The following is a 114,666-nucleotide window of genomic DNA, read 5'->3' as shown; positions in this document are numbered from 1 at the left end:
TCACCTGCCCGGTGCCGTGTTCTTCGATCAGGACAAGATCGCCGATCATGCAACCGGATTGCCGCATTCCCTGCCCTCGCCAGAGTTGTTTGCGGAACAGGCGGGAGAGCTTGGCCTCAGCGACACCGATACCATCGTGGTCTATGACGGCCCCGGTTTCTTTTCCGCACCGCGCGTGTGGTGGATGCTGCGGGTTATGGGCGTACGCAAGGCCTACGTGCTGGATGGCGGTCTTGACGGCTGGAAGCGCGAAGGCCGGCCGCTAGAAACCGGCACGCCTGAGATCGAACCTGCCACCTTCACACCCGATTTCAACGAAAAGCGCGTGACCTCGCTATCGACCATGCGCGGCATCGTTGACAGTGGCGAAAAGCAGATTGCCGATGCCCGCGGCGCGGGACGTTTCACCGGCGACGAGGCCGAGCCGCGTGCCGGCATGCGTTCGGGCCATATGCCTGGTGCTCGCAGCCTGCCCGCCACCGCATTTTCCGAGAACGGCCACTTCAAGGACCTCACCGCCATCCGCAAGATGGTGGCGGATGCCGGTATCGATCTTGGCAAGCCTGTGGTGACGAGCTGCGGCTCGGGCGTTACCGCCGCCGTCATTACGCTGGCGCTGGAATCGCTCGGCCACCAGGATAATTCGCTCTATGACGGTTCGTGGTCGGAATGGGGTGGACTGGAAGACACGCCTGTTGTCACCGGCCCTGCCGAACCTCTTCCCGTGGTGTCACATGGGCCGTTGAAGGCGCATGTCACGCAGCTTGAAATGACGGCGCCGCCGAAGGTCAGCCTTGCTATCCCCGTCAACATCCAGACGGCACTGATGCGGGTCACCGATATTCCCCTGCACTTCTACCGCTACATGTACTGGCGGGTGGGAAAACGTTGGCACTGGCAGAAACGCATGCGCATGAGCGATGCGGAACTGTCCGCCGTCCTCAAGGACCCGAACAACAGCGTTACCGTCCTTTATATGAACGGTGCACCCGCCGGTTTCTTCGAGCTGAACAAGGCAAGCGACGAGGTAACCGAGCTTTCCTATTTCGGGCTTCTCGAAGAGGCAATCGGTGCTGGCGTCGGCAAGTGGTTCCTGTTGCAGGCGCTTTACGCCGCCTGGCAGGACAATCCGAAGCGCGTGACGGTGACCACCAACACGCTTGACCATCCGCGCGCGCTGCAACTCTACCAGATGATGGGATTTTCGCCTGTTGGTACCTATGAGGCCTGGGTAGAGCCGCTGTCAGATACGGAGCTTCTGGAAATCTCGCTGCGCAACTGAGTTCGTCACGTCGGGGATGGCCCGCGCTATTCCCCGACTATAGAGCAGATCCGACTACTCCTCCCTCATTCCTTTGCTTGTCACAGGAATGAGGGAGTGGGAGGCAACCGCACATGAAACCATTGTGTAGTTTGCGACTCAGGCTTTATCGATAATCAAATGGGTCGCGCCCTCGCCCGCCGAGGTCCCGGTGCAGCGATAACCAAGCGCAGGCAAATCCAGCCCCTCGAAGAAGTTTTCGCCCTTGCCGAGAAAGACCGGGGCCAGCGCCAGATGCAGTTCGTCGATCATGCTTCCGGCCATATATTGCCGAATGGTCGAAACGCCGCCGCCGATCCGGACGTCCCTGCCGTTTGCCGCCTCCAACGCCATGTCGAGGGCGGCCTTGATGCCCGTGTTGACGAAATGAAACACGGTGCCGCCCTTCATCGCAAAGGAGGCGCGCGCATGGTGCGTCAGCACGAAAACCGGCACGTGATAAGGCGGCTCTTCCCCCCACCAGCCCTTCCAGTGTTCATCCGGCCAGGCACCGCGGATAGGCCCGAACATGTTGCGGCCCAAGATCCAGGCGCCGATATTTTCGAAACTTTTCTCGGAAAACTGCTCATCCGTGCCGGTCGAGCCGCCTTGCTTGCCGAACATGCGGTGAAAGGTGCGGGTCTTGAACGCCCATTGATGCAGGGTTTCGCCATTCACACCCAGCGGGTTCTGAAGACTTTGATCCGGCCCGGCACCGTATCCGTCAATCGAAATGGCGAAATTTCGAACGACAACCTTCGGCATGGCAATATCCTCCCGTTTCAAGAGGACAGGTTGCCGTGCATCCGGTAACTGGCCTCAGATTTCTCTTTCCAGAGTAACGGCCGTCGGGGTGTGCCCGCCGGCGGAACCTTTGTCTTCGGTAACGCTGTTGAGGAGATGATCGGCAATCAGCTCCGCCTGGAATTTACCCAGCTCGTAGCAATAGGTGATCTCACGTTTTTCGGCCGACCAGTAGACATCGGGACGCCCGCAGGACTTCGCCGTCAACTTGACCTCGCCTTTCAAGCCGTAAACGCCGAAACTGCGGCTGATAAGATCGAGAACCTTCGATTCCTTGACCATGATGGCGTAAGGTTCCAGCTCCGGATCGCGCGGCGGCACGTAGCTCACGGTAAATCTGGATGGTGTCTGCGCGCGGTGGGGCGTCAGAAAATCTTCCCACGCCGATGCGATACGCGGATAGGCGGCGCCACATTTGGCAAATTCGTCATTGGCGAGCCCCATCATGGTGGCAAGATCGCCATAGCCGTCCTTGTCGCGGCCGACCATCAGGCAGGCCATGTTGCGATCGCGGCTCCTGTCGGGAACAAGCGCCGAAAACACCGGTGCTTCGTGCTCGGGCAAAGCCTCCGTCTCGCGCGCCAGATACCAGCTGTCGGTAGCATTGACGAGTGCGGTATCGAGCCATTCCTCGTTGGCCTGAAGGATGAGCGTGCCCGCCAGCTGATCGGCAGGTGCTTGCGCGCTGCCGGTCTCCGGCGCGCCGAAATCCGAGATCAGCATGCGTGCACCCTCGTGATAAAGCGAGAAGATCGCATTGCCGATGACGAAATTGACCGCCTGCTGGAGCTGATCGTCGGACAGGCCATCGAGACCGGAGGCGACCTGCGCCTGCGTGTCGATCGGAACCGTCAAAGAAACGAAAGCCAGCGGAACGGCGGCCAGAAAACGACGGAACATAAAATCAGACCTTCCGGGATCGAGGAGCGCCACTGATTCCCGATGCTAACGAGTCACGCAATGGGCTGGTTGCATCACCCGTCAAGAATCGGGTGGATATAGGTCTGTTTCGGGATCATAGCTGCAAAGAAGCAACGCCGATCCCAACAGAAGGACCTCGCCATGACCGATCTCATCTTTACAGCAATGCCGGCTAAGGAAGCTGAGGCTTTCCGGGCGGGAGCCGCCGACGCCTATGGCAACCCGCCGGAAAAGGCCGTTTCTCCAGGTGGCATGCCGTGCCGCCATTGCCTTTCCCAGATTAATGAAGGCGAAGGAATGCTGATCCTCGCCTACCGGCCCTTCCCTTCGCTCCAGCCCTATGCGGAAACGGGGCCAGTCTTTCTTCACGCTGAGGCCTGTGAGCACTATCCGCAGACGGATGCCCTTCCCCCGATGCTTAACAGCCCCGATTATATCGTTCGCGGCTATGGCACTGACGACCGCATAGTCTACGGCACCGGAGCGGTGACGGCGACGGACGAAATCCTTTCACGCGCAGCGCATCTTCTGGAGCGGGCAGACGTCGCTTATGTGCATGTGCGCTCCGCCCGCAACAATTGCTACCAGTGCCGTATCGACACAGCATAATCGCGCGATTACTTGCAATTTTAAGCAAACGGCTAAACGGCTCTCAAACTTTCTACGTCATGATGCAAGCATCGGAAACAATTGATTTGAGTAGCGAAATGACAAACAACCTCAATATGGCGACCCGCACTGCGACCCGTAGCAAGACCCGGATCTACGCGACCGTGCACTATTTCAGCCAGTCGACCCGAGGCCGCGTGGTGGACCTGTCCGCCACCGGCATGGCGCTCGAACTGGACGGACCTTTCGCTGCCGCCAAAGGAAGCCGGGTGAAGGTGCAGAGTGAAGATCTGGGTTTCATCGAGGGTGTCGTGCAATGGCAGCACATGAACCGGCTCGGCCTGCAACTCAAACTTTCCACCAACACGCTGGCACAGCTGTCGTCTTATTTCCGCTTCTTCCACGAAGAAGTAAAACCGACTCTCGCCCGCTAAGCAGACGTTTCCGACAAGGGGAATGCGCAGACCGGACATAGCGCATTCCCGAAGCGCGCCACGCGCGCGCGGCCACCTTGTGACAAAAAATTTATCAAACGGTTGAAAACTGGCCCGTCCGTCACGGGCTTGTCATTTTGATGATGGACTCCTCGGGGATTGCTTCTACCTTGTCGTTTTCCTGACAGAGCAAGCTTCATACGAAGGAGTTCCCATGTCGTCGCTTCTCGCTCTCCACCCCATCACTCGCCGTTCGCTTCTGGGGGGCATCGCCGCCTCTTCGGCTCTGGTGCTGTTGCATCCCTTCGCCGCGCGCGCCGCAGCCAACCAGGCGCATCTGCGCATCATGGAAACGACTGACATCCACGTTCACGTCTTTCCCTATGATTATTACGCCGACAAACCGAACGACACGATGGGTCTGGCGCGCACCGCTTCGATCATCGGCGCCATCCGTGCCGAGGCCGGAAACTCGATGCTGGTGGATAATGGCGACTTCCTGCAGGGCAACCCGCTCGGCGACTACATAGCCTATGAGCGCGGCATGAAGGCCGGCGACAAACATCCCGTCATCAACGCCATGAATGTCCTTGGCTATGATTGCGGCACGCTTGGCAACCACGAATTCAATTACGGCCTCGACTATATGTCCAATACGCTGGCGGGCGCCGGTTTCCCTTATGTCTGCGCCAACCTCACCAAGGGTCAGCTGGCTTCCGATCCCAAGCAGGATGAGCTGTTCTTCAAGCCTTACGTCATCCTCGAGAAACAGATCCGCGATGGTGCAGGCGTAACCAGTCCGGTCAAGGTCGGTATCATCGGTTTCGTGCCGCCGCAGATCATGATGTGGGATTCCAAGAATCTGGAGGGCAAGGCCCAGACGCGCGATATCGTCGAGGCGGCTAAAGCCTGGGTTCCGGTCATGAAGGAAGAAGGTGCCGATATCGTCATCGCCCTTTCCCATTCCGGCATCGATGGCAAGGGCCAGACCGATCGCATGGAAAACGCCTCGCTTTATCTGGCGGGCGTGGAAGGCATTGACGCCATCTTCACTGGTCACCAGCATCTGGTCTTCCCCGGTCCGAAGACATGGGACGGCATCGAGGGTGCGGATGCGGTCAAGGGTACGCTGATGGGCAAGCCGGCCGTGATGGCCGGTTTCTGGGGCTCGCATATGGGCCTCATTGACCTTCTGCTCGAAAAGGACGGCAAAAGCTGGAAGATCGTCGATTTCACCTCCGAGGCCCGCCCGATCTACCACCGCGACGACAATCGCAAGGTCGTTGCAGATGTCACGGACAAACCGGAGGTCATAGCCGCCGCCAAGGCAGATCACGAAGCGGCGCTCGCCTATGTGCGTCGCCCGGTCGGCAAGACGTCGGCGCCACTCTATTCCTACTTCGCGCTGGTGGCCGACGACCCGTCCGTGCAGATCGTCTCCAATGCCCAGACGTGGTACATCAAGGACATGCTGAAGGAAGGGCAATATAAGGATCTGCCCGTGCTTTCGGCAGCAGCGCCCTTCAAGTCTGGCGGTCGCGGTGGTGCGGATTATTACACCGATGTCCCTGCCGGTGACATCGCCATCAAGAACGTCGCCGATCTCTACCTCTACCCCAACACGGTGCAGGCGGTGCTGATCAACGGTGCGCAGGTGAAGAACTGGCTGGAAATGTCCGCCGGCATGTTCAACACGGTCGAGGCCGGCGCAAAGGATGCGCCGCTCCTAAACGCGGATTTTCCGTCCTATAATTTCGACGTCATCGACGGTGTCACCTACCAGATCGACATTTCCAAACCGGCGAAGTTCGACAAGGATGGCAAGGCCGTCAATCCCGACAGCAACCGCATCGTCAATCTGCAATTCGACGGCAAGCCGATCGACCCCGAGCAGAAATTCGTGGTGGCGACCAACAATTACCGAGCAAGCGGCGGCGGAAAATTCCCCGATATCGCCGCCGACAAGGTGATCTTTGTGGCGCCCGACACCAACCGTGACGTGATCGTGCGCTATATCATCGATCAGGGCACCATTAACCCGTCGGCGGATGCCAACTGGTCCTTCGCGCCAGTTGCCAATACGACCGCCATCTTCGAGACTGGTCCGAAGGGTCGCAATTACGCGGCTGACATCAAGGGCGCAAAAATCGAGGATGCCGGCGACGGCGCCGAAGGTTTCGCAAAGTTCCGCCTCGTTCTCTAGAGCTTGCAGCCCTCCCGGCGTTTCATCGGCCGGGAGGGCATTTACTCAATTGCGGTCACTGACGATACGCAACAACAGTGGCAGTTCCGGCGGTGGCTTTTGCTCGATGCGTTGATAGTCGCTGCCATCGCGATTACGGCGGATGAGCCGGAGACCCGCCATGTCACGCCGCAGCATCGCGGCATCTCCAAACAGGTGCAGACCATCGAGAAAGCTGCTGAATTCGCGCTCTGAGAAACTGCGACCGGCTGGGATTCTTGCCCAAATATACCAGAGGCACAGTTCCTGCTGGGAACGGCGGGCCGGCCACTGCACCAATCTACCGGCAGCATCGAAAGTCCGCGCGGTCTTCAGCACCCTGCCCTCATTGGCAGGCATTGTCTCCCGTCGTGTCTGCGGTGGCGGCAAGCCACTTGCTACGGGTGGCGTGCGCGCGGCGCGCAGATGCTGAAAGTTGCGAAATCCGGCAGCCCGGCTCAGGAGATTGAGCATCTCCACATGGCTTGGCTGGCGGTCCAGCCTGCCGATTTGTTCGCGTAGCGATTTGGCAAATGTGGAGAGGTCGGCGATATCAATGGAAAAGATCGAACGTGGCATGACTTACCCTCGAGTGCCATTCCGAAGAGGTGTCGCTGATCGCCGGCTTCCGACTAGGCACGGGATAAGTGCTGTCAATCTTTCAAAATGCAGGTTTAGCTTCCCTTGCGGGACGGCGATGCCTCGGTGAACTGCTGACCGTGTTTCCTGTATAAGGCAGGCCATTCACCTTCGTCAATTGGTCACTCAGTCAACCCATGTCACTCGGCGGCGACAGAAATAGTCCGCTGTTTGCCTCCGGCAATTATCCTGTTGAAATCCTTCTGGTTCGGGCATGCCGACAGACGCTGCTGAAAGGCCGTGGCAAGCCACTGGCCAGCGGGACCGGCGGGTGAATCCACCCGGCGCAGCGCAAAGATCGGATATTCGCCCTGCTCATAAGCTTCGAGATCGAGTGCCTTCAGGCTGCCATTGGTCAGGTCGTTGCGCACGATCGATGCGGGCAGACCGCCCCAGCCGAGACCGCCCTTGATGAGCTGGTATTTCGTGGCAATGTCGCTGACCCGCCATGTCTTGTAGGACAGCACGTTGAAATCGCGCCCCTTGGTCAGCCCCGACGCATCGGTGACGACGAGCTGGACCTCCTCGCGGACATCGCCCAGAACCAGCGGCCTCTCGATCTGTGCCAGTGGATGATCGGCGGCGACGACCGGCAGCATGAAGGAATGGCCGACCTTTTCGACGACGAGTTCGTCATCCTGGCGCAACAGCGCCCCGCCGATGCCAATGCCAGCCTTGCGGGAGAGCACCATATCCATAACCATGCCCAACTCACCCACATTGAGGCTGAGGGTAACGGTGGGGAATTCCTTGCGAAAATCGCGAAGCACCGCAACGACAGCTTCCGCCGGCACCATGGTGCTGATGGCGACAGAAAGCTCGGCCTCCAGCCCCTGCTTCAAACCCTTGGCGCGCGCACGCATTTCCTGCAGGCCGGCCACGATGCGCCTTGCATCTTCCAGCATGGCGCGACCCTCGTCCGTCAATCGAGGCTGGCGTACGCCATTGCGCTCGAACAGGCTGACTTCAAGCTGCGCCTCGAGATTGGCGATGGTGTAGCTGACAACAGACTGGGCGCGATTGAGCGCCCGTGACGCGGCAGAGAAACTTCCGGTTTCGGCAACCGTCAAAAACACCTGCAATTGGTCGAGCGTCGGGTTCGCGTCCATGTTCCATCCATTTCATCGATAGGTCTCTTCCACATTATCACAGTTTTCTTGATAGCATCAATTGGTCATATAGGGGGCAAAGGAAGGGCATCGTGCTCTCCCGCCCTCCCAAGGCGCCCGTCAATTCATCGCTTATGCAAGGAAAGACCATGTCCAACATTCTGCTCATCACCTCCAGCCCGCGTGGCGACGAATCGGTTTCCAACAAGTTTTCCGGCGAACTCGCAAACAAGCTGAAGGCCAAGTCGGCTTCCAATACCCTTGTCCACCGCGATCTCGCTGCCGACCCCATTCCGCATCTCGACACCGTCAAGACCGCTGCGATCCGCAAGGCTCCAGACCAGCGCACGGCTGAAGAAGCGGTTGCAGCCGATTATTCCGACAAGCTGGTTGCAGAGCTTATGGCCGCCGACACTGTCGTCATCGGCACCGGGCTCATCAACTTCAATATCTATTCCGGCCTGAAGTCGTGGATCGACAACGTCGCCCGCGCTGGCCAGACCTTCAAGTACACAGAAACCGGCCCGGTTGGTCTTGCCACCGGCAAGAAGGTCTACATCGTGCTGGCCGCCGCCGGCGTTTATTCCGAAGGCCCGGCTGTGTCGATGAACCACGCCGTTCCCTACCTCAAGACCGTTCTTGGCTTCATGGGCATGACGGATGTGGAAGTGATCTATGTCGAAGGTCTGGCATTTGGCCCGGAAGCCGTTGAGAAAGCCGTTGCGGCAGCCGAAGCAAAGGTTGCCGAACTGGCGCAGGCCGCCTGAGGCGCCATTTGACACGTGGTGATGCCGGCTCGATTGCCGGTATCAGCCGACCCACACTCCGTAACGGCCGTGCACCTGATCGCGGCCGTTATTTTTTGCCGCATAGAGCCGCGCATCTGCTTCCGATAGCAGCGCGCGGAAAAGCTGCCCGTCCTCGAAAGCCGTGGCGACGCCGATGCTGACAGTCAGCGGCGAACCGTCTGGCCGTTGCAGATCCTTCAATATCGCCGTCCGCAGACCTGCTGAAAAGGCAAGTGCCCCCTCATGGGTCATCGTCGGCAACAGGGCCACGAACTCCTCGCCGCCGAACCGGTAGAGATGGCCGTGCGGTTGCACGATGCGTTTCAGAACGGCGGCGAATTCCCGCAACATCTCATCGCCCTGCAAATGCCCAAAGGTATCGTTGACGGTCTTGAAGTGATCGATATCGACGATCAGCACGCTGACGGGACGTTTCTTTTCCAGACATTCCACGACGACGGACGGCGCATCGAGTTCCATGCGGGCGCGGTCAGACACACCGGTCAGCATGTCGCGGCCGGAACGGGACAAAAGCTCCTCGTAGCGTTCCCTGAAGGTGAGGTCGTTGAAGACATCGGCAACGCTGCGGCGCGTCAGGAAGCGGCCTTTCGCCGCCGTCAGCTTCAGATAAATGGCAAAGAGCAGAGCATAGATGGCAACCGCCACCATCTTCGCTTTCCAGCCATCGTAAAAGACATCGACCGGCGCGTTCAGCATATATCGCAACGCCGCGTAAAAGCCTGCCTGATCCAGACTCAAAATCACCACGCCACAGATTGCGAAGCGCAGGACAATATGGCGCTGCAAATAGCGTCCCAGCTTTTCGTAAAACAGGATGATGGCGATGGCGTCGATATAAAGCAGGCTGGTTCCCCAGACCATCAGCACGCCCATCTCATCCAGAAATCCGGTATCTACCGACTGTCCGGGGACAATTGCCACCGTCGGATGGAAGCGGATGATCTGCACCATGATGATGGTGAGTATATTGCCGAGAAACAGGCCGTAGATCGGCTGGCGGACGACTGCCGCATCCTCGCGCATATAGAGCATGAGGATCATCATCAGTTTGCCGGCAAAAAGGATCGAGGAGCCGGGTGATACTACGCCAAATGGCAGCTCGACGTAAAAGACCGCCGCCAGGTAGGTTTCCAGGAAATGCATGACGCCCAGCGCGGTGAGAAAAACACCGATGCCGAGAATATGCCGGTAATGAAGGAATGCCGTCATTACCGAAAAATAGACGATGGCTTCCGCCACGAAGAGGGCCAGATTTGCCCATTGCATCGGCATACGCCCTATCGATCCACATCACGCCGGTTCATCGGCGCGACTTCATGCCCTCTGAAGACGATAGGCCGAAGCAACCAACGGAATCTTAATGTCCAGCAGAAGAAACCGCCATCATTTTTCTGGGAAAAGCGATGCACCGTTCTGGTCGATGATCAGCTTTGCCTTGCGGATGGTGAACTCAACCGCATCGTCCATGCTGGTGAAGACATCGGCGCGCACGAATTCATGCACGAGCGTTTCCTCGCCGTCCTTTTTCTCGATGCGGCCCGCCAAACGGAACTGGCCGCCTTCCTTCAGCGGCGTTGCATAGATCAGATAGTCTCCATGCACATGCGGTTCCGACTGCGCTGCCTTCTGCGGCGCATCCGCGGACTGGCCGGAGCCGAAGGCCGAAAGGATTTTGGAAAAAAACGATGCCATGGCTTTCACTCCCTTAATCTGTCTCGCATTTCGAAGGGCGGATATGCTCCGCCCTTCCCCGTCGCTCTTATCCCGATCAGATGATCAGGTTCGACAGGATCTCGTTTTCGGTAATATCCTCATAGCCGAGGCCCGCAGCCTCGAAACGCTCCAGAAGCCCTGCAAAGTTTTCCTGCGCGTTGGTTTCGATGCCGATCAGGATCGAACCGAAATTGCGGGCCGATTTCTTCAGATACTCGAAACGGGCGATATCGTCGTCCGGGCCAAGCAGATTGAGGAAATCGCGCAGCGCGCCGGGGCGCTGCGGCAGGCGCAGAATGAAGTATTTCTTCACGCCGGTGTAACGCATGGCGCGTTCCTTGACGTCAGGCAGGCGCTCGAAATCGAAATTGCCGCCGGAGACGACGACGATAACCGTCTTGCCTTCCAGTTTCTCGCGGCCGAGCTTCTCCAGCGCGGCAATGGACAGCGCACCCGCTGGCTCCAGCACCACGCCTTCGAGGTTCAGCATCTCGATGATGGTCACGCAGATGGCGTTTTCGGGGATGAGCAAAACCTGCTCGGCCGGAAAATCCTTCAGCGCCTGGAAGTTGAGATCGCCGATGCGGGCAACGGCGGCGCCGTCGACGAAATTGTCGACCTTGGGGAGCGTTACCGCTTCGCCGCGCTCGAGACTCCTTTTCAGGCTCGGCGCGCCTTCCGGCTCGCAGAACACGAAGTTGCCCTTTTCAACGGTGCCCGCCAGAAAGCCGGTAAGGCCTGCCGAAAGCCCGCCGCCGCCAACCGGCATGACAACCATATCCGGTTTGGTGCCTTCGGGAAGCTGGTCCATGATTTCGGCAGCAACCGTCGCCTGGCCTTCGATGATATCCTGATGGTCGAAGGGCGGCACCATGTAGGCGTCATTGTCTTCGACGTATTTGCGCGCGGCGGCGTAACATTGGTCGAAAATATCGCCCACCAGACGGATGCTGATGAATTCACCACCGAAGATACGGGTCTTGTCGATCTTCTGCTGCGGCGTGGTCACCGGCATGAAAACAACACCGTGAACGCCGAAATGGCGGCAGGCGAAAGCAAAGCCCTGCGCATGGTTGCCGGCCGAAGCACAGACGAAAACCTTGTCCTTGCCAGCCTTCGCAACAGCCTTGCGGAGAAAGTTGAATGCGCCTCTAATCTTGTAGGAACGAACCGGAGACAGATCCTCACGCTTCAGCCAAATCGACGCGCCATACCGACGGCTGAGATGTTCATTCAACTGCAACGGCGTTTCCGGGAATATCTCCCGCACTTCCCGCCGCGCTGCCTCCACAAGCTGCTTGTCCACGATTGTCAATCCATTGAAATTCATAATGGCACCCGCTATGCCATAGGAAGGCGTCAGAGACAAAGACTCATTTCACGCTGCCACGAACCCTGGGTTTCATTTCTTGAACAGCAATCTTCTGCGCTCGGTCATATATGTGGCGTCCATCTTCGGGCTCTATCTCGCGACGGCCATGTTCCTGCCCGCGCTGACGGACCTTTATTACGGCAATGACGACTGGACGGTGTTTGCGCTTTCAGGCTTCATGTGCGGCGGCTTTGCACTTGCCTGTGCGCTGGCCACGCGCGCACCGATCGCGTCCTTCAACAAACGTTTCGGCTTCCTGCTCGTCAACGTGCTCTGGCTTGTATTTTCCATTGTCGGAGCGGTTCCGCTCTATCTGTCCGAGCTTGACCTGACGCCCGGTCAGGCCCTTTTCGAATCGGTATCGGCCATCACGACGACGGGATCGACCGCCATATCCGGCCTCGATAATGCGCCGCAGGGCATTCTTCTGTGGAGGTCGTTGCTCTGTTGGCTCGGCGGCATCGGTATTGTCGCGCTTGGCCTCTTCATCCTGCCGCTCTTGCGCGTTGGCGGCATGACCTTCTTCCGCATGGAATCATCCGACACCGGCAATGACCGGCCCTTCGCGCGGCTGGCAAGCTTCACCCGCGCTTTCGTGGCGATCTACATCATCATGACTATCGCCTGCACGGTGGCTTTCGATTTTGCTGGCATGTCGCATTTCGATGCCCTCAACCATGCCATGTCGACGGTTGCGACCGGCGGTTTTTCCACCCACGACGCCTCGTTTGCCTATTTCAACAACACGGCGCTGCTTTGGATTGCCACCATCTTCCTGATCTTCGGCAGCCTGCCCTTCTCGGTGATGATCCTGCTTGCGGTGCGCCGCAGGCTGGAGACGCTGCGCGACCCGCAGATAGCGGTCTTCCTTGGCTATCTCTGCGCGATTTCCATCGCAGTCGGCGTTTATCACCACCTTAGAAACGGCGTGCCGCTGGATACTGCGCTCAGCCATTCCTTCTTCAACATGACATCAATCCTCTCGACCGGTGGCTTTGCGAGCGACGACTACACCCTGTGGGGTCCGTTCGTTGTCGTCGTGGCCTTTTTCGCAACCTTCATGGGCGGCTGCTCCGGCTCGACGGCGGGTGGTATCAAGGCCTATCGTTTCCTGATCATGTTCAATGTCGTTCGGGCGGGCCTCAAAAAGTTGATCTATCCGAACGCGGTTTATTCGGTCCGTTACGGCCAGCAGGTGGTCGATCCCGACACGATCCGGACGATCTTCCTTTTCGTCAGCTGTTTCATCGCGCTCTGGATCGCCGGCAGCCTTACCATGAGCCTGATGGGTTACGATTTCCTGACTGCGACCTCGGGCGTTGCGACCGCACTTGCCAATGTCGGGCCCGGCATCGGCCCGATCATCGGGCCTGTCGGCAATTTCTCCACGATCAGCGATCCGGCGCTCTATCTCCTGTCTGTCCTGATGTTGCTTGGACGTCTGGAAATCCTCACCGTTCTCGTGCTGCTGATGCCGATTTTCTGGCGCAACTAAAATGCCGGTGCGCTTATTTTGGCTGCCTTAATAAAGCGCTTGACCTTCCCACGTTGGAATAGTCCAGGCTCCTGCTGTTACAAGTTCCAACCCAAGGAGAACCGCCTATGTGCACCGCCCACCAGAATCACCCCGAAACCGCTGCCGCACCTGTTGATGCCGACCTTTCTTTCCACGTTGAAGACATGACCTGCGGTCACTGCGCCGGTGTGATCAAGGGCGCTATCGAAAAGACCGTTCCCGGTGCCGCCGTTCATGCTGATCCGGCAAGCCGCACGGTTGTGGTTGGCGGCGTCTCCGACGCGGCACGTATTGCTGAAATCATCACCGCTGCAGGCTATACGCCGGAAGCGCGCGCCTGATTTGACGAGATGCCGGCGGCGGCCTTCATCCCTGCCGCCGGATCGACCTGCCTGCCCCCGCTTCACGCCGAGCTTGCGTGACAGCCGCTGGACGATACCAACGTCCGCCCCTTCTTACCTCCCCCAGGCTGCATATGCCCTCTCCCTTCCCAGGGATGACAGCGGAGGTTTTCCGGATTTCAAACCCGTATTCGTCAAACGCCGGCATCAATCGTCTCTGTGCACACGAAAAACCCGGCTCTTGCGAGCCGGGCTGGGCTTCATCGGCAATGTCGCACGCCTTACTTCGTTGCCAGATCCTTGGTCATGACGAAGTAGTTGATGGGATGGGGCTTGTAGTTTGCAAGCTTCTCCGAATAGGCGTCGAATACGGTCTCATGGATCAGGAAGACGGTGACGGCCTCCTCATACAGCTTCTTTGCCGCCTCGCCGTAAATTGCATACCGCTTGGCAGGTTCGGCCGTCGCATAGGCCGATTTGATCAGCTTGTCGGTGTCTTCGTTGCAATAATGCGAGATATTGTAGCTGCCGCCGCAGGTATAGTCGGCATTTAGGAAGCCGGCCGGTTCGGCAACATCGGTGGCATAACCGCGGGACAGGAGCGCCATGTCGAAATTACCGGACAGCAGATCTGGCTCGATTGCACTGTAATCGGCGACGCGAACATCAACCTTGATGCCGATTTCCTGCAACTGGGCCTGGATAATGGCCGCGACATCCTTCAGTTCCGTTTTTGCCGTATAGGCGAGGAGCGCGATCTTCAGACTGCCTGGCGCTACGCCTGCCTCTTTCAGCAGAGCCTTTGCTTTCTCGACATTATAGGCGGGCTCGACTTCCTTCGCAGCCCATGGCTCTCCCGCTGCGAAAGGCAGGGTAGCACCCTTTACCGCGCCTTCATAAATGCTGTCGGCGATACCGGTGGTGTCGATGGCCGCCTGGATCGCCTGACGCACTTTCACATTATTGAAAGGCGCCTTCGCGTTGTTCAGCAGGAGTTCCGTAATGCGCGGCGAAGGAATTGGCGCGACCTTGACGCCGTCGGTGGATTCGATGGTCTTGACCGTCCACGGTGGCACGAGGCGCGAAATCTGCGCTTCGCCGGTTCGGACCTGGGTGGCGCGGGTGTCGGCATCGGGAACGAAGTTGACGCGGCCTCCGGAAAGCTTCGGCATGCCGCCCCAATAATCGTGGTTGGCGGAAAGAAGCATATACTGGCTGGGGTCAACCTCCGTGATCTTGAAAGGCCCGGTGCAGGTCCCGACCGGATCGACTTTCCCGTCCTTATAGGCGGCGGGGGCAAGGATTGACGTGGCAGGGCTCGCCATTTGCGCCGGCAGCATCACCGATGGTTCGATGGTGGTTATCTTCACGCTGTCGTCGCCGCTCGCTTCGACTGAAGCAATCAACTTCGGCGAGAAGGCGCGGGCTGGAACCGGCGCCTTCAGAAGATTGGTCAGCGCATTGACTGCGGTTGCGGCATTGAGCGGCTCGCCATTCTGGAACTTCACACCCTTGCGCAGCTTGAATTCCCAGACCTTAGGGTCCGTCTGCTTCCAGCTTTCGGCAAGACTGGCCTCCAGTTTCATGTCGTAGCCGACCCGCACGAAGCTTTCGAAACAACCCGCGCGTGAGCCGAGATAGGCGTCGTCCGACGCCATTTGCCAGCCGGTCTTGACACCGAAATTGTCGTCATAGGTAATCGTATCGGCCTTGGCCGTTTGAACTGAAAACGAAACCACAATGGCGCTTGTCGCCAAAAGTACGTGCTTTATCATTGAATATTCCCCTTTTATTTTTGATGACAACGCTCAAAAGTCAGTCGTCTCACGAGATTTAAGATCTTCATAAAATAGACCTCGAAAGACATAAGAATATCCTTCGGACGCTACACGAGCATCCGCTTGAATATCATTCATTTTATGTTTTTATACTCGGAATTTAATTCCGATATTAATTCACAAACGCACAATTCATCTGTTTTTACAGAACCAGAAGACTGTAACTGCGCTGCTCCTCAGCCCCATTCGCGCCAGTGATGGCAACGAGCGAAATGCTCCCCGGCAACGTCTTCCAGAACCGGTTCCTGTTCGCTGCAAATCTGCGTCGCATATTTGCAGCGGGTGTGAAACTTGCAGCCACTTGGAGGATTGAGCGGGCTTGGCAGATCACCATCCAGAAGCATTTCCGGCGCATATAATCCGGTTTCATCAAGCATCGACGAGGCAATAAGAGCCTTCGTATAGGGATGCTTAGGCGCCCGGAAAAGCTCATCCCGGTCGGCGATTTCAACGATCCGCCCGAGATACATCACCGCGATACGGTCGCAGAGATAACGCACCACGCGCAGGTCATGGGAAATCATCAGCACCGTCAAACCATGACGACGCTTCATGTCCATCAGGAGGTTCAGGATCTGCGTGCGCATGGAGGCGTCGAGCGCCGATGTCGGTTCGTCGCACACAAGGAAGCTTGGATTGAGAAGAAGCGCGCGGCCTATAACCACGCGTTGCAACTGCCCGCCGGAGCACTGGCTCGGATAACGGTCATAATAGGAGGCATCAAGGCCGACCTCCTCCAGCATCTTGAACACGCGCGCGATGCGTTCTTCGCGCGTGCCGATGCCGTGCTGGGCAAGCGGCGCTTCCATGCTTTGCCCTATGCGCATGCGCGGGTCGAGCGCGGAATAGGGATCCTGGAACACCAGTTGCACCACACGGCGCATGCGCCGCAGCGTCTCGCCCTGCATGTGCAGAATATCGTGGTCTCCGATGCTGACCTCGCCTTTCGTCGCGTTGGTCAACCGCGTTATCAGCCCGGCGACAGTGCTTTTGCCGCAGCCGGATTCGCCAACGAGACCAAGAACCTCACCCTCGCCGATCGTGAGGGAAACATCGTCCACGGATTTGACCACGCGATTGCCGAAACCCGATATCGGATAATATTTGCACAGGTTGTTTGCGACCACATAGGGCTTGATCTTGCCAGCCGCCTGAGGCTGGTTCGGTGTTTTGACTGTCGATAGCATCGCAACCCTCCTTCAGCAGACTGTGTGACTGGCATGGCTGCCGGCATGGTCGTCGTCGACCGCCCAGCACCGCGCCTTGCGACCTTCCGGCAAGGCATTCAGATCCGGCTCCGTTGCCATGCAACGGCCGCCCATGCCGGCCGACTGGGCAAGCGCGCAGCGGGGATGGAAACGGCAACCGCAGGACATGTCATGGGCCTGCGAGCTGGAGCCGGGGATCGTCAGCAGCTGCCCCTCGCTGTCGGTCGTCAGAAGCGAGCAGCTGATGAGCGCCTTGGTATAGGGATGTTGCGGCGCCTTGAGGATTGCCTGCGTTGGCCCCTCCTCGACGATGCGCCCAGCATACATCACCGCAATCCGGTCCGCGAAAGCGGCAACGACCGAGAGGTCATGGGTGATGAGCAGCGTTGCAAGCCGCCGCTTCCGACGCTCATCGTCGAGCAGGCGCAATATTTGTGCCTGGACGGTGACATCGAGTGCCGTCGTCGGTTCATCGGCGATCAGCAGTTGCGGATTGCCGGAGAGTGCCGCAGCAATCATGACGCGCTGCGCCATGCCGCCGGAGAGTTCATGTGCGAAGCATTGCGCCCGCGCCGACGGATCGGGAATTCCGACATCCGACAGCATGCCGACAACCCGGCCCAGTGCCGCATGCCGGCTCATCTTGCGATGGACCCACAGTGGCTCTGCGACCTGCGTCCTCACCCGGCTGGTCGGATCGAGCATGGCCTGCGGTTGCTGAAAAAGCATTCCGATATCGGCGCCGCGCAACGCATCAAGCTCGGAGGGCGAGAGAGCGAGAATGTCGCGGCCGGCAAAGGAAATGCGGCCGGAGTTGATTTCCGCGCCGTGCGGCAACAGCCGCATCAGCGACAGAGCCGTCATGCTCTTGCCGGATCCGGATTCGCCGACCAGTGCAACGACCTCTCCGGCATCGACGGAGAGCGTCAGACCGGAGATAACAAACTTGCGGCCATTTGCAGACGGCACCGAAACGTGCAGATCCTCGATTTCCAGAAGCGGTGTCCGTTCCGGGGCGATGGCCGTATTGGCATGCGTGTGTCCTTCGATATTCATAAGAGTTCCCCTTATTATTATTGCATCGGAGGCATGGGCGTATTTTCAAGCGGCTTCAGACGATAATACTCTCCTTAGGGCTATCGTGCCCTGTGTATGTTTGATCGGCGCGGGCGCCGGTCATTGCTCTAACCGCAGGCGTCAATGGCCGTTCGGTTTCCTGGTATCCATGTTCAGGCCGTGGCCGATCCATGTCACGCTCAACGCCGACAGGAAAATCGCCAGACCCGGTGCGATCACGAGAATGGGCATACGTTCCGCATAGGCCTGCGCATCGGCCAGCATCAGCGCCCAGTCTGCGGCAGGCGGCTGCACGCCGAGGCCGAGAAACGACAGTCCGCCCACCGTGATCAGCTTGTGGCCGAAGCGCAGGAAGGCAACTGCTGCGATGGGCCAGATCGTGTTGGGAATGACATGCCGGAAAATAATGAAGCGGCGTGTGCATCCAAGCACTTCGGCGGCGCGCATATATTCTCGGGAATTGATCGAAAGCGTCAGCCCGCGTGCCAGTCGCGCAAAAGGTGTCCAACCGACGATCGTCAGCGACGCGATCAATGTTCCATATCCCGGGCCGAAGATGGCGACGAGGAAAATGGCGATCACCACGTCAGGGATGGCGATGAGCAGATCCACCACCCGCATCAGGACTTCATCGAGAACGCCGCGGCTGCGACCGCTGATGATGCCGATGAAGGTTCCGATGGCGACCGACAGAATGACGGTGATGGCGGCAATCGTGACCGTGAAGCGTCCGCCGATAAGCAGCCGGCTCAAGACATCACGCCCGAGATGGTCAGTGCCCAGCCAGTAGGCGGCGCTTGGCGCATTCAACCGCAGGCGAAGGCTTTGCTGCGCGGGATTATAGGGCGAAATCCACGGCGCGATGACGAGCAGCAGGATGATGACGAGAAAAATCGCCGAACCCGCGTAGAACGTCCAGTGCCGCCGGCGGATGAAATCCGTGAACCGGAAAAGTGTCGACGGGCGCTTGGGCAAGGTCATTGGCATGGCGGCTACCGGCGCGCTCGGGAAGTGACTAATGGTCATGTTGACCTCGCATTGCTGGATTGATCAGGACATAGAGGCCATCGGCCAGGGTATTGATCAGGATGGAAAGGGCGACGATGCAGATGAAACCGCCCTGCAGCATGGGGATGTCCCGATTGACCACGGCGTCGTAAAGAAGCCGGCCCATTCCGGGGATGGCGAATATCACCTCCACGACCACCGATCCGCCAAGCAGGCCCGCAAGCCACAGGGCAAAGAAGGTGACGATCGGAAGCGAACCGTTGCGAATGCCGTGGCGCATGACCGTGCCATGCATGCCGAGACCGCGGCTGCGGGCCGCCGTGATGTAAGGCGCGCGCAGAACCTCAGCCATGGCGGCGCGCGTCACCTGCGTGAAATAGGCCAGTGGGCGCAGCGTCAACGTCAAAGCGGGAAGCACCAGCGAGCGCCAGCTATCCCAGCCCGCAGACGGCAACCAGCCGAGATAAAGCGCAAAGACGAGCGCCGACATCGGCGCAAACCAGTATTCCGGCGTGGCAACGAAGGTCTGGATCATCAGCGTTGCGAAATTGTCCAGCCGGCCACCCGGACGCATCGCCGCCAACGTGCCGAGCGGCAGGGCGACGGCGACCGCAATCGCCAGCGCGGTCAGTGCCAATGTCACGGACACGCCGAGAGAGCGCAAAAGCTCACCCGCCACGGGCTGGCTGCTGGTGAAGGAAAAGCCCAGATCACCGCGCAGCGCTCCCGACAGCCATGCGAAATATTGGACGTAAAGCGGCCGGTCGAGCCCGAGGCTTAACCGAAGGGCCTCGACTGCATGCGGATCGAGCGCCGTATCGCGCATGCGCGAAAACAGAATGGTGCGGGCTGGATCGCCACCGGCCATGTAGGGCAAAAGAAACGCGATGACGGAGACGATCATCAGCATAAGGCACAGAATAAGGAAGCGTTGTATTATCTGTATCCACATTGCCTGTTCTCCTTCGCCGCAAATGGCCATTGCACTGCAATTGATGATCGGTCCCCGTCGGGGAAATGCGGTTTATTTCATGAGGCGCGGCAAATCCGTCACCACACCGGACGTGCCCTTCAGCATGCCGGAACGCTTGGGCAGGATCGCCACCGGCGTAAAATCGGGATCTTCAGACTGGGCAAGATCCTGAATGATCGGGCAATCCGGTTCACCATTGTCAGGGCAATAGGTCGCGATATTTCGCAGCGTGTCGGCCATCTCCCGAAGAGCATGCATCTTTGCCTCGAGATCTACGACATGTTCCATGACGATGCGCTTGACGTCGCAGGATGCACCGCCGGGATCGCGCCACAGGGTCATAAGCTGCCTGATCTTTTCGATCGAGAAACCGAGGTCGCGGCCGCGGCGGATGAAACGCAGCGTCTCCAGATCGTTGGTCGTATAGACCCGATAACCGGATTCCGTGCGGTTTGCGGATTTGATCAGCCCGATCGTCTCGTAGTGGCGGATCATCTTTGCGGAAACACCGGATGCGGTGGCGGCTGTACCAATGTTCATCGATCCTGCTCCTATCTTTCCGGGGTGAAAAACACGTCTGCATGAATGTCGGCGGTGCGGATGCCCCTTGCCAGGAGCTGCGGCACCGTTGCCTCGATCATCGCCGGCGGTCCGGCCAGATAGGCTTTCCAGCCATCGAGATCGTCGAAGTCGTCCGCCACGGCGGAACCGACATAACCGCGCCGCATCTGCGCATGGTCTTCATTCGAGAGAACCGGAACAAAGCTCAGATTGCCGTGGCTTACGGCAAGTTCTTCGAAACGGTCGACCATATAGAGGTCACGCTCGGCGCGGGCGCCGAAATAGACATGGATCGGGCGTTGCCGGCCCGTGGTCCGATCAGTGGCAAGCGCTGCCTCTACAACCGCCTTCACCGGCGCCAGCCCCGAACCGCCGGCAATGCCGAGGATCGGTCCGCAATGCTTTTCCCGCAGATACGAAGACCCGAAGGGACCGACCAGCACGACAGGGTCACCCGCCTTGGCGTTCGCGAAAATATGGCCACTCGTGACGCCGCCGGGGACATGCCGGATATGGAATTCGATCAGGTCCTCATCGATGCGGCTGGCAATGGAATAGTCACGCGGCGAACAGTCCGGATAAAGCAGGCGCACATATTGGCCGGCCTTGAAGGTAAACAGTTCGCGATCGTCGAGCCTGATGCGGATGAGCTTGATATCATGCGTCGCATCCACCGCTTCCGCGATGACGCCATCAAAGCGGCCGGCCGGAATATCGGCAAATTCATCCTCGCCGTCGAGCCAGCCAATCGTCACGTCGCTCAACGGCACGGCGCGGCACGCGAGTGTCAGTCCTTCCGCCTTTTCCTCTTCTGTCAACGAAAAGGGCGTATGCTTGAGAAGGTCGATCTCGCCTGAGACGAGGCGCGATTTGCACGCCCCGCACCGGCCCATGCGACACCCGTGCGGATAGGAAATTCCGGCGGCAAGGGCGGCCTGAAGGACGGTCTCGCCCTGCGCTGCCACAATGCTACGTCCGATACGTGGCAAATAGACTGTGTTTCCAGGCGTCATCACATCCGCCCCCTATTCTGCCGCTGCGAGTTGCATGCCGGACGATCTGTCCAGCAGCGGCGGGCGGAAGCTTTTGAGACGCAGCGCGTTGGTCAAGACAAACACGCTGGAAAGCGCCATGGCTCCGGCAGCAAGAACAGGCGACAGCAGAACACCGTTGGCAGGATACAATATTCCGGCCGCCACGGGAACGAGTGCGGCATTATAGGCAAAGGCCCAGAACAGGTTCTGGCGGATGTTGCGGATCGTCGCCTTGGACAACGCAATGGCATTCGCGACACCGCGCAAATCGCCAGACATCAACACCACATCGGCGCTTTCTATGGCGACATCCGTACCCGTGCCGATTGCGAGACCGACATCGGCCGCCGCAAGGGCCGGCGCATCGTTGATGCCATCACCGACGAAGGCCACCCGCCGGCCATCGGCCGCAAGTCTTTTAACGGCCTCGACCTTGCCGTCAGGCAGTACTTCCGCCACCACTTCGTCGATACCAAGACGGCGGGCAATGGCTTCGGCCGTGCGGCGGTTATCGCCTGTTATCATCGTGACCTTGAGACCAAGCGCATGCAGCGCTGCTATCGCCTCCGGGGTCGTCGGCTTGATCGGATCGGCAACCGCGATAATGGCGGCCAGCCGGCCATCGACAGCGGCATAAAGCGGCGACTGCCCTTCTCTGCCCAGCCGGTCGGCATCGTCGGCGAACTTCGCAATGTCGTAACCGAGCTTCACCATGAAGCGGTCGGCGCCCGCCTCGACCTTGCGGCCGTCAACCGTTGCCGCAACGCCGAAACCGGGGGTCGCCTCAAAGCCGGCCGCGTCGGCAAGCGTCAGGCCACCATGTTTTGCCGCCTCGACGATCGCTTCGGCTATGGGATGTTCGGAACGGCTTTCAAGCGAGGCGACAAGGCGCAACACCTCATCCTGATCGAAGCCTTCGGTCGTGGTGAAATGCACCAGTGTCGGCTTGCCGAGCGTCAGCGTGCCGGTCTTGTCGACGGCGATGACATCGGCATCACGCAAAGTCTGGAGAGCATCGCCGCGCCGGAACAGCACGCCCATTTCGGCTGCACGGCCGGTTCCGACCATGATCGAGGTCGGGGTGGCAAGGCCCATGGCGCAGGGGCAAGCGATGATGAGGACAGCGACGGCGTTAACCAGCGCAAAGGTCAAGGCCGGGTCCGGTCCGAGAATGAACCAGACGATGAAGGTGACGAGTGCAGCGAGCATGACTGCAGGCACGAACCAGTTGGTCACCTTGTCCACCAGCGCCTGTATCGGCAGTTTGTCGGCCTGCGCTTCCTCGACCATGCGGATGATCTGCGCGATCAGCGTGTCGGCACCGACCTTCGTGGCGCGGAACGTGAAGGAGCCGTTTCTGTTGACCGTACCGCCCACGACTTCGGACCCAGCCGTCTTGGTCACCGGCACCGGTTCGCCTGTGATCATCGATTCGTCGACATAGGAAGAACCATCAAGCACCAGACCATCGACTGGCACTTTCTCGCCGGGACGGACGACGATGACATCGCCAGTCGCAACATCCTGAAGTGGCACATCGATGGTTTCACCATTGCGCATCACACGGGCCGACTTGGCCTGCAGGCCGACGAGCCGCTTTATCGCCTCGCTGGTGCGGCCCTTGGCGCGCGCCTCGAGGAAACGGCCGAGCAGGATAAGCGTGACGATCACCGCTGCGGCCTCATAATAGACATTGGCCGTGCCTCTCGGCAGGATCTCGGGCACGAAAGTGGCGACGACCGAGAACCCCCAGGCGGCGGAAGTGCCCAGCACCACCAGCGAATTCATATCCGGCGCCAGCCGCAGAAGTGCGGGGATGCCTTTTTTGAAGAACCGCAGGCCCGGCCCGAAGAGGACAAGCGTGGTCAGCGCGAATTGCAGATACCAGCTTTCCCGCATGCCGACGGTTTCCATCACGAAATCATGGATGGCGGGCACCAGATGCGAGCCCATCTCCAGAATGAAGACCGGCAGCGTCAGGGCAACAGCGGTGGCCAGGCTGATTTTCAAACCGCGCAATTCGGCTTCGCGCCGGTCCGGCTCGTCACCCTTGGCCTTGTCGGCGACGATCTCGTTTGCCTTGTAACCGGCTTGGCTGATTGCTTCGGCCAGCCTGGCGGCAGAGACGGCATTGCCGGCGACACGCACGGTGGCGCGCTCCGTTGCGAGATTGACACTCGCGTCGGAGACACCGGAAACGGCCTTCAGCGCCTTTTCGACACGGCCGACGCAGGACGCGCAAGTCATGCCTTCGATATCGAGTTCGATGGTTTTCTCGTCGACGCTATAGCCTGCATTTCGCACGGCATCGACAACGGCCGAAACGTTGGGCGCTCCTGAAAAAGCAATATCGGCGCGCTCCGTCGCAAGATTGACCGAAGCCTTGACGACCCCCGGCACCTTGGCAATAGCCTTCTCGACACGACCGACGCAGGAGGCACATGTCATTCCCTCGATGGCTATCGAATGGTTCGCCTGTATCTGGATTTGTGACATGCGCATGACCTCTTTTTCTCTTTACAAAAAAAAGATAGGGCTTCCCATCGTGGCAAGGTCAATAGGCTCTTTTGGATGATTTTCACGGAGAAATGCCGCGAGCGTGAACAAGCCCATTTTTTAGGCTGACTCATGCATCATGATGCAATCGATTGCCCGGATATCGACTATCCCGGCGCAGAATCCATCCTGAATGCCCGCATGTCGCAGGAAAACGGCAGAGAAATCTTTTAATTGGAGATGGAAATGGTGCGGACGGCGGGACTTGAACCCGCAAGACCAATGGTCGGCAGATTTTAAGTCTGCTGCGTCTACCGATTTCGCCACGTCCGCATTGTCGCGCCGCGTGCCAACAGGCCCCGGCGCTACAAAATTGCCTTGTCATTCCTCAGGCGCAGGATCGAACGAGACCCTGACCCCAAGCACCGACAGCGCCACATCTACACAGGCCGCACCGTTTCGGTCAACCGGGCCTTAGCCACACCAGGACTGATTTTTTGCCGAGACCGGATGAGCCAGGCCTTCCCGCACGAGTTGATCGGCAAAGGATACGCCCGAACGTGAAATCCGTTTGCGTTCCATGGCTTGCCCGCCGGCTGTTGCCGACGACGCCACATCGAATGCGCCGGCATTCAACATATCCCGCAACCGCACCTTGGCAATGAAACCGCGCTGACGCTCTTCCATGCATCGCGCCCGGTCGATCTGCGGGACCTCGATGCCGGCGAGCTGCATTTTCACGCCCTTCATCCAGAAGGTATTGCCATCGGCCACGCAATTGGTGAGACCTGAGCGACCACAAAAGGCGAAGGCGCCGCTTTTTTCTCCCAGCGAGACTTTTTCGACCGAAGGGCGTGTTTCCGGCAGGATAGCGGCAACCTGGCTCTGCTGTGCCGCAGGCGGCATGGCAATCGAGCGCGGCGGCACCGGACCATTGATCGGTGAAACCGGCAATGCGGGGCGGATGGCCGCCACCTTCTCCGGTGCGGCCGTCTCGCGTTTGGCGGCTACGGCGATCTTGGGGGAATTTGTCGTGGTGGATGTTGCCTTCGCGACATGCCGCTGCGGCATAAGACTGTCGCGATGTTCGTAAGCCTGAATGCCGCCGGCCACGACGCCCAGCATCAGCACCCAGGGCCAAACGCTGCCGCCGGCCGATTTCTTCGCCGTACGGCGTCGCGTTGTCGGTTTTCGATTGCTCACGATCAGACTCCTTTTTACGGAGCCGCATTATCGGTCAAGAGAGTTTCTGAAAGGTTGGCATTCCAGAGCGCCTTCGCTTTTCCTGAAAATGCTCGAATAGAGTTGTGGATAAACGATCAGCGAACCTGATCAAGCAGCCGCTTGCATTCGAGAAGATCGAACAGCGCCTCCTGCAACAGCGCTTGGTCATCCTTGCCGATGCCAGATTTGCCAACCGATATCTCGGTATCGCTGTTACCGCCACCGAAGCCGAAAAATCGGCCGCTCGGCTTGGCTTTCGGGCGGCCGACGACCTCGTCTCCGTCTGGATCCAGCACGCGCGGTTCGGCAACTTCCTTTTCGCCGCTCGCTGCCATGATGGCTTCCATGGTAGCAAGATCGCCTGACGCGATTGCCGCCACGAAACGGTTTCCGTTGGTTTTCAGAAGTTTCTGCACGCCTTTGATGGTGTAGCCGTGGTCATAAAGAAGATGACGAATGCCCTTGAGGAGATCGATATCATCAGGGCGGTAATAACGGCGGCCCCCACCCCGTTTCATCGGCTTGATCTGCGGAAAGCGCGTTTCCCAGAAACGCAGCACGTGCTGCGGCAGGTTCAGCTCATCCGCCACTTCACTGATCGTCCGAAACGCGTCGGGGCTTTTGTCCAAACTTCCACTCCCATCCGGACCTTGAGCGCCATGCACCCAGCCGGACACTGAACAAGAACGCTTTTCACCAGCCGATACCGTGCATCATGTATTGCGAAAAATCGAACCCGATCCTCGCACCGATGCCCGTGGCGGCAAGATACCATTTATCTAAAATTGATTATGATGTGAGTCGACCAGATTTCAACGGCTTGCACGTCGAAATTCAAGCATGTTCACAAGAAGAATGGGGATAAAGGCTTGCCATGCGGCAAAAAACCCGCGTTACAGCCGGCTTACGCCCCGGCTTTCTGACCCTTTTGCTTGGTCTTGCGAGCCGTATGCGCCTTCAGGATTCGCTGTTTCAGCACGTTTGACGCCTTGAAGGTCATGACGCGGCGTGGCGAAATCGGAACTTCCTCACCCGTTTTCGGGTTGCGGCCGATACGCTCGTTCTTTTCCCTGATCTGAAATGTCGCGAAGGACGAGAGCTTGACGACCTCGCCGCGCGTGATCGCATTACAAATCTCGTCGATGATCGTTTCGACCAGTTCGGCGGATTCGGTGCGGGACAGCCCGACTTTACGAAACACAGATTCTGCAAGATCTGCGCGTGTCACTGTCTTCCCGGCCATTTTTCCCCACAAACCGTGTCTGAATTTTTCTCTAGGAGCCGCCGAGATTATTTCCCTTGTGGCGACCGGTCAAGGGATTGTTCCAGATTCATTTGAGGCTTTCGGCAATCAGTGCAATGGCTTAGAGCGACTGACGCGGTTTTGCCGCACGCGGGGGTCGCTTCAGCGCGTTTGAACGGGGTACTGCCGCAAAAATCACAACCGATTTTGTGCCAGCGCCCCGGTAAACGCTAAAATTTGCCGTTACCAGCGCAGCAGCACTGCGCCCCAGGTGAAACCGCCGCCCATGGCTTCCAGCATGACCAGATCGCCTTTCTTGATGCGTCCGTCACTGGCCGCAACGGCAAGCGCCAGCGGAATGGATGCGGCCGAGGTATTGCCGTGCTTATCGACGGTGATGACGACTTTTTCCGGATCGATATTGAGCTTTTTTGCCGATCCGTCGATGATGCGCTTGTTGGCCTGATGCGGAACGAGCCAGTCGAGATCATCAGCCGTCGTGCCTGTCGCCTCGAAAGCCTGTTCGATGACGTCGGTGATCATTCCGACAGCGTGCTTGAACACTTCCCGGCCTTCCATGCGCAGATGGCCGACCGTGCCGGTCGTGGAAGGTCCACCATCGACGTAAAGCTTATCCTTGTGCGAACCGTCGGAGCGCAGCTGCGAGGTGAGGATGCCACGATCGCTGGAAGTACCCTCGCCTTCGCATGCCTCGATTACGAGCGCGCCTGCACCATCACCGAACAGAACACAGGTGGTGCGGTCCTTCCAGTCGAGAATGCGCGAGAATGTTTCGGCGCCGATCACCAGCACGCGCTTGGCCATGCCGCCGCGAATGTAAAGATCGGCGGTGGCCACGGCATAGACGAAGCCGGAGCAGACGGCCTGCATGTCGAAGGCGAAACCGTGGGTCATGCCGAGACGGTTCTGGATGTTTACCGCCGTTGCCGGAAATGTATTGTCCGGTGTCGAGGTTGCCAGAATGATGAGGTCGATGTCATCGGGCGTCAGGCCGGCATTGTCGAGCGCCGCACGCGCCGCAGCCTCGCCGAGCGAAGCGGTGGTCTCGCCTTCTCCCGCTATGTAGCGCTGACGAATGCCCGTGCGCTGCACGATCCATTCATCGGAAGTCTCTACGACCCCTTCGATTTCACTATTGGTCATGACACGCTTCGGAAGCGCTGCCCCGAAACCACGTACGATAGAGCGGATCATTCCCTTATTCCTCGTCAGCCACGAGAGCTTCGGGCGCCGGGGGCGGAAGCCGTCTTGCGTGGTAAATCTTCAGATCGTTTTCAATTTTTGCCGTAAGACCGTTATGGACCATGTCGTAGCCGACATCGACCGCGGAGGCAAAACCGATGGCATCCGTGCCGCCATGGCTTTTGATGACAATGCCGTTCAGGCCGAGAAACACGCCGCCATTGACCTTGCGCGGGTCCATTTTTTCTCGCAGCACATCGAAAGCGCTTTTCGCGAGAATATAACCGATCTTGGCAAAGAAGCTGCGGGAGATCGCCTCACGCAGAAGCGTGGTGATCTGGCGCGCCGTGCCTTCGGCGGCTTTGAGCGCAATGTTGCCGGTGAAACCTTCGGTCACCACCACATCCACCGTGCCCTTGCCAATGTCGTCACCCTCGACGAAACCGCGGTAATCGATGGTGCCTAAATCGGCCTCGCGGATCAGCCGTCCGGCTTCACGGACCTCTTCCTGACCCTTCACCTCCTCGACACCGACATTCAGCAAACCGACGGTCGGACGGTCGATATCGAAAAGCGCACGCGCCATGGCGCCGCCCATCAGGGCAAAATCGAGCAATTGCTGGGAATCGGCGCCAATCGTGGCGCCAACATCGAGCACGATGCTTTCGCCTTTCAGCGTCGGCCATATGCCGGCGATGGCCGGGCGTTCCACCCGCGCCATGGTGCGCAAACAGAATTTGGCCATGGCCATCAGCGCGCCGGTATTGCCGGCGGATACGACGACGTCCGCTTCACCTAGCTTCACGGCCTCGATGGCGCGCCACATGCTGGAGACATAGCGGCCACGACGAAGCGCCTGACTTGGCTTTTCGTCCATGGCGACCGAAATTTCACAATCGTGAAAGACCGATTTTTCCCGAAGTGCGGGATATTGTGCCAGAATGGGGTCGCACTTGCTTTTCTGCCCGTAGAGCAGAAAAGTCACATCGTTGTGCCGTTCAAGCGCCTTGGCGGCACCGGGTATGGCAACATCAGGGCCGAAATCGCCACCCATGACGTCAATCGCTATTCTGATCACTCGTCCCTTATCCTTTTTGCCGCCACTCAAGCGGATTTTGCGCGAAAATACCTGTTCCGGCCTGTGTTACAATAAAATTATTTCAGCCCGGCGGCGCATTCAGTCTTTTTTCCAGTCTTTCAGCACGGCGAAAGGCGACGGACGCTTTTCTTCTTCAGGCTCATTTTCGGTCGTATCGGTAAATTCGATATCCGATTTGCGCGGATAGGGATCGATCGCAAGGGCCGCGAATTCCGCAACAGTCGCGCCAACATCAATGCTGTCGCCGGTGAACTGGTCGGGAATGTCAGGGCCATTGGGGTCGAGTACGATCTCCCCTTCCTCATTGGTGACCATCCGCGCCAGCTTCGACCCTTCCGGCACGAAAATATGCTCGACGCTCTCGTCGATCTTGCTGGAGACCGGCTCCAGCGTCACGACGCAGGCCTGGGTCACGGCCGCATGCACCTCGCCCTTGATCTTCACGCCATCCCTCTTCCAGCGGGTAACCTGCAGTTCCGCCTTCAGATATTCGACGGAAACCACATCCCAGAATTTCGCCAGCGCCTTCAGTTCCTCGGCATTGGCTTCAAGACCAATCCTCACCGGATTGGCGGAAATATGGCCTACCTTTACGGGGTAGGAAAAAGGCAGATCGTCATTTGCGGCGTGTCGCGCGTTCATCGTAAACCTCATAGTCCAGGCAAAGGCAGCTTCAGGCTTCCGGTTGCTATCGTTTCTTCGGAGCCTGCGGAAAGGTTGGAAGACGCCTCCATCATCCAGCCCGCAAGCCCGTCCAGTTCCGGTGCCTTCTCATCTGTCTGGGGGTATATATTGCGCCGGAGCGCTGCGGCAAGGGCAACGGGGTCGGATGCATCCAGCGCCGCCGCATAGGATTCGAGCCGCCCGTAGAACATGCCGGCAAATTTCTTCATGCGCTTCGGCACGCCCTGGTCGCCAATGCCGAGCTCACGGATGGAATGGTCGATATCCTGAAAAAAGGCGTCGACGATCTCCTGCGCGATTTCCTGCCCGCTCACACCGGAGGATTTGGTGCGGCGGAAATAGAGAATCATGACGATCGACAGCATCTCGAAGCGGCCCATCACCGTGTCTGGAACGCCGAGATCAAGATAAAAAGCGGGCGTGCGGGCCGCAGCCGTCAAGATCGCATATTGCCGGTCTACTATGGCGCGGTTGTTGTTTTTCTGTCTGAACAGCCCGAATATCATCGTTTTTTTCCGAACGGGGCTGGTGAATTCGCTCACCCGCCTATCGCACTTGTTGCATGATCGCCAAAGCTGGTTTACCGAAGCATCCACGAATTGCAATGCTGTCGCGGTCACGTTCGTCTTTCGGCTGAAACAGTCTAAGAGACCGGAAGAGTTTCCAAAGGCCGTGAAAGCGTTGAATTTGGGGGGTGATCGGGATTTTCCGTCCCCGGATTGACACAATCATGTGCACAGACACTGTGCACCACGCAATGCCGGAAGGTGCCATTCATGATCGCAGTCGGGGAAAAGCAGTTGAGCAAGCAGAAATCCGCAAGTCACGGCAAAATTCTGGGCAAGACCGCCATCGCAATCGTCGTCGCGTCCACCCTGCTCTCCGCCTGCACCAGCACCACCGATGTGTTCCACAACGGCTACGTCATGGACGAGCAGTCGCTTCAGCTGATCCCGGAAGGTTCCAGCCGCGAGCAGGTTCTGCTTACCATGGGCACGCCCTCCACCACGGCGACGTTCGGCAACGAGGTTTTCTATTACATCTCGCAGAAGCGTGTGCGCCGCGCCGCTTTCATGAAGCCGACGTTGGTCGAACAGAACATTCTCGCGATCTATTTCAACAAGGACGGCGTAATCGAGCGTAAGGCCAATTACGCGCTGCAGGACGGCAAGGTCTTCGACACGATTTCGCGTACCACCCCGACAGGCGGCAAGGATCTCACCTTCCTGCAGCAGCTGCTGTCCGGCGGCACCTCGGGCGCCAACATCGCCAAGAGCATTCTTGGCCAGGGCGGCAACACCCCCTGATCGTTGAAGAACGGCAAAATCAAAGGCCCGGGGATCGCTCCCCGGGCCTTTTTCTTTGTCGATGCTGCAAGTCCTTAGTGGGCGAGAACCGCCAATAGCAGCAGCGCCACGATATTGGTGATCTTGATAGCCGGGTTGACGGCCGGACCGGCGGTATCCTTGTAGGGATCGCCCACCGTATCGCCCGTAACCGACGCCTTGTGGGCGTCCGAACCCTTGACGTGGCGCACGCCGTCCTTGTCGATGAAGCCATCCTCGAAGCTTTTCTTGGCGTTATCCCACGCACCACCACCGGAGGTCATGGAAATCGCCACGAACAGGCCGTTGATAATGACGCCAAGCAGCGATGCACCGAGTGCGGCAAAGGCAGAGGCCTTGGAACCTGAGATAAGCAGCACGCCGAAATAAACGACGAGTGGCGCCAGAACCGGCAGCAGCGACGGAATGATCATCTCCTTGATCGCCGCCTTGGTCAAAAGATCGACCGCCTTGCCGTAGTCCGGTTTTTCCGTTCCTGCCATGATGCCAGGCTTTTCGCGGAACTGGCGGCGAACTTCCTCAACGATCGAGCTTGCCGCCTTGCCCACCGCCGTCATGGCGATGCCGCCAAAGAGATACGGAATGAGGCCGCCGAACAGCAGACCGGCAACGACGTAAGGATTGGCAAGGCTGAAGGATATTTCGCCGATATCTTTGAAGTAAGGATAGGTATCGCCATTGGCAGCGAAATAGGACAGGTCGTTGGAATAGGCGGCAAACAGCACCAGCGCGCCGAGACCGGCAGAACCGATGGCATAGCCCTTCGTGACGGCCTTGGTGGTGTTGCCGACGGCATCCAGCGCGTCGGTCGCCTTACGTACATCCGGGTCGAGACCGGCCATTTCGGCAATGCCGCCGGCATTGTCAGTCACCGGACCGAAGGCATCGAGCGCCACGATCATGCCCGCCAGACCAAGCATGGCGGTGACCGCGATGCCCGTGCCGAACAGGCCACCGAGCTGGTAGGTGCCGATGATGCCGCCAACGATGACAAGCGCCGGCAGTGCCGTCGATTCCAGCGAGACTGCAAGACCCTGGATGACGTTGGTGCCGTGGCCCGTGACCGATGCCTGCGCGATGGAATTGACCGGGCGTTTGTTGGTGCCGGTATAATATTCGGTGATGACGACGATCAGCGCCGTCACCACAAGGCCGACCAGCCCGCACAGGAAGAGGTTTGTGCCGGTAATCTCCATTCCGGCCACCGTGCCGATGGTACCCCAGCCCACGGTCGCGTAAGTTGCCACGGCAAGACCCGCAATCGAGAAGACGCCGGTGGCAATCAGCCCTTTATAGAGAGCGCCCATGATGGAGTTGTTGGTGCCGAGCTTGACGAAGAAGGTGCCGGCAATCGAGGTCAGGATGCAGGCGCCGCAAATGGCCAGCGGATAGACCATCGCGCTTTCCAGTATCGGCGTTCCGGCAAAGAAGATCGCCGCAAGCACCATGGTTGCCACCACCGAGACGGCATAGGTCTCGAAAAGGTCGGCCGCCATGCCGGCGCAATCGCCGACATTGTCGCCGACATTATCTGCGATTGTTGCCGGGTTGCGGGGGTCGTCCTCGGGAATGCCTGCTTCGACCTTGCCGACGAGATCGCCGCCGACATCTGCACCCTTGGTGAAGATGCCACCGCCGAGACGGGCGAAGATGGAGATAAGCGAAGCGCCGAAACCGAGCGACACCAGCGCGTCAATCACCTCACGCGATCCGGGCGCATGGCCGAGCACCGAGGTGAGGATGAAATAATAGATGGAAACGCCAAGCAGCGCGAGGCCAGCCACCAGCATGCCGGTGATGGCGCCTGATTTGAACGCGATGTCGAGACCGGCGGCAAGGCTGTGGGATGCGGCTTGTGCGGTGCGCAGATTGGCACGGACGGAGACATGCATGCCGATGAAACCGGCAGCACCCGAAAGCACGGCGCCGATGATGAACCCGATGGCCGCGAGAGCCGACAGCAGATACCAGGCGAGAACGGCGACGATCAATCCGACGATGGCGATGGTGAGATATTGACGGGTGAGATAAGCCTGCGCACCTTCACGGATAAAACCTGCTATTTCACGCATACGCTCGTTGCCCTGATCGGCAGCGAGAACGCTCCTGGTCGTCCATGCCGCGTAAACCACGGACAGGACCCCACATAAAATCACTATGGGTATTACGGTCATGCGCACTTACCTCCCAAAAGGCCGGGTCTCACTCCCTCCCCGGCGTGGCGAACCATGTGCAAGGACAGGGGCGATCAAATGCGCGGCCTGTCCTGTCGTGGCCATTCTTCCCCTCCCAAGGAAAAATGACCTGCGCGGCAAGATTGCGTTGGCGAAAGGCGTGGCGTCAAGCCCACAAATTTGCCTGAAACATGAAAGGGGTAGAGATCGAAGGCGATCTTACGCGGCGTTTCTGCGTGGGGTCAGCAACAGCGACGCCACCAGCACGAGGCATAGGCCCGCAACCGGCCAGATAACGAGGTTCATGACCGACCAGCCCCAGGCCGTAAACACCTTGCCGGAAGAGAAGGACGACAGCGCTACCGTGCCGAACAGCACGATATCGTGAAAGCCCTGTACCTTGTCTGCCTCATGCGGGCGGTAGCTGGAGGTGATGATGGCGGTAGCGCCGATGAAGCCGAAGTTCCAACCGAGACCGAGGAGAATAAGCGCCGCCCAGAAATTCCACAATTCGACGCCCATATGGGCGACGATGGCGCAGGCGATCAGCACGACGAGACCGGCTGCAACGATTTTTTCCGCACCGAATCGCGCAATCAACATACCGGTGAAGAAACTTGGGCCGAACATGGCGAGAACGTGCCACTGGATGCCGAGCGTCGCAAGTTCGGTGGGAAACCCGCAGCCGACCACCATGGCGAGCGGCGCGCCGGTCATCATGAAGGTCATCAACGCATAGGAACCGATGCCGCAGACCATGCCGGTGACAAACCGGTGCGTGCGCACGATTTCCGACAAAGGCCGTGCCGCCTGCGCGTGGATAGAGGCGGCCTTCGGGTCCGGCAATTTCAGGAATGCCAGAATGGCAATCGCGATGATGCCGAGCGGCACCAGCGCGATGAAAGCACCGGCGAAGGTGACCGGTGCGAAGACATCCTTGCCGAAAATGGCAAGCTGCGGCCCGATGATCGCCGAGACGATGCCACCCGCCAATATCCAGGAAATGGCTTTCGGCTTGTAGAAAGAGGGGGATGCGTCGGCAGCAGCGAAGCGGATTTTCTGCGTGAAGCCGCCGGAAATGCCAATAAGCAGCAGGCCGATCGCAAACAGCCAGAAGTCGGAGCGGAAGAGTGCCACGGCAGCAATGCCGCCGCCGATGGAGCACATCAGCGCGCCGACCATGAAACCCGCCTTGCGGCCGAGAAAACGCGATGCTGCGGCAACGCAGATGGCGCCCAGCGCCACGCCGATGTTGAAACCGGTAAGCGGCGCCGTTGCCAGCGACTTGTCAGCCCCGAGCAACTGGTAACCGGCAAGCGCGCCAACCGAGAAGCTCATAGGTGCTGCCGAGCCCATGATCGCCTGTGCGGCGGTCAGGAGGAAGACGTTGCGCTTCGCCTCGTCCAGTTGAACTTCAAGTCCGGGGACGGAAACGGCGCTCATATCTTCCTCACCTAACGTATTTTAGCGTTTTGCCTCGCCGCGTACCTGCTTGGCAATGCGGTCCAGAACCGCGTTCACCAGCTTCGGCTCGTCATGCTCGAAGAAAGCACGGGCGATTTCGACATATTCCGTGACGATGACGGCGACCGGAACGTCCTTGCGCTCCAGAATCTCGAAAGCGCCGGCACGCAGGATAGCGCGAACGGTGGCATCAAGACGCGACAGCGGCCAGTCTTCCAGAAGTGCGGAGCGCACCAGTGGGTCGATCTTCGTCTGATCGCGGACGACGCCGGACACGATGGAACGGAACCAGGAAGGATCGGCCTTCAGATAGGTATCGCCATCGACTTCCTGACCGAGACGATGTGCCTCGTATTCCGCCACGACTTCCATCACGCCGGTGCCGCCGACATCCATCTGATAAAGTGCCTGCACGGCCGCGAGGCGCGCAGCGCCACGCTGGTTGGCGGGCTTTACCGAAGGCTGGCGCGGTTCGCCGCCATTTTCAACATCCGACATGCGTTCAGCCACCCAGTTTTTTCTTGAGCTCGATCATCGTCAGCGCCGCGCGGGCCGCAAAACCGCCCTTATCCTTGTCAGAACGGCGAACACGTGCCCATGCCTGATCGTCGTTTTCGACGGTGAGGATGCCGTTGCCGATGGCCAGCGATTCGCTGACGGCGAGATCCATCAGGGCGCGGGAGGATTCGTTGGAAACAATGTCGAAGTGGTAGGTCTCGCCACGAATGACCATGCCGAGCGCTACGAAACCATCATATTCCGTGCCTTCGTTGTCGCCGCCATCCAGCGCCATGGCAATGGCAGCGGGGATTTCGAGCGCGCCGGGAACGGTGATGACGTCATAGGTTGCGCCAGCCTCATCCAGCGCGAACTTCGCGCCTTCGAGAAGAGCGTCTGCCATATCGTCGTAAAAGCGTGCTTCCACGATAAGAAGATGGGGTTTGGACATGGGATTTTCCTGAAAAGGTTCGGGCCGGATCATACCTGCTTTTGCGGCGGTCAAACCACGGCTGGCCGTTTTTGGCAAGTAATTTCATGTGTCACCCGCGCAAGAGGCCCCGTTTACCAGACAATTGCGCAGGTTTTCGCCTTATCCGGCGCGGCTTACGAAAATCAGGTTTTCTGGAAAGCCAGATGCACGCCAAGCCCCATCAGCACCGTTCCCGCAGTGCGACGGGCAAGCACCTGCACCCTGCTGGAGCGCTTGAGCCGCCCGACCATCGCGCCCGCCAGAAGCACGCCAACCAGATCGGCGGAGGAAAAAATGAAATTGACGGCAATACCGAGGATCAGCAATTGCAGCCAGATCGGAAAGGCCGCCGCCGGATCAACGAATTGCGGCAGAAACGCCAGAAAGAACAGCGCCGTCTTCGGATTGAGCACGTCGACGATGATGCTGTCGATGAAGGCACGCCTTGCCGATTTCGGTTCGATGGTCAGATTGACGGCCTCACCTTCAAGCTTGCTGCGCAGCATCGAGAAGCCGAGCCAGATGAGATACAGCGCGCCACACAGCTTCACGGCCAGATAAAGCCACGGCACCGCCTGGAACAGCACCGAAAGCCCCGCCGCAGAGGCGACGATATGGAAATAGCAGCCGACATGGATGCCAAGTACCGCCATCAGCCCGGCAAACCGGCCGCGCGCCATGGTCTGCGCCGCCGCATAAAGCATGGCCGGGCCGGGAATATAGGCAAACAGGGCGGTGGTGATGAAAAAGGCTGTCAGCAGTTCGAAAGACGGCATGTCGTAATCCCCCTACCCCGTTTGGGCCTAAAGAAGTCTTTATAGTGTTTGCGCGTCAATCGAAAGCGGAGTGCGGGACAACAACTGATCTGTCGCGATGGCGGAGGGCTGTAAAGTCTATCCGGCATTCTGGCCTTGAGAGGTAATCCAGTCAACGCGCGTCTGCGCGACGGCAAGAGTCTTTTCAGCCCAAGGATTTGGGCTGGCTGGATACCGGCTCAAGGCCGGGAGTGTATTTCAGCACAATAGATGCCGAACGGTGTTACGCCGAGGGAAACTCCGCAAGCCTTGCGGCATATCGCGCCATGGTGTCGACTTCGAAATTGACGAAATCACCCGGTTGGCGCTCACCCCATGTGGTGACTGTGAGCGTATGGCGGATCAGGAGCACGTCGAAATCGGTTCCGTCGACCGCATTGACGGTCAGAGAAGTGCCATCGAGTGCAATGGAACCCTTGGGCGCCACGAATTTCGCCAGATGGTCGGGCGCGCGCAGGCGGATACGGACCGCCTCACCTTCCGGCTCGACAGACAGAATCTCCGCCTTGCCATCGACATGGCCGGAAACGATATGACCGCCAAGCTCGTCGCCAATCTTCAGAGCGCGCTCCAGATTGACGTGCGTGCCCTTCTGCCAGCCCGCAATCGTCGTCAGGCGCAATGCCTCTTCCCAGGCCTCGACCTCGTACCAGCGCTCGTTGCTGCCATCTTCGGGCAGTTTGGTCACCGTCAGGCAGACGCCGCCATGGGAGATCGATGCGCCCATATCGATGGTCTTGGGATCGTAATTGGTCGCCACCCGCAGACGAATGCCTTCCGCCAGAGCTTCAAGCTCGGACACGGTTCCAACATCGGTGACAATTCCGGTAAACATCAAAGCGGCCTTTCATAATCGAAGCAGCGATCCGGCCCGTAGGCGGTTTCGCTGACCAAAACATAATCGCCCGGAATATCGGCACGGCTGAGCGGCGTTTCAATCCCGCCTTCACCAACCACGACCGGGCTTTCAAACAGCATGATACGGTCCACGAGATCGGCTTCAAGGAACGATTTTGCGGCAAAAGCGCCGCCTTCGACCAGAAGTTCCGACATGCCGCGTTCAGCGAGAATGTGAAGGAGGTTCTCGAGGGTTGGTGCTTCAAGGATTTCGACGCCTGCGTCGATCAGTTGTTGGCGGCGGTCGTGGCTACCCCCCTCTGCCCTGCCGGGCACCTCAAGGGAGGAGACAGATGGGGCACTGTCTTGCCATACATCGACTTTTAGAGACCGGGGGTCAAAATTTGAGCGAGCGGGCGGTTGCTTGCCGATCTCCCCCCTTGAAGGCAAGATACCCGGCAGTGCAGAGGGGGATAACGCCGCGACGATTACCGGCACCTCGCGTGCACTCCCCACCAGCTTAGACGTCAACGGTAGTTCAAACTTGCGATCAAGCACGATTCGGACCGGAGAACGATCTTCGAGACCTGCAATTCGAACGGTCAGTTCCGGATCGTCCGCTATCGCGGTACGGATGCCCACGAGGATGCAATCGCAGCGCGCTCTCAGTTCATGCACGGCGTGCCTGGCCTGCGGACCGGTGATCGCTACCTGCCCCTCCCCTTGTCTGCCGATCATGCCATCGGCAGAAATGGCAAGCTTCAGAATCACATGCGGGCGTTTTTTCAGCTGGCGTGTGAGGTAACCCGCAAGCGCTCTCTTGCCTTGTTCGCGCAGCAGGCCTGTTTCCACGACAATGCCCGCCTCCCGCAGGATGGAGTAACCGCGACCGGAAACACGCTCGTCCGGGTCGTCAACCGCCACAACGACACGGGCGACGCCGTATTCGACCAGCGCATTGGCGCAGGGCGGCGTCTTGCCCCAGTGCGAGCAGGGTTCGAGGGTGACATAGGCTGTTGCGCCGCGCGCTGCTTCTCCGGCGATTTCCAGCGCCTGGCGTTCAGCATGGGGGCGGCCGCCAATGGCGGTCACCGCTTCGGCGATGATTTTTCCGTCCTTTACGAGAACGCAACCGACGGAGGGATTGGTCTGGGTTTGACCCTGATGGCGCAGGGAAACCTCGATTGCCCGGGCCATGAATTTTTCGTCATCGGCGCGGCTCGTCACGTCTATGCTCCGGCGTCTGTATCTCGGGCGATCTTGGCGTTGATTTCGGCAATCACGTTCTCGAAATCCTCGGCATGGCTGAAATCGCGATAGACCGAGGCGTAACGCACGAACGCCACGTCATCGAGGCTCTTCAGCGCTTCAAGCACCTGGAGGCCGATTTCTTCCGAGGGGATTTCCGTCTCGCCGGAACTTTCCAGACGGCGGGCGATGCCGGATACGGCCCGCTCGATCCGGTCCCGGTCAACCGGGCGTTTGCGTAACGCGATCTCGAAGGATCGCACCAGCTTTTCCCGGTCGAAGGGCAGCTTGCGGCCGCTTTTCTTGATGACCATCAGCTCGCGCAGTTGCACGCGCTCATAGGTCGTGAAGCGGCCGCCGCAATCGGGGCAGATGCGCCGCCGGCGGATGGAGGTGTTATCCTCCGCCGGACGCGAGTCCTTGACCTGTGTGTCTTCGGAACCGCAAAATGGGCAGCGCATCTCTTTACGTCCTTACATGTACGGATACATCGGGAAACGGTCAGTCAGGCCGACGACCTTTTCGCGCACCGCAGCTTCAACAGCAGCGTTGCCCTCATCCGAGTTGGCGACCTTCAGACCATCCAGCACCTCGACGATCAGCTTGCCGATTTCGCGGAATTCCGCTTCCTTGAAACCGCGCGTCGTGCCGGCCGGCGTGCCGAGACGCACACCCGAGGTGACGAAAGGCTTTTCCGGATCGAAAGGAATGCCGTTCTTGTTGCAGGTGACGTAGGCGCGACCGAGAGCTGCTTCAGCACGCTTGCCGGTGGCGTTCTTCTTGCGAAGGTCAACCAGCATCAGGTGGTTGTCGGTGCCGCCGGAGACGACATCAAGACCACCTTCGATCAGCGTTTCGGCAAGCGCCTTGGCGTTCTTGACGACCTGTGCGGCGTAATCCTTGAATTCCGGCTGCAAAGCTTCACCGAAGGCAACTGCCTTTGCGGCGATGACGTGCATCAGCGGGCCGCCCTGCAGGCCGGGGAAAACGGCGGAGTTGAACTTCTTGGCCAGATCCTCGTCATTGGTGAGGATCATGCCGCCACGCGGGCCGCGCAACGACTTGTGCGTTGTCGTGGTGGCAACGTGGCAATGCGGGAACGGCGACGGATGCTGGCCACCGGCGACGAGACCAGCGATGTGGGCCATATCGACCATCAGATAGGCGCCGACTTCATCGGCGATCTCGCGGAAGCGCTTCCAGTCCCAGATACGGGAATAGGCGGTGCCGCCGGCAAGGATGAGCTTCGGCCGGGTTTCCTTGGCCTTGCGCTCCACCTCGTCCATGTCGAGCAGGTTGTCGCCTTCGCGCACGCCGTAAGACACGACGTTGAACCACTTGCCGGACATGTTGACCGGCGAACCGTGCGTCAGATGGCCTCCGGAGTTCAGGTCGAGACCCATGAAGGTGTCGCCCGGCTGGAGCAGCGCGAGGAACACGGCCTGGTTCATCTGCGAACCGGAATTTGGCTGGACGTTGGCGAAGTTGACGCCGAACAGCTTCTTGGCGCGCTCGATGGCAAGCTCTTCAGCAATGTCTACGAACTGGCAGCCGCCGTAATAACGCTTGCCCGGATAACCTTCGGCATATTTGTTGGTCATGATCGAACCCTGCGCTTCAAGCACAGCGCGGGAAACGATGTTTTCCGAGGCGATCAGTTCGATCTCGTGGCGCTGGCGACCCAGTTCCTTCTCGATCGCGCCGAAAATATCCGGATCGACTTCGGCAAGCGGACGGGAGAAGAAAGCATCTGTGTTCGACATGGTGAAGGCTCCTGAAACAGTAATGCGATGGCGTCTTAGCGCCCTGCCCGAACAAGAGCAATACGGGCAGCGAGATTTGCCCGTCAAACTGCGACGTTGCGACAAAAAACGGCAGCTGTTTTTTCAAAACCAGCAGCGAAAATGAAAAAAAAGCCGCACCCGACGGGGTGCGGCCTTTCACTTAAATATAAAAACCTGATGGCAGCGCCGGATCAGTTGCGCGGCAACAGGTCGTCGTCGACAGGTCCAGCCGGCTGTTCGATGCCGGTGGTGGTGTTGAGCGCCAGTTCGGCGTTGCCGTCCTTTTCATAGATGTCGTCGCGGAACTGCACCACGCCGTCCTTCGCCGACCATGCGGTGATGTAGACGAAATAGACAGGCACTTCCTGCGCCAGCTTGATCGGTGTGTTGACGCGGGTGGCGATGACGCGTTCCATTTCCTGACGCGACCAGCCGGGCGTGTCGCGCAGCAGCCAGCTTGTGAGGTCGCGCACGTTCTGTACGCGCACGCAGCCGGACGATTCGAACCGCATCAGCTTGTTGAACAGACCCTGCTGCGGCGTGTCGTGCATATATTCGTTGTTCGGATTGTGGAAGTTGATCTTCGTCGAGGACATGGCGTTGATCTTGCCGGGGTCCTGGCGGAACATCAGGTTCGGTGCCTTTGGCGCAAACCAGTCGACCGCCGTCGGCGAAACTTCCTGTCCCTTGCCGTCGATGAGGCGGATGTTGTTCCGCTCCAGATAGGTCGGGTCCTTCTGCATCAGCGGCACGATGTCCTTTTCGACGATCGAGCGCGGCGCTGTCCAGTAAGGGTTGAGGATGACTTCGTAAATCTTGGAATTGATGACGTGCGTCGGGCGGCTGGCGCGACCGACGACGGCGGTGTTGCGCAGGACGACGCGCTCATTCTCAACCGCTTCGATGGCAGCGGCCGGAATGTTCACCATCAGGTGACGCTGGCCGAGATCGCCGGACATGGACTGAATGCGCACGAGGTTGGTCTGCAACTGCGCCAGACGGATCTGGGCCGAAACATTGAGCGCCTTGGTCGTGTATTCGCCGCTGACACCATCGGCGGGAAGGCCGTGGCGGGCCTGGAAGCGCTTCAACGCACCATCGACGTAAGAGTCGAAGGCGCTGGAAATGCCAGCTTCGCGCGGCAGGTCGCCGGAGACCATCAATCGCTGGCGAAGCGCCTGAACGGAAGGATCGGAAACGCCGATCTGGAGACGCTGCTGGGTGACGGGTACGTCCGGCCAGCCGCCATTCTGCACGATCTGCTGATATTGCATGATCGCCTGCTGCATGTAGACAGGCGCTTCCCGTCCGAGAACCGGGTTGTTGGAAACGACGCCAACGGCGGAACGCGACGAATTCGCGTCGAACTGGTCATCCCAGTTGCCGCGGCGCGACGAGCCCATGAGATCGTTGAGCGCATTCTGCGCCAGGGCCGGCGCGGCAAGCGCGGCAACACCAACGGAAACAGCCGAGCGCAGAAGCGCACGGCGCGATACGGATTCGGAAACGGATTTTTTTGTCATTCTACCTACCAGCCACTCTCTTCGGCATTCTCAACAATGCCTAAATCAATATGATTAACAAACACGTACAACGTGTCTGCCGGCCGGTAATGCTCAATACCCATGGTCTGGGCGCTATTGTCTGGCAGAACAGTCGGGACTTGCCACGACAGCAGGAGAAACCGCCGGCTCCTTCACCTTTGCGGGTCCCATATCAATATGGCCAATTCGTGTCACGGGCCTTTTCTCACGAAGCTGTGTATGCCTCCAAAACAGGGCGAAAACGCACCTAGTAGACCGGGCTTGACACGCACAGGTGAACGGCGCCTCGAACACGAATCCGCAAGCCGGAGGCAAACAGATGCCCCCGGCGCTAACAGTGAAACCGCCGCGGAATTAGAGACGATAAGCGATGCTATCGTTCCAGAAGCGATCGAGGCGCTGCAGCAGCTTGTTCATTTCGGAGAACTCGCCGGTGCCGATGCCGCCGACCTTTTCGATCGAGCCGACGTGGCGCTCGTAGAGGTGAGCAACCGTTTCTGCGATTTCCTGGCCTTTTTCAGTCAGGCTGATGCGGACCGAGCGGCGGTCGACACGCGAGCGCTGGTGGTTGATGAGACCGAGGTCTACCAGCTTCTTGACGTTGTAGGAGACGTTCGATCCGAGGTAATAACCACGCGAACGAAGCTCGCCGGCCGTCAGTTCGGAATTGCCGATGTTGAACAGCAGGAGCGCCTGAACGGCGTTGACGTCATCGCGACCCTGACGATCGAACTCGTCCTTGATGACATCGAGGAGGCGGCGGTGGAGACGTTCCACCAGGTGCAGCGACTCCATGTAGAGCGAACGGATGGTATCTTCATGTGCGTCGGCAACAACGGCCTGCGGCTTTGCTTTGCTATTGATCATGACTGCCTCACTGTTTTGTTTGGCGGTGTGTTTGTTTGTCTCCCGCCTTGAGTGAGAACCTAATCAATGCGCATAAAATTCTACTTAAAAGCTACGATTAACAAATGCTTACCTGCATTTTCCCAAGTGGGCCAAACTTGTGGCGAAGCGGGACTGGCTTATCGCCATTCGTTATAAATCAATATCTTAGCAATAAAATTCGACCTAAAACCAGGCTGAATTGCTTTATTCTTATGGTAAATCAATTCTTGCGCGCTCTTCATTCTGGCGCTGATCGAGCCAAAAAGCGACCAGGAATAGTATATAAATGGTTGCCACGAGACCGTGCATGACGGGTACAAGCGTGTTGGCGCCGAAGATATATGGCCACACCTTATACATGGCGATCTGGGTGCCGGCACCCAAGACCCACATGACTGCCCCCCAGGAGGCGCCGAGCCAGAGACCGAGCGCCGCGACCGGGAAAATCACCGCAAGCGCACTACCCGCCACTCGCCATGGCAGGTTAAGCATATCGAACCGCCCATGCCCGCCGAGAGAATATCCCGTCAGCATCGCCCAATATTGCAGGCCGAACCAGAAACAGGAAACCGCGACCAGCCTCATGAAGACCAGAAAGAGGATTTCCGTCAGCGGACGTTTCGGCATAGGTTGAGAATCAGGTTCCATGGCCGGAAGATACGGTTTCGACGGGCGGGCGACCAGCCCATATTGAATTCGGCGGCTTGCCTTGTCAAAGCACCCTCGCCCACCGGGGAAGTCCAGGGGGAAACATTGTCGCATTCGCACGGCGCTTGCTTCGTGTTATGCAGCTTTCCTGACTTGGGTGGGATACGAAGGACATTCTTACATGCAGGACAAAACGCATCTGGTCGACGCGATCACCGGCCATCGCCGCATGCGCCGCAATCGCAAGGCCGACTGGACTCGCCGTCTGGTTCAGGAAAGCCGCCTGACCGTCGATGATCTCATCTGGCCGGTCTTCATCGTACCGGGCAGCAATATCCTCGACCCCATACCGGCGATGCCCGGCGTAAACCGCATGAGCGTCGACAAGCTGGTCGAAGCGGCGAAGGAAGCCGCCGATCTCGGCATTCCGGCGATTGCGACCTTCCCGAATATCGAGATGGACTTGCGCGACGAGACCGGCTCGAATGCGCTCGAGGCCAACAACCTCATCAATCAGGCGACCATCGCGGTCAAAAAAGCGGTTCCGAATATCGGCATGATCACCGATGTTGCGCTCGATCCCTTCACCAGCCATGGGCATGACGGCATTCTGCGCGGCGACGAGATCGTCAATGACGAGACCGTGGATCAGGTCGTTCGTGCTGCAATCCTTCAGGCCGATGCCGGTTCGGACATTATTTCTCCGTCCGAGATGATGGATGGCCGCATTGGCGCCATCCGCCGCGGCCTGGATGCGGCCGGGCACCAGAACGTCGGCATCATGGCCTATGCCACGAAATTCTCCTCCGGCTATTACGGTCCGTATCGCGAGGCCATTTCGACGGCCGGACTGCTGAAGGGGGACAAGAACAGCTATTACATCAGCCCCGCCAACGGCATGGAGGCGATCCGCGACGCAGCGCTCGACGTGGAAGAAGGTGCTGACATGCTGATGGTCAAACCCGGCTTGCCCTATCTCGACATCTGTTGGCGGCTGAAAGAGAATTTCGGGCTACCCACATTCGCCTATCAGGTGTCCGGTGAATATACCCAGATCAAGGCAGCGGCCATGCATGGCTGGATCGACGGCGAGCGCGTGATGATGGAAACGCTTCTCTGTTTCAAGCGTGCGGGCTGCGATGGCATTCTGAGCTATTTCGCAGTGGAAGCCGCGCGCAAACTCGCGAAGGGCTGACAGCCGACGCTTATTGTATTCGGTCGTTTTCTTCCCATATTGTTTGCTGACACGGAATGCTGCCTGACGAAAAGCGCGTTTCGAGCTGTCATGTCTTCTCAGGAGAAAACGACCGATGAACCTCGACCAGAACCCTACCTATGTCGCACCGGACGACTGGCGCGCCTATAGCGGCGTGCTGAGCCGACGCATCTTCGCTTTCCTGATCGACTACGCGATCGTTCTCCTGCTGTGCATTCCAGCCGCCGTGATCGTCTTCTTTCTCGGCGTTATTACGCTGGGTCTCGGCTTCTTCCTCTATCCGGCCTTGTTCGTCATCGTGGCGGTGCTTTATTTCGGCGTAACGCTCAGCGGCCCGTCGCAGGCGTCACCCGGCATGCGGGCGATGGGCATCGCGATGGCGCGCATGGACGGACGGCGAATCGATTTCCTTCTGGCCACCGTGCACATTGCGCTTTTCTGGATCATCAACTCGGTTTTGACGCCGCTTATCCTGCTTGCAGGCCTGTTTACGGAGCGCTCGCGCCTCGTTCATGACTTCCTGCTCGGCACCGTCATGGTCAGAACCTACTGATATAAGGGAAAGCCACGAAAACGTGGCTTCCATATCAAGCAAATAGCGAATGGTGCAGTTGACGTTTTCCGTCATTTTGCCATTCTGTGACATTATGCATGTCGCTTGAAGTGTCGCCGCACCCCGTGAAATCGCGGCGCGCTTTCACAACAGACGCAGGAGGCGATCACGGTTCGATGAACACTCAGGCGACGCCCTCTCCCCAATTCTATCTTACGGCACCGGCCACCTGCCCCTACTTGCCGAACCAGATGGAGCGGAAGGTTTTCACGCATCTGGTCGGCCCGCGTGCGTCGGAAATGAACGACCTTCTGACCCAGGGCGGCTTCAGGCGTTCACAGAACATCGCCTATCGCCCGGCGTGCGAAACCTGTCGAGCTTGCGTTTCCGTGCGCATCCTTGCCGAACAGTTCCAGCCGACGAAATCGATGCGGCGCGTTCTCTCCATCAACAAGGATGTCGTCGCTACCGTTCATGCCGCTGAGCCATCCACCGAACAGTTCTCACTGTTTCGCCGCTATCTCGACCATCGGCACCAGTCAGGCGGCATGTCCGACATGTCGGCGCTCGACTATGCGATCATGATCGAAGACACGCACGTCAACACCCGCATCATCGAATACCGTGTGCGAGAGCCCGGCTCCGGCATCGATTCCAGCAAACGAGGTGAACTTCTCGCCGTAGCGCTGAGCGATGTGATGAGCGACGGGCTGTCGATGGTCTATTCCTTCTTCAACCCCGATCTGGAAAAGCGCTCGCTCGGCACTTTCATGATCATGGATCACATCACCCGCACACGCGCGCTCGGCCTGCCGCACGTCTATCTTGGCTACTGGGTCGATGGTTCTGAAAAGATGGGCTACAAGACGCGCTACCACCCGCAGGAGCATCTGACACCGCGCGGGTGGGAGGTTTATAAGCCTACGGTAGAAGAATAGTTCGCCAAACAGTCAAAACCGTATGCTAAACTCCATTTAAACTTTGGAGTACTTCAAATGAAATCAACGATTTGCGAGATTGGCGAAGCCGCTGGTATTGTTATACCAAAGGATATGCTTGAACGGCTTGGATGGAAGACAGGCGACGTTCTTGATCTAAGTGTATACGGCAACATGCTTGAATTGCGTGCTGCCGGTGGTCTTGATGAAGAACTGACGGATGATTTTAATCGGCAGCTCGAACACGCGCGGATTGCGATGCGCAAATACCACGTTGCGCTAAGAACGCTCGCCAAGTCCTGAAACAGCGACCATCAAAGACGTCCCGAGTAATCGCTCGGGACGTCTTTCAGCTGTTACCCGCCAAATTTCCCGCTACGCGGAAAGCCCTTCGGTACGGTGCGGCCAACGGTGGCGCGGTCTGCCAGCCATTCGCGCAATTCCTCACCGACCTTGGTGAAGAGGCGCCCGGCCGTGTCGGACCAGCTCAAGCCGTCTGCGAGCGCGAAACATTTCACATCAACCACGCCGCCGTCCTTGTAGCGTTGCAGGCGCACGCCCTTGCCGCGTGACATTTCCGGCACCTGCGACAGCGGGAAGGCCAGAAGCTTGCGGTTTTCGCCAACGACGGCGACATGGTCGCCCGTAACAGGTACGGCGAGCTTGGCTTCGTCAGGCATGGCGACATTCATGATCTGCTTGCCCTTGCGGGTATTTGCGACCATTTCGCTTTCGGCCACGATGAAGCCGTTGCCGCCAGTCGAGACGAGCAGAAGCTTGCGCGACGGATCGTGAACGAAGGCCGTCAGGATGTCCTGATCGTTCTCCATATCGACCATGATGCGGATCGGCTCGCCATGGCCGCGACCGCCCGGCAGCTTGTCTGCGCCGAGCGTGTAGGCCTTGCCGCCGGTGGTCAACAGCAGCAACTTGTCGGTCGTCTGCGCCGGGAAGGCGAGCTTCGGGCCATCGCCCTCCTTGAAGGTGAGAGCCGACGTATCGGACATATGCCCCTTCAGCGCCCTGATCCACCCCTTCTGCGAGATGACGATGGTGACCGGTTCCTTTTCGATCATCGCCTGCTGGATGGCCTCGATGTCGGCATCCGGCGCATCCGCAAACTGCGTGCGGCGACGGCCGATCTCGGTTGCCTTGGCATATTTCTTTTTGACCTCGCCGATTTCCCAGGCGACGGTCTGCCATTGCTTTTCATCGGAGGCGAGCAGACCCTCGATTTCAGCCTTCTCGCTGCTGAGTTCGTCGAACTCCTTGCGGATTTCGAATTCCTCAAGCTTGCGCAGATTGCGCAGACGCATGTTAAGGATGGCTTCGGCCTGATTATCGGTGAGCGACCACTTGGCCATCATCACCTGTTTCGGTTCGTCCTCCTCGCGGATGATACGGATCACCTCATCGAGATTGAGATAGGCGACCAGCAGGCCGCCCAGAATCTCGAGCCTGCGATCGATGGCCGCAAGACGATGGCGGGAACGGCGGACCAGCACGTCCTTGCGGTGTGCCAGCCATTCGCTCAGCACCTCGTTCAGCGCCATGACCTTCGGCACCCTGCCAAGCGACAGTACGTTCATGTTGAGCGGCAGGCGGCTTTCAAGGTCGGACAGACGGAACAGCGATTCCATCAGCAGCGTCGCGTCGACAGTGCGGTTTTTCGGAACCAGCACGATACGCACGTCTTCGGCCGATTCGTCGCGGACATCCTCAAGCAGCGGCAGTTTGCGGGCGAGCAGCAGCTCGGCGATCTTTTCGATCAGCCGCGATTTCTGCACCTGGAACGGGATTTCGGTGATGACGATCTGATAGCCGCCACGTCCGAGGTCTTCCGTTTCCCATTTGGCGCGCACGCGGAAACCACCGCGCCCGGTCTTATAGGCTTCGAGAATGTTCTCGCGGCTTTCGATGATCACGCCGCCGGTCGGCAGGTCGGGGCCGGGAATGAATTCCACCAGCTTTTCAACCGTCGCATCCGGATGCTTGATGAGATGCAGAGCTGCGTCGCACAGTTCATGGGCGTTGTGCGGCGGGATGGACGTCGCCATGCCGACGGCAATGCCGGAGGCACCGTTGGCAAGCAGATTGGGGAACGCGCCCGGGAGGACGACCGGCTCCTCATCTTCCTCATTATAAGTAGCGCGGAAGTCAACCGCGTCCTCGCCGATGCCTTCGAGCAGCAGCGCTGCCACATCGGTCATGCGTGCTTCGGTATAACGATAGGCGGCGGCGCCGTCGCCATCGATATTGCCAAAATTGCCCTGCCCGTCCACGATCGGATAACGCTGCGAGAAATCCTGCGCGAGACGGACCAGCGCATCGTAGACCGACTGGTCGCCATGCGGATGGAACTTACCGATAACGTCACCGACGATACGGGCGCATTTCTTGAAAGCCGAGTTGGGGCGGATGCCCATTTCGCTCATGGCGTGGATGATGCGGCGGTGAACCGGCTTCAGTCCATCGCGCACATCCGGCAGCGCACGATGCATGATCGTGGACAAGGCGTAAGCGAGGTAGCGCTCTTCAAGCGCCGCCTTCAAATCGACCGGATGAATGTTATCGTCTCCGCCTGACGGAGGTACAAGATTTTTTCCCATGGTGCTTGACTAGCGGAAATGCCGATTCCCGGCAAGGAATTCGGGGGTCTCGGCTGTGGACGAAACGACGCCTTTTGTGAGGATTTTTATTAACTGCGTTGCGAATGCCGCAATGCCGCCGTCATACGAATCGATCTAAATCCTGTAGACCTTTGAATAATCGCGAATATAAATGTCACCATTCACATTTAGAACACGGTGCACATCCGCACATTGAGGGAAGAAACACTATGAGACTGAAATCCACCCGGCAGATTCTTTTCGCAAGTGCCGCGCTTCTCGCGCTTTCCGCACCGGCATTCGCACTGGATGGCAACGACGTTCTGAAAAAGATCAACGCCGCCTACGCCGCGCAGGGCGGTGAAATCGCCGCCGGATCCGTCGCCGTCAACGGCGACACGGTGACGCTGAATGGCGTGACCTTCAATGCGGCTGCCGATCCGGCCAAAAAAATTCCGGTCGGCAACGTCACCCTTGAAGGCGTCGAGGAAAACAACGGCGGCTACAAGATCAAGAACGCGCGTTTCGACAATGTCGATTACAAGCAGGAAAACGTGGAGATCAAGGCTAACGACATCTACATGTCGGGTCTCACCATCCCTGCCGATGCGACGACGGGCACGATTGATGCGCTGATGTTCTACGACGAGGCGCATAGCGGTCCGATTTCCGTTTCCATCGATGGCAAGCAGGCTTTCTCGCTCGAGGAAAGCAGCGCAACGATGTCTGTCAGCGACGACAAGGCCTCGATCGGCTTCGATCTCGACGCATCCGGCTTCAAAGCCGATCTCAGCGAAGTCAACGATCCGGCCACGAAGGACGCAATTGAAAAGCTCAATCTGCAGGCCCTTTCCGGCAACATGACCATGAGCGGAAGCTGGGAAGTCGCCTCCGGCACCGTAGACGTCGAGGAATATGCCATCGACCTCGACAAGGTCGGCCGTCTCAACATGTCGTTCGGTTTCTCCGGTTACACACTCGCCTTCATCAAATCGATGCAGGAGACGGTGAAGGCGCAGGCTGCAAATCCGAACAAGGAACAGGCGGAACAGGCAGCGGGCCTTGCCATGCTCGGCCTGATGCAGCAGCTTTCCTTCGTTAATGCCGAAATCAGCTTCGAAGATGCCAGCATCACCAAGCGCGCCATCGACTACGCTGCAAGCCAGCAGGGTATGACCAGCGATCAGCTTTCCCAGACCATCAAGGGCATGGCGCCCATCATGATGGCTTCGCTCAACGTTCCGGAATTGCAGAACATGGTGTCGGCTGCGATCAACGCCTATATCGACAATCCGAAGAGCTTCTCCATCTCGGCCGAACCGGAAAAGCCGGTTCCCTTCCCGATGATCATGGGCGCCGCCATGGGCGCGCCGAACACCCTGCCGACAATGCTCGGCGTCACGGTGACGGCAAACGAATAGCACAACAAAAAGCCCCGGTTACGCCGGGGCTTTTTACTTCTGGTCAGTGGAGTGGGGCTGTCGCTCCATCCTGCTTGTCGTGCAGGGCGAAACGGTCGATCATATGGGCGCTCGCTTCGTTGACGCCGATTACCTCGACCGTCTTGCCGGTCTTGCGGAATTTCAGCACGACCTTGTCCAGTGCACCGACAGCCGAGATATCCCACAGATGCGCTTGTGTGACGTCGATGGTGACCGTTTCCACGTCTTCGGCAAAATCGAAGGCGGCAATGAAGCTTTCCGTCGAGGCGAAGAAAATCTGCCCATCGACGCGGTAGATGCGGTGCCGACCATCCGCGACAAGCTCTGGACGAACGTGGAAGAGTTTTGAAACCTTCCCCGCGAAAAACACGCCGGAGAGAAGCACGCCTGCGAGCACGCCTTTTGCGAGATCATGGGTCGCCAGCACGGTCCCGACCGTTACCAGCATGACGATGCTGGAAGACGGTGGATTGCGGCTGAGATCGAGAATCGAACGCCACGAGAAGGTGCCGATCGAAACCATGATCATGACAGCCACAAGAGCGGCCATTGGAATGATGCGGACAAGATCATCCAGCACCAGAATGAGGAACAGCAGGAAGGCGCCCGCCACAAAGGTGGAGAGCCTGCCCCTGCCGCCGGATCTGACGTTGATGACCGACTGGCCGATCATGGCGCAGCCGCCCATGCCGCCGATCAGCGCGGAGGCGATGTTGCCTGTCCCCTGCCCGATGCATTCCCGGCTCTTGTTGCTGCCGGTATCTGTCATGTCGTCGACGATCTGTGCCGTCAGCAGGGATTCCAGGAGACCGACGGCAGCCAGCGCTGCGGAATAGGGAAAGATGATCTGCAGCGTTTCGAAAGTCAGCGGCACCTGTGGCAGGGCGAAGACCGGCAGCGTCGAGGGCAGCTCGCCGAGATTGCCGACGGTGCGGATATCCATGCCGAAAAACACCGCTACGCAGGTCAAAACGACGATGGCGACCAGCGGCGACGGGATGATTTTCGTGACCAGCGGGAAGAGATAGATGATCGCAAGACCAGCCGCGATCATGACGTAGGTTGCGACAGGCACGCCTATCAGCTCGGGCAATTGCGCCATGAAGATCAGGATCGCCAGCGCATTGACGAAGCCGGTCATGACTGAGCGAGAGACGAAGCGCATCACCCGCCCGAGCCTTGCAAAGCCCGCAGCGATCTGCAGCACACCCATGAGGATGGTCGCAGCAAAGAGATATTGTAGGCCGTGTTCCTTCACCAGCGTCACCATCAGGACGGCTGTGGCGGCGGTTGCCGCGGAAATCATGCCCGGACGGCCACCGGTGAAGGCGCAGACGCAGGCAATGGCGAAAGAAGCGAACAACCCCACCTTCGGATCGACGCCGGCGATGACGGAAAAGCCGATTGCTTCGGGAATGAGCGCGAGTGCGACGACGATGCCGGAAAGCACATCGCCGCGAATATTGGAAAACCACTCACGTCTGTAAGTCTGAAATCTGTTCATTTGATTTTTTCGCAAAGTATGACGCACCGGCCGGAAGCATGTCCGGTAGATTGAAAAAGAATGTCGGTGCTTTGCGTTGTCTGGCGGATCGGCGGCCAGAAGAGCCACCCGGAATTTCACCGGGTCCGTGGTGAATGCTCCACCTATAGACGGCAAAAAAGCGGGCAGCAAGTTGTCTGCCCGCCTTTCGATGCTGGCGATGCGCCTTACGAGGCTTCGCTGCGACCAATATTGGTGTTGTGCTGGGTTGGGCCGGTTCCCGACCAGTCGACCCTGCGGGTTGCGAACATGGTGGCAGCAATGGCGATGAAAGATATCAACGCGCCGGCCAGCAGCGCATATTCATCCTCATTCAGAACCAGATACATGACCCCATAAGCCACCGCCAGAACCGTGAACAGGGCTATCCCGTTCTGACGGCTATCGGTTGCGCTTCCGAGATAGGAGGAGATCAGGAGCGCTGTCAGAAGCGACGCCGCAGCATAGGCGATGGTGAAGCCCGTATGTTCCGCAAGTGCGAGCAGCAGCACGTAGAAAACGATCAGCGCCAGCCCCGTCAGCACGTACTGAATCCAGTGCACGCTGCTGCCGCCCCTCAGTTCGACGATGAAGACGGCCAGGAACACCAGAGAGATGAAGCCTATCGAATATTTGAGTGTCCGGGCGATGATCTGGTAGAATTTCACGGGCTCGACGAGGTTGATCCTCATCAGGCTGTCGGTCAGCGGCAGGCGCGAACTCTCGACCACGCGGTCTATGCCCCTTGCGAGATAGGGGACTGTCCAGTTGGCCGTGAAATCCGAGGCTGTGACGGTCTTTTCCTCCGGCAGGAACAGGCCTTCAAAGCCGGGATGCGGCCAGTTGGCCTTGGCCGCCAAACTGGTGGTCTGGCCGGCGGGCGCGACGGCAAAGCTGCCGGAACCATTCAGGGAGAAGGCTATATCGAAATCGAAGCCTTTCTCGACAAGGCCTCTTTCGATCGATCTGTGCACGCCGGCATCGGACCTGATGGACATGTCCTGCGCACCCGTGCGGGGCGCTATGACAGAGATATCACGCATGCCGGGATCGAACGGCAATACGGAACCGCCATCGATCCTGACACCGGCGCTCGAGCGAATGCCGGTCATATCCTGTATGCTGAGAACGAGAATGGCGCTGTCGAGGCGGGGCGTGCCGGAGAAGCGGGCGAGATCCTGAAGGATGCCGGCACCGAACCGGCCTTTGAGGACAAGGTCGCCATTATAGACCGGCAGGCTGTAGATCGACAGCCGCTTCTCCTCGGTCTTCAGATCGGCCGTGACATCAAGCGTTTCCGGCATGACCAGCGCCCATTCGGTCGTGCGATCGACGATGCTCTGGCCGTTCACCTCGCGGCGTCTTTCCACGTCGAAAGGCACGGCGAGATAAGGGCCGTTCACCACCTGATCGCCACCCCAGCCGCTGGCGATACGGCCCGAAACATCCTCGGCCCGAGAGGCGCGCTCTTCCGTCAGCGCCCAGACGAGAAGCAGCGGTGCGAGCAGAACCATCGATATGAAACCGATCATCAGAAACTTGGCGCCCGGTGAGCGCAGGCTGACGGCGAAGCCGTTGCGAGGCGGGGCTGGCGGCATCTGCCCACCGGCCGGGGCGAGGTCTTTTTCCGATTCATGTGCCATTCTGAAATCCTTATAAATATGATCGCGCCGCAACCCCAAGCGAAGTTCGGCCGGCGCTGTCCCAAGTTTAAAATCCCCGATAGTCTTTGCGTCCCCAAAATGAGCGCAAAACTATACTGGGATCGGATTCCGGCTGATTACGTTCGGAATTCCGTTAAACTCGCGGTAAAATTGTGACTTTCCCACGTTCGTTGCAGAAACAGAAAGGGCCAGCGTCGCCGCCAGCCCTTTTGTTCAAAACCCGTGGCGGTTAAGATCAGTCCTTCTTGGACGGAACCACGCGCAGCGCCAGCTCGCGAAGCTGGGTCGGCGTTGCCGGGGACGGCGCGTTCATCAGCAGGTCCTGTGCCTGCTGGTTCATCGGGAACAGCGTGATTTCGCGCAGGTTCTTCGCACCAACCAGAAGCATGACCACGCGGTCGATACCGAAGGCGCAACCGCCATGCGGAGGCGCACCGTACTGGAAGGCGCGGTAGAGACCGCCGAAGCGCTCTTCCACGTCGCTCTGCGACAGGCCGACCTTTTCAAAAGCCTTGACCATCAGCTCGGGCGACTGGTTACGGATAGAGCCGGAGGCGATTTCGAAGCCGTTGCAGACCGCGTCATACTGGAAAGCCTTGATGGAGAGCGGATCCTGCCCTTCCAGCGCTTCCATTCCACCCTGCGGCATGGAGAAGGGGTTGTGGGCGAAATCGATCTTCTTTTCTTCGTCGTTGTATTCGAAGAAGGGGAAATCGACGATCCAGCACATTTCGAAACGGTCGCGGTCAATCAGGTTCAGCTCGTCGGCGGCACGGGTGCGCGCCTCGCCGGCAAACTTGTAGAACTTGGCGGGATCGCCCGCGACGAAGAAGCAGGCGTCGCCCGCCTCAAGGCCGAGCTGCTGGCGCAGCGCCTCGGTGCGTTCCTCGCCGATGTTCTTGGCAAGCGGACCGGAGCCGGCAACCTTGCCTTCTTCTTCCTTCCAGAAGATGTAGCCGAGGCCCGGCTGGCCCTGGCTCTGCGCCCAGGCGTTCATGCGATCGCAGAATGCACGCGACCCACCGGTCTTGGCCGGGATAGCCCAAACCTGCACCTTGGGGTTTGAGGCGATCATGTTGGCGAAAACCTTGAAGCCCGAGCCATCGAAATGTTCGGTCACGGCTTCCATGACAATCGGGTTGCGCAGGTCCGGCTTGTCGGAGCCGTATTTACGGATCGATTCGTCATAGGGAATGCGCGGCCATTCTTTCGTCACCGGCTTGCCTTCGGCAAACTGTTCGAAAACGGCCGTCATCATCGGCTCCATCGTGGTCCAGACGTCTTCCTGGGTCACGAAGCTCATTTCGACGTCGAGCTGGTAGAATTCGCCCGGCAGACGGTCTGCACGCGGGTCTTCATCGCGGAAGCATGGAGCGATCTGGAAGTAGCGGTCGAAACCGGCCACCATCAGAAGCTGCTTGTACTGCTGAGGGGCCTGCGGCAGCGCGAAGAACTGGCCTTCGTGGATGCGCGAGGGAACGAGGAAGTCGCGCGCGCCTTCCGGCGAGGATGCGGTGAGGATCGGCGTCGTATATTCGGCAAAGCCCAGATCGCCCATACCCTTGCGCATGGAGGAGATGATCTGCGTGCGCTTGACGATGTTCTTGTGCAGGGTTTCGCGGCGCAGGTCGAGGAAGCGATACTTCAGGCGAACATCTTCGGGATATTCAGGCTCACCGAAGACGGGCAGCGGCAGTTCCTTGGCAACGCCCAGAACCTCGATCTCCTGCGCATAAAGCTCGATCTCGCCAGTGGCCATGCCCTTGTTGATGGTGTCTTCGGACCGCGCCTTGACGAGACCGTCAATGCGGATCACCCATTCACCGCGCACCGTCTCGGCAACCTTGAAGGCCGGGCTATCGGGGTCGGCCACGACCTGGGTAATGCCGTAGTGGTCGCGAAGGTCGATAAAGAGAACGCCGCCATGATCTCGCACGCGATGAACCCAACCGGAAAGGCGAACGGTTTCGCCGACGTCGGACTTGCGGAGAGCGGCACAGGTGTGGCTGCGGTAACGATGCATTTTAATATCCTGGAGCGTGTCGTGGGCCAGATGGGCGGCACTGTCGAAATTTGCCGGAAAAGCGCATGACCAGCCCGATTTGTCAAGGCAAAGCACAACAATGTCGCGTTCAGCCTGTCCTTTCGCGCACCTTCGCTTTAGATAGTGCTTATTCAGCCCGCCAAACCGAGTCGGCCCGCAATGAGCCAGATCAGACCTCTTATCCCGCTTCTCGTCACCGCCGGCATTCTGATTGGCGGCAACGGTCTGCAGGGAACCTATATCGCGCTGCGGGGCCTGTCCGAAGGGTTTTCGGCCAGCACCATCGGCCTCATCAGCGCCGCCTACAGCATCGGATTCGCGCTCGGCTGCATTTCGGTGACGCGCCTTCTGCGCAAGATTGGCCATATCCGCACCTTCGCCACCATGGCGGCGGTCGCATCGGCCGCCTCGATCGCCATGCCGCTTGTCCTTCATCCCTTGTTCTGGATGTTGATGCGCTTCGTCATCGGTATTGCGGTCGCCTGTCTTTTCGCCGCGATCGAAAGCTGGATCAATGCGCAGGTGACGAATTCCAACCGTGCGCGCACGCTGTCCATCTATCGTTTCGTTGATCTCGGTTCCGTGACGCTCGCCCAATATATCATTCCCGTCGCCGGCATTGACGGGCCTGTGGTGTTTTCGCTGATCGCCATGGCGCTCACGCTGTCGCTGGTGCCGATCTCGATTGCCGACAAATCCAACCCCGCGCCGCCGAAACAGATCCCGTTCAATCTTTTCGCGGTGTGGCGCATCTCACCGCTTGCCGTAGTCGGCTGCGTGGCTGTCGGCCTCAGCATGGCGGCTTTTCGCAACATCGGGCCAATCTATGCCGAACAGATCGGCCTTTCCGTCACCGCCATCGCCACCTTCATGAGTGCGGGCATCATCGGCGGCGTGGTCTTGCAATATCCGCTCGGCGTCTATTCAGACCGTTACGACCGCCGCATCATCATTCTCGCCACCACGGCGTGCTCCGTGATTGTCGGTCTGTTTCTCGCCCTGTTCGCCGGCTCGGACGAATGGAGCAACATCATCGGCGTCTTCGTGTTCGGCGCCTTTGCCCTGCCGCTCTATTCACTGAGTTCCGCCCATGGCAACGACCATGCCAAAGAGGGCGAACATGCGATGGTGTCTGCCGGGCTGCTGTTCTTCTGGTCGGTGGGTGCAACCGTCGGGCCGCTGCTCGCCTCCGTCCTGATCGACCAGTTCGGTCCCAAAGCGCTGTTCAGCTACACGGCCGCGATCCAGATCGTCTTCATCGCCTACACCATATACCGGCTGCGGGTGCGCGAGGGAGTACCCGTTGAGGAGCGGAACTGGCGGTTCCGCCCGCTTTTGCGCACCTCGGCCTATTTTCAGAAGCTGGCCGCCCCTTCACCGCCCAAAAACGACGGGCCGACGCCAAAACCACCTGAGAAAAACGATCCTTGAGCCTTCAAAAGCGGGCTTTGTATTGACATGCGCCCGGCAAAGGGAAAGTAAGACGGATAATTTTCACGAGTGGCCATTTGCAATGATTGAAACGACTGCCGCCCTCGCCGAAGCCTGCACGGAACTGGCGAAATCGGAATTCATTACCATCGACACCGAGTTTCTGCGTGAGACGACCTTCTGGCCCGAGCTTTGTCTCGTGCAGATGGCGAGCCCTACCCTTGAGGTACTGGTCGACCCGCTCGCCAAGGGTCTCGACCTTACGCCGCTGTTCGAACTCATGGCCAATCCCGATGTCGTGAAGGTTTTCCATGCGGCGCGTCAGGATATCGAAATCATCTATCATCTTGGCGGGCTTATTCCGCACCCGATCTTCGATACGCAGGTCGCGGCCATGGTGTGCGGTTTCGGCGATTCGATCTCTTACGACCAGCTGGTCCAGAGGATCAAGAATGTGCAGATCGACAAATCCTCACGCTTCACGGACTGGAGCCGCCGCCCGCTGACGGAAAAGCAGCTGGATTATGCGCTGGCCGACGTCACCCATCTGCGCGATGTCTATCTGGCGCTCAAGGCGCAGCTGGAGCGTGAAGGCCGCTCGCTTTGGCTGACCGAAGAGATGGACATTCTGGAATCGCGCGAAACCTATGACATGCATCCCGACGATGCCTGGCTGCGGTTGAAATCGCGCCTGCGCAAGCCGACTGAACTCGCCATCCTCAAATTTGTAGCAGCATGGCGTGAACGTGAGGCGCGGTCGCGCAACGTGCCGCGCTCACGCGTGCTGAAAGACGATGCGATCTTCGAAATCGCACAGCAGCAGCCGAAGGACACCGAGGCGCTGTCGCGGCTTCGCACCATCCCGAAGGGCTGGGAGCGCTCCTCCTCCGGCACGGCCATCATCGAGACCGTGAATGCGGCGCTGGCACTTCCGAAAGAGGAAATGCCGAAGGCGCCACGTCACAGCCACGCACCGGAAGGCTCCGGCGCTGCCGTGGAGCTTTTGAAAGTTCTCCTGAAGCTAACGGCAGACAAGCACGGCGTCGCAGCAAAGGTCATCGCCAACAGCGAAGATCTGGACAAGATCGCTTCCGAGGGCGAGGCTGCCACCGTGGCAGCGCTGACCGGCTGGCGGCGCGAACTGTTTGGCGATGTGGCGCTGAAGCTCATCAATGGCGAAGTGGCATTGCGTTTCGCCGGCAAGAAGGTCGAGGCGGTTGATGTGGCGGTGAGCGAGGCCTGATCGCCCGCGCCTCGCGCAGTTTTGCGCATTGTCCGGACGCGAAAGCGCTTCTGCTTTTACCGGACCTGCGCCAACCCAAATTTTGCCCGCATCGCGGTCCATCTCTTTGCAGATGGTCTCGCTTTGAGGGTATTTCCATGAAACCTGCCCGTGCTCTGCTGTTGGCCGCATCTATCGCGGCCGCAGGCATTTTCCCTACTCTTTCATCCACGTCAGCGCGCGCCGATGACGGCAAGGTCGATCTTCAGGGCGAATGGACGACCGATTGCCTTAAGATCGGCAAGAACGATCGTCACGGCATCGTCACTCGCATCACCATACGCGGTGGCCGCATGCATGCTGTCTCACAGATTTACGCCCGCAGCAGCTGCCAGCAGCCCACGGTGCAGGTGCGTTACGAAGGCACGCTGGATGGTGGCCTGAAGGACAACGACAGCATGCTCTTTGCCCATACCGTCACCTCAATCGCCATGACACCCAACGACCCCGCGGTTGTCGAGCATTATAATGGTGACCCGAAGGGTATCGGCTGCGGGTTCACTGGCTGGAAAGAGAATATTCCCTTCGATGTCGATGGTCGGACCTGCGCGGCCATCACCTTTGCCAGCAAGGGAGAAACCCTGTTCGACCGGGCATGGATAGAAGGCAACCGGCTGCGTTTTGCCGCCTTCCCTGTCACATGGTCGAACCGCTCGCCGGACGACCGTCCGCAATCCCCGCTTGAAACGGTCTATTACAGAACATCCTATTAAGTAGTAGAGCCGGGTTCACAGCCCTTTTGCGGCAACGGGGCAACAGCCTTTCCAATCCTTCATGTGACCTTACCGAATGGTCACTTTTTGCAGCGCATTTTCCACATTAATGTCGCATATGACCTGAACAGAAGCTTCGCCTGACGGGGGCACGACGCTTCCCTTCCCCGAGATCAAGAACCGACATGAGAAAATTGCTGCCCATTCTGGATTACGTGGTGCTCTTCGTTGCCGTGGCCGGCAGCGGCGTGGCCTACGCGTTTCTGGAATACGGCGGCGGCGCGCTCATTGGCGCCACCTATGCGCTGTTCGCCTGTGCGCCCATCCTCGCCTTCGAGCGTGGTTACGTGCTGCCCGGTCTGTCGCGGCAGGTTAGCGCATTGCCGACACCGGCCTATATTGCCGTCGGCCTCATCATCTACGCCGTCCTCGTCTTCTGTGGCTTCGGGCTTGGCGGTACCATTCTGTGGGTTAGCGGCATATTTCCCGGCACCTGGAAACGGGCGGTGCATGCCGAGGTGCAGACACTGATCTTCACCCTTATCGTCTGCGGCATCATCGTTTTCATCATGCGCGTGCGCGAACTGCTGGGCCGTGACATCTTCATCGATCTCATACTTGGGCGCTATCGCCGTCCAGTCAGCGAAGACCGCGTCTTCATCTTCATCGACCTCGTCGGCTCCACTTCGTTTGCCGAAACCCATGGCGACCTGAAGGCGCAGGAGTTTCTGGGCGAAATCTTCGCGAGCTACGCAGCCCCCGTCAGAAGACATGGCGGCGTCATTGACGACTACATCGGCGACGCGGCCATCATCACCTGGCCCTATCACATGGCGATAAGGCGGGCAGCCTGCGTGCGCTGTGTTTTCGATATCCAGGCGACCATCGAGGACAAGCGCGACATGTGGCTCGCCCGTTTCGGTGAAGTGCCGCGCCTTCGCTTTGCGATTCATGGCGGGCCGGTCATAACAGCCGAAATCGGCGTCGATCACCACAAGATCACCTATTTTGGCGACACGGTGAACACCACTTCGCGGCTCGAATCACTGAGCAAGATGCTCGGCCATCCCGTGCTGATTTCGGCCGATCTCGCCCATCAGCTGGTGCTACCCAAAGGTGTGCGCAGCGAATATCTCGGCGAACATGCTGTCAAGGGACGCGGCCAGACGCTCGGCGTGTGTACGCTCAGCCAATATCAGGCCCCAGCCGCCTGAAAAACCCCTGAAAACAAACGGGTAGCTTCGTTTCCGAGGCCGCCCGTCATCAAAATTCATCAAAGCTTCAAACTGCAATCACCTGCCTGTCATGTGGCACCCCTATCGCCTCAGTCCTGTCTTCAACAGGCATTGAGGGGTCTCCACCATGAAGCATATTCTTTTCGCACCTTTCGCCGTTCTTGCGCTCGCAACCGCATCCCATGCAGAGCAGGAGTTTCCGGCAAAGCTGGTCTCGCACGCCATTCTGCCGGCCAACACCATCATCGCAGCACCTGCCGATGCGCCGGAATATCTCAAGACATCCGCCAAGTTCACGACAGCCGACCGCAAGCGCGCCGAGGGTCTCGGCACCGTGCCCGGCAAGGATGGCGTTCGCCCGACCGGCCTCTCCATGCCGTTCAACGGCCAGGCCATGCAGGGCTTTTCCGGAATCAAGGCCATGGCGGACGGCCGCTTCTGGAGCCTTTCCGATAATGGTTTCGGCTCGAAGCTCAACTCCAGCGACGCCATGCTGATGCTCCACCACATTAAATTCGACTGGGATGCCGGCAAGGTCAACGCGCTGGAGACCGTGTTCCTTTCCGACCCGGACAAGAAAGCTCCCTTCCCCATCGTCATGGAAGGTTCGACCAAACGTTACCTGACGGGCGCCGACTTCGACGTCGAATCCATTCAGCCCGTTGCCGACGGCTTCTGGGTGGGCGAAGAGTTCGGTCCCTACATCCTGAAATTCACCCGCGACGGCAAGCTGACCGACGTCATCGCCACCAAGGCCGGCGATATCGAGGTGAAGTCCCCGGATCATCCGACCCTGGCACTGCCCGGCAACCCCACGCAGAAATTGCCCGCTTTCAACCTGAAACGATCAGGTGGTTATGAAGGCATGGCGCTCTCCAAGGACGGCTCGAAGCTTTACGGCCTTCTCGAAGGCCCGCTCTACACCGCCGAAGGTCAGGTCGAAAAGACCGAAGACGGCTCAACCGCCCTTCGCATCATCGAGCTCGATACCGCCAAGAAGGAATGGACAGGCCGCACCTGGCTCTACCCGCTGGCGCAAGGTGGCGAAGCCATCGGCGATTTCAACATGCTGGACGAGAGCACCGCGCTGGTCATCGAGCGTGACAATGGCGCCGGCACCGCCGACAAGGCCTGCGCCGACCCGAAGAAGCCGGATGTAAACTGCTTTGCCGTACCTTCCAAGGTCAAGCGCATCTACAAGATCGAATTCAACGACGCCAATGCCGGCAAGGCAGCACGCAAGATCAGCTATATCGACCTGCTGAAGATCTCCGATCCTGATAACAGGAAGCGTCAGGGCGGCGGCAACGGTTTCTACGACATGCCGTTCGTCACCATCGAGAATGTCGACCGTGTCGACGCCACCCATATCATCGTCGGCAACGACAACAACCTGCCCTTCTCGGCCGGTCGTGCGCTGGACAAGGCTGACGACAACGAGTTCGTCCTGCTGGAAGTCAAGGACCTTCTCGACGCGAAGTAAGGAAAAGGGTGCCGGAATTCGTTCCGGCACCGTCAGCGCATCGGCGCAATCTCAACTGAACGGAGCGTTCCTGCGGCCTGAAAAAGGAAGCGAGGCGCTCCGTTACTGTACCGACCCAACCTGACCCGGAACCCGGTTCCGAAACAGGAAAGACCCGTCATGCAGGACAATGCCGAACGACTGTATTACGCCCTGAGGAAAAGCTGGTCGCTCGAAACCAGCAGCCTGTGGTCGAGGGAAAACCCAGCCAGGGGGCAAGGCGGCGTTACAGCTCTGGTGGTGCAGGATATTTTCGGTGGCGACCTCGCCAAAACCGTCGTTAGCGGCGCCGACCATTTCTACAATATCGTCAACGGCACCCGCTGGGATTTCACCTTCACCCAGTTCGATATTCCGGTCGGTTACGAGGACAGGCCCGCCACCCGCACGGAGGCGATGGCAAGGGCCACGCCCCTGCAATATGCCTATCTCAGCGCCTGTATCAGGAAGGCGCTGGGGCACGGTTGAATAATAACGGCTTGTAGCGAGGCGACCGGTTTGTCTCGGCGACAAACCGATTTCGGTCTGTCGTGTTTTTCGTTTGCGGTTCAAATCCACAACTTCAGCTTCTCCTCTCAAAGCAGACACAATCCATGGCATAGTACCGCAGGTAACGAGGTGTGCCGAGAGGAGAGTTGTGCGATGAGTGAGAGCTGCCAGGTCCTGACGCCCGCCGAACGGCAGGTTCAGGATATATTGCAACAGACAGAATCGGCGATGGTGTCCACTATTTTCGCAGCGCTTGAGCGTGCAAGCAAACAGACTGCTGTCGAACTCCAGTCAATCGGGTCTGAAATACAGCCACCGCCTCATGACTATTTTGCCGCTGTCGCACACCAGCAGCTTTTCCTGCTGTTATGCGGAGCCAACCTGGAAACATTCGAGGGCGGAGATCCCGAAGTCGCGCGTCACATCATTCAGAATGCCCAAAACATATCCGATCATTACTGGAAGTAAAAAAGCTGCGACCGCGGATGGTTCCGGCGGCTGACCGCGCTGTATGAAGCCAGATTTCGTTCCACGCAAAGCGCGCACACGATCTGCATTTCAAAAGGATATCTGGCCTAATCGGCTTGCCTTCGCAATTTCACGTCATATGCCCTTCATAGTCGCCGGTTACGCAGGCCGAAATCCGGAGACAGGCATGCACTCAACCGCACAACTCAATCGCCCCAAGCTCGCAGAGACAGTTATCCATTCGACGGCAAGCATAAGGGACTCGAACATAGGTAGCTGCTGCGAAATTTTGGCCGATACCTCTCTACACAACGTCGAACTCGGGAATTACTCCTACCTCGGACCCCGTTGTATTGTCGGTGATGCGACAATCGGGAAATTCTGCGCTATTGCCGCGGACGTCAGGATTGGCGCACCGAACCATCCAATGGACCGACCGTCCATGCACCGTTTCAGCTACTGCCCGGAATATTACGCTACAGAGGCGGTGCGCGACGACGCTTTTTTCGATCGCCGCAAGGAGGATCGCGCCGTCATCGGTCACGATGTCTGGATCGGTCACGGGGTCATCGTGCTGCCGGGCGTGAAGGTTGGAGACGGCGCCGTGCTTGCAGCAGGCGCGGTCGTCACCAAGGACGTGCCGCCCTACACCATCGTCGGCGGTGTTCCCGCGAAGATCATTCGCGAGCGGTTTTCGCAAACCGTGGCGGGGAAGCTTGCCAAAATCGCCTGGTGGGACTGGCCCTTCGAGACGATCATGGCGCGGCTAGCCGACTTTCAATCAAGCGATATCGACGCCTTTTGTCAGCGCTGGTCCTAGTATAGCCCCACAACTGCCTGCGGTGCCAAATGGCCGGCGTCTGCCCGTTACTCGAACACAAACGCCAACCGCTTGCCCGTCAGTTTCGCCAGTTGCTGCAGGCGTCCGTCCAGACGCTCGCCGGCAAAATCGCAATAGGCGTGTGGTACGACGAATTCCAGATCCAGATCCGGATTGATGGATTTGCGGAATTTCAGGTGATCGACGACACCGGGCATGGAGGCTGAGAAGAGATAAACGACGCGCAGCAGGCCGCCGAGCAACTTGCCTAGTTCCAGCAAGCGGTCACCTGCCATGGCGGCGAGCGGCTGTGTGGTGCCGTTGTCGTTCAACCCTTCGAAGCGGTAATAATTGGCAAGCGCAATATAAGCGCGGCCCGGATGGGTGATCGCCACGAAGGAGGAGTGGGCGATGATGTTGAGCGCCTGGAGGCCGCGATAGTCCGGATGTGCACGCCAGCTGATATCGGCCAGAAGGCAGGCCGCCTGCCGGTAACGGCTTTCCTCTTCCGTCTCCTCGATGCCGAAGACCGGAAAGGTGCGGCCGCTCCAGTCGGCCAGTTCGCGCGCATGTTCGGGCGAACGGGCACGCAGAATGGCAAGCTCGTCGGCCGTGACCAGCAGCGGGTCGGTATCCCGCTCTGCTTCCGTCAGCAGCGAATAAAGATAACCTTCGCGCACGCCCTGCGCCGAGAAGGCGATCGTTGCCGGCTTCATCGCCTTTAGAACTTCACGCATGGCGATGGCGCCGAACGGCAGAAGCGAACGGCGGTTCTTGGAGACCGCCTGCCAGGCCGGGTCCTTGCTGTCCCTGGAGACGATGACTTCTTCCAGAAAATTCAGCATTTCCGCCAGCGGCAATTCATATCCCTGCATCATGTGCAGCGGATAACCCGTGATCTCCATGTGCAGCTTGGCGATGTTTCGCCACGTGCCGCCCACGGCATAAAAGGTACGCCCCTCGCCGGCCGCCAGCAGCTTTGCGAAGGATTTGACGTGCTTGCGGGCAATGGTCGTCGCCTTCTCCAGCGAGCCATCCGATTGCTCCGACAACCGAAGGCCGCCGAGCGGCAGGGTGATGCCCTCGCCGCAGTTCTTGCCCTTGATGTCGATGAGTTCCAGCGAACCGCCGCCAAGGTCGCCTGCAATGCCATCCGGGTCGTGGAAACCGCTGATCACGCCATAGGCGGAATAAAGTGCTTCCTTTTCGCCGGACAGCACCTCGATCTCGCAACCAAGTATGGCTTCGGCTTCACGGATGAAATCCGGGCCGTTTTCCGCTTCACGCGCTGCCGCTGTCGCCAGTACGTAGAGTTGCTGCGCCTGCGCCTGTTCGGAAAGCGCATGGAAGCGACGCAGCGCCATCAAAGCCCGGCTGACGCCTTCCTCATGCATCCGGCCCGTGAGGGCCAGTCCCTTGCCGAGACCGCAAAGGACCTTTTCGTTGAACAGCACGGCGGGCGCGCGGGAAAGACCTTCATATACGACGAGACGAACGGAGTTCGAACCAATATCTATGACGGAAACGGGGGCAAGGCCGGTCAGCCGCCCCTGTGCTTCTGATCGAGTCATTCAGCCTGTTTCTTGCGGGAAGAAATCAACCCGGCAATCAATTTGGGCGCACTTGATTTCAGGGCTTCACCACGTCCGGAAAGGCTGGGATTGGTCATGAAATAGTGCTGCGCGTTGAACGGTTCTTCGCCTTTACGCACCTCGATGCGCCTCGACGTTCCGTCCGCAAGTATCTCGTAGCTCTGCTGGTTGTCAATGAGATTGCCCAGCATAATCTGTGAAAGAACCTGCTCGTGCACGGTGGGGTTGGTGAGCGGCACCAGCGTTTCAACGCGGCGATCAAGGTTGCGCGGCATCATGTCGGCGGAGCCGATATAGACCAGCGCCTTGTCGGACGGAAGGCCGAAACCATTGCCGAAGCAGAAGATTCGGCTGTGCTCGAGGAAGCGGCCGACAATCGACTTGACGCGGATATTGTCCGACAGACCCGCAACCTGTGGGCGCAGGCAGCAAATGCCGCGCACGACGAGATCAATCTCCACGCCGGCCGCACTGGCGCGGTAAAGCGTATCGATAATCTCGGGATCGACCAGCGAGTTCATCTTCATCCAGATCGCCGCCGGCGCACCGCGCTTGGCGTGCTCGATCTCTTCGTTGATGTGCTTCACAATGCGCGCACGCAGCGTATAGGGCGAAATGGCGAGCTTCATGCCCTCTTCCGGTTCGCCGTAACCCGTGATGAAGTTGAAGATATTCGCCATGTCGTGGGCGATCTTCGGGTTGCAGGTGAAGAAGGACAGGTCGGTATAGATCTTGGCCGTGATCGGGTGGTAGTTGCCGGTGCCGAGGTGGCAATAGGTTCTGAGCTTGCCGTCCTCGCGGCGCACCACCATAGACATCTTGGCATGCGTCTTGAGTTCGATGAAGCCGAACACCACCTGCACGCCGGCCCGCTCCAGATCGCGCGCCCAGCGGATGTTCGCCTCTTCGTCGAAACGCGCCTTCAATTCGACCAGCGCGGTCACGGATTTGCCGGCTTCCGCCGCGTCGATCAGCGCGCGAACGATCGGGCTGTCGTTGGAGGTGCGGTAAAGCGTCTGCTTGATGGCGAGCACTTCGGGGTCGCGCGCAGCCTGCAACAGGAACTGCACAACCACGTCGAAGCTTTCATAGGGGTGGTGAACCACCATGTCTTTTTCGCGGATGGCGGCAAGGCAATCGCCGGCATGTTCACGCACGCGCTCGGGGAAACGGGCGTTGTAAGGCTCGAACTTCAGGTCGTCGCGCGGTGCGCGCACGATTTCCGAGATGGTGTTGAGCGCGAGCAAGCCGGGCAGAACGGCAACGCGATTATCAGGCACGCCAAGCTCGTGCACCACGAACTGGCGGAGCGACTGCGGCATTTCGCTGTCGGTCTCAATGCGGATAACCGAACCGCGGCGGCGGCGCTTCAGCGCGCTTTCGAAGAAGCGGACCAGATCTTCCGCCTCTTCCTCCACCTCGATATCGCTGTCACGGATGATGCGGAACGTGCCGAATCCCCTGACGGTATAGCCCGGATAGAGACGGTGAATGAACAGGCCGACTACATCTTCAAGCGTGATGTAGCGGATGGCGTTTTTCTCATCCGGTAAACGAACGAAGCGGTCGAGCGCCGTCGGGAGACGCAACAGCGCTGTCATCGGCTCGCGGCCGTTGACGCTGTCGAGTTGCAGGCCCATCGAGAAACCGAGGTTCGGAATAAAGGGGAACGGGTGCGCAGGGTCGATGGACAGCGGCGTCAGCACCGGGAAAATACGTTCCTCGAACTCGGTGCCCAGCCAGGTACGATCCGCTTCGGAAAGTGCGGCAGGCCGCACGATGAAGATTTCTTCCTTGGCGAGATATTGCTGCAGAACGGCAAGCGAAGCCTGCTGCTCCATCTGCAGGTTGTCGATTTCCTTCAAAATGTCTTCCAGCTGCTCGGCCGGTGTCTTGCCGTCAGGTGTCTTGACCGTAATCTTCTGGCGCACCTGGCCTTCGAGGCCGGCGACGCGGACCATGAAGAATTCATCGAGGTTGGCGGCGGAGATGGACAGGAAACGCAGCCGCTCCAACAGCGGATGATCCGTGTTCAGCGTTTCTTCCAGAACACGCCGATTGAACTGGAGCCAGGAGAATTCGCGGTTGATGAAGCGCGCGGGGCTGTCCCAGAGGTTCTCGCCCTCGGTCATCGGCTGAACCTTGTTGAAGTCGTCCTGCACAATAGCGTCCATGTCCTGTACCATCCCCTGACTTTCCGTCCCGTGATCCTGCTGCATCCCGCGATCGTCCCTCTTGCCCGTATAACAGTTTGACGACGGAACTGTGACAGTCAATCGACCTCCAGCCCGCTGCCCCTTGTCCCTTCGCCCATCGCGTTAAGGACTTCCGCCGCCAAGGGACGGGTTATCCTTGTTCCACGCGAAAGCGCCAGCCTGTCGATACGGTCCACAATCGTCTGCGCCGTATCGAGTGAACGCTCCATTCTGTTGACGATGTAGCCTATGAGTTTGTCATCCATATAAAGCTGCCGGTCGGCGAAGAGTTTCACCAGAACCTGTGCCAGAAGACCCTCGTCGGGCTCGCCTGTCTCCACCACAGTCACGGCTTTCAGGCGTGAGCGCAGGTCCGGCAAGGTCACCGGCCATGCGGCCGGCCATTGCCGGCTGGTCATCAAAAGCGTGGTGCCGTGCTGGCGCACGCTGTTGATGACATGGAAAAGTTCGGTGTCGTCAAAACCACGGCGATCGGCATCCTCAAACAGAACCGGTCCGGTTTCGGCAATACGCGCAGCGCCAACACCGGCTTGCGGGTGGATATCCTGCGCGCTGCTGATATTTTTCCAGATATTGGCGAGATGCGATTTTCCCGAACCCGGAGGCCCGGCCAGCACCACCACGGGCGAAGGCCAGTTCGGCCATTCGTCCACAAGGCTGACGGCAGCCTTGAGCGAGTCGGACACGAGAAGATCGTCCCTTCCAGAAGCGGACTGGTGTGAGAATGCGAGCGGCAGCTGCTCGGCCTTCGACCGGGCGTTGTCGTTTTTGATTTGGTCAGTCATCGTTAGCCCTGAGAGTCAACCTTGCCGGAGGACGTTTCCTGTTCTTCCCAAGGAAGGTTGGCGGCGTGCCCATGGTAAAGATCGCTTTCAAGATATCGCGACAATGCAAAGCGGACAAGCACGCCAACGGCTGCCGCCGCCGGCACGGCGACCAGAAGGCCGACGAAACCGAAAAGCGCACCGAAGGCGAACAATGCGAACATCAGCCATACCGGATGCAGGCCGACGCTGCTGCCGACGAGCTTCGGCTGCAGGATGTTGCCTTCGATGAACTGGCCGGAAAAGAACACGGCAAGTGTCAGAAATACATAGATATAATCAGGCCAGAACTGCACGATGGCGACGCCGACGGCAAGGATGAGGCCGACCATCGAACCAATATAGGGAATGAAGCTGATAAGGCCGGAGAAAAGGCCGATCAGCAGGCCGAAATTCAGGCCCACCAACGACAGGCCGACAGCGTAATAAACGCCAAGGATGAGGCAGAGCGACCCCTGCCCGCGCACGAAGCCGGCAATCGTCCTGTCCATGTCGCGTGCGATCTGGCGGACCGTATGCACGTAGTCGCGCGGTATCCAGCTATCGACCTTGTCTATCATCCGGTCCCAGTCAAGCAGCAGGTAGAAGGCGACGACGGGTGTGACGACCAGCAGCGACATGACATCGACCAGCGATTTGCCGGAATTCCAGATCTGCGTCAGCAGGGTGCCGATGAAGCCCGCGCCTTCGGTCAGCAGCTTGGAAAAATTCTCCTTCACTGCATTGATCTGGTTGCTCACCCAGTCAGGCAGCAGATTGGCGTCCGCACCGGCGATCAACTGCTGCAGGGACGAGATATATTGCGGGATGCGCGTGATGAATTCGGATGCCTGGGCGGCAATCAGCGGAATGATGATAATGAGCGACAGCGCGAAAATCAGCACGAAGGTGACGAGGATAACGACGGTGGCCATCAACCGGCTCAGGCCTCGGCGCTCCAGCCAGTCGGCAACCGGATCGAGAAAATAGGCAAGTGCCATGCCCGCCACGAAAGGCAGGAGGATGGAGCTGAAGACCATCAGGAAAAAGATAAAGACGGCAAGCACGCCAATCCAGAAAAAAACCTGCCGGCGCAGGCTCGTACCGCTCACATGGGGTTGCATCCGTTCATCCTCTTGTCGCCGTGCCGTCATTGCCCATGATGGAGATAGGATGCGCATATGCACATGGTCAAGGCCGGTCGCCCGGTAGCGATAGACACGGCGGTTACCAGGTCTGTGCAACGACGACGGGTTTTCAAGTCTGCGCTGCGCATATCGCCGTCGAGAGGCCCGAGGCACACAAAACGTCAAACCATCGCAAAGCCGTTAAAAACCGGAGCTTTTGCCACTCAAACCCTTGCATCAGGCCCCGTCCCGTGCGAATGGCGACGCCAAAGGAACCAGCGGAGACGAGAGCGATGAGCCAGTCGGGCAAGAACGGTCTTACCTATAGTGACGCAGGTGTGGATATCGACGCCGGCAACCTGATGGTCGAAAAGATCAAACCGGCGGTGCGCTCGACGCGGCGTCCCGGCGCGGATGGCGAAATCGGCGGCTTCGGCGGCCTGTTCGATCTGAAGGCCGCAGGCTTTAACGATCCGGTTCTGGTGGCCGCCAATGACGGCGTCGGCACCAAGTTGAAGATCGCCATCGACGCGAATTTCCATGACACCGTCGGCATCGATCTCGTTGCCATGTGCGTCAACGATCTCGTCGTGCAGGGCGCAGAACCGCTGTTCTTCCTCGACTATTTCGCGACCGGCAAGCTCGACCCGGATCAGGGCGCTGCCATCGTTTCCGGCATTGCTGCCGGCTGCCGCGAATCCGGCTGTGCGCTGATCGGTGGTGAAACCGCTGAAATGCCCGGTATGTATTCCGATGGCGACTACGATCTCGCGGGCTTTGCCGTGGGTGCTGCCGAACGTGGCCAGCTTCTGCCCGCCGGCGATATTTCCGAAGGCGACGTCATTCTCGGACTTTCGTCCTCCGGCGTTCATTCCAACGGTTTTTCGCTGGTGCGCAAGATCGTTTCGATCTCCGGCCTTGACTGGGACGCCCCGGCACCCTTCGCAGATGGCAAGAAGCTTGGCGAAGCGCTGCTGACGCCGACGCGCATCTATGTAAAGCCGCTTTTGAAGGCAATTCGCGAGACCGGCGCGCTGAAGGCGCTGGCGCATATTACCGGCGGCGGCTTCCCGGAAAATATTCCGCGCGTTCTGCCCAAGCATCTCGCCGCCGAGATCGATCTCGACACTATCCAGGTTCCGGCTGTGTTCTCGTGGCTTGCAAAAACCGGTGGCGTTGAAGCCAAAGAAATGCTGCGCACGTTCAACTGCGGTGTCGGCATGATCGTGGTCGTTTCGGCTGAAAATGCCGCCAAGGTCACCGATGCCCTGACGGCGGAAGGCGAGACCGTGTTCCCGCTCGGCCGCATGGTCGCCCGCGAAGAGGGTGCGCACGGCACGATCTACAAGGGCGCCCTCAGCCTATGATGAGCGCCGCCTCTCGATCTGGCCGCGCACGTGTCGTCGTTTTCATTTCCGGCAGCGGCTCCAACATGGTGTCGCTTGCCAAGGCCTGTCAGGAGACGGATTTTCCGGCCGAGATCGCCTGTGTAATTTCAGACAAGGCGTCGGCAGGCGGGCTGGAAAAGGCACAGGCGTTCGGTATTCCCACGCTCGTTTTCGAGCGCAAGACCTATGCCAGCAAAGCCGAGCATGAGGGCGCCATTCTGGCCGCACTTGGCGAGATTGCGCCTGATATCATCTGTCTTGCCGGTTACATGCGGCTGATCTCAGGGGATTTCATCGCCCCCTACGAAGGCCGCATCATCAATATCCACCCTTCCCTGCTGCCGCTTTTCCCCGGCCTGCACACCCACCAGCGCGCCATCGACAGCGGCATGAAGATTTCCGGCTGCACCGTACATTTTGTAACCGAAGGCATGGACGAAGGCCCGACGATCGCGCAGGGCGCGGTGCCGGTTCTTTCCGACGACACGGCCGAGACGCTGGCGGCGCGGATACTCACTGTCGAGCATCAGCTCTATCCGCTGGCCCTCAAGCAGCTTGCGGAAGGCAAGGTGCGGATGGAAGGTGGAAAAGCCATTTCCAGCGGCGACGCAAGTAAATCTGAGTATTCCAGCCTGATTTCTGCTTACTGATAAATATTTCACTAAAGTACAAAGATACTTAAAGTGGTATTTCCTCTAAAATAAACCGAACGTTTACCATAATCACCTTTAATGCCCGCAACGGCCCCGCATTTTGGAGCCCTCCGGTCATTCAGGAGCGATTATGCTATTTTCGAGGTTTTCCCTGCCGCTTTCGGCCGTTTTACTGTTGGGCACTAGCCTGCCGCTCGCCGCCGAGCAAAGCGGCATCACCGCTTCGCTCGATGCCGGTGTTCTAAACATCAAGGCCACCGAGACCTTTTACAACGGAAGCCACAAAAACAGTCAACTCGACTGGAAAACAACAAATGCCATGGCGTTACGCGGATCGCTTGGACTTGAGCTGTCGCCCGAGTGGCGCATAAAAACGGAAGGTCGAATCGGCTTTGCTGGCGATGGCTACATGACCGACTACGATTGGCTGCCTCCCTATTACAGGGATACATCGAAAACTGGATGGAGCGACCGCTCACAGCACGGCGATACCCGCCTCGACCACTACCTGACCGGAAGCATCGAACTCAACAGAACACTGCTGGAAGACCCGCTGCAGCACCTCAGTGCCGGTATCGGCTTTCGCTATACCGACGTGCAGTGGTCCGCCTATGGCGGTGACTACATCTACAGTTGGAGAGGATTTCGCAATAATGTCGGTGAGTTCAACAATAGCGAAAAAGCTATCACCTACCGGCAGCAAATCCCCGTATTTTACGGCAATGTGACCGGTGGGCGCAAATTCGGGAACTGGTCGCTGAATGCCGGCCTCGAAGGCGGCGCAATGATCTATGCGAAAGCCACGGACGATCACTGGATGCGTTCGATCCGCTTCACCGACAAATTCCATGTTGGCGGCATGTTCGGAGCAAAAGCGGGCATCGCCTATGCCCTGACTGAGAATGCCTCCCTCTACCTGGATGGCGCATACGAATATACGAGCTTCGGTCGCGGTGACAAAACCCTCACACCGACTGGCGGAACTACCGGCCTGTTTTATAAAGATACGGCGGGCGGCGATATGCAGTCGCTTTTCGTTGGGGCCGGCGTAAAGGGCAGATTCTGAGTTGAAGGCCTCCGGTTGAGGCGGTAGAAGATGTTATTATCGCACGCAGAACGAAGCTGTGGCATGCCTCGTAAAAGCGATCGATCCTCAATCTCGTCGAAACCTCATCTCTGCGATGCGGACAGAACGGTCGCAACGAAAAAAGACAACTCCGGATGAGGTCAAGGCGTGGAAAGAAGAAGGCCGCAAGTAATGGCCTTTGTCGTGGACGCCTCGGTAGTCGCGGCTTGGTTCCTGTCTGACGAGGACGGCACAATCGCCGATCACGTCTCCATCATCCGCCTGGCACGAAACATGCGCTTCCCGCCTATGATGCTGCCTACCTCTCGCTTGCGATTTCGCACAATGTGCCTTTAGCAACACATGACAGGAAGCTTGCGGCTGCGGCAAAGCTGGAAAACGTTGCGTTCGCTTAAGGTTTGCGTAGAGCCGCTCGATTCAACATCGCCCACTGCAACAGAATAATCGTCTTCGAATCGGTGATTTCGCCCGACGCGATCATCGCGAAGGCTTCGTCGAGGCCGTAGGTCAGAACCTCCAGATCCTCGCCTTCGGTTTCCAGACCACCGCCGCTGCCGGCTTGCACGTCGAGATCGATGCGGGCGACGAAGAGGCTGACTTTTTCGGTGAGCGTTCCCGGGCTGGCATACATGTCGAACAGGTATTCGACCTTTTCCACCGCGTAGCCAGATTCTTCCATCGCCTCGCGGCGAATGGCGTCGGCCGCATTGTCGTCATCGAGGAGCCCCGCTGGCACTTCGATCATGAAGCTTGGATCGCCGTTCACGAAGACGGCAGGGCGGAACTGGCGCACCATCACCACGCTGTCGCGTTTGGGATCGTATAGAAGGATGGCGGCGGCGCTGCCGTGATCGTGGACTTCCCTGATGATGCGGATTGTCTTGCCATCCGGCATGCGCTGATCGAAAATGAGCTTCTGCATATGCACGAAGCCCTTCCACACCGTTTCCTTTTCCACCAGCCGGACCCTGCCGGAATCAGTGTCGGCCGGAACGTTTTTCGCTTGCGTCTGTGTCACCGGATATTCCCTTGCCTGTCGCGGAAGTGTTCAGCTTGGCCCTGTTGCGGTGCAATATCAAGCCTTTCAGGCTTCGTCGTCGCGGTGGAGCCACACCTTATTGTCGTGGAAAGCCGCGCCGCCATAGGGGGCAACGGCATCGGCGCCCGTCAGAACATTGATACCCTCGCCGTCCAGATGCGCCTTGTTGGGCCACAACCCTTCGGCAACCAGAACGCCGGGCCTCGCACCCTCCACGATTTTCGCATGGAGGCGCACTTCGCCGCGGCCATTGCCGATACGCACGATGTCGCCATCGGCTATACCGTTGCGGGTGGCGTCCTCGGAACAGATCATCACTTCCGGACGGCCTTCCTTCTGCACGGAGGTTTTCGTTTCCGCGAAGGTGGAGTTGAGGAAGTTGCGCGCTGGCGATGTCGCCAGTCGGAAAGGATGCTCTCCGTCGGCGGTTTCGATGACATCTACCTGATCCGGGAATTTCGGAAATTGCGCAACCGGTCCCATCACGCCGATGTTTTTCGGCGGTTTGTTTGGAGACGGCCCTGTCGCCCATTCGGGGCTGAAACGGAATTTTCCGTCACCATAACCAAAGCCCTCGAGATAATGCGCCACCTCGAAAGAGGGCTGCGCATCGATCCATTTTTCTTCCGCCAACGTATCGAAATCGCCCCAGCCGCTGACTTTCAGCATATGATCGACATGGTCGCGAGCTGAAAGACCGAAGCCCGGCATATGGTCGATACCAAGACGTTTCGCCAGTTCTTCGATGACGAAGAGATTGGTGCGCACGGTTTCCGGCGGCTCCACCAGCTTGGGGCCAAGCAGAATGTGGTTCTGGCCACCGGCGCGGTAGATATCGTCATGTTCAAGGAACATGGTGGCCGGCAGCACGATATCGGCCAACTCGGCCGTCTCCGTCATGAATTGCTCATGCACGGCAACAAAAAGATCGTCGCGCAGGAAACCCTGTTTCACCAGCCGCTGCTCGGGTGCGACATTGACGGGGTTGGTGTTCTGGATGAGCAGCGCCGTCACCGGGCCACCATGTCGCAGCGCTTCCGAATCCCCCGTCAGCACGCGGCCGATCTGCGACTGGTCGAGCTGGCGCACGTTGGGGTCGGCGTAGGCTGTGCCCATCAGTTCCGCCTTGTTGAGCCGGAAGATATCGCCGTTGTTGTGGAAGGCGCCGCCGCCTTCATATTGCCAGGAGCCAAGAACGGTGGCGATCGAAAGGGCGGCATGCATGGCGACCGCGCCGTTGCGCTGGCGGGCGAAACCATAACCGAGCCGGAAGAACGTCTTTTTCGTCGTGCCCACGAGCCTTGCGAAATCCTCGATTTCCTCCACGGAAAGACCGGTGATTTCGGACGCCCATTGCGGCGTCTTCGATTTCAGATGCTCTTCAAGTCCCACCGGATCGTCGGCGAAGCGCGCCATGTAATCGCGGTCGGCATAACCATCGCGGAAGGCAATGTGCATGATGGCGCAGGCGAGCGCCGCATCGGTGCCGGGACGCAGGACGATGCGCATATCGGCCTGTTTCATGGTCGGATTGTCATAGATATCGACGACGACGATCTTCGCGCCACGTTCCTTGCGGGCTTTTACCGCATGGGTCATGACGTTGACCTGCGTGGCGACAGCATTCGTGCCCCAGATGACAACGACATCGGCCTTGCCGATTTCGCGCGGATCTGGCCCGCGAAGCGCGCCTGTACCCATCACATAACCCGTCCAGGCCATGTTGGTGCAGATCGATCCGAAAAAGCCGGAATATTTCTTGGCGTGACGCAGGCGCTCGATGGAATCGCGCTGAACCTGTCCCATGGTTCCGGCATAGAAATAAGGCCAGATGGCTTCGGCGCCGTGCTTTGCCTCGGCTTTGACGAAGGCGTCAGCAACCTCGTCCAGTGCCGCTTCCCAGGATATCTCCTGCCAGTCGCCGGCACCCTTCGCACCGTTGCGGCGCTTCGGGGTCAAAAGACGGCCGGGATGATAGATACGCTCGGAGTAACGCGCCACCTTGGCGCAGATGACGCCGGCAGTGTATGTATTGGCATTGGCGCCGCGCACGCGGCCGATGCGGCCATCGGCATTGATGTCCACTTCCAGCGCGCAGGCGCTCGGACAGTCGTGCGGACAGACCGTGTGGCCGATGCGCGTGGCACTTTCGGCTTTCGGGGTGGCGTTTTTAGCGGAAATCGGGGTCGCAAGGTTCATGTCTTTTCTATATTGCATCAGCGACGCGGCAAAAAGGCCGAAGTGACGTCCATCAAGAATATTCATCATCCCCATCGGGAAGCGAGACACATCCCATGAACTATCGCCACATCTACCACGCCGGCAATTTCGCGGATGTTCTCAAACACGCCGTTCTCGCCCGTCTCGTCCGTTACCTGCAGAACAAGGACAAGGCGTTTCGGGTGCTGGATACTCATGCCGGCATCGGCCTCTACGACCTGTCGTCGGAAGAGGCGCAGAAGACAGGCGAGTGGCAGACCGGCATCGGCAAGCTGATGGACGCCGATCTGCCGGCCCCTGTCGCCGAATTGCTGGAACCCTATCTTTCCACCGTGAGAGAGCTTAACCCCGAAGGCGGCATGCAGTTCTACCCCGGCTCGCCGAAGCTCGCGCGCATGCTGTTCCGCCCGCAGGACAGGCTTTCGGCCATGGAACTGCACCCGGACGACGCACGCGCGCTGGCGCGTCTGTTCGAGGGAGATTATCAAGCTCGGGTGACGGAGCTCGATGGCTGGCTGTCGCTTGGCGCGCATCTGCCGCCGAAGGAAAAACGCGGCCTCATCCTCGTCGATCCGCCTTTCGAGCTTGAAAATGAATATCAGCGGCTGGCGGATGGGTTGAACAAGGCATATCGGCGTTTCTCCACCGGCACCTATTGCCTGTGGTATCCGCTCAAAAAAGGAGCACCGATCAAGGATTTCCACGAGCGGCTGCAATCCTTCGACATTCCGAAGATGCTGTGCGCGGAACTTTCCGTGAAAAGCGACCGGCTGGAAGGCTTGAGCGGTTCAGGCCTCATCGTCGTCAATCCGCCCTACACGCTGAAGGACGAGCTGCACACGCTGCTGCCATTCCTGAAGACGGTGATGGCGCAGGACAGATACGCCTCGCACCGCGCCTTCTGGCTGCGCGGCGAGGAAAAGCCGGAAGAGGATTGAGGGCTTACCCTAACCCCTTCCGTGCCTGTGCAAGCTGCGATCGCTCAAAGAACAGGATCACGAACAGCGCCATGATGAGCGGAATGATGAGGTAGAACAGCCGGAACACCAGCAGCGCCGCAATCACGTCAGCCGGGTTCATATCAGGCAGGCCGGTGACGAACACCAGCTCCAGCACGCCAAGCCCGCCCGGCGCGTGCGAGATGAGCGCCGCGGAAAAGGAAATCAGGAAAATCCCGAGAATGACCATGAAACCGGGATTTCCGGCTTCCGGCAGCGCGAAATAGATGATGCCTGCTGCTCCGATCAGTTCGATCGGACCGATGACAAGCTGTTGCGCCACCAGTTTCGGCACGGGATATGGCAGAAAAAACGAACCGATTTTCAGCGGCCGCAGCTTCAAAAGACTGCCGAGCACATAAAGTGCGACGATGGCGAGCAGCAGTACGCCGGTTGTCGTTGATGCTTCCACGGGCAGGATGCCAGTAAAGCGCTCGGTAATGTCCGGTTCGTAGACCAGCACCAGACCGATGAGCATGATCGTTCCGATGATGAAAGTGAAGGAACAAAGGCCGACAAGAATGCCGACTTCGGCAGCGCTCAACCCTTTGGACGTATAGGCCCGGTATCGGACGACGGCACCGGAAAACACGGATGCCCCGACATTGTGGGAAAGCGCGTAGGTGGTGAAGGAGGTGAGCGTGATGAAGAACCAGTTGACCTTTCGGCCGAGATGCTGGAGAGCGATGCGGTCGTAACCGGCAAGGGCTGCATAGGCGACAAGCGTCGATAGGCCGGAGCACACCCAGTCCCGCGCGCGAATGGCCGTGAGGCTTTCCCATAGATCATCGAGTGAAAGACCGCGCAGCTCGTGATAGAGCAGCCAGGCCGAAAAACCGATCGTTGCCAGACCAATGACGGGCCAGATGTATTTCTTCAATGTCATGCGGTCATGCCCGCCTATTTCCCCCAGCTTCACCCCAACCCGATTTCCGCACTCCGCAGAAGATTCGTTCGACTCTATTCGTTATGCGGCGAAGCTTTCAACCTTTTTGCCCGTTTGCCTCGTTCACAAATTTATGTAAGACCGCTTTGTCGTCTGCGGGCGATACGAGGTCGTCCATTTTCCGGAGAACGTGCACGAAATGAAGCGTTATGCCGGTTTCATCGCCCTCGGTCTTCTGTCGCTTGCGGCCCTTTGGTTTTCGCGGGAAAATCCGGCCCCGACGGGTTCTGCAACCAACCGGCAGACCCAATCCCACACGCAGCCCGCCGGCAATTCCAGGCCCGAAACATCCCAGCCGGAAATTGCCCGACGAGACACGGGCAAAAACCCTGTGCCCGCCGGAACAGGCTTCGATTTTTATGTGCTTTCGCTCTCCTGGTCGCCGGCGTTCTGCGCCAGCTCCGAAGGTTCCGGCAATCGCCAGCAATGCGGCAGCAATAGGCGGTACGGTTTCGTCGTACACGGGCTTTGGCCGCAAAACGAAACCGGATACCCCGAATTCTGCACGAGCAGCGAGCCGGACCGTGTGCCCGACGCAATCGGCCGCACGATGTTCGACATCATGCCCTCCATGGGCCTGATCGGCCACCAGTGGCGCAAGCACGGCGCCTGCTCCGGCCTTTCGCAAAAGGATTATTTTTCGGCAACACGAACCGCCTTCGAGGCGGTCAAGCTGCCGGAGACGATTGCCTCGGGCGCTAAAGGCGCCACCCTTTCCGCCGAAGCCATCGAAACCGCCTTCACCGACGCCAACCCCGGCATGTCGAAACGCGGCGTCTCGATCAGCTGCGACGGAAAACGCCTTGAGGAAGTCCGTATCTGCCTCAACAAGGACATGACATTCCGCGATTGCCCTGAGCTTGACCGCAAGGGCTGCCGCGTCAGCGCTACCGAAATCGTCCCCATTCGCTAATACCCACACATCAACATATGTCAGGACCCGACTATGGAACTGCTTTATTCCGTCACTTCCCCCTACTCCGCCAAGGTGCGCATGGCCGCCCGCCATCTCGGCATCGACATTACCAACATCGCCGTCGACACCAATGCCGAGCCCGCGACGCTGGTTGACAACAATCCGCTCGGCAAAATTCCGGTCCTGCTTCTGGACGATGGCGGCTCGGTCTATGACAGCGTCGCGATCATGCACTATCTAGACCGCCTTTCGGGCGGCAAGCTCTACCCGAAAAAGAACGGCAAGCGCACCGAAGCGGAAATTCTGGAAGCGCTCTGCGACGGCATCATGGATTGCCTGCTGGCCATCGTTTACGAGCGCCGTTCCCGCCCGGAAGACAGAGTTCACCAGCCATGGATCGACAAGCAGTGGAAAAAGGCGGTGAAGGGTCTGGATCATCTCAACGCCAACCTGCCGAAAACCGGCAAGAAGCTGCATGGCGGACATTTCGCCCTTGCGGCGTTGATCGGTTATCTCGATCTGCGTTTTGCAGGTGAATGGGCCGAAGGGCACGAGGCGCTGGCGCAATGGCCGGAAACATTCGGCAAGCGTTTTGAAGCCTATAAGGACATGAGGGCCGCCGCCTGACACCAATGTGAGCGCCATGCCTGGCCTGATCGCCGGGCATGGATGCTGTAACTGATGGCAAAAACGAAAAAGCCGGGGCGTAAACCCCGGCTTTTCTTTTACCGATCCTTGAAGGATCAGAACTTGACGCCGATACCGGCCTTGACGGAGTGGTCGTCGAAGCCGCGCGAGAACGCGCCGGAGTCCAGGCTGTAGTCCTTCTTCTGGTAGTCGCTGTAGCGATATTCCAGACGGGCAGTGATGTTGTCCGTAACCATGGCTTCAACGCCGGCACCAACGGTGTAGCCGAGGGCGGTTGCGCTGTCCTTGGAGGTCGCGTCACGTACCTTGTTGTCGGAGGCTGCGAGACCAGCCGTACCGTACAGCAGGAACGGGTTCATGTCGTAACCGACGCGGGCACGCAGCGAGCCGTTGACGCCCTGCTTGCCTTCGACGGCGTTGCCACCAACCGTACCAGCGGAACCGCGCTCGCGGCCGAGGTTAACGTCTGCTTCGGCACCGTAAACGATCTGGCCGTTCTGCATGTTGTAACCGCCGTAGATGCCGCCGCCGGCGCCCTTGGCGTCACGGCCGTCGTTGCTGGAGCTGAAACGGCCCCAATCGTAGTTGGCGGTACCACCGAGGTAAGCGCCGGTCCAGTTCTTGACCGGAGCGGGCTGGTCGTAGGCTACCGGTGCCTGCGGCACGTCGTTTACGGCGTCAGCGGCGTGAGCAGCCGAGAAACCGGCGGCTGCAATGGTCGAAGCCATAATGGTTGCTACGAAAATACGCATGTTATTCTCCTTTCAGGACCGCGCCGTACTCAAAACATTGTTTTTAGACGCGGTAAATTCGTCGGGTTAATCGCCCCTCTGAAAATTGAATTTGATGGGAGAATGCGGAGATCAAAGAGCCAAAATGTGAATTGTTTGGGGCAGACACGTGACTAGAATTAGACGTTGCCTAATTGCCACAAGGGTTTTATTAACCCTACCGGAAACTTAATTTCCAATATATCGAATTTAAACTTAGTTATATTCAAATTAAATTTAAATTACATTACCAATAAAAATCCACACAATTCTTTTACGGCCCACGGACAGCTTGCGATTTGCGATTATATCCAGCAAATAGGGCGTGTATGAGCAAATGCAGGTCCGCTGTGAAAGAAAATATACCGAAGACAGTCTTGATAACGGGTGCCGCCCGGCGGCTCGGGCGGGCGATCGCCACGGATTTGGCCTCGCATGGCTTTGCGATTGCCGTCCACGCCAATGCCTCCATGGGGCAAGCCGAAGAATTCGCTAACGAAATAAGGCAAAAAGGCGGCAAGGCCGTTGCCGTTCAGGCGGATCTGACACAATCATCGCCAACAATGGCGCTTGTCGAACAGGCATCTTCGGCGCTCGGCCCGATAGGCGTCGTCGTCAACAATGCATCCATTTTTCTGGACGATTCGGCAGAAACGCCCGATCCGGCAATCTTCGACGCGCATTTTTCCGTGCACGTGCGGGCGCCTTCCCTCATCGCGGCCGCCTTCGTTCAGCAATTGCCTCAGGATAAATCCGGATTGATCGTCAACATCATCGATCAGCGTGTACTTGCGCTTACGCCGCGTTTTTACTCCTATACGCTTTCGAAATCGGCCCTTTGGACAGCCACACGGACGATGGCGCAGAGTTTTGCGCCGCGGGTGCGCGTCAACGCCATCGGGCCGGGTCCCTCCTTCAAAAGCGAAAGACAGGCGCCGGAGGACTTTCAGGCGCAGATCGACGGCCTTATATTAAAGCGCGGTCCGGAACCCGACGAGTTCGGGCGGACGATTCGCTTTCTTTTTGATACGCCGTCGATCACCGGACAAATGATCGCGCTCGATGGCGGCCAGCATCTTGGCTGGGAAACCCCTGATGTGGCGGAGATACCTGAATGAACGGAAAGAAGCTGCCTGACGGCGGTATTCTCTTCGATGAAACCGATGACGAAGACGACGATGCAAACCTTGCCGCGACAGACGCGGCCGAGGCACCGCGCGACGTTGCCGGCATGGACTGGAATGCCGGCTGGAAAAACGAATCCGGCCTGAAGGGCATGGATCTGATCGGCGAATTCGTCAAACACCTGCCGAACTCGCCGGGTGTCTACCGCATGTTCAACGAGGCGAACGACGTTCTTTACGTCGGCAAGGCGCGCTCGCTGAAGAAGCGCGTCGGCAACTATGCCCAGGGTCGCGTGCATTCCAACCGCATTGCGCAGATGGTGCGGCTGACCGCCCATATGGAATTCGTCACCACCCGCACGGAAACCGAGGCGCTTCTCCTGGAAGCTAACCTCATCAAACGCTTGCGGCCGCGCTTTAACGTGCTTTTGCGCGACGACAAGTCATTTCCCTATATCCTGATCACAGCCGACAATCGTGCACCGGCGATTTTCAAGCACCGGGGTGCGCGGGCGCGCAAGGGCGACTACTTCGGACCCTTCGCCTCTGCCGGAGCCGTTGGACGCACGATCAATTCACTGCAACGCGCGTTCTTGATCCGCACCTGCACCGACAGCGTTTTCGAAACCCGCACGCGTCCCTGTCTTCTTTACCAGATCAAGCGCTGTTCCGGCCCCTGCACACATGAGGTGAGCGATGAGGGGTATGCGGAACTCGTCAAGGAAGCCAAGGATTTCCTGTCCGGCAAGAGCCAGAGCGTCAAGACCGCGATTGCCCGGCAGATGAACGAGGCGGCCGAGGATCTCGACTTCGAGCGCGCCGCCGTCTATCGCGACCGGCTGGCGGCGCTCTCGCACGTCCAGAGCCATCAGGGCATCAATCCGGCCGGCATCGAGGAGGCGGATGTTTTCGCCATCCATCACGAGGGCGGCATATCCTGCATCCAGGTGTTCTTTTTCCGCACCGGCCAGAACTGGGGCAACCGCGCTTATTTCCCGAAGGCCGACCCGTCCCTGCCCGGCTCGGAAATCCTCAATGCGTTTCTGGCGCAATTTTACGACGACAAACCGGTGCCGAAGCAGATCCTGCTTTCCGAAACCGTAGAGGAACAGGAATTGCTGGCCGCTGCTCTTGGCGAAAAAGCCGGACACAAGGTCACGATCAACGTGCCGCAGCGCGGCGAGAAGAAAGACATCACCGACCATGTTCTTGCCAATGCCCGCGAGGCGCATGGCCGCAAGCTGGCGGAAACCTCGTCTCAGGCGCGGTTGCTGAAGGGGTTCGCAGAAACCTTCAACCTTCCTTACGTGCCGCGCCGGATCGAGATTTACGACAACTCGCACATCATGGGCACCAATGCCGTGGGCGGCATGGTGGTGGCGGGGCCGGAAGGCTTCGTGAAAAACCACTATCGCAAGTTCAATATCAAATCGACCGACATCACTCCCGGTGACGACTTCGGCATGATGCGTGAGGTCATGACCCGCCGCTTCTCGCGCCTGTTGAAGGAAGAGGGCAAGCCCGACCGCGCGAAGACGCTGACGCCCACACCCGAGGAAGCCGCGGACATGCCCTTCCCCGCCTGGCCGGACGTTATCCTGATCGATGGTGGTCAGGGACAGATGACGGCGGTGCGTGCCATCCTCGATGAGCTCGACATTCGCGACAGCGTGATTGCCATCGGCGTCGCCAAGGGTGTGGACCGCGAGGCGGGCCGCGAGCGCTTCTTTGCGGACGGCCGCAGCGATTTTTCCCTGCCGCCGCGCGATCCCGTGCTTTACTTCATCCAGCGCATGCGCGACGAGGCCCACCGTTTTGCCATCGGCTCACACCGGGCGCGGCGCAAGAAGGAAATGGTGCGCAATCCGCTGGATGAAATTTCGGGGATCGGCCCAGGACGCAAGCGCTCGCTGCTGCAGCATTTCGGTACGGCCAAGGCGGTTTCACGCGCAGGCCTCAACGATCTGATGAATGTCACCGGCATTTCAGAAGCCGTAGCGCGGCAAATCTACAATCACTTCCATGAGAGCAGTGGCGATTGAAGGCGCACTGTCGCAACGAACTGCTAAAAAAACATAATAACGTGTTGACCCTATGCGTCAGGGGCGGCATCAAGGCAGCTTATCCAGACTGACAGGTTTCCCATGGCTTCGCGCGCATACAGCATTCCCAACCTTCTCACCTATGCCCGCATTCTGGCGGTTCCCGTCATCGTTTTGTGTTTTTACATCGAAGGAAAGCTGGAAAGCTCGGATTTTGCGCGCTGGACGGCACTCTGGCTGTTCATCGTCGCCTCGCTGACCGATTTTCTGGATGGTTATTTGGCGCGTATCTGGAATCAGACCTCCAATATCGGCCGCATGCTGGACCCGATCGCCGACAAGCTGCTGGTCGCCTCAGTGCTGCTCTTGATGGCAGCGGACGGCACCATTGCCGGCTGGTCGCTCTGGGCCGCCATCACCATTCTTTGCCGCGAAATTCTGGTCTCGGGCCTGCGTGAATATCTGGCGGCGCTGAAGGTCAGCGTTCCCGTCACCCGCATCGCGAAGTGGAAGACCACCATCCAGATGGTAGCCATCGCCTTTCTTCTTGCCGGTCCCGCGGGAGACAAGGTTCTGCCCTACACGACCGAGATGGGAATTACGCTTCTCTGGCTTGCAGCAGCGCTGACCATGTACACCGGCTACGACTACTTCAAGGCGGGTCTCAAGCACATTGTGGACGAAGAATGATGGCGCGGATCGTTTATTTCGCCTGGGTTCGCGAAAAGATCGGCACGGCGGAGGAGGAGCTGGATATCCCCTCCTCCGTTACCACGGCCGGTGAGCTGATCGCCTATCTCTCAACCATTGGTGAAAACTACGAAGCCGCCTTCGAATTTCCGGATGTGATCCGCGTTGCGGTCAATCAGGAACATGTTGAACATGACGAGAGCATTGCCGGTGCGCGCGAGATCGGCATCTTCCCGCCCATGACGGGGGGATAACCGGATGCAGCCCACGGTACGCGTGCAGGCACAGGATTTCGACGCTGCGGAAGAAACCCGCAGGCTGACGGAAGGCGACAAGAGCATTGGCGCGGTGGTGGCCTTCACCGGGCTTTGTCGCGATGATGGCGGTACGCTCGCGGCGCTGGAACTCGAGCATTATCCCGGCATGGCCGAAGCGGAAATGACCCGTATCGCGCAACTCGCCATCGAACGCTTCGACCTCCTCGGCCTCACCGCCATTCATCGCCATGGCAAGATCGCCACCGGCGAGAATATCGTCCTCGTCATTGCTGCTTCCCGGCACCGGCAGGCCGCTTTTGACGGCGCAAATTTCGTGATGGACTACCTCAAGACGTCCGCCCCGTTCTGGAAAAAGGAACATGGCAAGGATGGCACGAAGGGCGACTGGGTTGCCGCAAAGACGACCGACGACACGGCCAAGGACAAATGGCGGTAACGCTTTGTGTTTTCCCGCACTTCCACACGAAAACCGGACGCCACCCCTCCTGGAAATGCTCTAGGGCGCTTCCACTCTGCTGCGCATGACGATCAGCCAGCCCACCAGAAGTGCCAGAACCGCCGCATCCCGCCAGATAACCGGGCCGTAACCGACCCATAGCGTTTCCGCGAACCCGACGGCAGCAGCCCCGAGCGCGCAGACGAGCGGGCTTGCATAACCGCCCGCTGCCGAAATCAGCACGACTTTCAGGCCGAACACCAGACCGGCACCGAAATCCATGGTGCCGTAATAAAACGTGGCGAGGACGCCGGCGATAGCGGCAAGCAGACCCGCTGCACAGTAGGACAGCAGGAACACCCTGCCTTCATTTACCCCGCACAGTGACGTGGCGAAAGCATCGTCCGACACCGCCTTCCAGCGTCTGCCAAAGCCGGAACGCTGGAGGTAGAAAGTGCCTGCGAGAACGAGCAGGCAGAAGACAGCCGTGTTCAGCATCTGCATCGACGTCAGGGTGACGGCGAAGCTTCCATCGGCCCAGAATCGCACCGGTTCCGACAAAAGCGGTGGCAGCCATAATTGCCGCGTGCCGGCGGCAAGTCTGGCACTTTCGGTGAGCGCAATCAGCACGCCAATGGAGGCGACCGTCACCGCATTGGGGGAGGCTTTCGCCAGGGGCCGCATCACCGCCCTGCCGATGAAAGCCGCCGCCCACAGACCGCCGAAAAGACCGGCCCCTGCCCCAAGCGCGAGTGTTGCAGGCAAGATCAGCCACAGCCGGTTCCAGCCAAAATCGGCAAACAGCAGGCAGGTCTGACCGGCGAAAGCGAAAATCGCGCCATAGGTGACATCGGCCCGTTTCGTGACCGAAAAGGCGATGGCATAGCCGAACGCCAGAACCGCATAAAGCGAGGCTACCGGTACGGCATTCAGCAATTGTTGCAGGAAATAAGCCAATCCGTCCTCCCCATCGCATTATAACTGTTAAAATCCATTTTGATAGTTATAATGTCGCCATGACATTTCGCTGGACAGAACATCGTTTCGCAGGCGGCGCATTGGCCCTCGATGTCGCCAATAGCGTCATCCTGCGCGCGGACGCGGTAAAATCGGTAGACCGTTTTGCTGTGCCTGAGCAGATCGCCACCTTTGCCGAGGCGTCGACCCGACTCGGAGCGGAGCGCGACAGGTTTCCCGCACTCATCGCGCCCGAAGCGGACAGGAGGCAGGTATTTCTCGATCTTCGCGAGGCGATCGACGATTATTTCCGCTCTTCGATGACGAATGGCGACGATGACGACGGCCGGCTGGCAGGGCTTCTCTTCGCTTGCGGCACGGCACTAAAGTTGTTTCCTCTGCGAGAGAGCCTTGCCAATGCGACCGCCCATTCAGCTCTGTCGCTGCTTGCGGCGGAGACGCGGAAACGGCTGCGGATTTGCGGCAATTGCGGTTGGCTTTTCATCGACCGCAGCAAGAACAGAAGCCGCATCTGGTGCGACATGACGGTGTGCGGCAACCGGCAGAAAGCCAGCCGGCATTATCACCGCAAGAAGGAAGCGCAGGCATGAAAGGAATAACCATTCCGTTGCTGGCGATCACTACGGTGCTCGGTCTTTCCGGTTGTCAGCGGGACGAGCCGCGCGATGTCGCGAAGGTTTCCGGCCGCATGTTCGTCTTTAACTACCGTGTGGCGATTGCCACCTATCTCGTGACCTTGCAGCGCATCGCCCCCATCCGCGACGGCAGCACGCTGGAAGCGAGCTTCGAAAATCCCCGCGGCGGAACCGAGCTGACGACCAGGGAGAAGATTTTCCCGGCAGATGAAAAGATCGCCGTTCAAAGTCCGCCGGTCGAATGCGTCAAACAGGACCGCCCCTACAAGATCACGATCCGCATCAAAGGGCCGGAAGGCAATGTACTGCAGACGATAGAGACCACCATCCGCTCCGACACCGACCAGTCGCTCCTTCCCGCCAAACCGCTGACGGTCGGCCCACTCTACACACCCAACCCGGACGTGTTCAAAGCGGACGGCACGACGGATATGCGGCCAGTCGAGGGGTGTCCGGCGTCGTGAAAACCTCCCCTCATCCCTGGGCTCGTCACAGGACTGAGGCCCGTGGGGATGGCTTCGGCGTAAACTTCTTTCGGCAATAAAACAAAAAAACGGAGCCTTTCGGCTCCGTTTCATCGAGTCTTTTCAGCGGCTTCATGCCATCGCCTGAGAGGGCGATTCAAGCCGTTGATATTTTGAATCAGCCGACGATTTCAGTTTCGGCGAACCAGTAGGCGATTTCCTGTGCGGCGGTTTCAGGAGCGTCCGAACCATGAACGGAGTTCTCGCCGATGGAAAGCGCGAAGCTCTTGCGGATGGTGCCTTCAGCAGCCTGGGCCGGGTTGGTTGCGCCCATGATTTCGCGGTTCTTGAGGATAGCGTTTTCGCCTTCCAGAACCTGAACGATGGTCGGGCCGGAGGTCATGCCTTCAACGAGTTCGCCGAAGAAGGGACGCTCTTTGTGAACGGCGTAGAAGCCTTCGGCTTCGCGCTTGCTCATCCAGACGCGCTTGGAGGCGACGATGCGCAGACCGTTGTCTTCAAATACCTTGGTGATCGCGCCAGTCAGGTTACGCTTGGTTGCGTCCGGCTTGATCATCGAAAATGTGCGTTCAATCGCCATGTGTCCGTTTCCTTTTCCTATAGAGAAAGTGGGCGGTCTTTACCCGCCCAAAGGCCCGAAAACAAGGGGGATCAACCACATTGCGACGATGGCTGCAGACATTTCACGCCGCTGTCACACTGCGGCCTCTGGCGTCGTGGAGGTCTAGGCAACCTTCGAACCAGTCACGGACGGGGTCGTTTTCGGAAAACAGATCCGCTCCGGTGGTAATCCTTGCCCATTGCAGCGCACCGAAAACAATGTAATCCGCAAACAGCGGCGATGAGCCGCCGATGAAAGGCTGGAAGCCCAGCATGCGGCGGATCGGCGCCAGGAGCGCTGGGAAGGCCGCGATTTCCACCTCACGGTTCGCCACCACATCCTCGAGCGTCCGGCCGAGCGCCTTCGTCCTGCTGTCGCGGAAATAAAGGCGGTCAGGCTCATCAAGCATATTGTGGATATCGAGCACGGCAATGCGGGTGATGGCCGGGTGCAGCACCGTCTGCGACCAGCTTTCAACGAAACGCGCCATCGCCTTGCCGCCTTCCCCGTTAAACAGCGACGGCCGCTCCGGATAGGCCTCATCCAGATAAAGGGCGATCTCGAAACTGTCGCTCACCAGCTGGTCGCCATCACGAAGGATCGGCACGGTCCTCGAAAAACCGTCCTCCACCGTCGGGATGACCGTGAAGGGCAAGGGACGCTCCTCGAAATCCAGCCCCTTATGCGCCAGCGAAAGCACGGTTTTCCAGCAATGGGGAGAAAACGGCCGTGCGCTATCGCTTCCGCAAAGTGAATATAAGGTTCTGGAGGTCGTCATAGGCTGCACCCTCTTCTGCTACATCGATGATGCGATATAAAAACGACCGCCGCCTGAAATCAAATCAGGATTTGTCATACTACTGATCAAAAACCGCATCCGGCGCGCAACAGTCCCCTCCACGAGAATGGGGGTCTCACCGCAATGAAAACCTCGTCAGGTTTAGCCTATTTTAAACCGTTGCTTGTAAGAATAATCGTGTTCAACAATCGGTTATCACCGGTGCATTCATAATTTATTGGTATTGGGGCTGTCAGTGACGTCAACGGCGGGCGATAAAAAACGCGAGAAGGCAAGGAACGGTCTCGTCTTTACAAAAATTGCTCAGTTCATCGACAAGATGAATATTGCACCGCTGCCGCGAAACTACGAACTGATCTACGAAATATTGTCGGGGCATAACCCGGCGATGGGACGCGATATTCTCGCCCTTGGCAACGCGCCGCAACAGCATGAAATCGATATTGTCGGCCAGAGACACAATCTGCCGGGTTTTTCGAAGATCGAGGCCGAGCAGATGGCAGCGACGGCCTTCGAGACGCTGAAGCAGATTTCCGCGCGGCTGGAAGCCGGCCTGCAACGCACCGAAACATTTATTGCCAGTCTTTCCGGGCAAGATCACTCCGAGCTGCCTGCAACGGAGCGGCTTGCGCAATTGATGGGCGATATTCACGAGGAACAAACGAGTCTCCGGCATTTCGTTTCCATGGGGCTGATGAAAATCCGCGAGGTTGAGAAAAGCCGGACAGATCTTCAGGCGAATTCCCTGCGTGATGCCTTGACGGCGCTTCCCAACCGGGCGGCTTTCCTCGAGAAGCTCGGCGACCTGTTTTCGGGCGCTCAGGGGGCATCCGCCACATCGCTTGTGCTGCTCAACATCGACCATTTCCGCGAAATCAACGGCAAATACGGCCCCACCGCCGGCAACAAGGCGCTGCGCCGGCTGGCTGCGCTTTTCCGCAAGACGATCAAGAAGGACGATTTCGTTGCCCGCATCGGCGGAAACGAGTTCGCTTTTCTGTTTGCCGGCGTCTCGCAAAATACAGCTGAAGCAATTGCAGAGCGGTTGCGGCAGAACGTCGAGGCGCTGCGTTTCGTCACCAGTGAGGGCGACGGCGAGCATCTGACCGTCTCGATCGGCGTTGCGGCAGTGGACTGCACCGCGACATCAGCCGAATTTTTCAGCCATGCCGAGCTCGCCCTGCTGTCCGCACGCTGCGGCACGCGCAATTGCGTCACAGGCTACTCCCGGGACGTGGCTCAACGCAGCCGCAGCAGCTATCTGGCGCAGCTCGGCTGTTGAAGCTGCATATCTGATCTGGTGTGGCGCGCGCGCTCTTGCCTTGGCCACGCAGTTCGGCCAAAACGGCGCCATGATTACGATTACCGATCTCTCCGCCCGCATCGCCGGGCGCCTGCTTCTCGACCACGCCAGCGTGACGCTTCCGGCTGGCATGAAGGTGGGCCTCGTTGGCCGCAACGGCGCCGGCAAATCCACTCTTTTCCGGGTCATCACCGGTGACTTTTCAGCGGAAAGCGGTTCGGTAACGATCCCGAAACTCGCGCGCATCGGCCAGGTTGCGCAGGAAGCGCCGGGAACGGAAGAATCGCTGATTTCCATCGTGCTTTCCGCCGACAAGGAGCGCAGCGCGCTGCTGGCCGAGGCGGAAACCGCAACAGACCCGCACCGGATCGCGGAAATTCAGGTGCGGTTGGTCGATATCGACGCGCATTCGGCCGAAGCCCGTGCCTCCAGCATTCTCGCCGGTCTTGGCTTCGATCACGAGGCGCAGCTTCGCCCCGCCTCTTCGTTCTCCGGCGGCTGGCGCATGCGCGTGGCGCTCGCGTCCGTGCTGTTTGCCGAACCCGACCTCCTGCTGCTCGACGAGCCGACCAACTATCTCGACCTTGAAGGCACGCTCTGGCTGGAAGACTATATCCGGCGTTATCCGCATACCGTCATCATCATCAGCCACGACCGCGATCTGCTGAACAATGCCGTCAATTCCATCGTGCATCTGGACCAGAAGAAACTGACCTTCTATCGCGGCGGATACGACCAGTTCGAGCGCCAGAAAGCCGAAGCAGACGAATTGCAGATGAAGGCGAAGGTGAAAAACGACGCCGCGCGCAAACATCTGCAAAGCTTCATCGACCGTTTTCGCGCCAAGGCCACCAAGGCGCGCCAGGCGCAAAGCCGTATCAAGGCGCTGGAGCGCATGGGCACCGTCGCCGCCGTGATCGAGGACCACGTCCAGCCGATCACGTTCCCGGAGCCGGAAAAGCAGCCCGCCTCACCCATCGTCGCCATCAATGGCGGTGCCGTGGGTTACGAGCCGGGCAAATCCATTCTGAAGCAGCTCAATCTTCGCATCGATAATGACGACCGCATCGCGCTGCTCGGTTCCAACGGCAACGGCAAATCGACCTTTGCGAAATTCATCTCCGGTCGGCTTGCGCCGCAAGCGGGCGATCTTCGCATCGCCCCGGGCCTGAAGATCGGCTTCTTTGCGCAGCATCAGCTGGACGATCTCGTGCCGGACCAGACACCGGTCGAACACGTGCGCAAGCTGATGCCGCTGGCGTCTGAAGCGCAGGTGCGGGCGCGGGTTGCGCAGATGGGACTTGCGACGGAGAAGATGGCGACGGCGGCGAAAGACCTTTCCGGCGGTGAAAAGGCCCGGCTGCTGATGGGACTTGCGGCCTTCCATGCGCCAAATCTGCTCATCCTCGACGAACCGACCAACCATCTCGACATCGACAGTCGCCGGGCGCTTATCGAGGCGCTGAACGACTATAACGGCGCCGTCATCCTCATCTCGCACGATCGGCATCTCATCGAGGCAACTGTCGACCGCCTGTGGCTGGTGGCCGACGGCACGGTGAAGACCTTTGAAGGCGACATGGAGGAATATCGCGACCTCGTCGTCTCTTCCGGAAAAAAGAAGGAAGAGAAGACAGAAGCCGCCGCCGACCAGACATCGAAAGCCGACCAGCGCAAGGCCAACGCCGAAAAACGCGCTCAGCTTGCGCCGCTGAAGAAAAAGATCAATGAAATCGAATCTTTGACGGCGAAGCTTGAGAAAATGATTCAGTCGCTCGACAAGGAACTGGCGGACCCTGCTTTGTACGAAAAGGCACCTGCCAAGGCCGCGCAGAAAGTCAAAGAGCGTGGCGAAGCCGCGAGTAAGCTTTCGGACGCCGAGGAGCAGTGGCTGATGCTTTCGAGCGAATATGAGGATGCGATGACGCAGTGATGCGTCATCATGCTGGTGCGAAAATCTAAGCGCATTCCCTGCGAGGCTGCAGCCGCTCGAGCGGCACGGCGGGCGAATAAAGATAGCCCTGACCGAAACGGATTCCCATCTGCATGAGCAGCCTGCTCTGCTCTTCCGTTTCTATACCTTCCGTCACCAGCGTGGCGCCGTAACGTTCGGCGCTTTCGAAGGCGAGCGCGATGGCCTCCCGGAACCGCGACTGTTCAAGCCGGGACGTCATCCAGTGATCGATCTTGACCTCCTTGAAGGGGAACCGCGCAAGCAGGGTGAGTGCCGCATAACCGGTGCCAAAATCATCGAGCGCCAGCCGCACGCCCGCTTCGCTCAATCTGTCGAAATTCTGCTGCACGATGTCGATGGCCGGTATCCTGCTCATCTCCGTCACTTCGATCGACAGACGGTGCGCCGGGACCCCCATCTCGTTCAAAAAGGCCACAACCCGCCCTCCGAAGCCCGCAGTGGCAAAAGACGATGCGGAAATGTTCACCGCCAAATGAAAGTCCGGGTCGAGGCCCCGCAGGTCGATGAGATCGCGGACGACGGCTTCGATCGTCGACCATTCAAACTCCACCAGCAGCCGGTGACGCTCGGCAATCTCCAGCACATAATAGGGCGAAAGCGGCTGTCCGCACGCATCCACCGCCCGTAAAAGAGCCTCCGCGCCAATCATGCGGCGATTGTGCATTTCGAATTTCGGCTGATAAAATATCGGCGGCTTGCCGGATCTGATCCAGTTGACCAGCATCTGGCGCACCCCCTCGTCCCGCGTGGCCTTATCGGCGAAGGAGAAGGGGAATATCTGCACCGGATTTTCGCTTCCTCGCAGCGCAAGACTAAGCTGCCGGAGGAAGGAAGCCACGTTCTGCCGGGAGAGCTTATCCAGATTAGCGGCACCGATTTTCAGATGCGGCACCGGTTCTGGATCCGCAGACCGTGAAAATGTACTTAACCCGTCGTGGAGACGCATTATCAGCCTTGTGCTTTCCGACTTCTCGAGCGAAATCCCCGACATGACGACTGCAAGCGTGGTATCGCCGAACATGAAGCTGCGCGGTGCATTGGAACTCGACAGCAGGCCGTTGTCATCGTTGCAGATTTCCTGTGCCAGCCTCGGCCAGAAAAGATCGCCCCAATCCTCCCCCTGGCAGGCGGCGACATCGGCCATATTGACGATTTCTATGAGAAGGAGAGCGTGCGGAACGGCCGGCTCCTGCCGCATCACGGCTTCGATATGGTCTTTGAGGGCGCGCCTGTTGGGCAGGCCCGTCAACGAATCCGTCCGCGCCGCAGCATCGCGTTTCCTTGCCTCTTCACGCGCCCGCGCCTCGCTGCGCAGTAACAGAAACAGACAGGCGATCATCGGCAACCCAACCAACGAGCCGAAGATGCGCCGTCCGACATTACTGAGAAAAACGTCCTGATTTATCATGCTGAGACTGTAGGTCACGCAAACAGCGAACAACGCCGCGAAAATCCTGACCGCGAATACGCCGAAGACCTCGCAGACGCCGAGTTCAGTGAGACTGCGCCTGCGCATCCAGCCATACATTGCCATCCCGAAAGCCGAGATAATGCTCATATCCAGAAAAGCGGCCCCAAAGAGTGCCGGACCACCAAACAAAAATCGCCCTGCGGAGACGAGCGCCAGGCTTATCAAGCCGCCTTGCCAGGACCCCAACACGCCAGCCAGGAACAGCAGGTCAGAGCGGATATAGGGCTTGGAAGGCAGCTTGATGAACTCGGATACCAGTAGCGTCAGCAAGAAACCGGTAACCCCGAAGATGATGCCGTAATAGATTTTATAACGAGCGTCATCGAGAGCAATGTTTCGCTGCAGAAGGATCAGCACCGACACCATGCCGACAAGGGCCGCAGCCTGGAGCAGCAGGAACGGCAACTCGGCGGCTGACGCGGCCGCCTGGGCGGCGATCAATTCCATCATCTCTGCATGTCCCCCGGTCATTACTATTCTTTTGCCGTGGTTCCGGCGTTTGACCTTCACAAATCCCGCGTTTACGCAGGAAAATCAGTACATATAGCCAATCGCTCCACACGACCTGTCGCTCCACCGCGGGCTGCCCCCGTGCGAAATCGCCGGACAGGTGCCAACAGCAAGCGGCTGACAAGACACGAGTTCGAGTACCTCCTCACCGCGGGCGTCGCACAATGCCGAGCAGGAAAATCAAGCAACGAAGCGAAGCGCCAACCAACAATCGAATGAAAAAACCATCGAGACAGTCTACCGAACGAATTTTACGTCGACACTAAAGAACTTAGTGTATATAAGATGCGAGAATTACGCTGTATGTATTTAGTTGACAATTGCCTTCGTTGAAATCCTGAAAAAATCCATGTAGCTAGGTATTTTCAATTATGATTATAATACATTCAATACTGAAATTGAAATTGGTTTACATATATACTATGCATTAATATTTCGGAACTTAACTTCGAGTCCGAATTTTAAAAGCATTAAGTTATAAAAATCAATACTTTTAAATTTTAAACAATATTTTCACATTTCAAATATTAGGCAACATAAAATATGCATACCGATTTTTGCCATGCCGTTACGCACGGAAAAAAGACGGGACCTGCAAGGACGATCGCCTTGCTCCTTTGAGCGTTTCTGTTAAAAAACTCGTAAAGTCACACTTTATCCCACGCATCATACAAATGGGTCCCACTTCATGTCAGCCACCAAGCTTGCCATCGTCGGCGTCGGCAAAATCGTTCGCGACCAGCACCTTCCCGCCATCGCAGGCAATCCGGATTTTGAATTGATCTGCACGGCCAGCCGCCACGGTACCGTGGATGGCGTCGCTTCTTACGGCACCATCGAGACCATGCTGGAGGCCGTCGAGGATATCGAGGCCGTATCGCTCTGCATGCCGCCGCAGTACCGTTACGAGGCTGCATATGCGGCGCTGAATGCCGGCAAGCACGTTTTCCTCGAAAAGCCGCCGGGCGCAACGCTTTCGGAAGTTCAGGATCTCGTTCGCCTTGCGGATTCGAAGGGTCTTTCGCTATTTGCAAGCTGGCACTCGCGTTATGCGCCGGGCGTTGAAGCTGCAAAGGCGTTTCTCGCCTCGACAAAAATCGACAGCGTGCATGTCATCTGGAAAGAGGATGTGCGCCACTGGCACCCCAACCAGGCATGGATCTGGCAGGCGGGCGGTCTCGGTGTGTTCGATCCCGGCATCAACGCGCTGTCGATCATCACCCACATCCTGCCCCGCGCGCTGTTCCTGACCAAGGCAACGCTTGAGTTCCCGGAAAACCGCGACGCGCCCATCGCTGCCGAGCTGCATTTTTCCGACGTTACGAAAATGCCCGTGCGCGCCGAGTTCGACTGGCGCCAGACCGGCAAACAGAGCTGGGATATCGTTGCCGAAACGGCGGCCGGGCAGATGGTGCTTTCGGAAGGCGGCGCGAAGCTCTCCATCAATGGCGAGCAGGCGGTGTCGGAACCTGAGCGGGAATATCCGGCGCTCTACGAGCGTTTTGCGGAAATCATCAAGGCCGGACGCTCTGATGTCGATCTTGCGCCATTGACTCATGTGGCCGATGCCTTCCTGCTCGGCCGCCACAAATTCGTGGATTCCTTCTACGACTGAGGAGCCGAAAGGCTTTTGGAAGCCTTCCGGAAGACAGGTGCATCAAAGGGCGCGGCTGACGAAACGGTCGCGCCCTGACTTTTTTGCCTGATACAATGCCTCGTCAACGCTGCGCAAAAGCGTGGCGCGGTCAGCACCGGCCTGAGGGGCGATGGCGCCGCCAATGCTGAGACGCGCACCGACCGCCTGCCCGTCAACATCAAAGGGTTCACGGAAGGCTGCCAGAAGCCTGTCTGCCAGTCCGTTCATCACCTCAGACCTGCTGGGACGGGGTATGAAAATGGCGAATTCGTCGCCCCCCATGCGCACCACCGTGTCTTCGCTGCGGATCGAATTGCGAATGCGGTCGGCGGCAGCGGTCAGCACCCTGTCACCCGCCGGGTGGCCGAACGTGTCATTGATCGCCTTGAAACCGTCCAGATCGAGATAAAGCACGCCGAAGGCCTCGTTCTCACGCAGAGCCGCGCCAAGCTGGCCATCGACAATCGCCTCCAGCGCCTTGCGATTGTAAAAGCCGGTCAACGGATCAGTCATCACCGCATCCCGCAATTCACGCTCCGCCAGACTCATTGTGAAATTGGCCTTCTGTAGACGCAGGAGTGCGGCCGCCAGCAGCGCGAAGTGCTTCAGATTGTCAATTTCGCTTTGAGAGAATTTTCTCGGCACCGTATCGACAAGGCAAAAGGCGCCGACCACAAGACCTGGTTCCAGCTCGATCGGCGCGCCAGCATAGGAACGCAATCCGGGACCGCCCTTCACATAGGACATGAAGCGGAAATCCGGATGCTGGGTCAGATCGGAAATGACCACGACATCCTGCCTGGCAATTACTCGGTTGCAGATCGACAGATCGCGCGGGCATTCCGAAAGTTGCATTCCCGCCTGTTCGGCAATATGGAGCCAGTCCTCATCGACGATATGGACGGCCGCACGCGGGACGTCAAAGACGCCCTGCCCCAATCGAGACAGCACTTCCAGTTCCGGCATCTCGGCATTCTTGACGGACATGATTGACCGCACCGCGACCAGACGCTCTATTTCCCCGTCGGGCCGTGAAATCGCCTGTCCCATGATGATGTCCTTCTGCTGTTTCGTCTGTGGCAGCCGCCACCGTCCGTCACCTGTCGGCCGGATCAGACAGCTATGTCTGATTCGGCTCATAATGCGAAAACCGACAGGCGGCGCCACATGCGAATTTTTGCCAGTCTTTTTGTGTGGGGAACTGTGATCAGGCTTTCTTCTGCCAGCGGCCTTCCGGCGATTGCTGCCAATAGGTCAGCGCATGACCTTCGGTCTTCAGCCTTTTCCAGTGGTTCCGCGCCATTTCCAGCTGGTAGGCATCATATCCATCGAACATGAACACTATCCGCTCATAGCCCTCCACCGCCGGCGGTTCGGCACCGTCGACGAGAAACCGCACACTCGCCTCGTTACCGTTCGCATTCGACGCCGTCAAAAGAATCGGCTGGTTTTGCGGCGCGGCAGAGCTATCCGTTGCGTGCGGCAGAAAACTGTCGTCACGAAAGGTCCACAGATGCGTGTCGAGGAAATCGCGGCGCTCCTCGTCCACCGTCTGGATCGCGACCTTCCAGCCGCGTTCCAGCGATTTTTCGAGCAAGGGCGGCAATGCATCCTCCAGCTTCGATTCCGTCAGATGGTAGAACAGGATTTCAGTCATCTGCGGACTTGCAGCTCCGGTCGCATCAATCTTCGTAATGGGCGCGAACGAGTTCGTTCAGCAGCCGCACACCGTAGCCCGATCCCCAGGACTGGTTGATCTCGGTCAACGGCGAACCCATGGCGGTGCCGGCGATATCGAGATGCGCCCAGGGTGTTTCGCCCACGAAACGCTTGAGGAACTGAGCGGCGGTGACAGAGCCCGCCAGACGGCCGGAGCTGTTCTTCATGTCGGCGAATTTGGAATCAATAATCTTGTCGTAATCCTTGCCCAGCGGCATGCGCCACAGCTTTTCCGCCGTAACATCACCCGCCTGCGAAAGACGTGCAGCCAACTCGTCGTCATTCGAGAAAAGGCCAGCCTGAAGATTGCCGAGTGCAACCGTGATCGCTCCCGTCAAGGTGGCGAGGTTGATCATGAATTTCGGGTTGAAACGCTCCTTGGTGTACCAGAGCGCATCGGCGAGAACCAGCCGGCCTTCGGCGTCGGTATTGATGATCTCGATGGTCTGGCCGGACATGGACGTGACAATATCGCCGGGACGCTGGGCGTTACCATCAGGCATGTTCTCCACCAGACCGATAACGCCGATCACATTGGCTTTCGCCTTGCGGGCCGCGAGCGTGTGCATGAGGCCGGTCACGGCGGCAGCGCCACCCATGTCGCCCTTCATGTCTTCCATGTTAAGGCCGGGCTTCAGCGAGATACCGCCGGTATCGAACACGACGCCCTTGCCGACGAAGGCGATAGGCTCATCCTTCTTGGAGCCGCCGTTCCACTGCATGACCGCAAGCCGGGGCGGACGCGCCGAACCCTGCGCCACACCGAGAAGCGCGTTCATGCCAAGCTTCTTCAGCTCCTTCTCGCCGAGAATTTCGACCTCGACACCGAGCTTTTTTAACTCCTCCGCCTTTTCAGCGAATTCGACAGGACCGAGAACATTCGGCGGCAGGTTGACGAGATCACGCGCCAGGACAACGCCGCCCGCGACGGCCTCGGACACGGCAAAGGCCTTTTCCGCCTCCTGATGGACTGCTGTCACGATGACGATTTCTACTTTCTTCGGCGACTTCTCATCATCGGATTTCTTCTTGGTCTTATAGGCATCGAAGCTATAGGCACGCAGCAGCAGGCCAAGCGCAAAATCCGCAGCCGCCTGCGCACCGACATCGACGCCCGGGGCATCTAGATAGACGGCAACCTTGTCCGCCTTCCTGAAATTGGCGGCAGCGGTGCCGCCGGCACGCAACCAGTCATGGGCGACAAGTTTCGCCGGCTTGCCGAGGCCAATGACGAGAAGCCGGTCGGCGCCCGAACCCTGCGGCGCAATCACGTCGAGTGTCGTCATGGACTTTGCGGAAAAGCCCGAAATCTTTGCCGCCCGTTCAAGCACGCCACCCGGATCGGCTTCCGATGCGCCGGCAGCTGCCTGCGCCTCACCCGAGGCTTGCAGCACAACGGCAAGGGTATTTTCAAGCGAGGCGGAATTGGCGAAAGAAATATCGAATTTGGCGGACATGTTTTCCTGCTCTTCGTGGATAACTTGCGTGTGCGCCCGATCATGGCCTTTTCGGCCCCCGGCGCAACCCTGCATTTTTAAAGGCTCACATTCTTTAAAGGCCGACATTCGCTAAAGGAAAGGCATTTTTGTGGAATGGCCGATCGCGTCATGAAACCGACAGCTTGTTCCACAAAAAGACACAGGCGGTGGAAAAATCATCGCGCGAAACATTTTTGTGAGCGTGCCGGAATAGCCAATTGCAAACGATGCGATTAGATAGGCGGAAATCCGGCGAGCGATCGCGCAGAAAAACAATGTCGACAAGGGCAGTATGAAGCTTCTCGAGAACTATATCCTGCGACGGACAACGCAGATGTTTCTGGTCGCGCTGCTGCCGGTGCTGGCCATCATCTGGACCATCCAGGTTCTCCAGAGAATCAACCTCGTCACCGATACCGGCCAGTCGATGGGCTCCTTCATGGCGCTGGCGACGATGATCCTGCCGACGCTGATCCCCGTCGTGTTGCCTTTCGCCCTCGTCATCGGCATCACCCAGACGTTCACGGCGATGAACAACGATTCCGAGCTTGCCATCATCGATGCGGCCGGATCGTCGCGCTCCGTGATGTTTCGCCCGGTTATCATTCTGGCTGCCGTTCTAAGTGCGCTGTCCTTCACCATCACCAACTTCATCGAGCCGCCTGCCCGAAATTCGGCCAGGCAGATGGTGGCGGCTGCCTATGCCGACCTCCTCTCGTCGGTGATCGAGGAAAAGACCTTCCGCGCTGTTCAGGACGGCCTTTATGTGCAGATCGCCCAGCGTCAGGGCCGTATCCTCAAGGGCCTGTTCGTCGCCGATCGCCGCGATCCGAATTTCGATCTTATCTATTACGCCAAGGAAGGCATGATCGATGAAAGCGGCACGTCGCTGACGATGCGCGACGGCGAAGTCCAGCAGAAAACACCTGATGGCAAGGTCTCCATCGTCAAGTTCCTGTCCTATGCCTTCGACCTTTCGACCATGTCGGAAAAGCAGACTTCCGAACCGTCGCTTTCTCCGGGCGATGCGAGCCTCGGTTTCCTTCTTTCGCCAGACGAGAACAACGCGAGTTACAAGCGGTCTCCCGAAAGCTTCCGCAGTGAGTTGCACAAGCGCCTGTCGGACTGGATGTTCGCCTTCGCCTTCGCACTGATATCGCTGGTCATAGCCGCTGATGCGCGCTCGCATCGTGAAGCGCGGATGCATCCGATGGTCGCTGCGCTGGTGACGGCCTTCATGCTGCGCTGGCTCGGTTTTTACGTCACCAACCAGGTCAAGCAGAGCGCGGCCTTCATTCCGCTGGTCTATGCCGTGCCGGGCCTCAGCGGCGCCGCCGCCGCCTTTATTCTCATCACGGGTCGCAAGCCGAGAATGCCGAAGATCGTCGCGGATACGGCCAGCCGTCTGCGCCGTCTTTTCTCCAGCCGGCTGGCGCGAAGCTCGGGGAGCGGTAACGCATGATTTTCAGCACACTCGCCCGGTATTTCCTCAAACGGTATCTGATCACGGCCATCTGGTTCCTGCTCGGCGTATCGGCAATTATCTATCTTGCCGATTTCAGCGAAACGGCGCGGCGCATGTCCAGCGTGCCAGGCTATTCTGTTCCAGGCGCACTTGGCCTCACCGCGCTTCGCCTGCCGCTGATCCTGCAGCAGACTATTCCCTTCATCGCGCTCTTCGTCGGCATGACGACGCTGATCTCGCTCAACCGGCGTTACGAGCTCGTCGTCACGCGTGCGGCAGGCGTCTCCGCCTGGCAATTCATCCTTCCTTTTGTCCTTGGTGCGGTCTTTCTCGGCATCCTGTCCGTCCTCGTCCTCAACCCTATCGCCGCTTGGGGGCAAAACCAGTCGCTATCGATGGAAGCGGGCTGGCGTAACGAAGGCAGCGGCGGCCGCCAGCAGGACATCATTCCCTGGATGCGCCAGTCGAGCGGCGGCCAGGATACGATCATCGGCGCCAAGAGCTTCGAAGACAACGGGACCATGCTTCTCGACGTGGTTCTGATACACCTCGACAAGGCCGGCAACATCGTCTCCCGGCAGGACGCGAAGTCGGCAAAGTTGGAAGATGGTTACTGGCTTCTTAACGGCGTCGCGGAAACCCGCGCGGGACATGTGCCAGTTCGGCAAGAGAGCACGCGGATCAGTACCAATCTGAGACGGGAATTCGTTCAGGAACGCATGACACAGACGGAAACCGTTGCTTTCTTTGATCTTTCTCACAAGATCGAAGTTGCAAAGTCTTTTGGACTGTCTTCGAAAGCGCTTGAGACGCAGTATCATTTCCTGCTATCGACGCCCCTGCTTCTGGTTGCGATGACCTTGATCGCCGCGACAGTTTCATTAAAGTTCAGCCGCTTCGCCCAGTCGCGCTCCGTGATTCTGGGTGGAATCGTTTCCGGCTTCGTGCTTTATGTAGTAACCGTGCTCGTAAGGGCATTCGGGAGTGGTGGCGTTGTCCCTCCCACCGTCGCGGTCTGGGTTCCAGTCATCGTGGCGTTGGCTTTGGGGGCAACCATTCTGCTTCATCAGGAGGACGGCTAGTGGCGGTATATGACCGCGGGAATATCAGGCGGCTTTGGACGGCCCTTCTGACAGGTGCCGCTGTGTGCGCATATTTGGCATCCAGCCCGGTCGCTTTCGGCCAGGGTGGTTTGCTTGCGCCCGGAAGCCAAGACGATTCGAAACTCCTGCTTACGGCAAATGAACTGACCTATAATCGCGATTCCCAGCGGGTCATCGCGAAGGGTGTGGTTCGCATGCATTATTCGGGCTACCGTATGGTGGCCCAGCAAGTGGAATATAATCAGCAGACGGGCCGCGTGATTGCGCACGGCAACATCGAGCTGATCGAGCCCGGCGGCAACAAGATCTATGCCGACGAGATGGATGTCACTGACGATTTCGGTCAGGGCTTCGTCAATGCGCTGCGCGTCGAGACCCCGGACAATACCCGCATCGCGGGTGAAAGCGCCGAACGGCTCGAAGGCGACCGCATGGTCCTCAATAACGGCGTCTATACCGCCTGTTTGCCCTGCGCCGAACGGCCCGAAAAGGCGCCGCTGTGGCAGGTCAAGGCTGAACGCGTCATTCAGGACGGCAAGACCCATACGATCCGGCTGGAAAAAGCCCGTTTGCAGCTTTTCGGCCATTCGATCGCCTATGTGCCGTTCCTGACGGTTCCGGACAATACGGTGAAGCGGAAGTCGGGTTTCCTGTTCCCGCAAATGAGCATTACCGACAACCTCGGTTTCGGCATCGGCGTGCCCTATTTCCAGGTTCTGTCCGACACCTCGGATGTGACCGTTACCCCGACCTATTACACGACGCAGGGTCTGCTTCTGCAGGCGGAACTGCGCCAGCGTTTCGAAACCGGCATGCACACCGTGACCGTCGCCGGCATCAGCCAGCTGAAGTCCGATACATTTACTGCCGGAACCAGTGACGCCCTCAACGATAATCGCGGCATGATTGCCAGCAAGGGTAACTTCTCCATCAATCCGCGCTGGGCGTTCGGTTGGGATGCCATGGTGCAGACCGACAACAACTTTTCGCGCACTTATGGGCTGAAGGGTTACAAGAACGACGTCCAGACCAATCAGATCTATTTGGCTGGCGCTGGCGAGCGGAACAGCTTCGATGCCCGCGGCTATTATTTCAACGTTCAGGATACGGACAACAACGAATCCAACGAACGCAAGCAGGCCATCGTTCATCCGGTTGTCGACTACCGTTATTTCGTACCGGATCCGATCTATGGCGGCGAACTTTCGCTGACCACCAACCTGACCAGCATCACCCGCCAGAAACAGGATGCCTACGCGCTTGGAGGCTATTCGCGGTTCAACGGGCTTGAAGGAAACTACACGCGTCTTTCCACCGAAGCCGAATGGAAGCGCACCTTCACGATGGATAGCGGCCTGCAGATCACGCCGATCCTTGCCGCCCGTGGCGATGCGCTGTGGACGGATATGTCGGCGGCAAGCTTTACATCGGGTGGCACGTCCTATGCCTATCAGGGCATGATGCAGGACGATGCGGCGTTGCGAGGCATGGTAACCGGCGGTCTGGAAGTGCGTTACCCCTGGCTGTTCACGGCACTTAACAGCAACCACGTGATCGAGCCGATTGCGCAGATTTTCGTGCGTCCGAACGAACAATATGCCGGCCGCTTCCCCAACGAAGATTCGCAGGCTTTCGTGTTCGACGCGACCAACCTGTTCGAACGTGACAAGTTCTCCGGTTTCGACCGGATCGAGGGCGGCACGCGCGCAAACATCGGTCTGCGCTACAACGGCACATTCGACAATGGCTACGGCATTCGCGCCATTGCCGGTCAGTCTTTCCACCTGGCGGGCGACAATTCTTTCGCCTCCTACGATCTCGTCAATGTCGGCGCGAATTCCGGTCTCGAATCCGACCGCTCGGACTACGTCGCCATGGCAGCCTTCGATGCGCCAATCGGCCTATCGCTGTCATCGAGCCTGCGCTTCGACAAGGACAATCTCGAAATCAACCGTTCCGAGACAGGCGTCAGCTATTCGGACCGCCGCCTCACCGGCAAGCTCAGCTATACGCAGGTCAAGGCGCAGCCGCAGTACGGCTACAATGAAGACCGCGATATCGTTCAGGCGTCCGGTACGCTGCGCATGGACGACAACTGGTCGCTGTTCGGCTCGATCAACTACGATCTGAACGGAAAATTTGCCGCCGAGCGCCGTATTGGCATCGCCTATCAGGATGAATGCACGATCTTGACGGTCAGCTACTCCGACGAGGGCAATATCAATTCCAGCCGGCAGGCCGCCAATGACTGGTCGATCAATGCCCGTCTGGCATTCCGCACGCTCGGCGATGTCAGCATCGGTTCCGCAAACGAGGACTGGGCCGATATGGATATCGGCTGGAAACCGAACAATTACTGAGTTTAAAGGCAGGCCATACAGCATCGTGGCCTGCCTTTTTGCCATCCAGCCAGTAAAAGTCACGGTTTTGCCGCAACAACGCGCCAGGGTCTGTCCGGTATAGGACCATCGGGTTTCTTTCAACAAACCGACACATTGCCGTCTTGCAGATCGCGATGATATATACGTGGCAAATTCGCGGTGCGGATGCACAGGTGCAGATCTGAAAAGCCGGGGTAAGGAATATTCCCCATTGGCAGACAGAACAGATTGGCGGGACGGGGAAACAGACCCCCGCCCGACGAAAGGGAGAAGGATATGATGAATTTCGGAAAGACGGCTTTGCGTGGCGCTGCTTTCGCCTTTGCGATATTCGCCGTTCCCATGGCCGTTGCGCCCTTTGCCAGCCAGGCCTTCGCCGACAGCACGGTCAAAATCGTCGTCAACAAGACCCCCATTACTAATGATGATATTGCCAAGCGTGTCGCCTTTCTGAAGTTGCAGCGTCAATCCGGCAATCTCGCCGAAAAGGCACGCGAGCAGCTGGTTGATGAGGCGCTAAAGCGCGAAGAAATCGGCCGTGTGAAAATGTCGGTCAGCACCCAAGAAGTCGATGCGGCTTTTGCGCGCTTTGCTGCAAACAACAAGATGAACCCGCAACAGCTGACGCAGATCCTCTCCAAGGCCGGTGTCGGCGCCGACCACTTCAAAGCCTTCATTGCCGTGCAGATGAGCTGGCCGCGCCTTGTGAACGCCCGTTATGGTGCGCGTGGCAAGATGTCTAACCAGGACCTCGTCACCCGCCTGAGGGAACGCGGCGACAAGCCGGTAACGACGGAATATTTCCTGCAACAGGTGATCTTTGTCATTCCGGAATCGAAGCGTAATGCCATCACCGGCAAGCGCAAGGCCGAGGCTGAAGCCTCGCGCAAGCGTTATCCCGGCTGCGACCAGGCCATGACTTTCGCGGCCACCATGCGGGACGTGGCGATCAAGGATCTTGGACGGATTCTGGCGCCCGAACTGCCGGAAGAGTGGAAGCCTCTCGTGGAAAAGACCAAGGAAGGCGGCACCACAGGAACACGCGTGACCGAAAAGGGCGTCGAATATCTGGCAATCTGCAAGCAGCGTCAGGTTTCCGACGATTACGCAGCGGAAATGGTGTTCAAGTCCGAAGACCTGATGAAGGCCAAGGGTGGCGAAAACCCGAACGAGAAGAAATATATGGATGAGCTGCGCAAGAAGGCGCAGATCGTCAACACCTGATACGAGAGCCGGCCTTTCCGTGACACATGCATCCCTGCCGCTTGCCCTGACACAGGGAGATCCAGCCGGTATCGGCCCTGATATCGCCATTGCCGCCTGGGCCAACCGCCGGGAGAACGGCGTGGCGCCATTCATCTTCATCGGCGATCCCGATATGGTGGCGAGCCGTGCGGCGCTGCTTGGCATACCGGTCAATATCGAGACCTGCGAAGCGGCGGATGCCGTCGGCGTGTTCGACCGTGCTTTTCCCGTTCTTCCTCTTCCCGTCGGTTTCGAGGTTCAGGCCGGCCAGCCGCATGTCGGAGCCGCTCATGCGACGATCAAGGCGATCGAGCTCGCCGTTGCCTTGACGGTCGAGGGCAAGGCTTCCGCCGTCGTCACCAATCCGATTGCGAAATCCGTGCTTTACGAAGCAGGCTTCGGTTTTCCCGGTCACACGGAATTTCTCGCCGATCTGGCTTTGCGCCTGACCGGCAAACAGGTGATGCCGGTGATGATGATTGCCGGACCCAAGGTCCGCGTCGTGCCGGTAACGATCCATATCCCAGTAAAAGACGTGCCTTCGGCGCTGACGGAAGAGCTGATCGTTACGACCTGCCGCATTATCGATGCTGATCTGCGGCAGAAATTCGGCATTGAAGCACCACGACTGGCGGTCGCCGGTCTCAATCCGCACGCGGGTGAAGATGGGGCATTGGGCACGGAGGACCGCGATGTGGTTCACCCTGCGACCATACGGTTGCGGAAAGACGGGATCGACGCTTTCGGCCCCCTGCCCGCCGATACGATGTTCCACGATGCCGCCCGCAGGCGCTATGATGTCGCCGTCTGCATGTATCACGATCAGGCCCTTATCCCGGCCAAGGCGCTTGGCTTTGACGATTCCGTCAATGTCACGCTCGGCCTGCCCTTCATCCGGACCTCGCCCGACCACGGCACCGCCTTCGGCATCGCCGGCCAGGGCATTGCCAGCGAAACGAGCCTTGTCGCAGCGCTGAAGATGGCGGCGGAGATTTCTCTTCGCAGCCGGGTCGGCGCATAATGGCCGCGATTGACGGATTGCCACCGCTACGCGATGTCATTCAGCGCCATGGGCTAGACGCTAAGAAGTCGCTCGGGCAGAACTTCCTGTTCGATCTCAATCTCACCCAGAAGATCGCCCGAACCGCTGGGCCGCTTGACGGCGTGACGGTCATCGAGGTTGGCCCCGGGCCTGGTGGCCTCACCCGCGCCATTCTATCGCTCGGTGCCAAAAAGGTTATCGCCATTGAGCGGGACAGCCGCTGCCTGCCGGCACTTGCGGAGATCGAAGCGCATTATCCCGGACGTCTTGAGGTCATCGAGGGTGATGCGCTGAAGACCGATTTCGAGGCTTTGGTTCCCGCTGGCGAACCGGTGCGGATCATTGCCAACCTGCCTTACAATGTCGGCACGCAATTGCTGGTCAACTGGCTGCTGCCGAAAGAATGGCCGCCTTTCTGGCTCTCCATGACGCTGATGTTCCAGAAGGAAGTCGGCCAGCGCATCGTGGCAGAAGAAGGCGACAACCATTACGGCCGCCTTGGCGTGCTCGCCGGCTGGCGCACGGTTTCGGAAATGGCCTTCGACGTCCCGCCGCAGGCCTTCAGCCCACCGCCTAAGGTTACCTCGACGGTCGTGCATCTGCTGCCAAAGGAAAAGCCGCTGCCCTGCGATGTCGCGAAGCTCGAAAAGGTAACGGAAGCCGCCTTCGGCCAACGCCGCAAGATGCTGCGCCAGAGCTTGAAAAGCCTTGGCGGTGAAGTTCTGCTGGAAAAGGCAGGCATTGACGCGACACGGCGGGCTGAAACGCTGTCGGTCGAGGAATTTGTGACGCTGGCGAACTGCCTGTAATTGAAGGCGACGTGTCGGCACTTCTAACGCGGGTGACAGAATTTCGGCCAACGCCGCAAGATGCTGCGCCAGAGCGTGAAAAGCCTTGGCGGTGAAGTTCTGCTGGAAAAGGCAGGCATCGACGCGACACGACGGGCCGAAACGCTGTCGGTCGAGGAATTTGTGACGCTAGCGAACTGCCTCTAATTGAAGGCGACGTTTCGGCACTTCTAACGCGGGTGACAGAATTAGAGGACAAGCGCGTGGAGAGTGCCGGTTTTCACTACAAGCTCCACATGCCCGTCGGATCGCCTGATTGCGCGGTCGTGTTACTACACGGTTCGGGAAGAACGGAGGAAGATCTCGCTTCGTTTGGCCGTACCGTTTTTCCCAACGGCATTCTGTATGCTCCGAGAGGCATTGTGCCATGGGAAAATGGCTTTGCGTTTTTTCGCAGAAAGCCCGATAGACAACTCGATATCGACGACCTGAAACATCAAGCCGCCGGACTTTGCCGGTTTATCGAATTCGTATTTCAGCAGACGGGGCAAAGACCCTTTCTCGCGGGATATTCAAACGGTGCGATCATCGCGGCTGAAACAATCTGCCAGAATCGTCATCTGTCGAGTGGTGCCATTCTGCTTCGGCCACTATCCCCCCGCAATAACGAGCATCTTCCGAAGCTCACCGGATATCCTGCGCTCCTGCTGGCAGGTGCACATGATGAGCGGCGGCATCGCGATGATGCGCCCCATTTGGCCGATCAATTTTCGACTGCGGGCGCGGATGTGGTACTGGAGACACTCGACACAGGCCACGGCTGGGCAACAGACGCGGCAGACGAGCGCCTGTCCCGGCAATGGCTACGGCAGCATCAGAGATAACACGCCGCTTTAACTGCCAAATCAGAGCTGCGGTTCTTCCGCAAGCAGTCCGCGCACGAAATCGAACATGCCGTGGCGGCGGTCGCGGCGCACACGTTCGGCCTTGACTATCGCTTCTACGGCCTCGAAGGCCGCCTGCAGGTCGTCGTTGAGGATGACGTAGTCGTAATCGCGCCAGTGCTCGATCTCGGCACGGGAATTGAGAAGCCGGGTCTGGATCACCGCTTCGGTGTCTTCGGCGCGGCGGTGCAGGCGCGATTGCAGCTCGGTCATGGTTGGCGGCAGGATGAAGATCGACACGACGTCGGCCTTCATCTTGTCCTGAAGCTGTTCGGCGCCCTGCCAGTCGATGTCGAACAGCATGTCGCGTCCGGCCGCCATCGCCACTTCCACCGGCTCGCGCGGCGTGCCGTAAAAATTGCCGTGAACCTCGGCCCATTCCAGAAGCTCATCGCTGTCACGCAGGCGCTCGAAGTCGCGCTTGGAGATGAAGTGGTAGTGGATGCCTTCAATCTCGCTCTGGCGGCGCGGGCGCGTCGTCACGCTGACGGACAGGCTGATGTTCTTGTCCTTGTCGAGCAGGTTGCGCGCTATCGTGGATTTACCAGCGCCCGATGGCGATGAAATCACCAGCATCAGCCCTCTGCGGGCAATCGTAACAGGGGAATTGTTCACCGGAACCATGGGTCTACTCCAGATTTTGGACCTGCTCGCGGAACTGGTCGATAACCACTTTCAGCTCTATGCCTGCTGCGGTTACCGCACTGGCGTTCGATTTGGAACAGATTGTATTCGACTCGCGGTTAAATTCCTGTGCAAGAAAATCGAGCTTGCGGCCAACTGGCCCGCCATGAGCCAAAAGTTCGCGCGATGCCTGGACATGTGCATGTAGCCGGTCGACCTCTTCGCGCAGATCCGCCTTGGTAGCGATCAGTGCGGCCTCGGCGTGCAGACGGTCGCGATCGAGCCCGTGCATGCCATCGCCAATAAGGGCAATCTGCTGGGCAAGCCTTGCAGCGATCTGTTCCGGCTGGCGGGAAGGATCGTTTTCGATGAGGTTCACGAGTTGCTCGATCCTGTCGATCTGCCCGGACAGGATGGCAAACAGGGACGCCCCTTCCCGCTCGCGCATGTCCTTCAGCTTCTCGACGGCGGCGGCAAAGCCCGCAAGCACGTCGGCGTTGCGCGCGGCCTGCGCCTCGGCGTCATCTTCCGCCTCGCGAAAATCGACGAGCCCGCGCAGCGACAGTAGCGTATCGAAGCTCAGCGGCTTGTCGTCGACGACGTCGCCCAGTTCTTCCTTGAGAGCGAGAACTGCGGCAAGAGCATCGCGGTTGATCACCGCTTCCAGCCGGTTTTCCGCAATCGCCAGCGTCAATCCGGCCTGAATATTGCCGCGGGAAAGATGCTGTGCCGCGATTTCCCGCAGGCCCGTTTCCAGCGCCTCCAGACCGTTTGGCAGGCGCAGGCGCACATCGAGCCCCTTGCCGTTCACCGAGCGCAATTCCCACGCCCAGCGGTAACGGCCGGAGGTTCCTTCGCTGCGCGCGAACCCGGTCATCGATTGCAATGTCATATTCAGAAAGCCCCCATCATGCCGTGCAAAAAACCGGGCCTTGCGATGACAAGGCCCGGTCAGAACTATCAGTTATTGGCCGGTTTTTCCGCCTCGGTGCCGCCGGGCTGACCATCCACGACAACATCGGGATTGGCGCCGGAAGCCGCTTTTTCGGCCTCGATCTTGCGCCAGCGGCGCACATTGGCGTTATGTTCGTCCAGCGTCTTTGCAAACACATGGCCGCCGGTGCCATCGGCAACAAAGTAGATGTCATCGGTGCGCCACGGGTTGGCAACCGCCTCGAGTGCGGCCCGGCCCGGATTGGCGATGGGAGACGGTGGCAGGCCTTTGATGACATAGGTGTTGAAGGGCGTCTGCTTTTGCAGGTCCGACTGGTAGATCGGACGGTCGGACGGTTTGCCGTCGCCGCCGAAGAGACCGTAGATGATCGTCGGGTCGGATTGCAGGCGCATGCCCTTCTTCAGCCGGTTGTAGAACACCGAAGCGACATGGGCGCGCTCGTCGTCCTTGCCGGTTTCCTTCTCCACGATCGACGCGAGCGTTACGAATTCCTCGACCGTCTTGATCGGCAGGTCGGGGTCACGACGTTCCCAGATCATGTCGATCAGCTTCTCCTGCGCCGCACTCATCTGGTTGATGATTTCCTCACGCTTCGTACCACGGGTAAAGCGATAGGTATCGGGGCGAAGGCTGCCTTCCGGCGGCAGGGTGGCGGGCAATTCGCCATCCAGCACCTCGTCGGCGGCAAGCCGCGCGAACATCTGCTTGACGGTCAGACCTTCCGGCAACGATACGGAATAAAGGATCGATTTGCCCGACTCCAAGAGCATCATGATATCCTTCATCGATGCGCCGGCCTTGATTTCGTATTCGCCCGCCTTCAGCGTCTGGTCCTTTTGCAGGTAGCTGCCTGTCATCAGGCGGAAGACACGGGCATTGGATACGACGTCATTGCGCTCAAGATTATTGGCGATCTCGATGAGGCCTGCGCCGTTGCGAACCGTGAAATGTGTGTTCGTCTGAAGCGGACCGGGCTCCTGGAACGCATTGATCATGTAATAGAAGGCTGCAACAGCAAGCACACAGACGGCAACCGCAAGCGTCATCAGAAAATTCAGGAAGATCACCAGCTGGCCATGGGCCTTGCGGGAGCGCTTCGGTGGAGCCGGCACTTTTTCCGGCCGAAGCGCTTCGGTCGGGGATTTCGGGATGATCGGGCCGCGATTGCCCTCACCCGCGCCGTCTCGTCCGTATGGTCCCTGGCTGTTCTGGTTCGTGTCGCTCACCGTCGGTCCTTTTCAGTTCGGCGTTGTCAGCGCTTTTTTGCGCAGGTAATGCGGCAAAAACAGGTTCGGAATGCCTTCCTGCACCACATAGAGACATCGTGAAGACCTCATTGTCCTCCTTCACGAATCGTCGTTTCCGGCAAAGCCGGTCAAGGAAAGCCATCTGCGGCGGGAAATTCACCCGCAGCAGGAAATCATTCCGAAACCGGCAAACCGTCTTCCGTAAACGACTACAATATCGGCGCGAAAATCGAAATGGCTTTCGCAAGCCGCAATGCGTTCTTCAAAGAAGAGCGCTCTCAGCCACCCGGCGGGAGGGAGCCGCACCGCTTTAGGCGGTTTGCGGCGCCGGGCTTTCGTCGTGATTTATGCTTCGTAGCGACGCAGTACGAGGGAAGCGTTGGTGCCGCCAAACCCGAAGGAGTTTGACAAGGCGACGTTGACCTGCCTCTTGCGCGCCTTGTGCGGCACCAGATCGATCTTCGTCTCCACGTCGGGATTGTCGAGGTTCAGCGTCGGCGGAACGATATTGTCGCGGATCGCAAGTGTGGCGAAAATCGCCTCGATAGCGCCAGCTGCTCCGAGAAGATGGCCTGTGGCCGACTTCGTGGAAGACATGGAAATCTTCGACGCCGCGTCACCAACCAGCCGCTCGACCGCGCCAAGCTCGATCGTATCGGCCATGGTGGAGGTGCCGTGGGCGTTGATGTAGTCGATATCGTCAGGCGTGAGGCCGGCGCGCTTCAGCGCCATCGCCATGCAGCGGTACGCGCCATCGCCATCTTCCGACGGTGCGGTGATGTGATAGGCATCACCGGAAAGGCCGTAACCGACGACTTCGGCATAAATCTTTGCGCCGCGGGCTTTGGCATGTTCCAGCTCTTCCAGAACGACGATGCCGGCACCTTCGCCCATGACGAAACCGTCACGGTCGCGGTCATAGGGACGGGATGCCTTCTGCGGATCGTCGTTATGCTGGGTGGAAAGCGCCTTGCAGGCGGCAAAGCCGGCAAGCGCGATGCGGCAGACCGGTGATTCGGCGCCACCTGCGACCATGACCTCGGCATCGCCGAACGCAATCATCCGGGCAGCATCGCCGATGGCATGCGCACCGGTCGAGCAAGCCGTCACTACGGCGTGGTTCGGCCCGCGCAGCTTGTGACGGATTGAGACGTGGCCGGAAACCAGGTTGATCAGACGGCCGGGAATGAAAAATGGAGAAATGCGGCGGGGGCCCTTGTCGCGCAGCGTATAACCCGCCTCGACAATACCTTCCAGACCGCCGATGCCGGAGCCGATCAGAACGCCCGTGGCGATCTGGTCTTCGTCCGTTTCGGGATGCCAGCCGGCGTCCGCAAGCGCCATGTCGGCAGCGGCCACACCGAAAAGGATGAACGGATCGATCTTGCGCTGCTCTTTGAGTTCCATCCAGTCATCGGCATTGAACGTGCCGTTGGAGCCATCGCCGACGGGAATGCGACAGGCAATCTTTGCGGGCAAGTCTTCGACTTCGAACTCAGTCACGAGACGGGCACCGTTCTGGCCGGCAAGCAGCCGTTCCCAGGTGATTTCCGTTCCGCATCCAAGAGGAGATACCATGCCGGTACCGGTGATAACGACACGCCTCATCGCCAACGCTCCGCCCTTATCCAAATCATCGGTCTTTTTGCAACGCCACACACCATGGAATGGCGGGAACAGGCGCTGCACCATTTTGAATGTCCGCATAATCTTCCGCAGGCCGGAGCCGGTTCGGAAACTTATGCATTCGTCAGGACGCACGTCTTTCAGGCGCGTTCTGTTTCACGATAAAATATTGGCCCGGACAAGCCGGGCCAAGACGGGAGGTTGTTACTCCTCCCCAATACAGGTCGATCAGGCCTGGGCCTTCTCGATGAACTTGACAGCGTCGCCAACAGTCAGGATCGAGTCAGCTGCGTCGTCTGGGATCTCGACGCCGAATTCTTCTTCGAAAGCCATGACCAGTTCAACGGTATCGAGCGAATCAGCGCCCAGATCGTCAATGAAGCTTGCGCCTTCAACAACTTTGTCGGCGTCGACGCCCAGATGATCAATTACAATTTTCTTTACGCGTTCTGCGATATCGCTCATGTCGGTTTCCTCGACCTTTATTTTGAAGGGAATGCCTTACGGCACCCTGCCCTGTTAGAAGCCCTCATGCGCCGTTCAAATCCGGCACTGCTGGCAAACCCGTTCAACCCGGTCCAAGCTAGACATCGTCGCGCAAAATCGCAACGGCTTCCTGTCTCTCCGGGACGACTGTTCACAGTCTTGGCCCGATTAACACGGTTTCAACCGGTCGAAAAGCCTGAAAACGCGCTAAGCACAACGTATGACAGGCAATTTCGCCGGAAACCGGCATGGAGGGTCTTGCGGCGCCCGACACCAAACAAGGTGCAGAAACAGCGCCGCAATCGTTTCAAGACGCCTTTCAGGTGGCGTCAGATCATCGCCATGCCGCCATTGACGTGCAAGGTCTGGCCGGTCATGTAGGCAGCTTCATTGGAAGCCAGATAAAGTACGGCCGAAGCGACTTCGGCGCCCGTCCCCATGCGCTTCATGGGAATGGCACCCATGATGGCGTCTTTCTGCTTGTCGTTCAGCTTGCCGGTCATCGCGCTTTCGATGAATCCAGGTGCTACGCAGTTGACGGTGACGTTGCGGGTGGCGATTTCCTGTGCAAGCGACTTCGAAAAACCGATCATGCCGGCCTTGGAGGCGCAGTAGTTCACCTGACCGGGATTGCCGGTGACGCCGACGATGGAGGTGATGTTGATAATGCGGCCGAAACGGCGGCGCATCATCGGATGCGTCAGTTCACGCGTCAGGCGGAACATCGCGGTCAGGTTCACCTCGATGACGTTGTCCCAGTCCTCGTCGCTCATACGCACGAACAGGCCGTCCTTGGTAATCCCGGCATTGTTGACAAGAATGTCGACGCCTTCCAGCTCGGCCTCGGCCTTTTCGCCCAGCGCCTTGACCTCGGCACGATCGGCAAGGTTGGCCGGGAAAATCTTGACGCGGTCGCCAAGTTCCGCCGCCAGGGCTTCGAGCTTTTCAACGCGCGTGCCGTGCAGGCCGACGGTTGCGCCCTGGCTGTGCAGAAGGCGGGCGATTTCCTCGCCAATGCCGCCGGTCGCGCCGGTTACGAGAGCCTTGCGGCCTGTCAGATCAAACATGTTCCGTTCCTTCTTTAGAGCAATTCCGCAAAAGCCTTTTAGCGGAATTGCATCGGGAATTACCGTAAAACAAAAAGCCGATGCGGGGCGAAGCCCGTCTCAGCCGATAAGAGTGGCGAGAAGCTGGTCGATATCGGCAGCGCCGTTGACGGCAACGCCGTTCACCGTCTTGTCGATGCGACGGGCAAGACCCGTCAGCACCTTGCCCGAGCCGATCTCGTAAAGCTGCGTCACATTGTTGGCGGCGAACCATTCCACCGTCTCGCGCCAGCGCACCTGGCCCGTCACCTGTTCGACCAGCAAAGCGGCGATCTCATTGGCGTCGGAAACGGGGGCGGCACGCACATTGGCGATAACAGGCACGACCGGATTATTCTTTTCGACAGCCGCCAGCGCCTCGCGCATGGCTTCCGCCGCCGGCGCCATCAGCGCGGAATGGAAGGGCGCGGAAACAGGCAGCATGATGGCGCGCTTGGCGCCCTTTTCGGAAGCGATCGCAGCCGCCTTCTCGACAGCCGCCTTGCCGCCGGAAATGACCAGCTGGCCGCCGCCATTGTCGTTGGCGATCTGGCAGACGCCGAGAATGGCAGCCTCTTCACAGATTGCCGAAACAGCATCGTGCTCCAGCCCGATGATCGCTGCCATCGCGCCCTCGCCCACCGGCACGGCAGCCTGCATGGCATTGCCGCGGATGCGGAGAAGCCGTGCGGTATCGGCAACCGAGAAGGTGCCGGCAGCACAGAGCGCGGAATATTCACCGAGCGAATGGCCAGCGACATAAGAGACGGCGTCGGAGAGCTTCAGACCCCGCGCTTCCAGAACCCGCATGACCGCCATGGACACCGCCATAAGCGCCGGCTGGGCGTTGGCCGTCAGCGTCAGCGTTTCTTCCGGGCCATTCCACATGATGTCGGAAAGCTTCTGGCCGAGCGCGTCATCAACCTCCTGGAACACAGCCCGTGCTTCCGGATAGGTATCGGCGAGTTCCTTGCCCATGCCGATGGCCTGGCTTCCCTGACCGGGAAATGTGAATGCAATACCCATGGGATGTGGTCCTTCTTGTCTGGCCTTGCCTTTATTCTTTTCGACTTCCATTCACATTCCGGCCTGCGGAGTCAAGGCTTGAAGCCCTTCGGCACCCCATCGACGCGGTTTTGCCGATCTATTTTCCCCTTTCTTTTCATCATATTTTTTCTTGCACTGCGGCAATTCCCCATTACTTTCATGCCACCTTTCAAATATCTGGCCAAGCACCGGGACATTTCCATGAAACAGAGACTATTGGGCCGCACGGGCATTTCCGTGTCCGAAATTTGCCTTGGCACAATGACGTGGGGCACGCAGAACACTGAAGCCGAAGCGCATGCGCAGATGGATTACGCGCTGGAGAACGGCGTCAATTTCTTCGATACGGCCGAGCTTTACCCCACCACCCCCGTTTCCGCCGAAACGCAGGGACGGACGGAAGACTATATCGGCACATGGTTCGAAAAGACCGGCAAGCGTGACCAGGTCGCGCTCGCCACCAAGGTCGCCGGTTCCGGGCGTGACTATATTCGCGGCGGGCGCGATATCGATGCGAGCGCCATCCGCGAGGCAGTAGATACCAGCCTCACGCGCCTGAAAACGGATTACATCGACCTCTATCAGATCCACTGGCCGAACCGCGGCACCTATCACTTCCGCGGCACCTGGAGCTTTGATGCTTCCGGTCAGGAAAAGGAGCGCACGCTTGCCGAGATCACCGAAAAGCTCGACACCCTCGGCGAGCTGGTAAAGGCCGGCAAGATCCGCGCTATCGGCCTTTCCAACGAAAGCGCCTGGGGTACCCAGAAATATATCGATATTGCCGAGGCCCGTGGCCTGCCGCGCGTCGCAACCATCCAGAACGAATATAACCTGCTTTATCGCAGCTTCGATCTCGACATGGCGGAAGTCGCCCATCACGAAGATGTCGGCCTGCTGGCCTACTCGCCGCTGGCGGCGGGGCTGCTCACCGGCAAGTATCAGAACGGCGCACGCCCTGCG

General features: G+C 58.8%; 105 protein-coding genes, 1 tRNA gene, 1 pseudogene and 1 other annotated feature (2 of these 108 cut by a window edge). Of the genes and pseudogenes, 46 read left to right on the top strand and 61 right to left on the bottom strand.

What is annotated here, in order from left to right; genetic code table 11:
- A protein-coding gene (gene sseA / locus ACZ5A6_RS04465) for a 3-mercaptopyruvate sulfurtransferase (RefSeq protein WP_174061462.1) crosses the window boundary here: on the top strand, positions 1-1,282 show its 3' portion. Its footprint begins 140 nt before the window's first position; the window shows 1,282 of its 1,422 coding nt (coding positions 141-1,422); the start codon falls outside the window, past its left edge; its stop codon occupies positions 1,280-1,282.
- 138 nt (positions 1,283-1,420) lie between these two features.
- Here the strand turns inward: sseA and ACZ5A6_RS04460 are convergent, their stop codons facing one another.
- Both ACZ5A6_RS04460 and ACZ5A6_RS04455 read right to left on the bottom strand, forming a co-directional pair.
- Positions 1,421-2,065, bottom strand: a complete 645-nt coding sequence (locus ACZ5A6_RS04460) for a dihydrofolate reductase family protein (RefSeq protein ID WP_174061463.1) — start codon at positions 2,063-2,065, stop codon at positions 1,421-1,423.
- A gap of 54 nt (positions 2,066-2,119) precedes the next feature.
- The gene (locus ACZ5A6_RS04455) at positions 2,120-3,004 is read right to left on the bottom strand and encodes a DUF4344 domain-containing metallopeptidase (RefSeq protein ID WP_111789297.1); all 885 of its coding nucleotides are present in this window, start codon (positions 3,002-3,004) and stop codon (positions 2,120-2,122) included.
- A gap of 162 nt (positions 3,005-3,166) precedes the next feature.
- Here ACZ5A6_RS04455 and ACZ5A6_RS04450 point away from each other — a divergent pair, with 162 nt between their 5' ends.
- The 3 genes from ACZ5A6_RS04450 to ACZ5A6_RS04440 all read left to right on the top strand — a co-directional run bounded on the left by ACZ5A6_RS04450 (position 3,167) and on the right by ACZ5A6_RS04440 (position 6,271).
- The gene (locus ACZ5A6_RS04450; protein ID WP_174061464.1) at positions 3,167-3,634 is read left to right on the top strand and encodes a DUF1203 domain-containing protein; all 468 of its coding nucleotides are present in this window, start codon (positions 3,167-3,169) and stop codon (positions 3,632-3,634) included.
- 98 nt (positions 3,635-3,732) lie between these two features.
- The gene (locus ACZ5A6_RS04445; protein ID WP_003512551.1) at positions 3,733-4,068 is read left to right on the top strand and encodes a PilZ domain-containing protein; all 336 of its coding nucleotides are present in this window, start codon (positions 3,733-3,735) and stop codon (positions 4,066-4,068) included.
- A 214-nt stretch (positions 4,069-4,282) separates the two neighbouring features.
- Positions 4,283-6,271: a bifunctional 2',3'-cyclic-nucleotide 2'-phosphodiesterase/3'-nucleotidase gene (locus tag ACZ5A6_RS04440; RefSeq protein WP_003512549.1), complete on the top strand. Its 1,989-nt coding sequence runs from the start codon at positions 4,283-4,285 to the stop codon at positions 6,269-6,271.
- Positions 6,272-6,316: 45 nt separating this feature from the next.
- Here ACZ5A6_RS04440 and ACZ5A6_RS04435 read toward each other — a convergent pair whose 3' ends face one another.
- Together ACZ5A6_RS04435 and ACZ5A6_RS04430 are read right to left on the bottom strand one after the other, a co-directional pair.
- The gene (locus ACZ5A6_RS04435; protein ID WP_174061465.1) at positions 6,317-6,868 is read right to left on the bottom strand and encodes a DUF2087 domain-containing protein; all 552 of its coding nucleotides are present in this window, start codon (positions 6,866-6,868) and stop codon (positions 6,317-6,319) included.
- A gap of 200 nt (positions 6,869-7,068) precedes the next feature.
- Entirely contained in the window at positions 7,069-8,037 is a 969-nt protein-coding gene (locus ACZ5A6_RS04430) for a LysR family transcriptional regulator (protein ID WP_013635904.1), read from the bottom strand.
- 149 nt (positions 8,038-8,186) lie between these two features.
- Here ACZ5A6_RS04430 and ACZ5A6_RS04425 point away from each other — a divergent pair, with 149 nt between their 5' ends.
- Positions 8,187-8,804, top strand: coding sequence for an FMN-dependent NADH-azoreductase (locus ACZ5A6_RS04425; protein ID WP_003512545.1), 618 nt, complete (start codon positions 8,187-8,189; stop codon positions 8,802-8,804).
- A 42-nt stretch (positions 8,805-8,846) separates the two neighbouring features.
- On the opposite strand, the gene ACZ5A6_RS04420 is transcribed toward ACZ5A6_RS04425, so the two are convergent.
- From ACZ5A6_RS04420 to ilvA, 3 genes are all read right to left on the bottom strand, one after another.
- Entirely contained in the window at positions 8,847-10,112 is a 1,266-nt protein-coding gene (locus ACZ5A6_RS04420) for a GGDEF domain-containing protein (protein WP_026330810.1), read from the bottom strand.
- A 117-nt stretch (positions 10,113-10,229) separates the two neighbouring features.
- Complete coding sequence (locus ACZ5A6_RS04415; RefSeq protein ID WP_173992509.1) at positions 10,230-10,538, bottom strand: HlyU family transcriptional regulator; 309 nt, start codon at positions 10,536-10,538, stop codon at positions 10,230-10,232.
- Between the two features lie 76 nt (positions 10,539-10,614).
- Entirely contained in the window at positions 10,615-11,889 is a 1,275-nt protein-coding gene (ilvA, locus tag ACZ5A6_RS04410; protein ID WP_029658759.1) for a threonine ammonia-lyase, read from the bottom strand.
- Positions 11,890-11,968: 79 nt separating this feature from the next.
- Here ilvA and ACZ5A6_RS04405 point away from each other — a divergent pair, with 79 nt between their 5' ends.
- Positions 11,969-13,426, top strand: coding sequence for a TrkH family potassium uptake protein (locus ACZ5A6_RS04405; protein ID WP_174061466.1), 1,458 nt, complete (start codon positions 11,969-11,971; stop codon positions 13,424-13,426).
- A 107-nt stretch (positions 13,427-13,533) separates the two neighbouring features.
- On the top strand, positions 13,534-13,788 hold the full coding sequence (locus tag ACZ5A6_RS04400; protein ID WP_174061468.1) for a heavy-metal-associated domain-containing protein: 255 nt from the start codon (positions 13,534-13,536) through the stop codon (positions 13,786-13,788).
- A 281-nt stretch (positions 13,789-14,069) separates the two neighbouring features.
- Here ACZ5A6_RS04400 and ACZ5A6_RS04395 read toward each other — a convergent pair whose 3' ends face one another.
- The 16 genes from ACZ5A6_RS04395 to ACZ5A6_RS04320 all read right to left on the bottom strand — a co-directional run bounded on the left by ACZ5A6_RS04395 (position 14,070) and on the right by ACZ5A6_RS04320 (position 29,942).
- Positions 14,070-15,563 (bottom strand): ABC transporter substrate-binding protein, encoded by a 1,494-nt coding sequence (locus tag ACZ5A6_RS04395; RefSeq protein WP_038490653.1) that lies wholly within the window; start codon positions 15,561-15,563, stop codon positions 14,070-14,072.
- A 239-nt stretch (positions 15,564-15,802) separates the two neighbouring features.
- Entirely contained in the window at positions 15,803-16,813 is a 1,011-nt protein-coding gene (locus tag ACZ5A6_RS04390) for an ABC transporter ATP-binding protein (protein ID WP_065688216.1), read from the bottom strand.
- Between the two features lie 12 nt (positions 16,814-16,825).
- On the bottom strand, positions 16,826-17,890 hold the full coding sequence (locus ACZ5A6_RS04385) for an ABC transporter ATP-binding protein (protein ID WP_003512538.1): 1,065 nt from the start codon (positions 17,888-17,890) through the stop codon (positions 16,826-16,828).
- Between the two features lie 141 nt (positions 17,891-18,031).
- The gene (locus ACZ5A6_RS04380) at positions 18,032-18,937 is read right to left on the bottom strand and encodes an ABC transporter permease (protein WP_065658047.1); all 906 of its coding nucleotides are present in this window, start codon (positions 18,935-18,937) and stop codon (positions 18,032-18,034) included.
- Positions 18,927-19,871 (bottom strand): ABC transporter permease, encoded by a 945-nt coding sequence (locus ACZ5A6_RS04375; protein ID WP_003512536.1) that lies wholly within the window; start codon positions 19,869-19,871, stop codon positions 18,927-18,929. The genes ACZ5A6_RS04380 and ACZ5A6_RS04375 overlap by 11 nt, the downstream gene beginning before the upstream one ends.
- Before the next feature lie 72 nt (positions 19,872-19,943).
- Entirely contained in the window at positions 19,944-20,432 is a 489-nt protein-coding gene (gene cueR / locus ACZ5A6_RS04370) for a Cu(I)-responsive transcriptional regulator (protein WP_013635893.1), read from the bottom strand.
- A gap of 11 nt (positions 20,433-20,443) precedes the next feature.
- On the bottom strand, positions 20,444-21,466 hold the full coding sequence (locus ACZ5A6_RS04365) for a 2Fe-2S iron-sulfur cluster-binding protein (RefSeq protein ID WP_174061471.1): 1,023 nt from the start codon (positions 21,464-21,466) through the stop codon (positions 20,444-20,446).
- 12 nt (positions 21,467-21,478) lie between these two features.
- Complete coding sequence (locus tag ACZ5A6_RS04360) at positions 21,479-23,983, bottom strand: heavy metal translocating P-type ATPase (RefSeq protein WP_174061625.1); 2,505 nt, start codon at positions 23,981-23,983, stop codon at positions 21,479-21,481.
- A 247-nt stretch (positions 23,984-24,230) separates the two neighbouring features.
- A tRNA-Leu gene (locus ACZ5A6_RS04355) sits at positions 24,231-24,316 on the bottom strand.
- Positions 24,317-24,457: 141 nt separating this feature from the next.
- Entirely contained in the window at positions 24,458-25,186 is a 729-nt protein-coding gene (locus ACZ5A6_RS04350; protein WP_174061472.1) for a nuclease, read from the bottom strand.
- Positions 25,187-25,302: 116 nt separating this feature from the next.
- Positions 25,303-25,836, bottom strand: a complete 534-nt coding sequence (locus tag ACZ5A6_RS04345) for a MerR family transcriptional regulator (RefSeq protein WP_003512531.1) — start codon at positions 25,834-25,836, stop codon at positions 25,303-25,305.
- Positions 25,837-26,111: 275 nt separating this feature from the next.
- Positions 26,112-26,450 carry an integration host factor subunit alpha gene (locus ACZ5A6_RS04340; RefSeq protein ID WP_003512530.1) on the bottom strand — a complete coding sequence of 113 codons (339 nt, stop codon included), beginning with the start codon at positions 26,448-26,450 and terminating at the stop codon, positions 26,112-26,114.
- Positions 26,451-26,693: 243 nt separating this feature from the next.
- A complete protein-coding gene (locus tag ACZ5A6_RS04335) occupies positions 26,694-27,665 on the bottom strand; it encodes a beta-ketoacyl-ACP synthase III (protein WP_174061473.1) in 972 nt (323 codons plus the stop codon).
- A gap of 4 nt (positions 27,666-27,669) precedes the next feature.
- On the bottom strand, positions 27,670-28,731 hold the full coding sequence (gene plsX, locus ACZ5A6_RS04330; RefSeq protein WP_003512528.1) for a phosphate acyltransferase PlsX: 1,062 nt from the start codon (positions 28,729-28,731) through the stop codon (positions 27,670-27,672).
- A 99-nt stretch (positions 28,732-28,830) separates the two neighbouring features.
- Positions 28,831-29,394 carry a YceD family protein gene (locus ACZ5A6_RS04325; protein ID WP_025593091.1) on the bottom strand — a complete coding sequence of 188 codons (564 nt, stop codon included), beginning with the start codon at positions 29,392-29,394 and terminating at the stop codon, positions 28,831-28,833.
- Between the two features lie 8 nt (positions 29,395-29,402).
- A complete protein-coding gene (locus ACZ5A6_RS04320; protein WP_112154955.1) occupies positions 29,403-29,942 on the bottom strand; it encodes a ubiquinol-cytochrome C chaperone family protein in 540 nt (179 codons plus the stop codon).
- 270 nt (positions 29,943-30,212) lie between these two features.
- Here ACZ5A6_RS04320 and ACZ5A6_RS04315 point away from each other — a divergent pair, with 270 nt between their 5' ends.
- Positions 30,213-30,743: an outer membrane protein assembly factor BamE gene (locus ACZ5A6_RS04315; RefSeq protein ID WP_003512524.1), complete on the top strand. Its 531-nt coding sequence runs from the start codon at positions 30,213-30,215 to the stop codon at positions 30,741-30,743.
- Positions 30,744-30,817: 74 nt separating this feature from the next.
- On the opposite strand, the gene ACZ5A6_RS04310 is transcribed toward ACZ5A6_RS04315, so the two are convergent.
- From ACZ5A6_RS04310 to ACZ5A6_RS04255, 12 genes are all read right to left on the bottom strand, one after another.
- The gene (locus ACZ5A6_RS04310; protein WP_013635889.1) at positions 30,818-32,956 is read right to left on the bottom strand and encodes a sodium-translocating pyrophosphatase; all 2,139 of its coding nucleotides are present in this window, start codon (positions 32,954-32,956) and stop codon (positions 30,818-30,820) included.
- 219 nt (positions 32,957-33,175) lie between these two features.
- A complete protein-coding gene (locus ACZ5A6_RS04305) occupies positions 33,176-34,399 on the bottom strand; it encodes an MFS transporter (RefSeq protein ID WP_174061474.1) in 1,224 nt (407 codons plus the stop codon).
- A 21-nt stretch (positions 34,400-34,420) separates the two neighbouring features.
- On the bottom strand, positions 34,421-34,918 hold the full coding sequence (gene nusB, locus ACZ5A6_RS04300) for a transcription antitermination factor NusB (protein WP_013635887.1): 498 nt from the start codon (positions 34,916-34,918) through the stop codon (positions 34,421-34,423).
- Between the two features lie 4 nt (positions 34,919-34,922).
- A complete protein-coding gene (gene ribH / locus ACZ5A6_RS04295) occupies positions 34,923-35,369 on the bottom strand; it encodes a 6,7-dimethyl-8-ribityllumazine synthase (protein WP_025593086.1) in 447 nt (148 codons plus the stop codon).
- 164 nt (positions 35,370-35,533) lie between these two features.
- The gene (locus ACZ5A6_RS04290; protein WP_065658050.1) at positions 35,534-36,166 is read right to left on the bottom strand and encodes a LysE family translocator; all 633 of its coding nucleotides are present in this window, start codon (positions 36,164-36,166) and stop codon (positions 35,534-35,536) included.
- Between the two features lie 262 nt (positions 36,167-36,428).
- Positions 36,429-37,040 carry a riboflavin synthase gene (locus tag ACZ5A6_RS04285; protein WP_003512512.1) on the bottom strand — a complete coding sequence of 204 codons (612 nt, stop codon included), beginning with the start codon at positions 37,038-37,040 and terminating at the stop codon, positions 36,429-36,431.
- A complete protein-coding gene (gene ribD / locus ACZ5A6_RS04280) occupies positions 37,040-38,269 on the bottom strand; it encodes a bifunctional diaminohydroxyphosphoribosylaminopyrimidine deaminase/5-amino-6-(5-phosphoribosylamino)uracil reductase RibD (RefSeq protein ID WP_003512510.1) in 1,230 nt (409 codons plus the stop codon). Before ribD ends, ACZ5A6_RS04285 begins: the two co-directional genes overlap by 1 nt.
- A gap of 2 nt (positions 38,270-38,271) precedes the next feature.
- Complete coding sequence (gene nrdR, locus ACZ5A6_RS04275; RefSeq protein WP_003512508.1) at positions 38,272-38,751, bottom strand: transcriptional regulator NrdR; 480 nt, start codon at positions 38,749-38,751, stop codon at positions 38,272-38,274.
- A 12-nt stretch (positions 38,752-38,763) separates the two neighbouring features.
- Positions 38,764-40,053, bottom strand: a complete 1,290-nt coding sequence (gene glyA, locus ACZ5A6_RS04270; RefSeq protein ID WP_003512506.1) for a serine hydroxymethyltransferase — start codon at positions 40,051-40,053, stop codon at positions 38,764-38,766.
- Positions 40,054-40,265: 212 nt separating this feature from the next.
- Positions 40,266-41,597 (bottom strand): L,D-transpeptidase family protein, encoded by a 1,332-nt coding sequence (locus ACZ5A6_RS04265; protein ID WP_003512501.1) that lies wholly within the window; start codon positions 41,595-41,597, stop codon positions 40,266-40,268.
- A 375-nt stretch (positions 41,598-41,972) separates the two neighbouring features.
- A complete protein-coding gene (ldtR, locus tag ACZ5A6_RS04260) occupies positions 41,973-42,482 on the bottom strand; it encodes a transcriptional regulator LdtR (RefSeq protein ID WP_025593036.1) in 510 nt (169 codons plus the stop codon).
- 234 nt (positions 42,483-42,716) lie between these two features.
- Complete coding sequence (locus tag ACZ5A6_RS04255; RefSeq protein WP_174061475.1) at positions 42,717-43,154, bottom strand: DUF6163 family protein; 438 nt, start codon at positions 43,152-43,154, stop codon at positions 42,717-42,719.
- A gap of 181 nt (positions 43,155-43,335) precedes the next feature.
- Here ACZ5A6_RS04255 and hemB point away from each other — a divergent pair, with 181 nt between their 5' ends.
- The 4 genes from hemB to ACZ5A6_RS04235 all read left to right on the top strand — a co-directional run bounded on the left by hemB (position 43,336) and on the right by ACZ5A6_RS04235 (position 46,164).
- On the top strand, positions 43,336-44,349 hold the full coding sequence (gene hemB / locus ACZ5A6_RS04250; protein ID WP_003512495.1) for a porphobilinogen synthase: 1,014 nt from the start codon (positions 43,336-43,338) through the stop codon (positions 44,347-44,349).
- 115 nt (positions 44,350-44,464) lie between these two features.
- Positions 44,465-44,923 (top strand): RDD family protein, encoded by a 459-nt coding sequence (locus tag ACZ5A6_RS04245; RefSeq protein WP_003512493.1) that lies wholly within the window; start codon positions 44,465-44,467, stop codon positions 44,921-44,923.
- 176 nt (positions 44,924-45,099) lie between these two features.
- A complete protein-coding gene (locus ACZ5A6_RS04240; RefSeq protein WP_025593035.1) occupies positions 45,100-45,861 on the top strand; it encodes an arginyltransferase in 762 nt (253 codons plus the stop codon).
- Between the two features lie 57 nt (positions 45,862-45,918).
- Positions 45,919-46,164, top strand: coding sequence for an AbrB/MazE/SpoVT family DNA-binding domain-containing protein (locus tag ACZ5A6_RS04235; RefSeq protein ID WP_174061476.1), 246 nt, complete (start codon positions 45,919-45,921; stop codon positions 46,162-46,164).
- 53 nt (positions 46,165-46,217) lie between these two features.
- On the opposite strand, the gene parC is transcribed toward ACZ5A6_RS04235, so the two are convergent.
- Positions 46,218-48,470, bottom strand: a complete 2,253-nt coding sequence (gene parC / locus ACZ5A6_RS04230) for a DNA topoisomerase IV subunit A (protein WP_013635880.1) — start codon at positions 48,468-48,470, stop codon at positions 46,218-46,220.
- A 230-nt stretch (positions 48,471-48,700) separates the two neighbouring features.
- On the opposite strand from parC, the gene ACZ5A6_RS04225 reads away from it, so the two are divergent.
- Positions 48,701-49,891, top strand: a complete 1,191-nt coding sequence (locus tag ACZ5A6_RS04225; protein ID WP_003512485.1) for a hypothetical protein — start codon at positions 48,701-48,703, stop codon at positions 49,889-49,891.
- Between the two features lie 43 nt (positions 49,892-49,934).
- On the opposite strand, the gene ACZ5A6_RS04220 is transcribed toward ACZ5A6_RS04225, so the two are convergent.
- From ACZ5A6_RS04220 to aspS, 3 genes are all read right to left on the bottom strand, one after another.
- On the bottom strand, positions 49,935-51,416 hold the full coding sequence (locus tag ACZ5A6_RS04220) for a SulP family inorganic anion transporter (protein ID WP_003512483.1): 1,482 nt from the start codon (positions 51,414-51,416) through the stop codon (positions 49,935-49,937).
- Between the two features lie 74 nt (positions 51,417-51,490).
- Positions 51,491-51,546 (bottom strand) — a sequence feature (sul1 is cis-regulatory element that is thought to sense ions involved in sulfur or methionine metabolism; They are found in Alphaproteobacteria).
- 76 nt (positions 51,547-51,622) lie between these two features.
- A complete protein-coding gene (gene creD / locus ACZ5A6_RS04215) occupies positions 51,623-53,077 on the bottom strand; it encodes a cell envelope integrity protein CreD (protein ID WP_174061477.1) in 1,455 nt (484 codons plus the stop codon).
- A gap of 256 nt (positions 53,078-53,333) precedes the next feature.
- On the bottom strand, positions 53,334-55,121 hold the full coding sequence (aspS, locus tag ACZ5A6_RS04210) for an aspartate--tRNA ligase (RefSeq protein ID WP_003512477.1): 1,788 nt from the start codon (positions 55,119-55,121) through the stop codon (positions 53,334-53,336).
- A 180-nt stretch (positions 55,122-55,301) separates the two neighbouring features.
- Here aspS and ACZ5A6_RS04205 point away from each other — a divergent pair, with 180 nt between their 5' ends.
- The 8 genes from ACZ5A6_RS04205 to ACZ5A6_RS04170 all read left to right on the top strand — a co-directional run bounded on the left by ACZ5A6_RS04205 (position 55,302) and on the right by ACZ5A6_RS04170 (position 63,102).
- The gene (locus ACZ5A6_RS04205; protein ID WP_013635877.1) at positions 55,302-56,573 is read left to right on the top strand and encodes an MFS transporter; all 1,272 of its coding nucleotides are present in this window, start codon (positions 55,302-55,304) and stop codon (positions 56,571-56,573) included.
- 82 nt (positions 56,574-56,655) lie between these two features.
- Positions 56,656-57,816: a ribonuclease D gene (gene rnd, locus ACZ5A6_RS04200; protein ID WP_003512471.1), complete on the top strand. Its 1,161-nt coding sequence runs from the start codon at positions 56,656-56,658 to the stop codon at positions 57,814-57,816.
- A 137-nt stretch (positions 57,817-57,953) separates the two neighbouring features.
- Positions 57,954-58,568 carry a hypothetical protein gene (locus tag ACZ5A6_RS04195; RefSeq protein ID WP_174061478.1) on the top strand — a complete coding sequence of 205 codons (615 nt, stop codon included), beginning with the start codon at positions 57,954-57,956 and terminating at the stop codon, positions 58,566-58,568.
- A gap of 185 nt (positions 58,569-58,753) precedes the next feature.
- On the top strand, positions 58,754-59,782 hold the full coding sequence (locus ACZ5A6_RS04190; RefSeq protein ID WP_003512469.1) for an adenylate/guanylate cyclase domain-containing protein: 1,029 nt from the start codon (positions 58,754-58,756) through the stop codon (positions 59,780-59,782).
- A 148-nt stretch (positions 59,783-59,930) separates the two neighbouring features.
- Positions 59,931-61,286: an esterase-like activity of phytase family protein gene (locus tag ACZ5A6_RS04185; RefSeq protein WP_464111056.1), complete on the top strand. Its 1,356-nt coding sequence runs from the start codon at positions 59,931-59,933 to the stop codon at positions 61,284-61,286.
- A gap of 159 nt (positions 61,287-61,445) precedes the next feature.
- Positions 61,446-61,793, top strand: coding sequence for a YunG family protein (locus ACZ5A6_RS04180; RefSeq protein WP_003512467.1), 348 nt, complete (start codon positions 61,446-61,448; stop codon positions 61,791-61,793).
- 174 nt (positions 61,794-61,967) lie between these two features.
- A complete protein-coding gene (locus ACZ5A6_RS04175; RefSeq protein ID WP_112674507.1) occupies positions 61,968-62,282 on the top strand; it encodes a hypothetical protein in 315 nt (104 codons plus the stop codon).
- 187 nt (positions 62,283-62,469) lie between these two features.
- Positions 62,470-63,102 carry a DapH/DapD/GlmU-related protein gene (locus tag ACZ5A6_RS04170; RefSeq protein ID WP_013635872.1) on the top strand — a complete coding sequence of 211 codons (633 nt, stop codon included), beginning with the start codon at positions 62,470-62,472 and terminating at the stop codon, positions 63,100-63,102.
- Positions 63,103-63,149: 47 nt separating this feature from the next.
- Here the strand turns inward: ACZ5A6_RS04170 and ppx are convergent, their stop codons facing one another.
- The 4 genes from ppx to ACZ5A6_RS04150 all read right to left on the bottom strand — a co-directional run bounded on the left by ppx (position 63,150) and on the right by ACZ5A6_RS04150 (position 68,837).
- Complete coding sequence (gene ppx / locus ACZ5A6_RS04165; protein WP_013635871.1) at positions 63,150-64,673, bottom strand: exopolyphosphatase; 1,524 nt, start codon at positions 64,671-64,673, stop codon at positions 63,150-63,152.
- Positions 64,670-66,868 carry an RNA degradosome polyphosphate kinase gene (locus ACZ5A6_RS04160; RefSeq protein ID WP_075807550.1) on the bottom strand — a complete coding sequence of 733 codons (2,199 nt, stop codon included), beginning with the start codon at positions 66,866-66,868 and terminating at the stop codon, positions 64,670-64,672. Before ACZ5A6_RS04160 ends, ppx begins: the two co-directional genes overlap by 4 nt.
- 98 nt (positions 66,869-66,966) lie before the next feature.
- Positions 66,967-67,695, bottom strand: coding sequence for a DnaA regulatory inactivator HdaA (hdaA, locus tag ACZ5A6_RS04155; protein WP_141193673.1), 729 nt, complete (start codon positions 67,693-67,695; stop codon positions 66,967-66,969).
- A gap of 2 nt (positions 67,696-67,697) precedes the next feature.
- On the bottom strand, positions 67,698-68,837 hold the full coding sequence (locus tag ACZ5A6_RS04150) for an AI-2E family transporter (RefSeq protein ID WP_013635868.1): 1,140 nt from the start codon (positions 68,835-68,837) through the stop codon (positions 67,698-67,700).
- Between the two features lie 296 nt (positions 68,838-69,133).
- On the opposite strand from ACZ5A6_RS04150, the gene purM reads away from it, so the two are divergent.
- From purM to ACZ5A6_RS04135, 3 genes are all read left to right on the top strand, one after another.
- The gene (gene purM, locus ACZ5A6_RS04145) at positions 69,134-70,207 is read left to right on the top strand and encodes a phosphoribosylformylglycinamidine cyclo-ligase (RefSeq protein ID WP_013635867.1); all 1,074 of its coding nucleotides are present in this window, start codon (positions 69,134-69,136) and stop codon (positions 70,205-70,207) included.
- Positions 70,204-70,878 carry a phosphoribosylglycinamide formyltransferase gene (purN, locus tag ACZ5A6_RS04140; protein ID WP_174061480.1) on the top strand — a complete coding sequence of 225 codons (675 nt, stop codon included), beginning with the start codon at positions 70,204-70,206 and terminating at the stop codon, positions 70,876-70,878. Before purM ends, purN begins: the two co-directional genes overlap by 4 nt.
- Positions 70,879-71,011: 133 nt before the next feature.
- Positions 71,012-71,947: an omptin family outer membrane protease gene (locus ACZ5A6_RS04135; protein WP_112674513.1), complete on the top strand. Its 936-nt coding sequence runs from the start codon at positions 71,012-71,014 to the stop codon at positions 71,945-71,947.
- Positions 71,948-72,359: 412 nt separating this feature from the next.
- Here ACZ5A6_RS04135 and ACZ5A6_RS04130 read toward each other — a convergent pair whose 3' ends face one another.
- Positions 72,360-72,986 (bottom strand): NUDIX domain-containing protein, encoded by a 627-nt coding sequence (locus tag ACZ5A6_RS04130; protein ID WP_174061481.1) that lies wholly within the window; start codon positions 72,984-72,986, stop codon positions 72,360-72,362.
- 66 nt (positions 72,987-73,052) lie between these two features.
- Positions 73,053-75,272: a molybdopterin-containing oxidoreductase family protein gene (locus ACZ5A6_RS04125; RefSeq protein ID WP_174061482.1), complete on the bottom strand. Its 2,220-nt coding sequence runs from the start codon at positions 75,270-75,272 to the stop codon at positions 73,053-73,055.
- A 29-nt stretch (positions 75,273-75,301) separates the two neighbouring features.
- On the opposite strand from ACZ5A6_RS04125, the gene ACZ5A6_RS04120 reads away from it, so the two are divergent.
- Positions 75,302-76,165 carry a 23S rRNA (adenine(2030)-N(6))-methyltransferase RlmJ gene (locus ACZ5A6_RS04120; RefSeq protein ID WP_174061483.1) on the top strand — a complete coding sequence of 288 codons (864 nt, stop codon included), beginning with the start codon at positions 75,302-75,304 and terminating at the stop codon, positions 76,163-76,165.
- A gap of 4 nt (positions 76,166-76,169) precedes the next feature.
- Here the strand turns inward: ACZ5A6_RS04120 and ACZ5A6_RS04115 are convergent, their stop codons facing one another.
- Complete coding sequence (locus ACZ5A6_RS04115; protein ID WP_174061484.1) at positions 76,170-77,111, bottom strand: lysylphosphatidylglycerol synthase domain-containing protein; 942 nt, start codon at positions 77,109-77,111, stop codon at positions 76,170-76,172.
- A 199-nt stretch (positions 77,112-77,310) separates the two neighbouring features.
- On the opposite strand from ACZ5A6_RS04115, the gene ACZ5A6_RS04110 reads away from it, so the two are divergent.
- Together ACZ5A6_RS04110 and ACZ5A6_RS04105 are read left to right on the top strand one after the other, a co-directional pair.
- Complete coding sequence (locus tag ACZ5A6_RS04110) at positions 77,311-78,084, top strand: ribonuclease T2 family protein (RefSeq protein ID WP_464111055.1); 774 nt, start codon at positions 77,311-77,313, stop codon at positions 78,082-78,084.
- A gap of 33 nt (positions 78,085-78,117) precedes the next feature.
- On the top strand, positions 78,118-78,714 hold the full coding sequence (locus ACZ5A6_RS04105) for a glutathione S-transferase (RefSeq protein ID WP_035198095.1): 597 nt from the start codon (positions 78,118-78,120) through the stop codon (positions 78,712-78,714).
- A gap of 116 nt (positions 78,715-78,830) precedes the next feature.
- Here the strand turns inward: ACZ5A6_RS04105 and ACZ5A6_RS04100 are convergent, their stop codons facing one another.
- Entirely contained in the window at positions 78,831-79,487 is a 657-nt protein-coding gene (locus ACZ5A6_RS04100; protein ID WP_003512439.1) for an outer membrane protein, read from the bottom strand.
- Positions 79,488-79,834: 347 nt separating this feature from the next.
- On the opposite strand from ACZ5A6_RS04100, the gene ACZ5A6_RS04095 reads away from it, so the two are divergent.
- From ACZ5A6_RS04095 to ACZ5A6_RS04075, 5 genes are all read left to right on the top strand, one after another.
- Complete coding sequence (locus tag ACZ5A6_RS04095) at positions 79,835-80,623, top strand: SDR family oxidoreductase (protein WP_003512437.1); 789 nt, start codon at positions 79,835-79,837, stop codon at positions 80,621-80,623.
- A complete protein-coding gene (gene uvrC, locus ACZ5A6_RS04090; protein ID WP_464111054.1) occupies positions 80,620-82,671 on the top strand; it encodes an excinuclease ABC subunit UvrC in 2,052 nt (683 codons plus the stop codon). Before ACZ5A6_RS04095 ends, uvrC begins: the two co-directional genes overlap by 4 nt.
- Before the next feature lie 102 nt (positions 82,672-82,773).
- Positions 82,774-83,361 carry a CDP-diacylglycerol--glycerol-3-phosphate 3-phosphatidyltransferase gene (gene pgsA / locus ACZ5A6_RS04085; protein ID WP_003512433.1) on the top strand — a complete coding sequence of 196 codons (588 nt, stop codon included), beginning with the start codon at positions 82,774-82,776 and terminating at the stop codon, positions 83,359-83,361.
- The gene (gene moaD, locus ACZ5A6_RS04080; RefSeq protein WP_174061486.1) at positions 83,361-83,615 is read left to right on the top strand and encodes a molybdopterin converting factor subunit 1; all 255 of its coding nucleotides are present in this window, start codon (positions 83,361-83,363) and stop codon (positions 83,613-83,615) included. Before pgsA ends, moaD begins: the two co-directional genes overlap by 1 nt.
- A gap of 4 nt (positions 83,616-83,619) precedes the next feature.
- The gene (locus ACZ5A6_RS04075; RefSeq protein WP_013635855.1) at positions 83,620-84,075 is read left to right on the top strand and encodes a molybdenum cofactor biosynthesis protein MoaE; all 456 of its coding nucleotides are present in this window, start codon (positions 83,620-83,622) and stop codon (positions 84,073-84,075) included.
- A gap of 60 nt (positions 84,076-84,135) precedes the next feature.
- Here ACZ5A6_RS04075 and ACZ5A6_RS04070 read toward each other — a convergent pair whose 3' ends face one another.
- A complete protein-coding gene (locus tag ACZ5A6_RS04070) occupies positions 84,136-85,032 on the bottom strand; it encodes a branched-chain amino acid ABC transporter permease (protein WP_464111053.1) in 897 nt (298 codons plus the stop codon).
- A 59-nt stretch (positions 85,033-85,091) separates the two neighbouring features.
- On the opposite strand from ACZ5A6_RS04070, the gene ACZ5A6_RS04065 reads away from it, so the two are divergent.
- On the top strand, positions 85,092-85,643 hold the full coding sequence (locus ACZ5A6_RS04065) for a CGNR zinc finger domain-containing protein (RefSeq protein WP_174061487.1): 552 nt from the start codon (positions 85,092-85,094) through the stop codon (positions 85,641-85,643).
- Positions 85,640-86,152: a hypothetical protein gene (locus ACZ5A6_RS04060; RefSeq protein ID WP_065658066.1), complete on the top strand. Its 513-nt coding sequence runs from the start codon at positions 85,640-85,642 to the stop codon at positions 86,150-86,152. Before ACZ5A6_RS04065 ends, ACZ5A6_RS04060 begins: the two co-directional genes overlap by 4 nt.
- Before the next feature lie 178 nt (positions 86,153-86,330).
- Here ACZ5A6_RS04060 and ndk read toward each other — a convergent pair whose 3' ends face one another.
- Positions 86,331-86,753: a nucleoside-diphosphate kinase gene (gene ndk, locus ACZ5A6_RS04055; RefSeq protein ID WP_003502118.1), complete on the bottom strand. Its 423-nt coding sequence runs from the start codon at positions 86,751-86,753 to the stop codon at positions 86,331-86,333.
- Positions 86,754-86,856: 103 nt separating this feature from the next.
- The gene (locus ACZ5A6_RS04050) at positions 86,857-87,552 is read right to left on the bottom strand and encodes a glutathione S-transferase family protein (RefSeq protein ID WP_112496662.1); all 696 of its coding nucleotides are present in this window, start codon (positions 87,550-87,552) and stop codon (positions 86,857-86,859) included.
- Positions 87,553-87,808: 256 nt separating this feature from the next.
- Between ACZ5A6_RS04050 and ACZ5A6_RS04045 the strand changes: the two genes are divergently transcribed.
- A complete protein-coding gene (locus ACZ5A6_RS04045) occupies positions 87,809-88,855 on the top strand; it encodes a diguanylate cyclase domain-containing protein (protein WP_174061488.1) in 1,047 nt (348 codons plus the stop codon).
- Between the two features lie 70 nt (positions 88,856-88,925).
- A complete protein-coding gene (locus tag ACZ5A6_RS04040) occupies positions 88,926-90,809 on the top strand; it encodes an ABC-F family ATP-binding cassette domain-containing protein (RefSeq protein ID WP_464111052.1) in 1,884 nt (627 codons plus the stop codon).
- Between the two features lie 25 nt (positions 90,810-90,834).
- Here the strand turns inward: ACZ5A6_RS04040 and ACZ5A6_RS04035 are convergent, their stop codons facing one another.
- Entirely contained in the window at positions 90,835-92,772 is a 1,938-nt protein-coding gene (locus ACZ5A6_RS04035; RefSeq protein ID WP_174061489.1) for an EAL domain-containing protein, read from the bottom strand.
- Positions 92,773-93,520: 748 nt separating this feature from the next.
- Between ACZ5A6_RS04035 and ACZ5A6_RS04030 the strand changes: the two genes are divergently transcribed.
- Positions 93,521-94,447, top strand: a complete 927-nt coding sequence (locus ACZ5A6_RS04030; RefSeq protein WP_003512408.1) for a Gfo/Idh/MocA family protein — start codon at positions 93,521-93,523, stop codon at positions 94,445-94,447.
- A gap of 42 nt (positions 94,448-94,489) precedes the next feature.
- Here ACZ5A6_RS04030 and ACZ5A6_RS04025 read toward each other — a convergent pair whose 3' ends face one another.
- The 3 genes from ACZ5A6_RS04025 to ACZ5A6_RS04015 all read right to left on the bottom strand — a co-directional run bounded on the left by ACZ5A6_RS04025 (position 94,490) and on the right by ACZ5A6_RS04015 (position 97,644).
- Complete coding sequence (locus ACZ5A6_RS04025; RefSeq protein ID WP_003512406.1) at positions 94,490-95,518, bottom strand: sensor domain-containing diguanylate cyclase; 1,029 nt, start codon at positions 95,516-95,518, stop codon at positions 94,490-94,492.
- A gap of 157 nt (positions 95,519-95,675) precedes the next feature.
- A complete protein-coding gene (locus ACZ5A6_RS04020; RefSeq protein WP_003512404.1) occupies positions 95,676-96,125 on the bottom strand; it encodes a DNA polymerase III subunit chi in 450 nt (149 codons plus the stop codon).
- Positions 96,126-96,150: 25 nt separating this feature from the next.
- Positions 96,151-97,644 (bottom strand): leucyl aminopeptidase, encoded by a 1,494-nt coding sequence (locus ACZ5A6_RS04015; protein ID WP_003512403.1) that lies wholly within the window; start codon positions 97,642-97,644, stop codon positions 96,151-96,153.
- 313 nt (positions 97,645-97,957) lie between these two features.
- On the opposite strand from ACZ5A6_RS04015, the gene ACZ5A6_RS04010 reads away from it, so the two are divergent.
- The 8 genes and pseudogenes from ACZ5A6_RS04010 (at position 97,958) to ACZ5A6_RS03975 (ending at position 106,573) form a co-directional block, all read left to right on the top strand.
- A complete protein-coding gene (locus ACZ5A6_RS04010) occupies positions 97,958-99,127 on the top strand; it encodes an LptF/LptG family permease (RefSeq protein ID WP_038490551.1) in 1,170 nt (389 codons plus the stop codon).
- Complete coding sequence (lptG, locus tag ACZ5A6_RS04005) at positions 99,124-100,212, top strand: LPS export ABC transporter permease LptG (protein WP_003512400.1); 1,089 nt, start codon at positions 99,124-99,126, stop codon at positions 100,210-100,212. Before ACZ5A6_RS04010 ends, lptG begins: the two co-directional genes overlap by 4 nt.
- A complete protein-coding gene (locus ACZ5A6_RS04000) occupies positions 100,212-102,593 on the top strand; it encodes an LPS-assembly protein LptD (RefSeq protein ID WP_003512398.1) in 2,382 nt (793 codons plus the stop codon). Before lptG ends, ACZ5A6_RS04000 begins: the two co-directional genes overlap by 1 nt.
- Positions 102,594-102,890: 297 nt before the next feature.
- Positions 102,891-103,838: a SurA N-terminal domain-containing protein gene (locus ACZ5A6_RS03995; protein ID WP_111798978.1), complete on the top strand. Its 948-nt coding sequence runs from the start codon at positions 102,891-102,893 to the stop codon at positions 103,836-103,838.
- Positions 103,839-103,857: 19 nt separating this feature from the next.
- A complete protein-coding gene (gene pdxA, locus ACZ5A6_RS03990; protein WP_174061490.1) occupies positions 103,858-104,880 on the top strand; it encodes a 4-hydroxythreonine-4-phosphate dehydrogenase PdxA in 1,023 nt (340 codons plus the stop codon).
- Positions 104,880-105,710 carry a 16S rRNA (adenine(1518)-N(6)/adenine(1519)-N(6))-dimethyltransferase RsmA gene (gene rsmA / locus ACZ5A6_RS03985; protein ID WP_025592977.1) on the top strand — a complete coding sequence of 277 codons (831 nt, stop codon included), beginning with the start codon at positions 104,880-104,882 and terminating at the stop codon, positions 105,708-105,710. The genes pdxA and rsmA overlap by 1 nt, the downstream gene beginning before the upstream one ends.
- 42 nt (positions 105,711-105,752) lie before the next feature.
- Positions 105,753-105,896 (top strand): annotated as a pseudogene (locus ACZ5A6_RS03980) (16S rRNA (adenine(1518)-N(6)/adenine(1519)-N(6))-dimethyltransferase RsmA); the annotation flags it as partial.
- Positions 105,897-105,952: 56 nt separating this feature from the next.
- On the top strand, positions 105,953-106,573 hold the full coding sequence (locus ACZ5A6_RS03975) for an alpha/beta hydrolase (protein WP_112752900.1): 621 nt from the start codon (positions 105,953-105,955) through the stop codon (positions 106,571-106,573).
- Positions 106,574-106,594: 21 nt separating this feature from the next.
- Here ACZ5A6_RS03975 and gmk read toward each other — a convergent pair whose 3' ends face one another.
- From gmk to fabD, 7 genes are all read right to left on the bottom strand, one after another.
- On the bottom strand, positions 106,595-107,257 hold the full coding sequence (gene gmk, locus ACZ5A6_RS03970; RefSeq protein WP_003512388.1) for a guanylate kinase: 663 nt from the start codon (positions 107,255-107,257) through the stop codon (positions 106,595-106,597).
- 4 nt (positions 107,258-107,261) lie between these two features.
- Positions 107,262-108,149, bottom strand: a complete 888-nt coding sequence (locus tag ACZ5A6_RS03965; RefSeq protein WP_003512385.1) for a YicC/YloC family endoribonuclease — start codon at positions 108,147-108,149, stop codon at positions 107,262-107,264.
- 68 nt (positions 108,150-108,217) lie between these two features.
- On the bottom strand, positions 108,218-109,438 hold the full coding sequence (gene mltG / locus ACZ5A6_RS03960; RefSeq protein WP_003512383.1) for an endolytic transglycosylase MltG: 1,221 nt from the start codon (positions 109,436-109,438) through the stop codon (positions 108,218-108,220).
- A 366-nt stretch (positions 109,439-109,804) separates the two neighbouring features.
- Positions 109,805-111,067, bottom strand: coding sequence for a beta-ketoacyl-ACP synthase II (gene fabF / locus ACZ5A6_RS03955; RefSeq protein WP_026330798.1), 1,263 nt, complete (start codon positions 111,065-111,067; stop codon positions 109,805-109,807).
- A 246-nt stretch (positions 111,068-111,313) separates the two neighbouring features.
- On the bottom strand, positions 111,314-111,550 hold the full coding sequence (locus tag ACZ5A6_RS03950; protein ID WP_003502080.1) for an acyl carrier protein: 237 nt from the start codon (positions 111,548-111,550) through the stop codon (positions 111,314-111,316).
- A gap of 350 nt (positions 111,551-111,900) precedes the next feature.
- A complete protein-coding gene (fabG, locus tag ACZ5A6_RS03945) occupies positions 111,901-112,638 on the bottom strand; it encodes a 3-oxoacyl-[acyl-carrier-protein] reductase (protein ID WP_174061491.1) in 738 nt (245 codons plus the stop codon).
- Between the two features lie 99 nt (positions 112,639-112,737).
- Positions 112,738-113,682, bottom strand: a complete 945-nt coding sequence (gene fabD / locus ACZ5A6_RS03940; RefSeq protein WP_065661162.1) for an ACP S-malonyltransferase — start codon at positions 113,680-113,682, stop codon at positions 112,738-112,740.
- Positions 113,683-113,904: 222 nt separating this feature from the next.
- Between fabD and ACZ5A6_RS03935 the strand changes: the two genes are divergently transcribed.
- Positions 113,905-114,666: the 5' portion of an aldo/keto reductase gene (locus ACZ5A6_RS03935; protein ID WP_174061492.1), read on the top strand. It continues 282 nt past the right edge of the window; 762 of the gene's 1,044 nt are visible here — the first part of the coding sequence; the start codon lies at positions 113,905-113,907; the stop codon falls past the right edge of the window.

The organism is Agrobacterium sp. 6Ca8 (assembly GCF_055382765.1).
This window is presented reverse-complemented; position numbering and strand designations above follow the sequence as displayed.

Excerpts from the sequence above, each read along its gene's own strand:
- ACZ5A6_RS04460 (WP_174061463.1), bottom strand. The coding sequence starts at position 2,065 with ATGCCGAAGGTTGTCGTTCGAAATTTCGCCATTTCGATTGACGGATAC.
- ACZ5A6_RS04455 (WP_111789297.1), bottom strand. The coding sequence starts at position 3,004 with ATGTTCCGTCGTTTTCTGGCCGCCGTTCCGCTGGCTTTCGTTTCTTTG.
- ACZ5A6_RS04450 (WP_174061464.1), top strand. The coding sequence starts at position 3,167 with ATGACCGATCTCATCTTTACAGCAATGCCGGCTAAGGAAGCTGAGGCT.
- ACZ5A6_RS04445 (WP_003512551.1), top strand. The coding sequence starts at position 3,733 with ATGACAAACAACCTCAATATGGCGACCCGCACTGCGACCCGTAGCAAG.
- ACZ5A6_RS04440 (WP_003512549.1), top strand. The coding sequence starts at position 4,283 with ATGTCGTCGCTTCTCGCTCTCCACCCCATCACTCGCCGTTCGCTTCTG.
- ACZ5A6_RS04435 (WP_174061465.1), bottom strand. The coding sequence starts at position 6,868 with ATGCCACGTTCGATCTTTTCCATTGATATCGCCGACCTCTCCACATTT.
- ACZ5A6_RS04430 (WP_013635904.1), bottom strand. The coding sequence starts at position 8,037 with ATGGACGCGAACCCGACGCTCGACCAATTGCAGGTGTTTTTGACGGTT.
- ACZ5A6_RS04425 (WP_003512545.1), top strand. The coding sequence starts at position 8,187 with ATGTCCAACATTCTGCTCATCACCTCCAGCCCGCGTGGCGACGAATCG.
- ACZ5A6_RS04420 (WP_026330810.1), bottom strand. The coding sequence starts at position 10,112 with ATGCAATGGGCAAATCTGGCCCTCTTCGTGGCGGAAGCCATCGTCTAT.
- ACZ5A6_RS04415 (WP_173992509.1), bottom strand. The coding sequence starts at position 10,538 with ATGGCATCGTTTTTTTCCAAAATCCTTTCGGCCTTCGGCTCCGGCCAG.
- ilvA (WP_029658759.1), bottom strand. The coding sequence starts at position 11,889 with ATGAATTTCAATGGATTGACAATCGTGGACAAGCAGCTTGTGGAGGCA.
- ACZ5A6_RS04400 (WP_174061468.1), top strand. The coding sequence starts at position 13,534 with ATGTGCACCGCCCACCAGAATCACCCCGAAACCGCTGCCGCACCTGTT.
- ACZ5A6_RS04395 (WP_038490653.1), bottom strand. The coding sequence starts at position 15,563 with ATGATAAAGCACGTACTTTTGGCGACAAGCGCCATTGTGGTTTCGTTT.
- ACZ5A6_RS04390 (WP_065688216.1), bottom strand. The coding sequence starts at position 16,813 with ATGCTATCGACAGTCAAAACACCGAACCAGCCTCAGGCGGCTGGCAAG.
- ACZ5A6_RS04385 (WP_003512538.1), bottom strand. The coding sequence starts at position 17,890 with ATGAATATCGAAGGACACACGCATGCCAATACGGCCATCGCCCCGGAA.
- ACZ5A6_RS04380 (WP_065658047.1), bottom strand. The coding sequence starts at position 18,937 with ATGACCATTAGTCACTTCCCGAGCGCGCCGGTAGCCGCCATGCCAATG.
- ACZ5A6_RS04375 (WP_003512536.1), bottom strand. The coding sequence starts at position 19,871 with ATGTGGATACAGATAATACAACGCTTCCTTATTCTGTGCCTTATGCTG.
- cueR (WP_013635893.1), bottom strand. The coding sequence starts at position 20,432 with ATGAACATTGGTACAGCCGCCACCGCATCCGGTGTTTCCGCAAAGATG.
- ACZ5A6_RS04365 (WP_174061471.1), bottom strand. The coding sequence starts at position 21,466 with ATGACGCCTGGAAACACAGTCTATTTGCCACGTATCGGACGTAGCATT.
- ACZ5A6_RS04360 (WP_174061625.1), bottom strand. The coding sequence starts at position 23,983 with ATGTCACAAATCCAGATACAGGCGAACCATTCGATAGCCATCGAGGGA.
- ACZ5A6_RS04340 (WP_003512530.1), bottom strand. The coding sequence starts at position 26,450 with ATGGCCGGGAAGACAGTGACACGCGCAGATCTTGCAGAATCTGTGTTT.
- ACZ5A6_RS04335 (WP_174061473.1), bottom strand. The coding sequence starts at position 27,665 with ATGATCCGCTCTATCGTACGTGGTTTCGGGGCAGCGCTTCCGAAGCGT.
- ACZ5A6_RS04325 (WP_025593091.1), bottom strand. The coding sequence starts at position 29,394 with ATGAACGCGCGACACGCCGCAAATGACGATCTGCCTTTTTCCTACCCC.
- ACZ5A6_RS04320 (WP_112154955.1), bottom strand. The coding sequence starts at position 29,942 with ATGATATTCGGGCTGTTCAGACAGAAAAACAACAACCGCGCCATAGTA.
- ACZ5A6_RS04315 (WP_003512524.1), top strand. The coding sequence starts at position 30,213 with ATGATCGCAGTCGGGGAAAAGCAGTTGAGCAAGCAGAAATCCGCAAGT.
- ACZ5A6_RS04310 (WP_013635889.1), bottom strand. The coding sequence starts at position 32,956 with ATGACCGTAATACCCATAGTGATTTTATGTGGGGTCCTGTCCGTGGTT.
- ACZ5A6_RS04305 (WP_174061474.1), bottom strand. The coding sequence starts at position 34,399 with ATGAGCGCCGTTTCCGTCCCCGGACTTGAAGTTCAACTGGACGAGGCG.
- nusB (WP_013635887.1), bottom strand. The coding sequence starts at position 34,918 with ATGTCGGATGTTGAAAATGGCGGCGAACCGCGCCAGCCTTCGGTAAAG.
- ribH (WP_025593086.1), bottom strand. The coding sequence starts at position 35,369 with ATGTCCAAACCCCATCTTCTTATCGTGGAAGCACGCTTTTACGACGAT.
- ACZ5A6_RS04290 (WP_065658050.1), bottom strand. The coding sequence starts at position 36,166 with ATGCCGTCTTTCGAACTGCTGACAGCCTTTTTCATCACCACCGCCCTG.
- ACZ5A6_RS04285 (WP_003512512.1), bottom strand. The coding sequence starts at position 37,040 with ATGTTTACCGGAATTGTCACCGATGTTGGAACCGTGTCCGAGCTTGAA.
- nrdR (WP_003512508.1), bottom strand. The coding sequence starts at position 38,751 with ATGCGCTGCCCATTTTGCGGTTCCGAAGACACACAGGTCAAGGACTCG.
- glyA (WP_003512506.1), bottom strand. The coding sequence starts at position 40,053 with ATGTCGAACACAGATGCTTTCTTCTCCCGTCCGCTTGCCGAAGTCGAT.
- ACZ5A6_RS04265 (WP_003512501.1), bottom strand. The coding sequence starts at position 41,597 with ATGACAAAAAAATCCGTTTCCGAATCCGTATCGCGCCGTGCGCTTCTG.
- ACZ5A6_RS04255 (WP_174061475.1), bottom strand. The coding sequence starts at position 43,154 with ATGGAACCTGATTCTCAACCTATGCCGAAACGTCCGCTGACGGAAATC.
- hemB (WP_003512495.1), top strand. The coding sequence starts at position 43,336 with ATGCAGGACAAAACGCATCTGGTCGACGCGATCACCGGCCATCGCCGC.
- ACZ5A6_RS04245 (WP_003512493.1), top strand. The coding sequence starts at position 44,465 with ATGAACCTCGACCAGAACCCTACCTATGTCGCACCGGACGACTGGCGC.
- ACZ5A6_RS04240 (WP_025593035.1), top strand. The coding sequence starts at position 45,100 with ATGAACACTCAGGCGACGCCCTCTCCCCAATTCTATCTTACGGCACCG.
- ACZ5A6_RS04235 (WP_174061476.1), top strand. The coding sequence starts at position 45,919 with ATGAAATCAACGATTTGCGAGATTGGCGAAGCCGCTGGTATTGTTATA.
- parC (WP_013635880.1), bottom strand. The coding sequence starts at position 48,470 with ATGGGAAAAAATCTTGTACCTCCGTCAGGCGGAGACGATAACATTCAT.
- ACZ5A6_RS04225 (WP_003512485.1), top strand. The coding sequence starts at position 48,701 with ATGAGACTGAAATCCACCCGGCAGATTCTTTTCGCAAGTGCCGCGCTT.
- ACZ5A6_RS04220 (WP_003512483.1), bottom strand. The coding sequence starts at position 51,416 with ATGAACAGATTTCAGACTTACAGACGTGAGTGGTTTTCCAATATTCGC.
- creD (WP_174061477.1), bottom strand. The coding sequence starts at position 53,077 with ATGGCACATGAATCGGAAAAAGACCTCGCCCCGGCCGGTGGGCAGATG.
- aspS (WP_003512477.1), bottom strand. The coding sequence starts at position 55,121 with ATGCATCGTTACCGCAGCCACACCTGTGCCGCTCTCCGCAAGTCCGAC.
- ACZ5A6_RS04205 (WP_013635877.1), top strand. The coding sequence starts at position 55,302 with ATGAGCCAGATCAGACCTCTTATCCCGCTTCTCGTCACCGCCGGCATT.
- rnd (WP_003512471.1), top strand. The coding sequence starts at position 56,656 with ATGATTGAAACGACTGCCGCCCTCGCCGAAGCCTGCACGGAACTGGCG.
- ACZ5A6_RS04195 (WP_174061478.1), top strand. The coding sequence starts at position 57,954 with ATGAAACCTGCCCGTGCTCTGCTGTTGGCCGCATCTATCGCGGCCGCA.
- ACZ5A6_RS04190 (WP_003512469.1), top strand. The coding sequence starts at position 58,754 with ATGAGAAAATTGCTGCCCATTCTGGATTACGTGGTGCTCTTCGTTGCC.
- ACZ5A6_RS04185 (WP_464111056.1), top strand. The coding sequence starts at position 59,931 with ATGAAGCATATTCTTTTCGCACCTTTCGCCGTTCTTGCGCTCGCAACC.
- ACZ5A6_RS04180 (WP_003512467.1), top strand. The coding sequence starts at position 61,446 with ATGCAGGACAATGCCGAACGACTGTATTACGCCCTGAGGAAAAGCTGG.
- ACZ5A6_RS04175 (WP_112674507.1), top strand. The coding sequence starts at position 61,968 with ATGAGTGAGAGCTGCCAGGTCCTGACGCCCGCCGAACGGCAGGTTCAG.
- ACZ5A6_RS04170 (WP_013635872.1), top strand. The coding sequence starts at position 62,470 with ATGCACTCAACCGCACAACTCAATCGCCCCAAGCTCGCAGAGACAGTT.
- ppx (WP_013635871.1), bottom strand. The coding sequence starts at position 64,673 with ATGACTCGATCAGAAGCACAGGGGCGGCTGACCGGCCTTGCCCCCGTT.
- ACZ5A6_RS04160 (WP_075807550.1), bottom strand. The coding sequence starts at position 66,868 with ATGGACGCTATTGTGCAGGACGACTTCAACAAGGTTCAGCCGATGACC.
- hdaA (WP_141193673.1), bottom strand. The coding sequence starts at position 67,695 with ATGACTGACCAAATCAAAAACGACAACGCCCGGTCGAAGGCCGAGCAG.
- ACZ5A6_RS04150 (WP_013635868.1), bottom strand. The coding sequence starts at position 68,837 with ATGCAACCCCATGTGAGCGGTACGAGCCTGCGCCGGCAGGTTTTTTTC.
- purM (WP_013635867.1), top strand. The coding sequence starts at position 69,134 with ATGAGCCAGTCGGGCAAGAACGGTCTTACCTATAGTGACGCAGGTGTG.
- purN (WP_174061480.1), top strand. The coding sequence starts at position 70,204 with ATGATGAGCGCCGCCTCTCGATCTGGCCGCGCACGTGTCGTCGTTTTC.
- ACZ5A6_RS04135 (WP_112674513.1), top strand. The coding sequence starts at position 71,012 with ATGCTATTTTCGAGGTTTTCCCTGCCGCTTTCGGCCGTTTTACTGTTG.
- ACZ5A6_RS04125 (WP_174061482.1), bottom strand. The coding sequence starts at position 75,272 with ATGAATATTCTTGATGGACGTCACTTCGGCCTTTTTGCCGCGTCGCTG.
- ACZ5A6_RS04120 (WP_174061483.1), top strand. The coding sequence starts at position 75,302 with ATGAACTATCGCCACATCTACCACGCCGGCAATTTCGCGGATGTTCTC.
- ACZ5A6_RS04115 (WP_174061484.1), bottom strand. The coding sequence starts at position 77,111 with ATGACATTGAAGAAATACATCTGGCCCGTCATTGGTCTGGCAACGATC.
- ACZ5A6_RS04110 (WP_464111055.1), top strand. The coding sequence starts at position 77,311 with ATGAAGCGTTATGCCGGTTTCATCGCCCTCGGTCTTCTGTCGCTTGCG.
- ACZ5A6_RS04105 (WP_035198095.1), top strand. The coding sequence starts at position 78,118 with ATGGAACTGCTTTATTCCGTCACTTCCCCCTACTCCGCCAAGGTGCGC.
- ACZ5A6_RS04100 (WP_003512439.1), bottom strand. The coding sequence starts at position 79,487 with ATGCGTATTTTCGTAGCAACCATTATGGCTTCGACCATTGCAGCCGCC.
- ACZ5A6_RS04095 (WP_003512437.1), top strand. The coding sequence starts at position 79,835 with ATGAGCAAATGCAGGTCCGCTGTGAAAGAAAATATACCGAAGACAGTC.
- uvrC (WP_464111054.1), top strand. The coding sequence starts at position 80,620 with ATGAACGGAAAGAAGCTGCCTGACGGCGGTATTCTCTTCGATGAAACC.
- pgsA (WP_003512433.1), top strand. The coding sequence starts at position 82,774 with ATGGCTTCGCGCGCATACAGCATTCCCAACCTTCTCACCTATGCCCGC.
- moaD (WP_174061486.1), top strand. The coding sequence starts at position 83,361 with ATGGCGCGGATCGTTTATTTCGCCTGGGTTCGCGAAAAGATCGGCACG.
- ACZ5A6_RS04075 (WP_013635855.1), top strand. The coding sequence starts at position 83,620 with ATGCAGCCCACGGTACGCGTGCAGGCACAGGATTTCGACGCTGCGGAA.
- ACZ5A6_RS04065 (WP_174061487.1), top strand. The coding sequence starts at position 85,092 with ATGACATTTCGCTGGACAGAACATCGTTTCGCAGGCGGCGCATTGGCC.
- ACZ5A6_RS04060 (WP_065658066.1), top strand. The coding sequence starts at position 85,640 with ATGAAAGGAATAACCATTCCGTTGCTGGCGATCACTACGGTGCTCGGT.
- ndk (WP_003502118.1), bottom strand. The coding sequence starts at position 86,753 with ATGGCGATTGAACGCACATTTTCGATGATCAAGCCGGACGCAACCAAG.
- ACZ5A6_RS04050 (WP_112496662.1), bottom strand. The coding sequence starts at position 87,552 with ATGACGACCTCCAGAACCTTATATTCACTTTGCGGAAGCGATAGCGCA.
- ACZ5A6_RS04040 (WP_464111052.1), top strand. The coding sequence starts at position 88,926 with ATGATTACGATTACCGATCTCTCCGCCCGCATCGCCGGGCGCCTGCTT.
- ACZ5A6_RS04035 (WP_174061489.1), bottom strand. The coding sequence starts at position 92,772 with ATGATGGAATTGATCGCCGCCCAGGCGGCCGCGTCAGCCGCCGAGTTG.
- ACZ5A6_RS04030 (WP_003512408.1), top strand. The coding sequence starts at position 93,521 with ATGTCAGCCACCAAGCTTGCCATCGTCGGCGTCGGCAAAATCGTTCGC.
- ACZ5A6_RS04025 (WP_003512406.1), bottom strand. The coding sequence starts at position 95,518 with ATGGGACAGGCGATTTCACGGCCCGACGGGGAAATAGAGCGTCTGGTC.
- ACZ5A6_RS04020 (WP_003512404.1), bottom strand. The coding sequence starts at position 96,125 with ATGACTGAAATCCTGTTCTACCATCTGACGGAATCGAAGCTGGAGGAT.
- ACZ5A6_RS04015 (WP_003512403.1), bottom strand. The coding sequence starts at position 97,644 with ATGTCCGCCAAATTCGATATTTCTTTCGCCAATTCCGCCTCGCTTGAA.
- ACZ5A6_RS04010 (WP_038490551.1), top strand. The coding sequence starts at position 97,958 with ATGAAGCTTCTCGAGAACTATATCCTGCGACGGACAACGCAGATGTTT.
- lptG (WP_003512400.1), top strand. The coding sequence starts at position 99,124 with ATGATTTTCAGCACACTCGCCCGGTATTTCCTCAAACGGTATCTGATC.
- ACZ5A6_RS03995 (WP_111798978.1), top strand. The coding sequence starts at position 102,891 with ATGATGAATTTCGGAAAGACGGCTTTGCGTGGCGCTGCTTTCGCCTTT.
- rsmA (WP_025592977.1), top strand. The coding sequence starts at position 104,880 with ATGGCCGCGATTGACGGATTGCCACCGCTACGCGATGTCATTCAGCGC.
- gmk (WP_003512388.1), bottom strand. The coding sequence starts at position 107,257 with ATGGTTCCGGTGAACAATTCCCCTGTTACGATTGCCCGCAGAGGGCTG.
- ACZ5A6_RS03965 (WP_003512385.1), bottom strand. The coding sequence starts at position 108,149 with ATGACATTGCAATCGATGACCGGGTTCGCGCGCAGCGAAGGAACCTCC.
- fabF (WP_026330798.1), bottom strand. The coding sequence starts at position 111,067 with ATGAGGCGTGTCGTTATCACCGGTACCGGCATGGTATCTCCTCTTGGA.
- ACZ5A6_RS03950 (WP_003502080.1), bottom strand. The coding sequence starts at position 111,550 with ATGAGCGATATCGCAGAACGCGTAAAGAAAATTGTAATTGATCATCTG.
- fabG (WP_174061491.1), bottom strand. The coding sequence starts at position 112,638 with ATGTTTGATCTGACAGGCCGCAAGGCTCTCGTAACCGGCGCGACCGGC.
- fabD (WP_065661162.1), bottom strand. The coding sequence starts at position 113,682 with ATGGGTATTGCATTCACATTTCCCGGTCAGGGAAGCCAGGCCATCGGC.